The sequence below is a fragment of the Streptomyces sp. NBC_00154 genome, from assembly GCF_026342835.1.
Lineage (GTDB): Bacteria > Actinomycetota > Actinomycetes > Streptomycetales > Streptomycetaceae > Streptomyces.
Map to the genome: position 1 here is coordinate 5,363,723 of NZ_JAPEMI010000001.1, position 113,471 is coordinate 5,477,193.

Annotated in this window: 105 protein-coding genes and 3 rRNA genes (2 of these 108 running past the window's edge); 76 read left to right on the forward strand and 32 right to left on the reverse strand. The window is 69.7% G+C overall.

What is annotated here, in order from left to right:
* The 4 genes from OHA03_RS24050 to OHA03_RS24065 form a co-directional block, all read right to left on the reverse strand.
* Positions 1 to 195, reverse strand: partial view of an SURF1 family protein gene (locus OHA03_RS24050; protein ID WP_267008137.1) — the 5' end (the start) only. The gene continues 621 nt to the left of window position 1, outside the view; 195 of the gene's 816 nt are visible here — the first part of the coding sequence; its start codon is at positions 193 to 195; the stop codon falls past the left edge of the window.
* Between the two features lie 71 nt (positions 196 to 266).
* Entirely contained in the window at positions 267 to 500 is a 234-nt protein-coding gene (locus OHA03_RS24055; protein WP_078852816.1) for a hypothetical protein, read from the reverse strand.
* 64 nt (positions 501 to 564) lie between these two features.
* Positions 565 to 1,590 (reverse strand): DEDDh family exonuclease, encoded by a 1,026-nt coding sequence (locus OHA03_RS24060; protein ID WP_267005863.1) that lies wholly within the window; start codon positions 1,588 to 1,590, stop codon positions 565 to 567.
* A gap of 72 nt (positions 1,591 to 1,662) precedes the next feature.
* On the reverse strand, positions 1,663 to 2,289 hold the full coding sequence (locus tag OHA03_RS24065; RefSeq protein ID WP_267005864.1) for a TetR/AcrR family transcriptional regulator: 627 nt from the start codon (positions 2,287 to 2,289) through the stop codon (positions 1,663 to 1,665).
* A gap of 114 nt (positions 2,290 to 2,403) precedes the next feature.
* On the opposite strand from OHA03_RS24065, the gene OHA03_RS24070 reads away from it, so the two are divergent.
* From OHA03_RS24070 to OHA03_RS24105, 8 genes are all read left to right on the forward strand, one after another.
* The gene (locus tag OHA03_RS24070) at positions 2,404 to 3,204 is read left to right on the forward strand and encodes an acetoacetate decarboxylase family protein (protein WP_267005865.1); all 801 of its coding nucleotides are present in this window, start codon (positions 2,404 to 2,406) and stop codon (positions 3,202 to 3,204) included.
* On the forward strand, positions 3,201 to 4,085 hold the full coding sequence (locus OHA03_RS24075; RefSeq protein WP_267005866.1) for an SDR family NAD(P)-dependent oxidoreductase: 885 nt from the start codon (positions 3,201 to 3,203) through the stop codon (positions 4,083 to 4,085). The genes OHA03_RS24070 and OHA03_RS24075 overlap by 4 nt, the downstream gene beginning before the upstream one ends.
* Positions 4,086 to 4,095: 10 nt before the next feature.
* On the forward strand, positions 4,096 to 5,370 hold the full coding sequence (locus tag OHA03_RS24080; RefSeq protein WP_267005867.1) for an amidohydrolase family protein: 1,275 nt from the start codon (positions 4,096 to 4,098) through the stop codon (positions 5,368 to 5,370).
* Positions 5,370 to 6,599, forward strand: a complete 1,230-nt coding sequence (locus tag OHA03_RS24085; RefSeq protein ID WP_267005868.1) for an amidohydrolase family protein — start codon at positions 5,370 to 5,372, stop codon at positions 6,597 to 6,599. The genes OHA03_RS24080 and OHA03_RS24085 overlap by 1 nt, the downstream gene beginning before the upstream one ends.
* Before the next feature lie 30 nt (positions 6,600 to 6,629).
* The gene (locus OHA03_RS24090) at positions 6,630 to 7,343 is read left to right on the forward strand and encodes a VIT family protein (protein ID WP_267005869.1); all 714 of its coding nucleotides are present in this window, start codon (positions 6,630 to 6,632) and stop codon (positions 7,341 to 7,343) included.
* A 107-nt stretch (positions 7,344 to 7,450) separates the two neighbouring features.
* On the forward strand, positions 7,451 to 8,353 hold the full coding sequence (locus OHA03_RS24095; RefSeq protein ID WP_267005870.1) for a sterol desaturase family protein: 903 nt from the start codon (positions 7,451 to 7,453) through the stop codon (positions 8,351 to 8,353).
* Entirely contained in the window at positions 8,350 to 9,039 is a 690-nt protein-coding gene (locus OHA03_RS24100) for a lysoplasmalogenase (RefSeq protein ID WP_267005871.1), read from the forward strand. Before OHA03_RS24095 ends, OHA03_RS24100 begins: the two co-directional genes overlap by 4 nt.
* Positions 9,040 to 9,060: 21 nt before the next feature.
* Positions 9,061 to 10,104 carry a zinc-dependent alcohol dehydrogenase family protein gene (locus tag OHA03_RS24105; protein ID WP_267005872.1) on the forward strand — a complete coding sequence of 348 codons (1,044 nt, stop codon included), beginning with the start codon at positions 9,061 to 9,063 and terminating at the stop codon, positions 10,102 to 10,104.
* Here OHA03_RS24105 and OHA03_RS24110 read toward each other — a convergent pair.
* Together OHA03_RS24110 and OHA03_RS24115 are read right to left on the reverse strand one after the other, a co-directional pair.
* Positions 10,094 to 11,545 carry a CoA transferase gene (locus OHA03_RS24110; protein WP_267005873.1) on the reverse strand — a complete coding sequence of 484 codons (1,452 nt, stop codon included), beginning with the start codon at positions 11,543 to 11,545 and terminating at the stop codon, positions 10,094 to 10,096. The genes OHA03_RS24105 and OHA03_RS24110 overlap by 11 nt on opposite strands.
* A gap of 88 nt (positions 11,546 to 11,633) precedes the next feature.
* Positions 11,634 to 13,169, reverse strand: coding sequence for a S8 family serine peptidase (locus OHA03_RS24115; RefSeq protein WP_267005874.1), 1,536 nt, complete (start codon positions 13,167 to 13,169; stop codon positions 11,634 to 11,636).
* 288 nt (positions 13,170 to 13,457) lie between these two features.
* Here OHA03_RS24115 and OHA03_RS24120 point away from each other — a divergent pair, with 288 nt between their 5' ends.
* The 3 genes from OHA03_RS24120 (at position 13,458) to moaA (ending at position 16,634) form a co-directional block, all read left to right on the forward strand.
* Positions 13,458 to 13,823, forward strand: a complete 366-nt coding sequence (locus tag OHA03_RS24120) for a DUF485 domain-containing protein (protein WP_267005875.1) — start codon at positions 13,458 to 13,460, stop codon at positions 13,821 to 13,823.
* Complete coding sequence (locus OHA03_RS24125; protein ID WP_267005876.1) at positions 13,820 to 15,460, forward strand: cation acetate symporter; 1,641 nt, start codon at positions 13,820 to 13,822, stop codon at positions 15,458 to 15,460. The genes OHA03_RS24120 and OHA03_RS24125 overlap by 4 nt, the downstream gene beginning before the upstream one ends.
* A 184-nt stretch (positions 15,461 to 15,644) precedes the next feature.
* Entirely contained in the window at positions 15,645 to 16,634 is a 990-nt protein-coding gene (moaA, locus tag OHA03_RS24130; RefSeq protein WP_267005877.1) for a GTP 3',8-cyclase MoaA, read from the forward strand.
* A gap of 11 nt (positions 16,635 to 16,645) precedes the next feature.
* Here moaA and OHA03_RS24135 read toward each other — a convergent pair whose 3' ends face one another.
* Both OHA03_RS24135 and OHA03_RS24140 read right to left on the reverse strand, forming a co-directional pair.
* Complete coding sequence (locus OHA03_RS24135; RefSeq protein WP_267005878.1) at positions 16,646 to 16,906, reverse strand: hypothetical protein; 261 nt, start codon at positions 16,904 to 16,906, stop codon at positions 16,646 to 16,648.
* A gap of 220 nt (positions 16,907 to 17,126) precedes the next feature.
* Positions 17,127 to 17,489, reverse strand: a complete 363-nt coding sequence (locus tag OHA03_RS24140) for a DUF3099 domain-containing protein (RefSeq protein ID WP_267008138.1) — start codon at positions 17,487 to 17,489, stop codon at positions 17,127 to 17,129.
* A 202-nt stretch (positions 17,490 to 17,691) separates the two neighbouring features.
* Here OHA03_RS24140 and OHA03_RS24145 point away from each other — a divergent pair, with 202 nt between their 5' ends.
* Positions 17,692 to 17,970 (forward strand): GlsB/YeaQ/YmgE family stress response membrane protein, encoded by a 279-nt coding sequence (locus OHA03_RS24145; protein WP_267005879.1) that lies wholly within the window; start codon positions 17,692 to 17,694, stop codon positions 17,968 to 17,970.
* A 91-nt stretch (positions 17,971 to 18,061) separates the two neighbouring features.
* Here OHA03_RS24145 and tyrS read toward each other — a convergent pair whose 3' ends face one another.
* The 3 genes from tyrS to OHA03_RS24160 are packed head-to-tail and all read right to left on the reverse strand — an operon-like array spanning position 18,062 to position 22,296.
* Positions 18,062 to 19,330 (reverse strand): tyrosine--tRNA ligase, encoded by a 1,269-nt coding sequence (gene tyrS, locus OHA03_RS24150; protein WP_267005880.1) that lies wholly within the window; start codon positions 19,328 to 19,330, stop codon positions 18,062 to 18,064.
* A gap of 51 nt (positions 19,331 to 19,381) precedes the next feature.
* Complete coding sequence (locus OHA03_RS24155) at positions 19,382 to 20,776, reverse strand: metallopeptidase TldD-related protein (protein ID WP_267005881.1); 1,395 nt, start codon at positions 20,774 to 20,776, stop codon at positions 19,382 to 19,384.
* Positions 20,773 to 22,296: a TldD/PmbA family protein gene (locus OHA03_RS24160; protein WP_267005882.1), complete on the reverse strand. Its 1,524-nt coding sequence runs from the start codon at positions 22,294 to 22,296 to the stop codon at positions 20,773 to 20,775. The genes OHA03_RS24155 and OHA03_RS24160 overlap by 4 nt, the downstream gene beginning before the upstream one ends.
* A 239-nt stretch (positions 22,297 to 22,535) precedes the next feature.
* On the opposite strand from OHA03_RS24160, the gene fabG reads away from it, so the two are divergent.
* The 3 genes from fabG (at position 22,536) to OHA03_RS24175 (ending at position 24,559) form a co-directional block, all read left to right on the forward strand.
* Positions 22,536 to 23,255 (forward strand): 3-oxoacyl-[acyl-carrier-protein] reductase, encoded by a 720-nt coding sequence (fabG, locus tag OHA03_RS24165; protein ID WP_267005883.1) that lies wholly within the window; start codon positions 22,536 to 22,538, stop codon positions 23,253 to 23,255.
* Between the two features lie 5 nt (positions 23,256 to 23,260).
* On the forward strand, positions 23,261 to 24,028 hold the full coding sequence (fabI, locus tag OHA03_RS24170) for an enoyl-ACP reductase FabI (RefSeq protein ID WP_267005884.1): 768 nt from the start codon (positions 23,261 to 23,263) through the stop codon (positions 24,026 to 24,028).
* 168 nt (positions 24,029 to 24,196) lie between these two features.
* A complete protein-coding gene (locus OHA03_RS24175; RefSeq protein ID WP_267005885.1) occupies positions 24,197 to 24,559 on the forward strand; it encodes a hypothetical protein in 363 nt (120 codons plus the stop codon).
* 36 nt (positions 24,560 to 24,595) lie between these two features.
* Here the strand turns inward: OHA03_RS24175 and OHA03_RS24180 are convergent, their stop codons facing one another.
* The gene (locus OHA03_RS24180; protein WP_267005886.1) at positions 24,596 to 25,270 is read right to left on the reverse strand and encodes a FadR/GntR family transcriptional regulator; all 675 of its coding nucleotides are present in this window, start codon (positions 25,268 to 25,270) and stop codon (positions 24,596 to 24,598) included.
* Between the two features lie 121 nt (positions 25,271 to 25,391).
* Here OHA03_RS24180 and OHA03_RS24185 point away from each other — a divergent pair, with 121 nt between their 5' ends.
* The 4 genes from OHA03_RS24185 to OHA03_RS24200 all read left to right on the forward strand — a co-directional run bounded on the left by OHA03_RS24185 (position 25,392) and on the right by OHA03_RS24200 (position 27,827).
* A complete protein-coding gene (locus OHA03_RS24185) occupies positions 25,392 to 26,705 on the forward strand; it encodes an MFS transporter (protein ID WP_267005887.1) in 1,314 nt (437 codons plus the stop codon).
* A 17-nt stretch (positions 26,706 to 26,722) separates the two neighbouring features.
* Positions 26,723 to 26,839 carry an SGM_5486 family transporter-associated protein gene (locus OHA03_RS24190; RefSeq protein WP_267005888.1) on the forward strand — a complete coding sequence of 39 codons (117 nt, stop codon included), beginning with the start codon at positions 26,723 to 26,725 and terminating at the stop codon, positions 26,837 to 26,839.
* A gap of 191 nt (positions 26,840 to 27,030) precedes the next feature.
* On the forward strand, positions 27,031 to 27,234 hold the full coding sequence (locus OHA03_RS24195) for a hypothetical protein (RefSeq protein ID WP_267005889.1): 204 nt from the start codon (positions 27,031 to 27,033) through the stop codon (positions 27,232 to 27,234).
* Positions 27,235 to 27,308: 74 nt separating this feature from the next.
* Entirely contained in the window at positions 27,309 to 27,827 is a 519-nt protein-coding gene (locus OHA03_RS24200; RefSeq protein ID WP_267005890.1) for a histidine phosphatase family protein, read from the forward strand.
* Positions 27,828 to 27,915: 88 nt separating this feature from the next.
* Here the strand turns inward: OHA03_RS24200 and serB are convergent, their stop codons facing one another.
* Together serB and OHA03_RS24210 are read right to left on the reverse strand one after the other, a co-directional pair.
* Entirely contained in the window at positions 27,916 to 29,193 is a 1,278-nt protein-coding gene (gene serB / locus OHA03_RS24205) for a phosphoserine phosphatase SerB (RefSeq protein ID WP_267005891.1), read from the reverse strand.
* Between the two features lie 165 nt (positions 29,194 to 29,358).
* Complete coding sequence (locus OHA03_RS24210; RefSeq protein WP_267005892.1) at positions 29,359 to 31,029, reverse strand: streptophobe family protein; 1,671 nt, start codon at positions 31,027 to 31,029, stop codon at positions 29,359 to 29,361.
* 244 nt (positions 31,030 to 31,273) lie between these two features.
* On the opposite strand from OHA03_RS24210, the gene OHA03_RS24215 reads away from it, so the two are divergent.
* Positions 31,274 to 33,853 (forward strand): FHA domain-containing protein, encoded by a 2,580-nt coding sequence (locus tag OHA03_RS24215; protein ID WP_267005893.1) that lies wholly within the window; start codon positions 31,274 to 31,276, stop codon positions 33,851 to 33,853.
* 98 nt (positions 33,854 to 33,951) lie between these two features.
* Here the strand turns inward: OHA03_RS24215 and OHA03_RS24220 are convergent, their stop codons facing one another.
* The 3 genes from OHA03_RS24220 to OHA03_RS24230 form a co-directional block, all read right to left on the reverse strand.
* A complete protein-coding gene (locus OHA03_RS24220; protein ID WP_267005894.1) occupies positions 33,952 to 34,701 on the reverse strand; it encodes a transglycosylase SLT domain-containing protein in 750 nt (249 codons plus the stop codon).
* A 285-nt stretch (positions 34,702 to 34,986) separates the two neighbouring features.
* Positions 34,987 to 36,090 (reverse strand): S-adenosylmethionine:tRNA ribosyltransferase-isomerase, encoded by a 1,104-nt coding sequence (locus OHA03_RS24225; RefSeq protein ID WP_323181246.1) that lies wholly within the window; start codon positions 36,088 to 36,090, stop codon positions 34,987 to 34,989.
* Positions 36,087 to 36,830: an SDR family oxidoreductase gene (locus OHA03_RS24230; RefSeq protein WP_267005896.1), complete on the reverse strand. Its 744-nt coding sequence runs from the start codon at positions 36,828 to 36,830 to the stop codon at positions 36,087 to 36,089. The genes OHA03_RS24225 and OHA03_RS24230 overlap by 4 nt, the downstream gene beginning before the upstream one ends.
* 192 nt (positions 36,831 to 37,022) lie before the next feature.
* Here OHA03_RS24230 and OHA03_RS24235 point away from each other — a divergent pair, with 192 nt between their 5' ends.
* The 3 genes from OHA03_RS24235 to OHA03_RS24245 all read left to right on the forward strand — a co-directional run bounded on the left by OHA03_RS24235 (position 37,023) and on the right by OHA03_RS24245 (position 39,200).
* On the forward strand, positions 37,023 to 38,168 hold the full coding sequence (locus tag OHA03_RS24235; RefSeq protein WP_267005897.1) for a GAF domain-containing sensor histidine kinase: 1,146 nt from the start codon (positions 37,023 to 37,025) through the stop codon (positions 38,166 to 38,168).
* Positions 38,161 to 38,805 (forward strand): response regulator transcription factor, encoded by a 645-nt coding sequence (locus tag OHA03_RS24240; protein WP_267005898.1) that lies wholly within the window; start codon positions 38,161 to 38,163, stop codon positions 38,803 to 38,805. The genes OHA03_RS24235 and OHA03_RS24240 overlap by 8 nt, the downstream gene beginning before the upstream one ends.
* A 146-nt stretch (positions 38,806 to 38,951) precedes the next feature.
* Entirely contained in the window at positions 38,952 to 39,200 is a 249-nt protein-coding gene (locus tag OHA03_RS24245; RefSeq protein ID WP_030974440.1) for a chaplin family protein, read from the forward strand.
* Positions 39,201 to 39,366: 166 nt separating this feature from the next.
* Here OHA03_RS24245 and OHA03_RS24250 read toward each other — a convergent pair whose 3' ends face one another.
* A complete protein-coding gene (locus OHA03_RS24250) occupies positions 39,367 to 40,149 on the reverse strand; it encodes a hypothetical protein (RefSeq protein WP_267005899.1) in 783 nt (260 codons plus the stop codon).
* A 123-nt stretch (positions 40,150 to 40,272) separates the two neighbouring features.
* Between OHA03_RS24250 and OHA03_RS24255 the strand changes: the two genes are divergently transcribed.
* The 3 genes from OHA03_RS24255 to OHA03_RS24265 all read left to right on the forward strand — a co-directional run bounded on the left by OHA03_RS24255 (position 40,273) and on the right by OHA03_RS24265 (position 42,609).
* The gene (locus OHA03_RS24255) at positions 40,273 to 41,070 is read left to right on the forward strand and encodes an ABC transporter ATP-binding protein (protein WP_267005900.1); all 798 of its coding nucleotides are present in this window, start codon (positions 40,273 to 40,275) and stop codon (positions 41,068 to 41,070) included.
* Between the two features lie 54 nt (positions 41,071 to 41,124).
* Entirely contained in the window at positions 41,125 to 41,553 is a 429-nt protein-coding gene (locus OHA03_RS24260; protein ID WP_267005901.1) for an NfeD family protein, read from the forward strand.
* A 126-nt stretch (positions 41,554 to 41,679) separates the two neighbouring features.
* Entirely contained in the window at positions 41,680 to 42,609 is a 930-nt protein-coding gene (locus OHA03_RS24265) for an SPFH domain-containing protein (protein ID WP_267005902.1), read from the forward strand.
* Between the two features lie 168 nt (positions 42,610 to 42,777).
* Here the strand turns inward: OHA03_RS24265 and OHA03_RS24270 are convergent, their stop codons facing one another.
* The 3 genes from OHA03_RS24270 to OHA03_RS24280 all read right to left on the reverse strand — a co-directional run bounded on the left by OHA03_RS24270 (position 42,778) and on the right by OHA03_RS24280 (position 44,797).
* Positions 42,778 to 43,284 (reverse strand): HNH endonuclease, encoded by a 507-nt coding sequence (locus tag OHA03_RS24270; RefSeq protein WP_030920231.1) that lies wholly within the window; start codon positions 43,282 to 43,284, stop codon positions 42,778 to 42,780.
* A gap of 156 nt (positions 43,285 to 43,440) precedes the next feature.
* Positions 43,441 to 43,971, reverse strand: a complete 531-nt coding sequence (locus tag OHA03_RS24275) for a YbhB/YbcL family Raf kinase inhibitor-like protein (protein ID WP_267005903.1) — start codon at positions 43,969 to 43,971, stop codon at positions 43,441 to 43,443.
* 43 nt (positions 43,972 to 44,014) lie between these two features.
* The gene (locus OHA03_RS24280) at positions 44,015 to 44,797 is read right to left on the reverse strand and encodes a sporulation protein (protein WP_267005904.1); all 783 of its coding nucleotides are present in this window, start codon (positions 44,795 to 44,797) and stop codon (positions 44,015 to 44,017) included.
* Positions 44,798 to 44,870: 73 nt separating this feature from the next.
* Here OHA03_RS24280 and OHA03_RS24285 point away from each other — a divergent pair, with 73 nt between their 5' ends.
* From OHA03_RS24285 to OHA03_RS24310, 6 genes are all read left to right on the forward strand, one after another.
* Positions 44,871 to 45,512: a DNA-3-methyladenine glycosylase gene (locus tag OHA03_RS24285; RefSeq protein ID WP_267005905.1), complete on the forward strand. Its 642-nt coding sequence runs from the start codon at positions 44,871 to 44,873 to the stop codon at positions 45,510 to 45,512.
* A 655-nt stretch (positions 45,513 to 46,167) separates the two neighbouring features.
* A 16S ribosomal RNA gene (locus tag OHA03_RS24290) occupies positions 46,168 to 47,693 on the forward strand.
* A 307-nt stretch (positions 47,694 to 48,000) separates the two neighbouring features.
* A 23S ribosomal RNA gene (locus tag OHA03_RS24295) occupies positions 48,001 to 51,124 on the forward strand.
* Between the two features lie 108 nt (positions 51,125 to 51,232).
* Positions 51,233 to 51,349: ribosomal RNA gene (gene rrf, locus OHA03_RS24300) — 5S ribosomal RNA — on the forward strand.
* Together the 16S, 23S and 5S rRNA genes form the textbook arrangement of a ribosomal RNA operon.
* 252 nt (positions 51,350 to 51,601) lie before the next feature.
* Entirely contained in the window at positions 51,602 to 52,978 is a 1,377-nt protein-coding gene (locus tag OHA03_RS24305; RefSeq protein WP_323181335.1) for a hypothetical protein, read from the forward strand.
* Positions 52,915 to 53,670 (forward strand): tetratricopeptide repeat protein, encoded by a 756-nt coding sequence (locus tag OHA03_RS24310; RefSeq protein WP_267008139.1) that lies wholly within the window; start codon positions 52,915 to 52,917, stop codon positions 53,668 to 53,670. Before OHA03_RS24305 ends, OHA03_RS24310 begins: the two co-directional genes overlap by 64 nt.
* Positions 53,671 to 53,728: 58 nt before the next feature.
* Here OHA03_RS24310 and OHA03_RS24315 read toward each other — a convergent pair whose 3' ends face one another.
* Positions 53,729 to 54,997, reverse strand: a complete 1,269-nt coding sequence (locus OHA03_RS24315; RefSeq protein WP_267005906.1) for a DUF1015 domain-containing protein — start codon at positions 54,995 to 54,997, stop codon at positions 53,729 to 53,731.
* Positions 54,998 to 55,069: 72 nt separating this feature from the next.
* On the opposite strand from OHA03_RS24315, the gene OHA03_RS24320 reads away from it, so the two are divergent.
* From OHA03_RS24320 to OHA03_RS24335, 4 genes are all read left to right on the forward strand, one after another.
* Entirely contained in the window at positions 55,070 to 56,098 is a 1,029-nt protein-coding gene (locus tag OHA03_RS24320; protein WP_267005907.1) for an HAD hydrolase-like protein, read from the forward strand.
* A gap of 253 nt (positions 56,099 to 56,351) precedes the next feature.
* The gene (locus OHA03_RS24325; protein ID WP_267008140.1) at positions 56,352 to 57,311 is read left to right on the forward strand and encodes an iron ABC transporter permease; all 960 of its coding nucleotides are present in this window, start codon (positions 56,352 to 56,354) and stop codon (positions 57,309 to 57,311) included.
* 5 nt (positions 57,312 to 57,316) lie between these two features.
* Positions 57,317 to 58,387, forward strand: coding sequence for an iron chelate uptake ABC transporter family permease subunit (locus OHA03_RS24330; RefSeq protein ID WP_267008141.1), 1,071 nt, complete (start codon positions 57,317 to 57,319; stop codon positions 58,385 to 58,387).
* 77 nt (positions 58,388 to 58,464) lie between these two features.
* Positions 58,465 to 59,274 carry an ABC transporter ATP-binding protein gene (locus OHA03_RS24335; protein ID WP_267005908.1) on the forward strand — a complete coding sequence of 270 codons (810 nt, stop codon included), beginning with the start codon at positions 58,465 to 58,467 and terminating at the stop codon, positions 59,272 to 59,274.
* 138 nt (positions 59,275 to 59,412) lie between these two features.
* Here OHA03_RS24335 and OHA03_RS24340 read toward each other — a convergent pair whose 3' ends face one another.
* A complete protein-coding gene (locus OHA03_RS24340) occupies positions 59,413 to 59,760 on the reverse strand; it encodes an SCP2 sterol-binding domain-containing protein (protein ID WP_267005909.1) in 348 nt (115 codons plus the stop codon).
* A gap of 42 nt (positions 59,761 to 59,802) precedes the next feature.
* Here OHA03_RS24340 and OHA03_RS24345 point away from each other — a divergent pair, with 42 nt between their 5' ends.
* The 5 genes from OHA03_RS24345 (at position 59,803) to OHA03_RS24365 (ending at position 65,108) form a co-directional block, all read left to right on the forward strand.
* Positions 59,803 to 60,102: a hypothetical protein gene (locus OHA03_RS24345; protein ID WP_267005910.1), complete on the forward strand. Its 300-nt coding sequence runs from the start codon at positions 59,803 to 59,805 to the stop codon at positions 60,100 to 60,102.
* 7 nt (positions 60,103 to 60,109) lie between these two features.
* Positions 60,110 to 60,925 (forward strand): TlyA family RNA methyltransferase, encoded by an 816-nt coding sequence (locus tag OHA03_RS24350; RefSeq protein WP_267005911.1) that lies wholly within the window; start codon positions 60,110 to 60,112, stop codon positions 60,923 to 60,925.
* Complete coding sequence (locus OHA03_RS24355; protein WP_267005912.1) at positions 60,922 to 61,827, forward strand: NAD kinase; 906 nt, start codon at positions 60,922 to 60,924, stop codon at positions 61,825 to 61,827. The genes OHA03_RS24350 and OHA03_RS24355 overlap by 4 nt, the downstream gene beginning before the upstream one ends.
* 118 nt (positions 61,828 to 61,945) lie before the next feature.
* Positions 61,946 to 63,691, forward strand: coding sequence for a DNA repair protein RecN (recN, locus tag OHA03_RS24360; protein WP_267005913.1), 1,746 nt, complete (start codon positions 61,946 to 61,948; stop codon positions 63,689 to 63,691).
* A gap of 319 nt (positions 63,692 to 64,010) precedes the next feature.
* Positions 64,011 to 65,108 (forward strand): glycosyltransferase family 4 protein, encoded by a 1,098-nt coding sequence (locus OHA03_RS24365; RefSeq protein WP_267005914.1) that lies wholly within the window; start codon positions 64,011 to 64,013, stop codon positions 65,106 to 65,108.
* 90 nt (positions 65,109 to 65,198) lie between these two features.
* On the opposite strand, the gene OHA03_RS24370 is transcribed toward OHA03_RS24365, so the two are convergent.
* The 3 genes from OHA03_RS24370 to OHA03_RS24380 form a co-directional block, all read right to left on the reverse strand.
* On the reverse strand, positions 65,199 to 66,842 hold the full coding sequence (locus OHA03_RS24370) for a PucR family transcriptional regulator (RefSeq protein WP_267005915.1): 1,644 nt from the start codon (positions 66,840 to 66,842) through the stop codon (positions 65,199 to 65,201).
* Positions 66,843 to 66,937: 95 nt separating this feature from the next.
* On the reverse strand, positions 66,938 to 68,347 hold the full coding sequence (locus OHA03_RS24375) for an FAD-binding oxidoreductase (protein WP_267005916.1): 1,410 nt from the start codon (positions 68,345 to 68,347) through the stop codon (positions 66,938 to 66,940).
* A 248-nt stretch (positions 68,348 to 68,595) separates the two neighbouring features.
* A complete protein-coding gene (locus OHA03_RS24380; RefSeq protein ID WP_267008142.1) occupies positions 68,596 to 70,398 on the reverse strand; it encodes a glycoside hydrolase family 15 protein in 1,803 nt (600 codons plus the stop codon).
* Positions 70,399 to 70,806: 408 nt separating this feature from the next.
* Here OHA03_RS24380 and OHA03_RS24385 point away from each other — a divergent pair, with 408 nt between their 5' ends.
* From OHA03_RS24385 to OHA03_RS24450, 14 genes are all read left to right on the forward strand, one after another.
* Positions 70,807 to 72,480: a CTP synthase gene (locus tag OHA03_RS24385; protein WP_267005917.1), complete on the forward strand. Its 1,674-nt coding sequence runs from the start codon at positions 70,807 to 70,809 to the stop codon at positions 72,478 to 72,480.
* Positions 72,481 to 72,570: 90 nt separating this feature from the next.
* Complete coding sequence (locus OHA03_RS24390; protein WP_267005918.1) at positions 72,571 to 73,197, forward strand: NUDIX hydrolase; 627 nt, start codon at positions 72,571 to 72,573, stop codon at positions 73,195 to 73,197.
* Positions 73,198 to 73,397: 200 nt separating this feature from the next.
* The gene (locus tag OHA03_RS24395; protein ID WP_267005919.1) at positions 73,398 to 75,461 is read left to right on the forward strand and encodes a tetratricopeptide repeat protein; all 2,064 of its coding nucleotides are present in this window, start codon (positions 73,398 to 73,400) and stop codon (positions 75,459 to 75,461) included.
* Positions 75,462 to 75,605: 144 nt separating this feature from the next.
* Entirely contained in the window at positions 75,606 to 76,721 is a 1,116-nt protein-coding gene (ald, locus tag OHA03_RS24400; RefSeq protein ID WP_267008143.1) for an alanine dehydrogenase, read from the forward strand.
* 369 nt (positions 76,722 to 77,090) lie between these two features.
* Positions 77,091 to 78,209: a ParA family protein gene (locus tag OHA03_RS24405; RefSeq protein ID WP_030917911.1), complete on the forward strand. Its 1,119-nt coding sequence runs from the start codon at positions 77,091 to 77,093 to the stop codon at positions 78,207 to 78,209.
* Positions 78,206 to 78,808 carry a hypothetical protein gene (locus OHA03_RS24410; RefSeq protein ID WP_267008144.1) on the forward strand — a complete coding sequence of 201 codons (603 nt, stop codon included), beginning with the start codon at positions 78,206 to 78,208 and terminating at the stop codon, positions 78,806 to 78,808. The genes OHA03_RS24405 and OHA03_RS24410 overlap by 4 nt, the downstream gene beginning before the upstream one ends.
* A gap of 103 nt (positions 78,809 to 78,911) precedes the next feature.
* Positions 78,912 to 80,015: a ScpA family protein gene (locus tag OHA03_RS24415; protein WP_267005920.1), complete on the forward strand. Its 1,104-nt coding sequence runs from the start codon at positions 78,912 to 78,914 to the stop codon at positions 80,013 to 80,015.
* Positions 80,012 to 80,662: an SMC-Scp complex subunit ScpB gene (scpB, locus tag OHA03_RS24420; RefSeq protein ID WP_030977295.1), complete on the forward strand. Its 651-nt coding sequence runs from the start codon at positions 80,012 to 80,014 to the stop codon at positions 80,660 to 80,662. The genes OHA03_RS24415 and scpB overlap by 4 nt, the downstream gene beginning before the upstream one ends.
* Positions 80,662 to 81,777, forward strand: coding sequence for a pseudouridine synthase (locus tag OHA03_RS24425; RefSeq protein ID WP_267005921.1), 1,116 nt, complete (start codon positions 80,662 to 80,664; stop codon positions 81,775 to 81,777). Before scpB ends, OHA03_RS24425 begins: the two co-directional genes overlap by 1 nt.
* Positions 81,778 to 81,908: 131 nt before the next feature.
* Positions 81,909 to 82,562: a nicotinamide riboside transporter PnuC gene (gene pnuC / locus OHA03_RS24430; RefSeq protein WP_267005922.1), complete on the forward strand. Its 654-nt coding sequence runs from the start codon at positions 81,909 to 81,911 to the stop codon at positions 82,560 to 82,562.
* Positions 82,559 to 83,638, forward strand: a complete 1,080-nt coding sequence (locus tag OHA03_RS24435; protein WP_267005923.1) for an AAA family ATPase — start codon at positions 82,559 to 82,561, stop codon at positions 83,636 to 83,638. Before pnuC ends, OHA03_RS24435 begins: the two co-directional genes overlap by 4 nt.
* Positions 83,635 to 84,369, forward strand: a complete 735-nt coding sequence (locus OHA03_RS24440) for an NUDIX domain-containing protein (protein ID WP_267005924.1) — start codon at positions 83,635 to 83,637, stop codon at positions 84,367 to 84,369. Before OHA03_RS24435 ends, OHA03_RS24440 begins: the two co-directional genes overlap by 4 nt.
* Positions 84,366 to 85,388 (forward strand): ADP-ribosylglycohydrolase family protein, encoded by a 1,023-nt coding sequence (locus OHA03_RS24445; RefSeq protein WP_267005925.1) that lies wholly within the window; start codon positions 84,366 to 84,368, stop codon positions 85,386 to 85,388. Before OHA03_RS24440 ends, OHA03_RS24445 begins: the two co-directional genes overlap by 4 nt.
* 3 nt (positions 85,389 to 85,391) lie before the next feature.
* Positions 85,392 to 86,204, forward strand: a complete 813-nt coding sequence (locus OHA03_RS24450) for a nucleotidyltransferase domain-containing protein (RefSeq protein WP_267005926.1) — start codon at positions 85,392 to 85,394, stop codon at positions 86,202 to 86,204.
* 71 nt (positions 86,205 to 86,275) lie between these two features.
* Here the strand turns inward: OHA03_RS24450 and OHA03_RS24455 are convergent, their stop codons facing one another.
* Positions 86,276 to 86,980, reverse strand: a complete 705-nt coding sequence (locus OHA03_RS24455) for a nucleotidyltransferase domain-containing protein (RefSeq protein ID WP_267005927.1) — start codon at positions 86,978 to 86,980, stop codon at positions 86,276 to 86,278.
* 213 nt (positions 86,981 to 87,193) lie between these two features.
* Here OHA03_RS24455 and OHA03_RS24460 point away from each other — a divergent pair, with 213 nt between their 5' ends.
* The 8 genes from OHA03_RS24460 (at position 87,194) to der (ending at position 93,278) form a co-directional block, all read left to right on the forward strand.
* Positions 87,194 to 87,628, forward strand: a complete 435-nt coding sequence (locus OHA03_RS24460; RefSeq protein WP_267005928.1) for a YidB family protein — start codon at positions 87,194 to 87,196, stop codon at positions 87,626 to 87,628.
* 76 nt (positions 87,629 to 87,704) lie between these two features.
* Positions 87,705 to 88,067, forward strand: a complete 363-nt coding sequence (locus OHA03_RS24465; RefSeq protein ID WP_267005929.1) for a DUF1304 domain-containing protein — start codon at positions 87,705 to 87,707, stop codon at positions 88,065 to 88,067.
* A gap of 4 nt (positions 88,068 to 88,071) precedes the next feature.
* Positions 88,072 to 88,662 (forward strand): TetR/AcrR family transcriptional regulator, encoded by a 591-nt coding sequence (locus OHA03_RS24470; protein WP_267005930.1) that lies wholly within the window; start codon positions 88,072 to 88,074, stop codon positions 88,660 to 88,662.
* Between the two features lie 140 nt (positions 88,663 to 88,802).
* Complete coding sequence (gene aroH / locus OHA03_RS24475; protein WP_267005931.1) at positions 88,803 to 89,165, forward strand: chorismate mutase; 363 nt, start codon at positions 88,803 to 88,805, stop codon at positions 89,163 to 89,165.
* On the forward strand, positions 89,162 to 90,247 hold the full coding sequence (locus tag OHA03_RS24480; RefSeq protein WP_267005932.1) for a prephenate dehydrogenase: 1,086 nt from the start codon (positions 89,162 to 89,164) through the stop codon (positions 90,245 to 90,247). The genes aroH and OHA03_RS24480 overlap by 4 nt, the downstream gene beginning before the upstream one ends.
* A gap of 124 nt (positions 90,248 to 90,371) precedes the next feature.
* Positions 90,372 to 91,088, forward strand: coding sequence for a (d)CMP kinase (gene cmk, locus OHA03_RS24485; protein ID WP_267005933.1), 717 nt, complete (start codon positions 90,372 to 90,374; stop codon positions 91,086 to 91,088).
* Complete coding sequence (locus OHA03_RS24490; RefSeq protein ID WP_267005934.1) at positions 91,085 to 91,741, forward strand: 1-acyl-sn-glycerol-3-phosphate acyltransferase; 657 nt, start codon at positions 91,085 to 91,087, stop codon at positions 91,739 to 91,741. The genes cmk and OHA03_RS24490 overlap by 4 nt, the downstream gene beginning before the upstream one ends.
* 67 nt (positions 91,742 to 91,808) lie before the next feature.
* Positions 91,809 to 93,278 (forward strand): ribosome biogenesis GTPase Der, encoded by a 1,470-nt coding sequence (gene der / locus OHA03_RS24495; RefSeq protein WP_267005935.1) that lies wholly within the window; start codon positions 91,809 to 91,811, stop codon positions 93,276 to 93,278.
* Positions 93,279 to 93,391: 113 nt separating this feature from the next.
* Here der and OHA03_RS24500 read toward each other — a convergent pair whose 3' ends face one another.
* Complete coding sequence (locus tag OHA03_RS24500; protein WP_267005936.1) at positions 93,392 to 93,688, reverse strand: hypothetical protein; 297 nt, start codon at positions 93,686 to 93,688, stop codon at positions 93,392 to 93,394.
* Positions 93,689 to 93,825: 137 nt separating this feature from the next.
* Positions 93,826 to 94,608, reverse strand: a complete 783-nt coding sequence (locus OHA03_RS24505; RefSeq protein WP_267008145.1) for a hypothetical protein — start codon at positions 94,606 to 94,608, stop codon at positions 93,826 to 93,828.
* Positions 94,609 to 94,966: 358 nt separating this feature from the next.
* On the opposite strand from OHA03_RS24505, the gene OHA03_RS24510 reads away from it, so the two are divergent.
* Positions 94,967 to 95,926 (forward strand): YafY family protein, encoded by a 960-nt coding sequence (locus OHA03_RS24510; RefSeq protein ID WP_267005937.1) that lies wholly within the window; start codon positions 94,967 to 94,969, stop codon positions 95,924 to 95,926.
* Positions 95,927 to 96,335: 409 nt separating this feature from the next.
* The gene (locus OHA03_RS24515; protein ID WP_030917974.1) at positions 96,336 to 96,551 is read left to right on the forward strand and encodes an I78 family peptidase inhibitor; all 216 of its coding nucleotides are present in this window, start codon (positions 96,336 to 96,338) and stop codon (positions 96,549 to 96,551) included.
* Positions 96,552 to 96,668: 117 nt separating this feature from the next.
* Here OHA03_RS24515 and OHA03_RS24520 read toward each other — a convergent pair whose 3' ends face one another.
* Positions 96,669 to 97,691: a phosphatase PAP2 family protein gene (locus OHA03_RS24520; protein ID WP_267005938.1), complete on the reverse strand. Its 1,023-nt coding sequence runs from the start codon at positions 97,689 to 97,691 to the stop codon at positions 96,669 to 96,671.
* A 496-nt stretch (positions 97,692 to 98,187) separates the two neighbouring features.
* Here OHA03_RS24520 and OHA03_RS24525 point away from each other — a divergent pair, with 496 nt between their 5' ends.
* Positions 98,188 to 99,903, forward strand: coding sequence for an MFS transporter (locus OHA03_RS24525; protein WP_267005939.1), 1,716 nt, complete (start codon positions 98,188 to 98,190; stop codon positions 99,901 to 99,903).
* A 73-nt stretch (positions 99,904 to 99,976) separates the two neighbouring features.
* Positions 99,977 to 101,227 carry an acyl-CoA dehydrogenase family protein gene (locus OHA03_RS24530; protein ID WP_267005940.1) on the forward strand — a complete coding sequence of 417 codons (1,251 nt, stop codon included), beginning with the start codon at positions 99,977 to 99,979 and terminating at the stop codon, positions 101,225 to 101,227.
* 39 nt (positions 101,228 to 101,266) lie between these two features.
* Here OHA03_RS24530 and OHA03_RS24535 read toward each other — a convergent pair whose 3' ends face one another.
* Positions 101,267 to 101,713 carry a cell division protein SepF gene (locus OHA03_RS24535; protein ID WP_030917985.1) on the reverse strand — a complete coding sequence of 149 codons (447 nt, stop codon included), beginning with the start codon at positions 101,711 to 101,713 and terminating at the stop codon, positions 101,267 to 101,269.
* A 308-nt stretch (positions 101,714 to 102,021) separates the two neighbouring features.
* Between OHA03_RS24535 and OHA03_RS24540 the strand changes: the two genes are divergently transcribed.
* A complete protein-coding gene (locus OHA03_RS24540) occupies positions 102,022 to 103,308 on the forward strand; it encodes a DUF5685 family protein (RefSeq protein WP_267005941.1) in 1,287 nt (428 codons plus the stop codon).
* Positions 103,309 to 103,341: 33 nt separating this feature from the next.
* Here OHA03_RS24540 and OHA03_RS24545 read toward each other — a convergent pair whose 3' ends face one another.
* Positions 103,342 to 104,280: an ABC transporter substrate-binding protein gene (locus OHA03_RS24545; RefSeq protein WP_267005942.1), complete on the reverse strand. Its 939-nt coding sequence runs from the start codon at positions 104,278 to 104,280 to the stop codon at positions 103,342 to 103,344.
* Between the two features lie 501 nt (positions 104,281 to 104,781).
* On the opposite strand from OHA03_RS24545, the gene OHA03_RS24550 reads away from it, so the two are divergent.
* The 8 genes from OHA03_RS24550 to OHA03_RS24585 all read left to right on the forward strand — a co-directional run.
* Positions 104,782 to 106,056: an ISL3 family transposase gene (locus OHA03_RS24550; protein WP_267005943.1), complete on the forward strand. Its 1,275-nt coding sequence runs from the start codon at positions 104,782 to 104,784 to the stop codon at positions 106,054 to 106,056.
* 147 nt (positions 106,057 to 106,203) lie between these two features.
* On the forward strand, positions 106,204 to 107,082 hold the full coding sequence (locus OHA03_RS24555) for an amino acid ABC transporter permease (RefSeq protein WP_267005944.1): 879 nt from the start codon (positions 106,204 to 106,206) through the stop codon (positions 107,080 to 107,082).
* On the forward strand, positions 107,079 to 108,956 hold the full coding sequence (locus OHA03_RS24560; protein ID WP_267005945.1) for an FAD/NAD(P)-binding domain-containing protein: 1,878 nt from the start codon (positions 107,079 to 107,081) through the stop codon (positions 108,954 to 108,956). Before OHA03_RS24555 ends, OHA03_RS24560 begins: the two co-directional genes overlap by 4 nt.
* A gap of 61 nt (positions 108,957 to 109,017) precedes the next feature.
* On the forward strand, positions 109,018 to 109,917 hold the full coding sequence (locus tag OHA03_RS24565) for an amino acid ABC transporter permease (protein WP_267005946.1): 900 nt from the start codon (positions 109,018 to 109,020) through the stop codon (positions 109,915 to 109,917).
* Positions 109,918 to 109,958: 41 nt separating this feature from the next.
* Positions 109,959 to 110,711: an amino acid ABC transporter ATP-binding protein gene (locus OHA03_RS24570; RefSeq protein ID WP_267008146.1), complete on the forward strand. Its 753-nt coding sequence runs from the start codon at positions 109,959 to 109,961 to the stop codon at positions 110,709 to 110,711.
* Between the two features lie 59 nt (positions 110,712 to 110,770).
* The gene (locus OHA03_RS24575) at positions 110,771 to 111,745 is read left to right on the forward strand and encodes an ABC transporter substrate-binding protein (protein WP_267005947.1); all 975 of its coding nucleotides are present in this window, start codon (positions 110,771 to 110,773) and stop codon (positions 111,743 to 111,745) included.
* 21 nt (positions 111,746 to 111,766) lie between these two features.
* On the forward strand, positions 111,767 to 112,834 hold the full coding sequence (locus OHA03_RS24580; protein ID WP_267005948.1) for an LLM class flavin-dependent oxidoreductase: 1,068 nt from the start codon (positions 111,767 to 111,769) through the stop codon (positions 112,832 to 112,834).
* Positions 112,831 to 113,471, forward strand: partial view of an NtaA/DmoA family FMN-dependent monooxygenase gene (locus OHA03_RS24585; RefSeq protein WP_267005949.1) — the 5' portion only. 664 nt of this gene lie beyond the right edge of the window; only the first 641 of its 1,305 coding nucleotides appear in the window; the start codon lies at positions 112,831 to 112,833; its stop codon lies off the right edge, out of view. Before OHA03_RS24580 ends, OHA03_RS24585 begins: the two co-directional genes overlap by 4 nt.

The window sequence follows — 113,471 nt, forward strand, 5'->3', positions numbered from 1 at the left end:
CGTGTGACCCGGGGAGGTGAGCGTGGCGACCGGAACCGGTTTCGCCTTGAGGTTGTGCGAGATCAGAGTGTTCTGCGCCACCCGGTGCTCATGCCGGTGCAGCTGCCAGAAGCCCAGCTCGACCATCGTGGGAATGAGGACGAGGGTGAGGAGGGCGAGGATCAGCCACTGCCGGGTCAACAGGAAGCGGTACACCCCACGACCGTACAACTGCGTCATGGGGTGCATCGCGGAGGGGGTGGCGGAACGGGCCGTCCGGCCGGTGGTCAGACTTTGTCGATGATGCCCACCTTCCCCTCGGCCCGGGCGCAGTGACCGCCGCAGAACCAGTGCCCGTCCACCTCGACACCCTGGCCGATGACCTGGACCCGGCAGTGCTCACAGATGGGCGCCATCCGGTGAATGGCGCAGGAGAAACAGTCGAAGACATGCACCGCGCCCTGCGCGTGCACCTCGAACGACATGCCGTAGTCGTTTCCGCAAACTTCACAACGTGCCATGCGCCACAGGGTGGGACGCGGGGGTGCCGGGCGGCGAGCGGCGGACGGGCGAGTCGTCCCCGGTTCACTCCGATGACGGCGTCGGCAGGGCGGGAGCCACCGGGGCCCCCGTCGTCGTCGACACCTGTGCCACATCCCGCAGCAGATGGGTGAAGGCGCCCTCGTCCACGATCGGTGTGCCGAACGCCTTTGCCTTCACCGTCTTCGACGTCGCCGCGTCGGGGTCGTTGGTGACCAGCAGGCTGGTCAGCCGGGAGACGCTGGTCGCCACATGCAGCCCGGCCTCGATCGCCCGGTCCTCCAGCAGCTCGCGGTCGATGGAGGTGTCCCCGGAGAACGCCACTCGCATGCCCTGCATGAGCGGTTTGTCCTTGTCGTACCGCCCCGGGTTCGGATATGGGCAGGCCGGCCGCTTGCGCGAAGGGCGCCAGCTGCTCTGGCCGCCGTACGACGGCTGGTAGCCGACCCGCGGGGTGACCGGGGAATCCGACCACTCGGTCAGCGGGCGGCACTCCAGCAGCGGCAGCCGCACCCCGTCGCGCGCCGCTGCATGCAGGCTCGGCCGGAACGCCTCGGCCAGCACCCGGGCATCGTCCAGCGCGTGGTGCGCACGCTGCTGTACGACTCCGAAGTGCGCGGCCAGCGACTGCAGCTTGTGGTTGGGCAGCGGCAGCCGGAGCTCCTTGGAGAGCGCGATGGTGCAGAGCCGGTGCTCGACCGGGGCGACGACCGCGGCGCGCGCGTACTCCCGGGCCAGCATCGACCAGTCGAAGGCGGCGTTGTGCGCGACGAGCACGCGGCCCGCGAGCCGCTCGGACAGCTCGGCGGCGACTTCCGGGAAGAGTGGGGCACCCTCCAGGACATCGCTGGTCAGGCCGTGGATCCAGACGGGGCCGGGGTCCCGCTCCGGGTTGACGAGGGTGTACCAGTGGTCCTCGACGTTGCCCTGCGCGTCCAGCCGGTAGACGGCAGCGGACACTATCCGGTCGTCCCGGGCGAGTCCCGTGGTCTCCACGTCGACGACCGCGTACCCCTGTGGGTAGGCGGTCGGCCACGGTGCTGCGGTCTGGCGGTCGTCGAGCATGGTCACAGAGAATACGGGCCGGGACTGACAGCCCCCCATCCGGGAGCGTTCTGTTCGAGCCGCCCGGCCAGGGGCCGGCTAGCTTCCACCGGTGGCGAGCAGTCCGTTGACCAGCGCGCGCATCGACGCCGTGAACAGTCGTTCCTGGTCGGCGGGGATGGCGAGCGCGCGGGCCAGCGCCGGGTCGTGCTCGGCCGTGACCGCGTCCCAGAGATCACCCTCGCCGGGGGACTGGACCGGGGAGCGTTCCCGGTTGCGTTCGACGAGCAGGAAGCCGACGGTCTGGAACTGCACCGCCCGTACCGCGTCGGCGGCCCGCGCCCCGCGCAGCCCCGCGGCGTGCATCTCGTGGACGAGGGCCTGCTGCGCGGGCAGGAACATCCGCTCCGTGAGACCGCGTTCATGGACCATCGCGATCAGGTGGGGGTGGGCGCGCAGTTCGCGGCGCAGACCCTGGGCGACGGAGACGATCCGGGCCACCGGGGTCCGTCCGGCCGGCCGGACGGCGCCCATCTCCTGGACGGTGCGCTCCACCAGGGCGTCGAGCAGCGATTCGCGATTGCCGACATGCCAGTAGATCGAGGTGACCGCCGTGCCCAGCTCGGCGGCCAGCTTGCGCATGGTGAGGGCCTCCGGGCCGTGCTGCCGCACCAGGGCGGCAGCGGCCTCCAGAACCTCTTCGCGGGTCAGCGACGATCGCGCCACAGTGCTCCCAGTCCTTCGAACCCCGTTACATGCACGCCTATTTACCCTTCATTCGCGCCGGTGTAACTGTGTTACAGAACCCGGGCACGGACAACCGAGAAGGGTGGTACGTCCATGGCACGTGTACGGTACGGCGCGCGCACCGACGCCGAGATCGCGACGGCCCGCACAGCCCGCTCCAAGCTCCCCGACATCTGGTCCACCGGGGTGGTCGCCGTCTGGGAGAGCGACCCCGACGCGGTGGCGGCGGTCCTGCCGCCGCCCCTCAAACCCGCCGAACGCCCGCTCGTCCGCGCCGCCATCAGCAAGGTCGACCTCCCCGGATATCCGCTCGGCGCGGGCTCCGTCGCCGTCTCCGCCGTCCACGACGGACGCGAGGGCTGGTATCCGCTCGTCATGCCGATGACCCACGAGCGGGCACTGATCGGCGGCCGTGAGGTCTTCGGCGAGCCGAAGAAGCTGGGTGAGGTGACCGTCGAGCGCGACGGACCCGTCGTCCGGGCCGCGCTCGTCCGGCACGGCATCGCGTTCGTCGAGATACGCGGCGCGATCGGCGAGCAGCTGCCGCTGCCCGAACCGGCGGAGAAACTCGACTTCTACTTCAAGTTCCTGCCCGCCGTGGACGGTGAGGGCTTCGACGCCGATCCCGTGCTGATCCACTGCATCCGCCACGAGAAGGTCCGCAAGCTGGAGCGGATCTCGGGCGATGTGGTGCTGCGCGAGTCGATGTACGACCCGGTCGCCGACCTCCCCGTACGCCGGCTGATCGATCTGACCATCGGCGAGAAGACCAGCGACCAGCAGGGCAGGGCCGTCGAGCGGGTGAGCGCCGAGGCGCTGCTGCCGTACATCCACCAGCGCTACGACGATCCGCAGCAGATCCACGACGGCCCGCCGCAGGGGAGTGTCCGATGAGGCTGGGGGAGGGGCAGGTCGCCGTCGTCACCGGCGCCGCGAGCGGCATCGGGCTCGCGATGGCCCGCAGGTTCGCGGCCGAGGGACTGAAGGTCGTCCTCGCCGACGTGGAGGAGGGCGCGCTCGACAAGGCGGCGGGGGAGCTGCGCGAGGACGGTGCGCAGGTGCTGGCGCGGGTGGTCGACGTCAGCGAGGGGGACTCCGTCCAGGCCCTCGCCGACGCCGCATACGACACCTTCGGCGCCGTCCATGTGCTGTGCAACAACGCGGGCGTCGGCTCCGGTGCCGAGGGCCGGATGTGGGAGCACGAGCCGAACGACTGGAAGTGGGCGTTCGCCGTCAATGTGTGGGGCGTCTTCCACGGCATCCAGGCCTTCGTGCCCCGGATGATCGAGGGCGGCGAGCCCGGACGGGTCGTCAACACCTCGTCCGGCGACGGCGGCATCGCCCCGCTGCCGACCGCCTCCGTCTACGCGGTCACCAAGTCCGCCGTCGTCACGATGACCGAGTCGCTCTACGCGCATCTGAAGGCGGAGGGCGGGGCCGTCGGCGCCTCGGTGCTCTTCCCCGGCCCGCACATGCTCCGTACCGGACTGTGGGAGTCGCACCGCAACCGGCCCGAGCGGTACGCCAAGGAGCGGCCGCGCCGGACCCCGTACCGCAGCCTCGACCAGTGGGAGTCCGCCATGAGGGCGGCGGGCCACGAGGTCGAGTTCACCCCGGTGGAGGAGGTCGCGGGCACGGTCGTGGACGGAATCCGCGCCGACCGCTTCTGGCTGCTGCCGCCGAGCGAGCACAGCGACCGGCAGATCCGCGCCAGGTCGCAGTCGATGCTCGACCGGGCGAACCCGTCGTACCTGGAGAGCTTCATACTCGACTGAGGGGCGAGCGATGACCGACCCGTATCTGATCATCTCCTCCGACTGCCACGCCGGACTGCCCACCGAGGAGTACCGGCCCTATCTGGACGCCCGCTTCCACCGGGAGTTCGACGACTTCCTCGACGGGCGCGACCGGCGCCGCGAGGAGATGACCCGCCTCGGCGTACGCAACGAGGCCTTCGCCGACAAGTGGTTCCACGACAACGAGGAAGGTCTGAGGGGCGGTTGGGACGCCGCACAGCGGCTCAAGGAGCTCGACGGCGACGGGGTGGCGGCCGAGGTCGTCTTCCCGGACGCGGACGCCGTCGACAGCCGGACCGCCGCTCCGTTCGGCGTCGGCCTCGGCCTCTCCGGCGACCAGGACCCGGAACTCGGCATGGCCGGCGCGCAGGCCCACAACCGGTGGCTCGCCGACTTCGTCTCGCAGAACCCCGAACGGCACTGCGGAGTGGCCCTGTTGCCCGTCACCGGTGAGGTCGACCGTGTCGTCGCCGAGATCCACCGGGCCAAGGAGTCGGGTCTCGGGGCGCTGATGATCCCCTCCATGTGGGTCGACAAGGCCCCGTACCACGACCGCCGTTACGACCCCGTGTGGGCGTCCGCCGCCGAGACGGGAATGCCGGTCGTCACCCACTCCGGCGCGGCCCCGCGCCACGAGTACGGCGACCATCTGGGGATCTACGTCTCCGAGGTCACCTGGTGGCCGTCCCGCCCGCTCTGGTTCCTCCTGTGGTCGGGCGCCTTCGAACGCCACCCGGGACTGAGGTTCGGCGTCGCCGAGTCCGGCTGCTGGTGGCTGCCGAACCTCCTCTGGTTCATGGACCGGCTCTACCTCGGCGCCCACGGCGGAAAGAAACTCTCGCCGTTCGCCGAGCTGAAGCGTCCCCCGCACGAGTACCTGGACCGCCAGGTCTTCATCTGCGCCACCAACACCAAGCGCCGCGAGCTCGCCCAGCGGTACGAGATCGGCGTCGACAACATCCTGTGGGGCAGCGACTTCCCGCACCCCGAAGGCACCTGGCCGAACACCGCCGGCTGGCTGCGCACCACCTTCCACGACATCCCGGTGGCCGAGACCCGCCGGATGCTGGGACTCGCCGCCGCCGAGGTCTTCGGCTTCGACACGGCGAAGCTCGCGCCGATCGCCCGGCGCATCGGCCCGACCCCGCAGGAGCTGGGCCAGAGCGCCGACCAGACGGCGGCCGAAGCGTCCTGGGCACGCTCGCGCGAGGTCGGCCGGCACTGGCTGACCGACCACGACTTCCCGGTCCTGGGGGTCGGCTGATGTCCCGCGAGCGCTACACCGTCATCTCCGCCGACTGTCACGCGGGCGCCGACCTCCTCGACTACAGGCCGTACCTGGAGTCCAGGTACCACGACGATTTCGACGCCTGGGCGGCCGGCTACGTCAATCCGTACGCGGACCTCCTCGCCGACACCGCCGACCGCAACTGGAACTCCGCACGCCGCCTTGCCGAGCTGGCGGCGGACGGCATCGTCGCGGAGGTCGTATTCCCCAACACCATCCCCCCGTTCTTCCCCTCGGCCTCCCTGATGGCTCCCGCTCCCTCGCCGGAGGAGTACGAACAGCGCTGGGCGGGCCTGCGCGCCCACAACCGCTGGCTCGCCGACTTCTGTGCCGACGCACCCGGCCGGCGGGCGGGCGTCGCACAGATCCTCCTCAACGACCCGGCGGAGGCGGTCCGCGAGGTCCGCCGCACCAAGGAGGCAGGGCTCACCGGCGGCATCCTGCTGCCCGGAACCCCGCCGGGATCCGGCATCCCGGAGCTGTACTCCCAGGTGTACGACCCGCTGTGGGCGGTCTGCGAGGAGCTGGACGTACCGGTGAACCACCACGGCGGATCGGCCTCCCCGCCGCTCGGCGACGAACCCGCGGCGCGCGCCGTCTTCATGGTGGAGACGACCTGGTTCTCCCACCGGGCGCTGTGGCACCTGATCTTCGGCGGGGCCTTCCGCCGCCACCCCGGACTGAAACTGGTCCTCACCGAACAGGGCTCCGGCTGGATCCCGGGCGTCGTCGAGATGCTCGACTACTACCACGGCCGCCTGGTCGCTGCGGCCTCCCGGACATCCACCGCCGAATCCAAGTTCGGTGCGGGGCTTGCCGCTTCGATGGGAGCGAGTCCCGGCGAGGTCTGGCGCGACAACTGCTTCGTCGGCGCCAGCTTCATGCGCCCCCACGAGGTGCCGCTGCGCGACCGGATCGGCCTCGACAAGATCATGTGGGGCAGCGACTACCCGCACGACGAGGGCACCGCCCCCTATTCACGGGAGGGCCTGCGGATCGCGTACGCCGGACTCCCGCCCGACGAGATCGCGGCGATGGTCGGCGGTAACGCGGCCCGCGTCTACGGCTTCGACCTGGCCGCACTCGACCGCATCGCCGCGACGACCGGCCCGACGGTCGACGAGATCGCCGAGCCCCTGAAGGAGGCCCCGGCCGACGCGACCAGCCCGGCCTTCGCGCCGGGCGGGTCGGTCCGCGTGTGGTGACGGGGCGCGGTGAGGTGAGAGCATCCCCGGGTGACGGATACCCAGGCGCATGACGAGTCCCACGGCAACGGCCTCGGCGCGCGGCTGAACTGGCTGCGCGCCGCGGTCCTCGGCGCCAACGACGGCGTGGTCTCCACGGCGGGCCTCGTCGTCGGCGTCGCCGGAGCCACCGGTGACCGCGGGGCCCTGCTGACGGCGGGCCTCGCCGGGCTGCTGGCCGGCTCCATGTCGATGGCGGCGGGCGAATACGTGTCGGTGTCCACCCAGCGCGACTCGGAGCAGGCCGCGCTGGCGACGGAGAAGCGGGAGCTGCAGGAGACCCCGGAGGCGGAACTCGCCGAGCTCACCGGCCTGTTGGAGGGCAAGGGGCTGAGCCGGGAAGTCGCCCGCGAGGCAGCCCTCCAGCTCACCGAGCGCGACGCGCTGCGCGCTCACGCGGAGGTGGAGCTGGGGATCGACCCGGACGATCTGACGAACCCGTGGCACGCCGCCGGCGCGAGCTGCCTGGCCTTCACGGCGGGAGCGCTGCTGCCGCTGCTGGCGATCGTGCTGCCACCGGCGTCGCTTCGGCTGGTCATCACGGTACTTGCGGTACTGGCGGCGCTGGCGCTCACCGGGTGGTGGAGCGCGCGGCTGGGCGACGCGGCGGTGGGGCGCGCGGTGCTGCGGAACATGGGCGGGGGAGCGGCGGCCATGGGGGTCACCTATGCGGCGGGGGCGTTGCTGGGAGCGGTCGGGGTCTGATCCGGCCCGCGTTGGCAGAAGTCACCAAAGGTTGCTGACATCGCGTCTCGCATACTTGTTGGTAACAACGTCTAGTCCCGGTCGACCCCGCGCTCTACGGTGCTCGCATGGAGCCGAACCTGCCCGATGTCGTGCTGTGGTCCATACCGGCCTTCGTCCTGCTCACCGTTGTCGAAATGGTCAGCGCCCGCATTCACCCCGACGAGGACGCCGCCGGGTACGAGACCAAGGACGCCGTCACCAGCGTCACCATGGGGCTCGGCAGTCTCGTGTTCGATCTGCTGTGGAAAGTGCCCATCGTGGCGATCTACTCCGCGGTCTACGAGCTGACCCCGCTCCGCGTTCCCGTCCTGTGGTGGACGATCCTGCTGATGCTGCTCGCGCAGGACTTCTTCTACTACTGGTCCCACCGCGGCCACCACGTCATCCGGATCCTCTGGGCCTGCCACGTGGTCCACCACTCCAGCCGGAAGTTCAACCTCACCACCGCGCTGCGCCAGCCCTGGACCTCGCTGACCGTCTGGCCGTTCTACGTTCCGCTCATCGCCTGCGGTGTCCATCCGGCGGCGCTGGCGTTCTGCTCGTCGGCCAATCTCGTCTACCAGTTCTGGGTGCACACCGAGCGGATCGACAAGCTGCCCAGGCCCTTCGAGTACGTACTGAACACGCCCTCCCACCACCGGGTGCACCACGCCTCCCAGGGCGGCTATCTCGACCGGAACTTCGGCGGCATCCTGATCCTGTGGGACCGGCTCTTCGGCTCCTTCGCAGCCGAGACGGAGCGGCCCGTCTACGGGCTCACCAAGAACATCGCCACCTACAACCCGCTGCGCGTCGCGACACATGAGTACGCCGCGATCGCCCGGGACGTGCGGGCGGCGGACAGCTGGGGCGAGCGGGCCGGCCGGATCTTCCGCGGGCCGGGCTGGCAGCCGGCGTCGACGGCCGCCTCGACCACCACCTCCGGCGCTGCCTCCACCGCCGCTCCCGTCCGGGAGAGCACCGGATGAGCGCCGGAGCCGTCACGGACGCCCGGGCACGGTTCGTACGCCCCCTGCTCATCGCGTTTCTCGTCGCCTCCGCCGTCGATCTCGTCGGCGTTCTCGCCGATGTACGTCTCGCGCACCTCGTCGCCAAGCCGCTGCTGATGCCGCTGCTCGCCGGGTACGCCGCCGCCCGCCGCGGACCCCGGCTGCTCATCGCCGCGCTGCTCTTCGGCTGGGGCGGCGACACACTCCTGCTGCCCGACGCCGATGCCGCCTTCCTCATCGGCATGGGTTCCTTCGCCGCAGGCCATGTCTGCTATCTGTGGCTCTTCGGGCGGGCCCGCAGCTCCCTGCTGCTCGGCGCGGGGTACGCGGCGGTCCTCGTCGGCTTCGTCGCCCTCATCTGGGGCGGGCTCCCCGCGGACCTGCGGATCCCGATGGCCGGCTACAGCCTGCTGCTCACCGCGATGGCCTACCGGTCCAGCACCCGCGGCCGGTACGCCGCGCTCGGCGGGGCGCTCTTCCTGCTGTCCGACGCGCTCATCGCCACCGGCATCGCCGACTGGCCGCAGCTGCCCGCGCCGGACTTCTGGGTCATGCTCACGTACATCGTGGCGCAGCTCCTGCTGACCGTCGGGGTGCTCACACCGGGCCCGGAACGGACCGCTGCCACCCCTGGGGCGTACGGTGAGCGGAGTATCAGCATCTGAGATCAGCAAGGACCCCCACGCATGCGCGCCACTGTCATCCACGCCCCCCACGACATCCGTGTCCAGGAGGTGCCGGACCCGACGATCCAGCAGCCCACCGATGTGGTGCTGCGGGTCCTGCGGGCCTGTATCTGCGGCAGCGACCTGTGGGCGTACCGCGGCGAGTCCGCCCGCCGGCCCGGCCAGCGCATCGGCCACGAGTTCATCGGAATCGTCGAGGAGGCCGGACCGGAGGTCAGCGGCTTCGCGGCCGGTGACCTCGTCGTCGCCCCCTTCGTCTGGTCCGACGGCACCTGCGAGTACTGCGCCGAGGGCCTGACGACGTCCTGCCCGCAGGGCGGCTTCTGGGGCTCGGTCGGCTCCGACGGCGGGCAGGGCGAGGCCGTGCGCGTCCCGTTCGCCGACGGCACGCTGGTCAAGCTCCCGGCCGCCGCGGCGTCCGACGACCGCCTGCTCACGGCGCTCCTGGCCCTGTCCGACGTGCTCGGTACGGGGCACCACGCCGCCATCGGCGCGGGCGTGAAGCCCGGCACCACGGTCGCGGTCGTCGGTGACGGGGCGGTCGGCCTGTGCGGCGTCATGGCCGCGAAGCGGCTCGGCGCCGAGCGGATCATCGCGCTCGGCCGCCACCAGGTGCGCACGGACATCGCCCGCACCTTCGGCGCCACGGACGTCGTCGCCGAGCGCGGCGAAGCAGCCGTCGCCGCCGTACGGGAACTGACCGGCGGCGCGGGCGCCCACGCCGTGATCGAGGCCGTCGGCACCGAGCAGTCGATGCGCACGGCGGTCGGGATCACCCGCGACGGCGGCTCGATCGGCTACGTCGGCGTGCCGCACGGCAGCGGCACCGGCCTGGACCTCGGCGTCATGTTCGACCGGAACATCGCTCTGCGCGGCGGCGTCGCCCCCGTGCGCACGTACATTCCGGAACTGCTCCCCGACGTCCTGGCCGGCACGATCGACCCGTCGCCCGTCTTCGACCTCACCATCGGCCTCGACGAGGTTCCCGCCGGCTACAAGGCCATGGACGAGCGCACGGCCCTGAAGGTCCTCATCAAGCCGTAGTGGTAAGCCACTTCGGCGCATCCGCGCCCAACCGGCCCGGCGGACGCGACCAGTCCGTCGGGCCGCCCGCGAAGGACACCGGCGGCAGGGCATAGCGCAGCCGGCCCGGCGCGCTGTCCGTGGAGCCGAGGTACTTCTCGGGGTCGTACGTCTCCGAGAGGTCGTACGCCTCCGACGGGCCGTACGAGTCCTGCGTGCGCGTGAGCCCGCCGCAGAGCCAGTGCGCCGTCTGCCCCAGCGCCAGCCGCAGCAGCCGCGAACCGCCGTCGTCGTGCTGCTCGGTCAGTGCCCGCAGCACGCCCGCCGCCAGCAGATAGCCGGTGCCGTGGTCGAGGGCCTGCGCGGGCAGCGCGCCGGGCGCCCCGGCGTCCCCCTCCACGGCCGCGATCCCGGTGGCCACCTGGACCAGACTGTCGAATCCGCGCCGCTCGTGCCACGGCCCGTACCGCCCCCACGCGGACACCTGCGCAACGACCAGACCGGGACGACGTACGGCGAGCGCCTCCGGCGTCAGGCCGTACTCCTCCAGTGCGCCCGGCCGGTATCCGGTGACCAGCACATCGGCGGCGGCGAGCAGCTCGTCGAACGTCGCCCGGTCCGCCCGGTCGCCCAGATCCAGGGAGGCCGACCGCTTGCCGAACCCCGTGTCGCTGTGGGCGTCCTGACTCTCCGGCAGCTGCGGCGCATCGATCCGCAGGACGTCCGCGCCCAGCAACGCCAGCGTGCGGGTGGCCACCGGACCGGCCAGGACACGGGTCAGATCGAGAACCCGGAGTCCGGCCGCGGGCAGCAGTGGCGAACCCGACAGGGCGGAAAGGCGGCGTGGACCCACCTGGCCCGGCCCCTCGGTCCGGTCGAGCGTCAGCAGCGGGCGTGTGGCGATCGCAGCGCCCTGCTCGTGCGCCGCCCACTCCTCGGGAGTGCGCAGTGCGACGGCCAGACCGCCCGCGGCGTACACCGTCTCCTCGACCTCCACCGCCCGCCGCTCGGCGAGCACCGCGGCCACCGCGTCCACTCCGGCATCGGCGGGCAGGTCGAGCGCGGTGAGCAACCGGGCCCGGTGGTGCGGGTAGTTGGCGTGGGTGCGGACCCGGCCGTCGGCCGTCCGCCAGAACCGGGACAGCGGGGCGAAATTGGTCGGCGCGCGCCCGTCGACCCGCAGATGGCGCTCGCTGAGGAACGCGGTGGCCACCGCACCGTCGTCGACCCGGACCCGCTCCACCCGTCCGGCGGCGCTGCCTGCACGGCGCGCGGCCAGTTCGGCGGCGGCCAGCGCGGAGACCGCGACGGTGGAACGGGCCAGCTCCATGACCGGCAGCCGCGCGGGCAGCAGCCCGGCCGGTCCGCCGCCGTCGATACGGTCCAGAAGCGCCGGATCGCCGCCGAGGGCGGCCCATGCCTGCTCCGTACCGGAGCTCTGCGTGTCGATCACATCTGTCATGACCGCACTATGGCACCCAGTGCCACCGGAGTACGAGGGAAGGGCCGAGGACAGTCGCCCCCGGCCCTTCCCCCGATGCGCGTGGTGACTACCTGCGGACCGCGTCCAGCGCGTCCACCACACCGGCACCGTAGAAGCCGTTGTGGTTCCTGGGGCCCTCGCAGACGGCGTCGATCTTGCCGTCGCCGTTGATGTCGTACGGGGCGCCGCACGCGGTGGCGTCCGCCTCGTTCACCAGCAGCGCCTTCACCGCGGCCGCCGAGGCGTGCGGGTGCGACGACTTGATCAGGGCCACCACACCCGCGACATGCGGGGAGGCCATCGACGTACCGGCCTTGTAGCCGTACTTTCCGCCCGGCAGCGTCGACAGGATCAGACCGCTCGTGGCCGGCGGTGCGGGCGTCTGGTAGACCGTCGAGTCGCCGCCCGGGGCGGCCACATCGATGACTCCGTCACCGTAGTTGGAGTACGAGGCCTTCAGGCCCTTGGCGCCGGTCGCGGAGACCGTGACGACACCCGGCAGCATCGTCGGGATGTCGAGGCACTCCCGCGGGTCGATCGTCCGGGTCACCGGCGTGGTGTCGTTCGGGCTGGTCGAGTCCTCCAGCGTGTCGGCGGCCAGGTCCTCGCTGCTGTTGCCGGCCGCGGCGACGTTGACCGTGCCCTTGCGCTCCGCGTACTGGCTGGCGCGGGTGACCGCTTCCACCAGGGCGCCCTGGTCGGGGTCGTTCTTGCAGTTGTACAGCCAAGGGTCGGTGTAATAGCTGTTGTTCGTGACATCGACGCCGTGCTCGGCGGCCCAGACGAAGCCGCAGACGACGGCCTCGGTGTAGAAGAACCCGCTCGAGGTCGCCACCTTGATGCCCGCCACCTTCACGCCCGGCGCGACACCGGTCACGCCGATGCCGTTCTTCGCGGCGGCGATGGTGCCCGCGACATGCGTGCCGTGGTCGCTCTCACCGGTCTGCGGACGCCAGGCGCCGTCCGTCGTGTCCGGCGCGCCGCTCACACAGTTCGCCGATGCCCCGCGGTCGAAGTTCGGAGCCAGGTCCGGGTGCGTGTCGTCGACACCCGTGTCGATGACCGCGACCGTGACCTTCTTGCTCCCCAGCGACACCCGGTGCGCCTGGTCCGCCTTGATGGCGGGCAGATCCCACTGGAGCGGCTCCATCGGATCCTGATCCGCCGTCGCCTCCGCGGCCGCGGCCCGCGCCTGCTCGGCGGAGAGCGACTGCTCGACCCCGATGTCTTTGGTGGCCTGCGGAACGATGGGGTTGGTGCGGGTGGCCCCCGCCGACTCGACCCCCCTGACCCGGCGGATCGACTGCGCGAACTCCGGGTTCTGCGAGTGGACGACTATGACACCGATCTGCTCGTAGGCGATCACCACCGTGCCACCGGCCCGGGCTATCGCCTTCTTCACCTGCTTGACGGTGCCCTGACCGCCACGGGTGTTGACGACGTACGACAGCTTCGGGCCGTCCGTCGAGACCGCCGCTGTGGGCAGTCCGTCCGACGGAGCGGCGGATGCGGCACTCGTCGGCAGGAAGCCGAGCGAGGCCGTGAGGGCCAGTCCGACAGGCAGCGCCAGTGCGCGCGTCCGTCTGGATCCCAGATGAGCCATGGGGTCTCCACATCATCCGTGCCAGTCGACCGGACACGGGGTGTGTTCGGCCGTGTACATGAAGAGCGAAGCTATCGCTGATCATCCCGGCTCATCAATGAGTTGACGGAACTCCGTTCGGAGGTCGGTCCGAACGGATGAGTTCAAGAACAGGCAAACCGCGGTGAACCACTTCGCCGTTCTCTCCGTGCCGTTGTCAGGGGAGGCCCACCACCGACCCCCCGACACCGAGGTCTTCCTGTGAGATCCACCGTCCCCACCACCGCATCCGCATCGCGAGGAGATTCCGTGGCTACCGATGCATCGCCGCCCAAGGCCATTCCTGACACCGGCCCTGCCCAGCCCACCACCGAGGAGTTCGTCGAGGTCCAGGAGAGCGCGGAGTTCGCCGAACTGCGCCACGCGCACCGTTCGTTCGCCTTCCCCCTGACCATCGCCTTCGTCCTCTGGTACCTGCTCTACGTGCTCCTGTCGAACTACGCGGGCGGCTTCATGGGCACCAAGTTGTTCGGCAACGTCAACGTGGCGCTCGTCTTCGGTCTCGCCCAGTTCCTCACCACGTTCCTCATCGCCTGGCTCTACTCCCGCCACGCCGCCGCGAAGTTGGACCCGAAGGCCGCCGCGATCAAGTCCCGTATGGAGGCCGACGCATGAGCGCCGCCCACGCCGCGTACCCCACCGTCCAGCTCGCCGCCGAAGGCGCGAGCGAGCACCGGCCGCTGATCATCACGCTGTTCGCCTGCTTCGTCGTCGCGACCCTGTTCATCACCGTGTGGGCGGGCCGGCAGACCAAGGACGCCGCCGACTTCTACGCGGGAGGCCGCCAGTTCACCGGCTTCCAGAACGGCCTCGCGGTCTCCGGCGACTACATGTCCGCCGCATCGTTCCTCGGCATCGCGGGCGCCATCGCGCTCTTCGGCTACGACGGCTTCCTGTACTCCATCGGCTTCCTCGTCGCCTGGCTCGTCGCCCTGCTCCTGGTTGCGGAACCGCTGCGGAACTCCGGTCGCTACACGATGGGCGACGTCCTCGCGTACCGGATGCGCCAGCGCCCCGTCCGTACCGCGGCGGGCGCCTCCACCATCGTCGTCTCGATCTTCTATCTGCTCGCGCAGATGGCGGGCGCCGGTGTGCTCGTTTCGCTGCTGCTCGGCATCACCAGCGACGGCGGCAAGATCGCCATCGTCGCCCTGGTCGGTCTGCTGATGATCGTGTACGTCACCATCGGCGGCATGAAGGGCACCACCTGGGTGCAGATGGTCAAGGCCGTCCTGCTCATCGCGGGCACCGTGCTCATCACCTTCCTGATCCTGCTGAAGTTCCACTTCAACATCTCCGACCTGCTCGGCAGCGCGGCGGAGAACAGCGGCAAGGGCAAGGCGTTCCTGGAGCCCGGTCTCAAGTACGGCGCCACCAGCACCTCGAAGCTGGACTTCATCTCGCTCGGTATCGCCCTGGTCCTCGGCACCGCCGGACTCCCGCACATCCTGATCCGCTTCTACACCGTGCCGACCGCCAAGGCCGCCCGTAAGTCGGTGAACTGGGCCATCGGCATCATCGGCGCCTTCTACCTGATGACGATCGTGCTCGGCTTCGGCGCTGCGGCGATCCTCAAGCCCGGCGACATCATCGCCTCGAACAAGGCGGGCAACACGGCGGCCCCGCTGGCCGCACTGGAGATCGGCGGCGGCTCCGGCTCCACCGGCGGTGCCATCCTGCTCGCCGTCATCTCCGCGGTCGCCTTCGCCACCATCCTGGCCGTCGTCGCCGGCCTGACCCTGGCGTCCTCGTCGTCGTTCGCGCACGACATCTACGCCAACGTCATCCGCAAGGGCAGGGCCACCGAGAAGGAGGAGGTCCGCGCGGCCAAGTGGGCGACCGTCGCCATCGGCATCGTCTCCATCGGTCTCGGCGCCCTCGCCCGCGATCTGAATGTGGCCGGACTGGTCGCCCTCGCCTTCGCGGTGGCCGCCTCGGCGAACCTGCCGACCATCCTGTACAGCCTGTTCTGGAAGCGGTTCACCACCCAGGGCGCCCTCTGGTCGATCTACGGCGGCCTGGCCTCGTCCGTCCTGCTGGTGCTGTTCTCCCCGGTCGTCTCCTCCAAGCCCACGTCGATGTTCCCCGACGCCGACTTCGCCTGGTTCCCGCTGGAGAACCCGGGCCTCATCTCCATTCCGCTGGGCTTCCTGCTCGGCTGGCTCGGCTCCCTGCTGTCGAAGGAGGAGCCGGACAAGGGCAAGTACGCCGAGCTGGAGGTCAAGTCCCTCACCGGCGTCGGCGCCCACTGACGAGAGGAATCGACCGAAGAGTTTGCGTCACGCACCGCGCGGATCCCGCGGCCGCGTCGTAGAGTCCTACGACGCGGCCGTGCCGCCCCTCGTGTCAAACGGGCCACCTCTCTGTCACAGGTGTCGCGTAGTCTCGGGAGAGTCAGATCCGCAACCGGGGATCCACCGGGGGAGGGGGCCCACCATGCTCATCGACACCTACGATCGGGTCGCCACCGACCTGCGCGTTTCCCTGACCGACCGCTGCAATCTGCGGTGCACGTACTGCATGCCCGAAGAAGGCCTGCAGTGGCTGGCCAAGCCGGACCTGCTCAGCGACGACGAGATCGTCCGGCTCGTCCGTATCGCCGTGACCCAGCTCGGAATCAACGAAGTCCGCTTCACCGGCGGTGAGCCGCTGCTGCGCCCGGGCCTCGTCTCCATCGTCGAACAGTGCGCGGCTCTGACCCCCCGGCCGAAGATGTCGCTCACCACCAACGGCATCGGGCTGAAGCGCACGGCGGCCGCCCTCAAGGCCGCCGGCCTCGACCGGGTCAACGTCTCGCTGGACACCCTGCGCCCCGACGTCTTCAAGACCCTCACCCGCCGCGACCGTCACCACGACGTGCTGGCAGGCCTCGAAGCCGCCCACGACGCCGGCCTCACCCCGGTCAAGGTCAACACCGTCCTGATGCCCGGGCTCAACGACGACGAAGCCCCCGACCTGCTCGCCTGGGCCGTGGAACACGGATACGAGCTCCGCTTCATCGAGCAGATGCCGCTCGACGCCCAGCACGGCTGGAAGCGCGACGGCATGATCACGGCAGGCGACATACTCACCTCCCTGCGCACCCGCTTCACGCTCACCGCCGAGGGCGACGGCGAGCGAGGCTCAGCCCCCGCCGAGCGCTGGCTCGTCGACGGTGGACCCCACCGGGTCGGTGTCATCGCCTCCGTCACCCGCCCGTTCTGCCGGGCCTGCGACCGCACCCGGCTCACCGCTGACGGCCAGGTGCGGACCTGCCTGTTCGCCCGCGAGGAGACCGATCTGCGCGGCGCGCTGCGCTCCGAGGCCTCGGACGAGGAGATCGCCCGCATCTGGCGGCTCGCGATGTGGGGAAAGAAGGCCGGATCCGGTCTGGACGACCCGTCCTTCCTGCAGCCCGACCGCCCGATGTCGGCGATCGGCGGCTAGGAGGACGGGCGTCAGTCCCCGGCGGCCGAGGACTCCCACTCCGCCAGCGTCACGACATCCTTCAGAAAACCGCGCATCCCCAGGAACGAGGAGAGATGTTCCCGGTGCTCGTCGCAGGCCAGCCAGGTCTTACGGCGCTCCGGGGTGTGCAGCTTCGGGTTGTTCCAGGCCAGCACCCATACGGCGGCCGCACGGCAGCCCTTGGCGGAACAGATCGGTGCGGCGGAAGCAGCGCTCTCGGCGGCATTTTCGGGGAAGTCCGGGAAGTTCACGGACTCAACCCTAGGCCAGCCGCGGGGTCGGCCTACTGACGCATCCCCTGCCGGAGAAAAACGACGCCGAGCAGCCACGGGGGGAGCTGCCCGGCGTCGGTCTGTCGCTCCGACGGGGGATGCGGAGCGCCTAGGAAGTATGTCACGCGGACCGGGGTGCGGTGCACCTGAACTTCATGATTGATCTGAGCTTTTCTTGAGGATTCGGCGTGCCGTCAGCTCAGCTGTGCTCATGCGGATCCGGGGCGCTACGGGCCCGGTCGGAGTCCGCAGGACCGGCCGGCGGGGCGGCCTCGAGTGCCGGCCTGGCGGGTGGCGGCACGAAGGTCGAGGGCAGCGAAGGAGTGTTCTCCCGGCCCGCGTTGGCGATGACCACGGCGACGTACGGGAGCAGCACACCCAGCGCGAGCGCCACGATGGCCACAGGCTTCTCGATGTTCCACAGCACGGCGGCCAGGATCACCGAAACCGTCCGTACGGACATCGAGATCACATAGCGTCGCTGCCTGCCGCGGACATCGTCCGCGAGGCTCTGCCGGGCTCCCGTGATCCGGAAGACCTCCGCACCACTCTGCTTCCGCATCACGTTCCCGTCACCCTTCCCCTGGCTCTTCACGAGCCGTTCCACGGTACGCCCGGCATCCGGAGGCATCGAGACCGGGGCACGCAGTATTCGCGCACATCAGCACAGCCATGGCACGTATGGACCTGTCCGACATGCGTCGTACGGCCTGTGCGCCAAGACTTGCGCACATGCGCGACACCGCGCCGCACCAGGAGGCGACATGAGTTGGCTGTGGGCAATCATCGTGGGTCTGGTCCTCGGCCTGATCGCGAAGGCGATCCTGCCGGGAAAGCAGCAGATCCCACTCTGGCTGACAACCATTTTCGGCATCATCGGCAGCGTCATCGGCAACGCCGTCGCGACGTGGATCGGCGTCAACGAGACCAGGGGCATCGACTGGACGCGCCATCTGCTCCAGCTGATCGGCGCCGTGGTCATCGTCGGTCTCGGCGACATGCTCTGGACATCGATGCGCGGTACCAGAAAGCAGAAGGCCTGAGTGCAGGCGCGCGCGTCCGCAGGACGTCCGACGCGGCGACGGCCGGGCACGCATGTCGCGTGCCCGGCCGCCGTATGTCGTCCGCTGCCGGTCAGCCGGCCGTGACCTCGATGGCCGCGAGGTTCTTCTTGCCCCGGCGCAGCACCAGCCAGCGCCCGTGCAGCAGCTCCTCGCGGGCCGGTGCGGCCTCGCCGTCCACGACCTTGACGTTGTTCACGTAGGCGCCGCCCTCCTTGACCGTACGGCGGGCCCCCGACTTGCTCGGCGCCAGACCGACCTCCACCAGGAGGTCCACCAGCGGGCCCAGCTCGGTGACCTCGGCGTGCGGCACCTCGGAGAGCGCCGCGCTCAGCGTGGCCTCGTCCAGATCGCCCAGCTCACCCTGGCCGAACAGAGCCTTCGAGGCCGCGATGACCGACGCGCACTGCTCGGCGCCGTGCACCAGGGTCGTCAGCTCCTCCGCCAGCGCCCGCTGCGCCGTCCGGGCCTGCGGACGCTCCTCGGTGAGCTTCTCCAGCTCCTCCAGCTCGGCACGGCTCCTGAAGCTGAGGATGCGCATGTACGGGGAGATGTCCCGGTCGTCCACGTTCAGCCAGAACTGGTAGAACGCGTACGGCGTCGTCATCTCCGGGTCGAGCCAGACGGCCCCGCTCTCGGACTTGCCGAACTTGGTGCCGTCCGCCTTCACCATCAGCGGCGTGGCCAGTGCATGCACCTCGGCGCCCGGCTCCAGGCGGTGGATCAGGTCGATGCCGGCGGTGAGGTTGCCCCACTGGTCGCTGCCGCCCTGCTGAAGGGCGCAGCCGTACCGCCGGTACAGCTCCAGGAAGTCCATGCCCTGCAGCAGCTGGTAGCTGAACTCCGTGTAGCTGATGCCCTCCTGGGACTCCAGCCGACGGGCGACCGAGTCCTTGGTCAGCATCTTGTTGACCCGGAAGTGCTTGCCGATGTCCCGCAGGAACTCGATCGCGGACATGCCCGCGGTCCAGTCCAGGTTGTTCACCATGACTGCGGCGTTCGCGCCCTCGAAGGAGAGGAACGGCTCGATCTGGGAACGCAGCCGCGTCACCCAGTTCGCGACCGTCTCCGGGTCGTTCAGCGTCCGCTCGGCCGTCGGCCGCGGGTCACCGATCTGGCCGGTGGCCCCGCCGACCAGGGCGAGCGGCCGGTGCCCGGCCTGCTGCAGCCGGCGCACGGTGAGCACCTGCACCAGGTGGCCCACGTGCAGACTCGCCGCGGTCGGGTCGAAACCGCAATAGAACGTGACGGGACCGTCCGCGAGAGCCTTGCGCAATGCGTCCTCGTCAGTGGACTGGGCGAACAGCCCGCGCCACTTCAGCTCGTCGACGATCTCCGTCACTGTCCTGTGTCTCCCTGTTACGTGTACTGATCTGCCATGGTCAGTCTAGGGTCACACCCCGAGGCTGACCGAACTCATATTGAAGTCCGGGATCCGCAGCGCCGGCATCGCGGCCCGGGTGAACCAGTCGCCCCACTCGCGCGGCAGCGTCTTCTCGGTACGGCCCGCCTCGACGGCCCGCGACAGAAGATCGACCGGCGACTCGTTGAACCGGAAGTTGTTCACCTCGCCGACCACCTCGCCGTCCTCCACCAGATACACCCCGTCCCGGGTGAGCCCGGTCAGCAGCAGCGTCGCCGGATCGACCTCCCGGATGTACCAGAGGCAGGTCAGCAGCAGGGCCCGGCCGGTCGTCGCCGCCACCATCTCGTCCAGCGACCGCTCACCACCGCCGTCGAGCAGCAGGTTGTCGATCGCCGGAGCCACCGGCAGCCCGGTCAGTCCGGCCGTGTGCCGGGTGGTCGTCAGACGGTCCAGCCGGCCGTCCCGGATCCAGTCGGTCGACGACAGCGGAAGCCCGTTGTCGAAGACGGAAGCGCTGTCCCCGGAGGAGTGGGCGATCACGAACGGCGCGGACTCGAGCCCGGGCGCGTTCGGGTCGCTGCGCAGGGTCAGCGGCAGCTCGGACAGCGTCTCGCCGAGCCGGGTGCCACCCCCCGGCTTGGAGAAGACCGTCCGGCCCTCGGCGGCGTCCCGGGCCGTCGACGACCACAGCTGGTAGATCAGCAGATCGGCCACGGCGGTGGGCGGCAGCAGCGTCTCGTACCGCCCGGCGGGCAGCTCGATACGGCGCTCCGCCCAACCCAGCCGCTGTGCCAGCTCCGCGTCCAGCTCGGCCGGGTCGACATCCTTGAAGTCCCGGGTGGCCCGGCCGGCCCAGGCGGAACGCGAGCGGTCGGGGGACTTGGCGTTCAGCTCCAGCGTCCCGTTCGGCTGGTCGTGGCGCAGCCGCAGCCCCGTCGACGTGCCCAGATACGTCGACGTCAGCTGGTGGTGCGCGAACCCGTACAGCTCGCGGCCGCCGGCCCGGGCGCGGGCGAAGGCGTCACCGAGAGCCGGGGCGAACTCCGCGAACACCTCGGAACTCGTCTCGGCCGGGGCATCCATGAAATCGGGGGACGAGGGCACGCCGGTGACCAGCGGCTGCGCGTCCTCGGCGGGCCCGGCCCCGCGCGCGGCGGCCTCGGCGGCCCGCACCAGCGGCTCCAGGTCGTCGGCGGTGACCGCGGAACGGGACACCACACCGGACGCCGCGCCCTCGGCGCCGTCGACCGTCGCGATGACCGTCAGGGTCCGGCCCCGGGTCACCCCGTTCGTGGTGAGCGCGTTGCCCGCCCAGCGCAGATTGGCGGAGGAGTCCTCGTCGGCGATGACCACACAGCCGTCGGCGGTGGACAGTTCGAGCGCGCGCTCGACGATCTCGTACGGCTTGCTGACGCGGCTCATCGGCCCGCCTCCTGCGTCGTGTTGAGGATGTTCACGCCTCGGAAGAGGGCGGAGGGGCAGCCGTGCGAGACGGCCGCGACCTGGCCCGGCTGGGCCTTGCCGCAGTTGAAGGCGCCGCCCAGGACGTACGTCTGCGGGCCGCCGACCTTCTCCATCGAGCCCCAGAAGTCCGTCGTCGTCGCCTGGTACGCGACATCGCGCAGCTGACCGGCCAGCTCGCCGTTCTCGATGCGGAAGAACCTCTGCCCGGTGAACTGGAAGTTGTAGCGCTGCATGTCGATCGACCAGGACCGGTCGCCGACCACATAGATGCCGCGCTCCACCCCGCCGATCAGATCCTCCGTGGACAGTCCGCCCGGATCCGGCTGCAGCGACACGTTCGCCATCCGCTGTACGGGGACATGGCCCGGCGAGTCGGCGTACGCACACCCGTTGGACCGGCCGAGACCGGTCAGCTTCGCAATCCTCCGGTCGAGCTGGTAACCAACGAGTGTCCCGTCCTTGATCAGGTCCCAGGACTGGCCCTCGACACCCTCGTCGTCGTACCCGATGGTCGCGAGCCCGTGCTCGGCGGTGCGGTCGCCCGTCACATTCATCACCGGCGAGCCGTACGCCAGCTTGCCCAGCTGGTCGAAGGTGGCGAACGAGGTCCCGGCGTACGCCGCCTCGTAACCCAGCGCCCGGTCCAGCTCGGTGGCATGCCCGATCGACTCGTGGATCGTCAGCCAGAGATTCGACGGGTCGACGACCAGGTCGTACCTCCCCGCCTCGACGCTCGGCGCGCGCATCTTCTCGGCGAGCAGCCCCGGGATCTGCTCCAGCTCGGAGTCCCAGTCCCAGCCGGTGCCCGTGAGGTACTCCCAGCCGCGGCCCACCGGCGGCGCGATGGTCCGCATCGAGTCGAACTCACCGGTCGTCCCGTCCACGGCGACGGCGGTGAACTGCGGATGCAGCCGCACCCGCTGCTGGGTGGTGACGGTGCCCGCCGTGTCCGCGTAGAACTTGTTCTCGTGGACGGTCATGAGCGAGGCGTCCACATGTGCGACACCCTCCGCGCCGAGGAGCCGGCTGCTCCACTCGGCCAGCAGCCCCGCCTTCTCCTCGTCCGGTACGGAGAACGGGTCGACGTCGTACGCCGACACCCAGGTCCGCTCGCCGTGCACCGGCTCGTCCGCCAGCTCCACCCGCTCGTCGGACCCGGCCGCCGCGATCACCTTGGCCGACAGCTTCGCCATGGCGACCGCCTGGGACGCGACCTTCGCCGCCGCGTCCATGGTCAGATCCACGCCGGACGCGAACCCCCACGCCCCGCCGTGCACCACGCGCACCGCGTACCCGAGATCGGTGGTGTCCGAAGTCCCGGCGGGCCGGGCGTCCCGCAACCGCCAGGACGCACTGCGTACCCGCTCGAAGCGGAAGTCCGCATGGACGGCGCCCAGCGCGCGGGCCCGGGCCAGCGCCGCGTCGGCGAGGGCCCGTAGCGGCAGGGCCAGGAATGACTGATCTACCTCATGGGGCACGTCGGCTTTCCCCTTCTCGACCTGTGCGATGTGTCTCCGCAGTGAATCATGCGGTGCGAGCCCGTCAGGGGCCTCTGTTTTTCCCGTATTTTTCCGCGGAGGTTCCGGCGGCGCGGGGCGAGGCACTGTAGGAACCCCACAGTGCCTCGCGGAAGCCACTGTCAGGGGCCGATTCCCCGTGGAGCACCTGGTACCGATAGGTTTTCGAGGTACCAGACCGCTATCGAAAGGGTGATCCGTTGAGCCGCTCGGTTCTCGTCACCGGAGGAAACCGGGGCATCGGCCTCGCCATCGCCCGCGCTTTCGCCGACAACGGCGACAAGGTCGCGATCACGTACCGCTCGGGCGAGCCGCCCCAGGCCCTCACCGAGGCGGGCGTTCTGGCCGTCCGGTGCGACATCACCGACAGCGAGCAGGTGGAGCAGGCCTACAAGGAGATCGAGGAGAAGCACGGTCCGGTCGAGGTTCTGGTGGCCAACGCCGGTATCACCAAGGACCAGTTGCTGATGCGGATGTCCGAGGAGGACTTCACGTCCGTACTCGACACCAACCTCACCGGCACCTTCCGGGTCGTCAAGCGCGCCAACCGCGGCATGCTGCGCGCCAAGAAGGGCCGCGTCGTCCTCATCTCCTCCGTCGTCGGTCTCCTCGGCTCGGCGGGGCAGGCCAACTACGCCGCCTCCAAGGCCGGTCTGGTCGGCTTCGCCCGGTCGCTGGCGCGCGAGCTCGGCTCGCGGAACATCACTTTCAACGTCGTCGCGCCCGGTTTTGTCGACACCGACATGACCCAGGCGCTCACCGAGGAGCAGCGCAAGGGCATCGTCGCCCAGGTGCCGCTGGCCCGCTACGCGCGGCCCGAGGAGATCGCCGCCGCGGTGCGCTTCCTCGCCTCCGACGACGCGTCGTACATCACTGGAGCCGTCATCCCCGTTGACGGCGGATTGGGCATGGGTCACTGACCACCATGATCGGAATTCTCGACGGCAAGCGCATCCTCATCACCGGTGTGCTGATGGAGTCGTCCATCGCCTTCCACACCGCCAAGGTGGCCCAGGAGCAGGGTGCCGAAGTCATCCTGACCGCCTTCCCCCGGCCCACGCTGACGGAGCGCATCGCCAAGAAGCTGCCCAAGCCCGCCAAGGTCATCGAGCTGGACGTGACCAACACCGAGCACCTGGACCGGCTCGAAGGCCTGGTCCGTGAGGAGCTCGGTTCGCTGGACGGCGTCGTCCACTCCATCGGCTTCGCGCCGCAGGACGCGCTCGGCGGCAACTTCCTCAACACCCCGTTCGAGTCCGTCGCCACCGCGATGCACGTCTCGGCGTTCTCGCTGAAGTCGCTCGCCATGGCCTGCAAGCCGCTGATGAGCGAGGGCGGCTCGATCGTCGGCCTCACCTTCGACGCACAGTTCGCCTGGCCGCAGTACGACTGGATGGGTCCGGCCAAGGCCGCCCTGGAGGCCACCTCTCGTTACCTCGCCCGCGACCTGGGCAAGGACGACATCCGCTGCAACCTGATCTCTGCGGGCCCGATCGGCTCGATGGCCGCCAAGTCCATCCCGGGCTTCTCGGAACTCGCGGACGTCTGGAACACCCGCTCCCCGCTCTCCTGGAACATGGCCGACCCGGAGCCGGCCGGCCGCGGCGTCGTCGCGCTGCTCTCGGACTTCTTCCCGAAGACCACGGGCGAGATCATCCACGTCGACGGTGGCGTGCACATGATGGGTGCCTGACCTCGTAGAACCCTGTACGAAACGGCCGCGTACCACCTCTGAGCAGATGGTGCGCGGCCGTCGTGCGTCCCCGCCCGGCCGCTCGCCGCTCAAGTCGAAAAGATGGTCGATGCACCGCAGAATGTGGTGGAACCGGACTTTTGGTCAGGCTGCGGGGAGGAGGTCGCTGTGCGCCCCATACGTCGCCGAACCTGGGCCCTGCTTGCGGCCTCGGTCGCCGTCGCCGCAGTTGTCGTCCCCATAGGCATATCCGGCCTGGGGTGGCCCGGGGCGTCCGCGCCGACCGCCCCCCTCCCGGACCCGCACGGCGCCGACTGCCGTACGTCGGTCCAGGGCTCCTGGGTGGTCGCCTACTGCCACAACCCGTACCCGACCAACGACCGGGTACAACTGCACACCGAATGCGACCGCTGGTGGGACATAGACGCGGACGGCATACCCGTCGACGTCGCCCCCGGACAGACGGTACGGCTCGACGACCGCTGCTGGAAGGAGGTCGCCTCCGTCTGGATCACCCACCAACGGATCTAGGTGAACCCGTCTCCCGGCCCTTGCGGAGCATTCGGGTCAGACCCGGTCCACCAGGCAGCTGAGCGCATGACTCGCGGCCTCGGCGGCCGCTGTCTCCGCGTCACCGGCCCGGATCGCCTCGACCAGCCGCGCGTGGTCCATATGGTTCTCCGGCCGTAGCTCGTGCCCGACATCGACCCGCAGATAGTCGCGCAGCAGATCCCCCAGGTCGGCGTAGAGGCCCGTCAGCACGTCATTGTGCGAGGCGGCGACCACGGCCAGGTGCAGCGTCGCATCCGCGGCCACGAACGCCTCGGCGTCACCCGCGGCCCAGGTCTCCTCGCGACGCGCCATGAGCGCGTCCAGTTGCTTCAGATCCCGCTCGGTGCGCCGGGCGGCCGCCAGCCGGGCCGCTGACGACTCCAGCGTCGACCGCAGCTCGGCGACATGGCGCGGGTCGGCGGACGCGAACCGGCGGTGCATCACTCCGGCCAGCTCGCTGGTGGCGACGACGTACGTGCCCGACCCCTGCCGGATGTCCAGCAGCCCGTTGTGCGCGAGCGCGCGCACCGCCTCGCGGACGGTGTTACGGGCCACCCCCAGCTGCTCCACCAGTTCGGGTTCGGTCGGAATCCGCGAACCGACGGGCCACTCGCCCGAGGTGATCTGATTCCTCAGCTGTGCGATCACCTGGTCGGCGAGTGCCGACCGCCGCGGGGACGTCAAAGTCATGATGCTCCTTGCTCGGATCCTCGGGGCTTCCGGATTCTCCGGTTCCCGGATTTCTCGGAGGTTTCCGAAGGCTCTCGGACGAGTGGACAATCAATCATCCCATGATTCTATGATGGACCTCATGCCCGAAGACGAGACCCATCCCCAGACCCGGACCCAGAGCCCGCACACCGGCACGGCGACGGCCTCCGCCACGGACTCCCCGGCACCGCAGACCGTGCAGACCACCTCCGGCCCGGCCGGCCCCGCCCCCTGGGTGCTCCGTCTGGTCGCCGTCAGTCTCGTCCTCACCGCGCTCAACCTCCGCCCCGCCATCACCAGCCTCGGCGCCCTGCTCGAAGAGGTACGGGACGGGCTGCACATGAGCGGCAGCGTCGCCGGTGTCCTCACCTCCGTGCCGCCGCTCTGTTTCGCGGTCTTCGGCATCATGGCGCCGCGCCTCGCCCGCCGCTTCGGCCCCGGTGCGGTCGTCTGCGCCGGCATGGTCGCCATCGCGGCCGGTCTGGTGATCCGGCCGTTCGTCGGCTCCACGGCCGGCTTCCTCGCCGCCAGCGCACTCGCCCTCATGGGCATAGCCGTCAGCAACATCCTGATGCCGGTGATCGTCAAGCGCTGGTTCCCGGACCGGGTCGGCTCCATGACCGGCCTCTACTCGATGGCGCTGGCCCTCGGCACCGCGCTCGCCGCAGCCGTCACCGTGCCCATGACCGATGCGCTCGGTGGCAGTTGGAAGGCCGGCCTCGGAATCTGGGCCGTGCTCGCCGTCGCCGCGGTGCTGCCCTGGATCCCGCTGTTGCGGGACAGTCGCGGCGCCCCCGGACAGGCCACCGCCCGGCAGCACGTGGATGCCCCGGCGCTGCGGATCACCCGCAGCCGCACCGCCTGGGGCCTCGCCTGCTTCTTCGGCCTGCAGGCCACCGCCGCGTACATCGCCATGGGGTGGATGCCGCAGATCTTCCGCGACGCCGGGGTCTCGGCGGGCACGGCGGGCGTCCTGCTCGCCGTGACCATGGCCATGGGCGTGCCGCTCGCCTTCGTCATCCCGCGGGTCGCCGCCCGGATGAGGAACCAGGGCCCGATCGTCGTCTTCCTCTGCGCCTGCGGCCTCGTCGGCTACGCGGGCCTCTACCTCGCACCGGCCGGCGGCGCCTGGGCCTGGGCGGTGCTCCTCGGCATCGCCAACTGTGCCTTCCCGCTCGCCCTCACCATGATCGGCATGCGGTCCCGCAGCGGCGCCGGAGTGGTCCGGCTGTCCGCGTTCGCCCAGTCCACCGGCTATCTGATCTCGATCCCCGGTCCGCTGCTCGTCGGCGTGCTCTACCAGCACAGCGGCGGCTGGGGACTGCCGATCGCGCTAATGGCGGGCCTGATGGTGCCGCAGATGGTGGCGGGGATCCTGGCCGGGCGGGACCGGACGATCGAGGACGAATGCTGAGATGCGAGACTGGCCCCATGCCAGTTCTCGATCCGAATCCCCAGAACGGTCAGAAGAAGCTTCTTCTCGTGCTCGGGGCGATGCTCCTGATCACGGTGATCATCGGAGTGATCGCCTCGGTCGCCTCCCCCTGACGCCTCTCTCCGACGCCTTGGACCGCGCCGCCGCTCCTCGCGCGTTCCGCCGCCGGGGCCGATGGTGGGGCTAGCACCACCATCCCCTAGGGGGCCAGGGTCAGGGTGAAGTGGGTGGGTCGCCGGATGGGACCGGCATCCCCGCATCCGTAAGTTCTGAGTATCAGAACCGATGGCCCACGGAGGCGGACATGGCGGCCCGTACCTACACCCGATCCCCCCGCCCGGCCTCTGCCGGTGTCGAGGTCAGGCTGCCGTGGTGGGCCGTCGCGCTGCCCGCGGTCGCGTTCGGCGCACTGCTGCTGATCTCCGGATCCGGCGAGGCGCACGCCGCGACGGGCGATTCGGCGATCGGTCAGCTGCTTGAGCGAATCGTGGACCTGCTGGCCCGCTGACCCCGTTCACCCGCAGTGGGGGAGCCCTCCAACACCCTGCGCCGGGCGTCTCATTTCGTGCGAAGCTGAGGTGTATGAGCGTCGATACACCTCGCAGGATCGTCCTACTCAGGCATGCAAAGGCGGAATGGTCGCAGGACTCCGACCATGAGCGGCCGCTCGCGGAGCGTGGCCGCAAGGATGCCCCCGTGGCAGGCCGCAAACTCGTCGACTCCGGCATCGTCATCGATCTGGCCCTGTGCTCGACCGCCGTCAGGACGCACGAGACCTGGAAGCTGGCGGTGCACGAGATGCCTCACCGGCCCAAGACCGTGTACGAGGAGCGGCTGTACGAGGCCTCCCTCGGCGACCTGATCGCCCTGCTGAACGAGACCTCCGACGACGTACAGAACCTGCTGCTCATCGGCCACAACCCCGGCATGCATGCCCTCGCGGACGCCCTGGCCGGTTCGGCGGAGGGCGAGACCATGGCCCGGATGACCCGCGGCGGCTTCCCGACCGCCGCGTTCGCCGTGATCGAGTTCTCCGGCTCCTGGAAGGGCGTGGAGCACGGGGTGGGCAAGCTCGTCGAATACTGGACGCCGAACGACTGATCACGCCGCAGTAGGCGGAAAGGCCCCGGCACGGGACGCATGGTCAGTGCCGGGGCCTGTCCCGTGCACGAGGTACGGGGCCGGTCGGTCAGTCGACGAGACCGTCGGCGGCCTCGACCTCCTCACGGGTGATTCCGAGCAGATACAGCACGGTGTCCAGGAACGGCACGTTCACCGCGGTGTGCGCGGCCTCGCGGACGACCGGCTTGGCGTTGAAGGCGACCCCGAGGCCGGCCGTGTTCAGCATGTCCAGGTCATTCGCGCCATCACCGATCGCCACGGTCTGCGCAAGCGGCACCCCGGCCTGCTCGGCGAAGCTGCGTAGCAGCCTGGCCTTGCCCGCCCGGTCCACGATGTCGCCGACGACCCGGCCGGTGAGCTTGCCGTCGACCACCTCCAGAGTGTTGGCAGAGGCGAAGTCGAGCCCGAGCCGTTCCTTCAGATCGTCGGTGACCTGGGTGAACCCGCCGGAGACGACGCCCACTTGGTAACCGAGCCGCTTCAGCGTACGGATCAGCGTGCGGGCGCCGGGCGTCAGTCGCACCTCGGCGCGCACCTTGTCCACCACCGACACGTCGAGCCCCGCCAGCAGCGCCACCCGCGCGTGCAGCGACTGCTCGAAATCGAGCTCGCCGCGCATCGCCTGCGCGGTCACCTCGGCGACCTTGTCCTCACAGCCGGCGTGGGCCGCGAACAGCTCGATGACCTCGTCCTGGATGAGCGTCGAGTCGACATCCATGACGACCAGCCGCTGCGCACGGCGGCTCAGTCCGGCCGATACGACGGCGACATCGACCCCGATCCCGGCGGCCTCGGTGGCCAGCGCGGTCCGCAGCTCCGCGGTCGCGGTGCCGGACACGGCGAACTCGACGGCCGTGACCGGGTACTTCGCCAGCCGGAAGATCCGGTCGATGTTGCCGCCCGTCGACGTGATCGTGGCCGCTATGGCTGCCGTCGACTCGGCGGTCAGCGGGTGTCCGAGCACGGTCACATGGGAGCGCCCGTAACCACGCGGCCGGTTGTCACCGGTCCCGGAGATGATCTCGGCCTGCAGCTTCAGCGATTCGGCCCAGCTGTGCACGGTCGCCCGCAGATCGCCCTCGGTGGTGCCGGCCGCGGCGGTACCACCGGTGGGAGCGGTGACCAGCGCGCACAGGACGATACGGCCACGGGTGACGACCTGCTCGATATCGATGACATCGACCGCGTAGGCGGCGAGCGTGTCGAAGAGCCCGGCGGTGATGCCGGGACGGTCCTTCCCGAAGATCTTGACGAGAAGGGTGGGGGTGTCGGCGCCCTGACGGGACGCAGGGGCCTCAGGGGGCTCAGGAGACGGGGAGGACTGAGGGGGCTGAGATGCGCTCATGGTGCCTCCACCGTATCGGTCCGCCTCACACGCCCGAAGCCCCGTCCCGCGGACCGGACACCGGGAAGGGCTTCCCGACCGGCGCGTTTCCAAGCCGGTCCGGCGCCCGGGAGCGGAGCTTTCACCTGGCGTTCTCGCACTCGCCCGGCGGTCGAGGAAACCCGTTCACCCCCGCGCGGGCGGCCGGTCGGGCGGCGGCCCCCCGTCCGGCCCCCCGTCCCGCGGCGCCGGCCCGGGCCCCGGGGGCGGCACCTGCGGCGCGGTGGGCGGGACGATCGGTCCCACCACCGTCGGCGCCCCGTGGATCGGGTCCGCCGGATGCGGGCGCAGATACGGGTTGGTCTCCTCGTGCGACGGCCGGTACGGCCGCGACGGCGTATACGGCCCAGGCACCGGACCACCCCCACCGCCTTCGTCGCCACCCCGACCCGATGACCCTGCCGGAACCGCAGGAACCGCTCCCGCCCCGCACGCCACCAGCGCCCCCACCCCACCCGCACCCGCACCCCACACCGCACCCAGTACCGCGGCCGTCCCCGGATGCCCGTGCAGCTCGATCCCGGCCCCGAACGCATCGAAGCCCAGCACCGAAAGCGATCCGTCGGCGGAGACCTGCGTCAGCCACACCAGCAGTGGCAGGGCCGCTGCCGTCACGCCTCCGAGCCGCAGCGCACACCGCCCCGCGAACCGGGCGGCGGTCTCCTCTCCCCGGTCGGTACGTGTCGCGGCCAGCACCCCGGCGTACAGCATCATCACCGCGGCGGCGACCGCCAGCAGCCAGACCCGGTGGTCCAGTTCGGCCAGCCTCCCGACCGTCACCGGTTCGTCGGCGGACATCCGCAACAGCTCGTCCAGCGGATCGGGAAGCAGCTTGGCCGGCTCTCCGGTCGCCTGTCCGTCCCACGGCACGAAGAGGCCGAGCGGCACCCCGAGCCACGTCCCGTTCGGCGCCCCGAGCAGCGCGGCACCCGCGATCCGCTTCGGGTGGTCGTCGCCGACCGCCGCGTACGCCGCTGCCGCGCACCCGGCGACCACCGCCACGAGCAGCACTGACACCAGCGCGGACACCGCCGGACGTACGGTCCGGTGCAGCCACGCCAGACGGGACGGCAACGGCGTACGACGCGAGGCCAGAACTGCGATCACCAGCACCCCGAGCACCCAGCAGGCCCCGCCCACCAGCGACTTCACTGCGTCGACCGTGAACCCGACATGGGCCTGCGCCCTTGCGAGATCCGCCAGCCGGCCCGGCAGCAGCCCGCCGAGGTCACCCGGATCACCGAGCCCGCCCGGCAGCAGGTCCCCGATGCCCCCGGCCCCACCGGGGGCGTCACCGTTCGCCCCTGGCACCTCGTCCAGACCCAGCGACGCACCGTCGATCGTCACGACATCGTGACCGGCCCAGGCCAGCCCGCCGAGCACGGCGACGAACATCACCACCACCGCCCCTGCGCGGACCGCGAGTTCGGCACCGGGCAGCGCCGCTCCCGCCCCGCGCAGCGACCGCAGGAAGAAGAAGGAGAGGAACAGCGCACCGGCCAGCCCGACCCCCAGCGGTGTGACCGACAGGGCGGCGTGCGCCTCGGCCCCGTCCAGCCCGAACGCCGAGACATCGCCCGACGGAGAGACCGATCCGCCCGCTCCCAGCACCACCACGGCCGCCGTCATCGGCCCCAGTGCCCCCACCGAGTCGGCGCCGAGCAGATGCAGTCCGAGGGCCGCCGTCCCCGCCATCGCGACCATCGCCCAGCCGACCGAGGCGATGGCGGCCAACACCACATCTCCCCAAGGGATGTGCCCTGTACCGCCACCGCTCCCGCGTACGTCCCTCGCCATCAGGACCCCCTCAATCCGCACCGAGATGACCTGAGTTGACCTAGTCGCTCATGATCCGTACGCACTCATGGGCGCTTACCACTCTCCGAGCATGTTTCTCCCGAGTCAACGGTGCGTGGGCGCAGGTCTCGTCACGGTCCTGAACCGGCCCGACTTTCGTATCGGGGACAGCTCCTGGAATAGTTCCCCACGATGTTCAGCATCCCTAGACTCCCTGTGATGGGGGTAACTCGGGGGACAACTAGTGGGGCGCGGAGTGCCGGAACTCGTACTGGAATTGAATGGAAGGACCTGGACGCTCGATCCGTCCAGGCCGTACACCCTGGGGCGCGATCCGCAGGGCGACCTGTCGATCGACGACGCCAGGGTGTCGTGGCGGCATGCCACGATCAGCTGGGGGGGCCGCAGTTGGTTCATCGAGGACCACGGCTCCACCAACGGCACCTATGTGCAGGGGCAGCGGATCCACCAGATGGACATCGGGCCGGGCTCCGCCGTGTACCTGGGCAACGCCACTGACGGACCGCGGCTGAGCTTCAGCGGATCCGCCGCGGGTGCCGATGTGTACAGCGGCCAGGGTGCGGGCGCGCCGCAGGCCCCCGCCCAGCAGCCCCAGCAGGGTGGTGCCGGCTGGCCGGATCCCGCATCGCAACAGCCCCAGCACCAGCAGCAGGGCCGGCAGCAGACGCCCCAGGGCCAGCCGCAACAGCACGCCCAGCACCAGCAGCCTCACGTGCCGCACCAGCAGGGCATGGCACAGAAACCCGGCGCAGGTGGTCCCGGCGGTGCCGCGGGGGCCCCGCCGGTCTACGGCGACCGCAGCCCGACCACGTTCCACCAGCTGGACCTCGGCCGTGTGATGCGCATCGGCCGTGCGCTGGAGAACGAACTCGTCGTCTCCGACCTCCAGGTCTCGCGCCACCACGCCGAGTTCCACGCGACCCCCGACGGCCGCTTCGAGATCCGCGATCTCGGTTCCCACAACGGCACGTACGTCAACGGTCAGCCGCTCCACAAGTCCGGCTCCGCGCTCATCGGTCCGAACGACATCGTGGGTGTCGGTCACTCGACGTTCCGTCTGGTCGGCGACCGGCTCGAGGAGTTCGTCGACACCGGTGAGGTCTCCTTCTCCGCCCGGCACCTCACGGTGACGGTCGACGGCGGGAAGCAGATTCTCAAGGACGTCTCGTTCGGCGTCCCGGAGAAGTCGCTCATCGCAGTCATCGGCCCGTCCGGTTCCGGCAAGTCCACCCTGCTCAAGGCGCTCACCGGCTACCGGCCCGCCAACCAGGGCGATGTCCTCTACGACAACCGGAACCTGTACAAGCAGTTCGCCGAGCTGCGCCAGCGCATAGGCCTGGTCCCGCAGGACGACATCCTGCACAAGGAACTCACGGTCACCAAGGCCCTCAAGTACGCGGCCAAGCTGCGCTTCCCTGCGGACACCACCGAGGCCGAGCGCCAGTCCCGGATCCATGAGGTCCTCGCCGAGCTCAAGCTCGACATCCACAAGGACAAGAAGGTCACCTCGCTCTCCGGTGGCCAGCGCAAGCGTGTCTCCGTCGCCCTCGAGCTGCTCACCAAGCCGTCGCTGATCTTCCTGGACGAGCCGACCTCAGGCCTCGATCCGGGTATGGACCGCGATGTCATGCAGCTGCTGCGCGGTCTCGCCGACGACGGCCGTACGGTCCTCGTCGTCACGCACTCGGTCGCCGAGCTGGCGATCTGCGACAAGCTGCTCGTCATGGCGCCGGGCGGTTCCGTCGCCTACTTCGGTCCGCCGGAGGAAGCGCTCAACTTCTTCGGCTACACCACCTGGGCCGACGTCTTTTCCGCGTTCGAGAACTACCGCGACTACGACTGGGCGGGCCGCTGGCGCGGCTCGCAGCACTACCAGATGTACGCCGCGGACATCGACGCCGTCGCCGCACAGTCCGTACACATGCCGCCGCCGCAGCAGATGCGTCCGCCGAAGCCGCAGGGCTGGATGACGCAGCTGTGGACGCTGATCCGTCGATACGTGTCGGTGATCGCGTCCGACAAGGGCTTCATGGGTCTGATGGTGATCCTGCCCGCGGTCCTCGGCATCGTCAGCGTGGTCATCCCTGCCGATTTCGGCCTGGCCCCTCCGAAGCCGCCGTCGAAGTTCAACGGAGACGCCGGAACGATCATGCTGATCCTCGCGGTCGGCATGTGTTTCTCGGGTGCGGCCAACTCCGTACGAGAACTGATCAAGGAACGCGTCATCTACGAACGGGAACGGGCCACCGGCCTCTCCCGCTCCGCCTATCTGATGTCCAAGGTGATCGTCCTCGGCGCGATCACGGCCATCCAGGGCGTCATTATCTGCGGCATCGGCTTCGCCACCCGCGACCTGCCCGAAGAGGGCCTGATCATGCCGCCGGCCGTCGAGCTCTGCGTCACGATCACTGCGCTGGGCTTCACCTCGATGATGTTCGGCCTGGTGATCTCCTCGCTGGTGAAGACCGCCGAGAAGACCATGCCGCTGCTGGTCATGTTCGCGATCGTCCAGGTCGTCTTCACCGGCATCCTCTTCCAGGTGTACGGATCGCCCGGCCTGGAGCAGTTCGCCTGGCTGATGCCGTCCCGTTGGGCCATCGCGGCCGCGGGCTCGACGCTCGACCTCGCGCACCTGATGCCGCCGTGGGACCAGAAGAACCCGACCGACCTCGACCCGCTGTGGGAGCACACGGCCGGTCAGTGGGGGATGAACATCGCGGTGCTGCTGTTCCTCGGCATCATCTGCGGCTTCGCGGTGGCGCGCCTGCTGCGCCGCCACGAGCCGGAAGTCATGCGCAAGTAGCGCAGGGGCGCAGCGTGCACAGCACGCACGGAACGCCGAAGGGCGGCACCCGGAATGGGGTGCCGCCCTTCGGCGTTGTGCATGGCGCCTCGGGTTGATCAGTACGCGCTGTTGACGTTGTCGATCGAGCCGTACCGGTCGGCGGCGTAGTTGGCCGCGGCGGTGATGTTGGCGACCGGGTCGTAGATGTTCGTCGAGGTACCGGAGACGTGGTACGCGTTGAACGTCGGCTGGATGACCTGCAGCAGGCCACAGGACGGGGTGCCGTTCTGGGCGTTGATGTCCCAGCCGTTGACCGCGTTCGGGTTACCGGTGGACTCCCGCATGATGTTGCGGTGCAGGCCGTCGTACGAGCCCGGGATGCCGTGGGCCTTCATGATGTCCAGCGCCTCGGTGATCCAGCCGTTCAGGTTGTTGGCGTAGACCGGCGTGCGGGCGACGGAGCGGCTGGCGGCCTGGGGGGACCGCTTCGCGACATCGGCCTTGGCCTTCGCGGCGGCCTTCGCCCTGGCCTTGGCCTTCGCGACAGCCTTGGCCTTCGCGGCGGCCTTCGCCTTCGCCTTGGCGGCGGCGGCCTTCTTCGCCTTGACGGCGTCGGCGGCCTTCACCAGCTTCTCGGCGGTGGAGTGCTGCTCGATGATGCTGGCCTGGATGGTCTTGGCCTGCGGGAGGCCGTCGATGACCACCGGTGCGGCGGAGGCGGCCTGCGGCTCGGCAGGGGTCTCGGCGTGGGCCGGGACGAGGGAGAGCGAGAGGGCGGCGCAGCAGGCGGCGGAGACACCCGCGGCAGAGAGCTTCTGGGTCTTGCTCAGACGACGAAGACGGCTGTGGATGCTGGACGTGGACATGCAGTCGTACCTCTTCGAATTGCGGGTCCTCACGGAGGACGAAGACGGATGCGACGGGTTCGCATCTCCGTCGGGGACGAGAGCAATTCTTAGCGGGCGCAAAATGCTGAGGCAATTATGTGACGTACGAACCCGGATAGTGGATCACGGACCCGCTCCTACGTGACGGCCCGCGCTCATGCCGACTGGTGTGGGGCTTAAGTATCCACTACGGAGCTTCGTAAGTGACGTGTGTCCTATGTGCGGCCTCACACCGACCGGGTAACAATCTCGCCATCCGTTGCTTCAGCAATTCGGAGTGTTATGTTCCGGATCGGGGAATAGCAGATGCACGTCCCCGAACTCGTGCCAGAGGTACCGATGGCGCAGCGCCTCCGCGTATCCGCACTGCAGCGGGGCCCGCCCCGCGACCGCCTCCAGCATCAGCAGATGGGAGGCCTCCGGCTCGTGCAGCCCTGTCAGCAGACCGTCCACCGCCCGCACGCCGCGCTGCGGCGTCACCACCAGATCCGTCCAGCCGGCGGCCGCGCGCACCACCCCGTCCGCCCCCGCCGACGACTCCAGCGCCCGTACCGCCGTCGTACCGACCGCGATGACCTTCCCACCGCCTGCCCGTGCCGCATTGACCAGCCAGGCCGTCGCGCGCGGTACGACGAAGCGCTCCGGGTACGGCGGCTCGTGCGCCTCCGCCGAGGCCACCCCCGTATGCAGCGTCAGCGGCGCGAACTGCACGCCGCGGCTGACCAGCGCGGCCACCAGCCGCGTGGTGAACGGCCGAGCGGCGCTCGGCATCTCCGCCGATCCGCTCCCGTCGGGGGAGTCCACGGCGAAGACAGTCTGATATGCGGACAGCGGCTGGTCCCGCTCCGTATAGCCGTAACGGATCGGCCGCCCGTACTGCCGCAGCAGCCCCGGCACCTCCACCGACACCCGCGCCCACCACAGCCTGGCCCCCACCGTCGCACCCAGCGGCCCCGTGCCGTACCCGCCCGTGCCGCCCAGTGGCTCCTCCAGCACCAGCCGTGAACCGCCCGGCAGATGCACGACGGCCCCGGCCGGCCCACCGCGGCGGGGCACCGTCGCTCCCGTCCCGTCCGGGCGGCGCAGCTCCACCGCCCACCGCCCGTCATCGCCCCGCGTCGAGAAGTGCACGACGACGCGGGCACCTCCCACCCGGCCGTTCACAGCGGCGGGCAGCGTCGGCGACGTATTGACCACGAGTACGTCCCCGGCCCGCAGCTGCCCCGGCAGGTCGCGGAACGCATGGTGCGAGACCTTCTGCCCGCGCGACACCAGCAGCCGTACGTCGTCACGCCCCGCACCCCTCTGCTCCGCAGGCACTCGTGCCGAGAGCTCCGCGGGCACCCGCAACGCATCCAGTGCGGTCACAGTCCCGCCCCCGACCACGCCGACCCGGCCGGCTCGGAATCGTCCGGCTCCGACTCCGCCGGCCACGGCGCCGCATACCGCCCGCTGGCCGGCCGCCGCTCCAGCAGCCGCAGGAACGCGGGAACCACACTTTCCGGAAGCGGTCGCGGATCGTCGTCGTCCGGTACCGCCGCCGCATAGAGACCGGTCTGCATGTCTCCCGGATCGACCGCCCACACCCGCAGCCCCGGCTCCTCCACCCCCAGCACCGCGGCCAGCTGGTCGAGTGCCGCCTTCGACGCCCCGTAACCGCCCCAGGTCTCGTACGGCTCCGCCGCCGCATCCGAACTCACCACCACGACCGCGCCCGCCGCCGAGGCTCGCAGCAGGGGCAGCGCCCCCTGCACCAGACCGAGCGCCGCCACCAGATTGGTCTCCAGCGCCTGCCGCAGCCCGTCCAGCGGCAGCGCATCGAGCCGCACGAGCGGCTCGGCGCCCAGCGCACTCGCATTGCTCACCAGCAGATCGAGTCCGCCGAGCTCCCCGGCGGCGGCCACCAGCTCCCGGCGGTGTCCGGCGTCCGTGACATCGCCGGGCACTGCGACCACCCGTGCCCCGTACCCCGCCAGCTCCGTCGCCGCCCCCTCCAGCACCCCGGCGGTCCTGGCATCCAGCACCAGATCCCAGCCCCGCTGTGCGAGCGCCGCGGCCAGCGCACGGCCCAGCCCCTTCGAAGCGCCCGTGATCATTGCGACAGGCATGACAACCGTCTCCTTATTACGTCGGCAATGGCCGATGAACCCTCGGCACAGCCAACGTAGGAACGCCCCCACACGCCGCGCCTCGGCCGTGAGCCGCACCCCCGCAAGGAACTTCGACCTAGGCCCAGCGCCCTAAGCACCCGCCGTCCACAGGCCGATACGGCGCGGCCACCCCGCCGGTACGGTGAGGCCATGAGTCACAGCCCACCGTCGGGCCTCGCAGCGGTCAGTGCCGCACTGCTCGCCATGAGCCGGCACCTGGAAATGCGTGACGTCCTGAAGACGATCGTCGCCTCGGCCCGCGACCTGCTGGACGCCGAGTACGCGGCCATGGGCGTCCCCGACGACCACGGCGGTTTTGCCCAGTTCGTCGTCGACGGCGTCAGCGACGAGCAGTGGAAGGCCATCGGCCCGCTGCCCCGGCAGCACGGCATCCTCGCCGCGATGCTCCACGAGGCGAAGCCCCAGCGCCTCGCCGACGTCCGCAAGGACCCCCGTTTCGAGGGCTGGCCCGACGCCCACCCCGACATGTCCGATTTCCTCGGCCTGCCGATCAGGGACGGCGACGAAATCATCGGCGCGCTCTTTCTCGCCAACAAGCGATGCCCCAAGCCACAGGGCGGTTGCGGCTTCACCGCACAGGACGAGGAGCTGCTGTCGATCCTCGCCCAGCACGCGGCGATCGCCCTCACCAACGCCAGACTGTACGAGCGCAGCCGTGAGCTCACCATCGCCGAGGAACGGTCCCGGCTCGCCCACGAGCTGCACGACGCGGTCAGCCAGAAGCTGTTCTCCCTGCGGCTGACGGCCCAGGCCGCCGCCGCCCTGGTCGACCGCGACCCGGCCCGCGCCAAGAGCGAGCTCCAGCAGGTCGCCGTGCTGGCCGCCGAGGCGGCGGACGAGCTGCGAGCCGCCGTCGTCGAGCTGCGCCCCGCCGCGCTCGACGAGGACGGCCTCGTCGCGACGCTCCGTACCCAGATCCAGGTCCTGGACCGCGCCCACAGCGCCCGGGTCACTTTCGAGAGCCTCGGCGTACGGGCCATGCCCGCCGCTCAGGAGGAGGCGCTGCTCAGGGTCTCCCAGGAAGCCCTGCACAATGCGCTGCGCCACTCGGGCGCCGAACGGGTCGACGTCACGCTGGCCCGGCGCGGCTCCGGCACGGTACTGCGGATCACCGACGACGGCAGCGGATTCGAACCCATGGCGACCCGGCAGGCCGGCCGCCATCTGGGACTGGTGTCGATGCGGGACCGCGCGAGCGGTGTCGGCGGAAGGCTCACCGTTGAATCGGCGCCCGGCAAGGGCACCACGATCGAGATGGAGGTACCCGGTGGCTGACAAGATCATCAGGGTGCTGCTGGTCGACGACCACCAGGTGGTGCGCCGCGGTCTGCGTACGTTCCTGGAGATCCAGGACGACATAGAGGTCGTCGGCGAGGCGGCCGACGGCGCGGAGGGTGTGGCCAGGAGCGAGGAGCTGCGCCCCGACGTGGTCCTGATGGACATCAAGATGCCGGGCACGGACGGCATCGAGGCGCTCCGCAAGCTCCGGGAGCTGGAGAACCCGGCCAAGGTGCTGATCGTCACCAGCTTCACCGAGCAGCGCACGGTGGTCCCCGCCCTGCGCGCGGGCGCCTCCGGCTACGTATACAAGGACGTCGACCCGGACGCACTGGCCGGCGCCATCCGCTCGGTGTACGCGGGCCATGTCCTGCTCCAGCCGGAGGTCGCCGGAGCCCTGCTCGCCCAGGAGGACGCCGGCGGCGGTACGGGCCGGGGGAGCACTCTCACCGAACGGGAGCGGGAAGTACTGGGCCTGATCGCCGACGGCCGTTCCAACCGTGAGATCGCCAGGGCGCTGGTCCTCTCCGAGAAGACCGTGAAGACGCACGTCTCGAACATTCTGATGAAGCTGGATCTGTCGGACCGCACCCAGGCCGCCCTCTGGGCCGTCCGACATGGGGTGGCAGGCTGATCAGGGCTGAAGCGGACCGGTTCCCTCCAGACTGAGATTCATACTGTCGGGTGTATGTCACCCGTACGGCGCATCCTGTCCGGCACGGGAGCGTTCTCCATGCGTGCTGCGGCGGCTGGCCGCAGCGATGCTAGGAGGATCCTGAAGTGAAGAACCTGAAGAAGGCCGCTGCCGTCACCGTGATCGCCGGTGGCATCATCGCCGCCGGCGCGGGCGCGGCCTCCGCCACCGGCCACGGCGCGGGCGCCCACGGCGCAGCGACCCACTCCCCGGGCGTGGTCAGCGGCAACGTCATCCAGGTCCCGGTCCATGTCCCGGTGAACGTGGTCGGCAACACGGTCAACGTGATCGGCCTGCTCAACCCGGCCTTCGGCAACTTCGGTCTGAACGGCTGACCCGCACAAGCCAGTTGATGCCGGACGGGCCCAACCAGGGATCCGTCCGGCATCAACCATGCAGCACCGCGTCCCAAGTGGCGGTCCATCAACCTCAACCATCGATCCTGTCCGGCGGTAGAGGGCGGAGCGGCCACCGGACGGCCCCAGTGCTCCACCCTGCCGGCTACCCCCGCTCCCGGCTCTCCACATAGGCGTTGTACGCGGCCACCTGAGCCCGCCGGGCCACTCGCTCCACCGGCCGCAACGCGTCCGCCCGCGCGGCGATCTCCGACGCGCTCACCGCCCCGCCGTGCCCGTTCTCGGACGCCACCGAGATCAGCAGCCCCACCCGCTGAGCCAGCTCCAGTACTCGTACCGCCCGTGGCGGATACCCGGGAGCGAGCACCTCCCGCCCCCGCTCCACCCGCGCCCGGTACGCATCCACCGCTGCCTCCGCCACCGGCCCCGAGCCGGCCACGTCCAGCCGCGACAGCACCGCCGTCGCATCCCGCAAGGCCTCCGCGAGCTCCCGCTCCGCCTCGCTCAGCGATGGGACATCGGCCGGCGTTGCCTCCCGCACCGGCAGGCAACGCCACACCACCTCGACGTGCAGATCCCCGGCCGGCCCCACCTCCCGGACCTCGGGCACCAGCCCGTAGGGCACACCGGAAGCGATCACCGCCTCCTCCGCCTCCAACGCCCGCGCGTTGAATTCCGGCGGACCGCTGAGCCCCAGCGGATGCCCCGGCACCGGCAGTGCGACCCGGAAGCCCGTCGCCCCCAGTCCCCGCAGCCGCCCCAGCGCGAGCGTGAGCCCGACCGGCCCCGCCTCACCAGGCAATCCCTCGACGCGGTGCACCGCGTCCTCTCCGACAATCGCGAGCACCGCGTCGTCCGGCGACACAAGTCCGGCCAGAAGCGCGTTACCCCATGCGGCCAGCAGCCCTGAGCGTGGTTCCGAAAGCATGGGAACAGCCTAGGGAACCGGACCTAAGAGCCGGAGCACTCCTGGGGTGGCGTAAGTTTTGCCTGGGAGCTGTGCCCGCAGGCACGCGACGATCTCGAGACTGTATGGGGAGACAACGCGCTCATGAGCGATGTACTGGAGCTGGTGGACGTATCCGTGGTCCGCGACGGACGCGCTCTGGTGGACGACGTCTCCTGGTCGGTCAAGGAGGGGGAGCGCTGGGTCATCCTCGGCCCGAACGGCGCCGGCAAGACCACTCTCCTCAACATCGCGTCCAGCTACCTCTTCCCGACCAAGGGCACCGCCAAGATCCTCGGCGAGCAGCTCGGCGGCGTCGGCACCGACGTCTTCGACCTGCGCCCCCGCATCGGTATCGCGGGTGTCGCCATGGCCGAGAAGCTTCCCAAGCGCCAGACGGTCCTGCAGACGGTGCTCACCGCCGCGTACGGCATGACCGCCACCTGGCACGAGAACTACGACGCCGTCGACGAGGACCGCGCCCGCGCCTTCCTCGACCGGCTCGGCATGACCGAGTACCTCGACCGGAAGTTCGGCACCCTCTCCGAGGGTGAGCGCAAGCGCACGCTGATCGCCCGCGCCATGATGACCGACCCCGAGCTCCTCCTCCTCGACGAACCCGCCGCCGGTCTCGACCTCGGTGGCCGCGAGGACCTGGTCCGCCGCCTCGGCCGGCTCGCCCGTGACCCGTTCGCCCCCTCCATGATCATGGTCACCCACCATGTCGAGGAGATCGCACCCGGCTTCACCCACGTCCTCATGATCCGTCAGGGCAAGGTCCTTGCCGCGGGCCCCATGGAGACGGAGCTCACCTCCCGGAACCTCTCCCTCTGCTTCGGTCTGCCGCTCATCGTCGAGCACGCCAGCGAGCGATACACCGCGCACGGCCTTCCGCTGTCCTGAATGTCCTGATCGCAACCCTGTCGGCGAAGGGACCCGCGGTCCTACCATGACCACGTGGACATCGACGCGTGGGTGTGGTGGCTGATCGGCGCGGTCGGGCTGGGCATTCCGCTCGTGCTGACCGCGATGCCCGAGTTCGGGATGTTCGCTGTCGGAGCGGTCGCCGCGGCAGTCGTCGCGGCGCTGGGCGGCGGCATCGTGGCCCAGGTCCTGGTGTTCGTGGTGGTCTCCGTCGCGCTCATCGCGGTGGTTCGCCCGATCGCCGCCAGACACCGCGCGGACCGGCCCCGACTGGCCACCGGCATCGACGCACTGAAGGGCCGTCAGGCTGTCGTCCTGGAACGGGTCGACGGCAACGGCGGCCGCATCAAACTGGCCGGCGAGGTCTGGTCCGCGCGCGCATACGACGGGGAGCAGAGCTTCGAACCCGGCCGGCACGTGGATGTCGTGGACATCGACGGGGCCACGGCCGTGGTCATGTGACCGAACCGCACACACGGCGGACCGCGGTCTGCCAGACTCGATGTCGATCATCATGAGATCCGGACCTCATGAGATCCGACCCCGATCATCGCGATCCGTCGGCAACCGAAGGGCACGAGGAACACGATGCAACCGATCATCATCGTCCTGATCATTCTGGTGGTGCTCGTCTTCATCGCCCTGATCAAGACGATCCAGGTCATCCCGCAGGCCAGCGCAGCCATCGTGGAGCGCTTCGGCCGCTACACCCGTACGCTCAACGCCGGCCTGAACATCGTCGTTCCGTTCATCGACACCATCCGCAACCGGATCGACCTCCGTGAACAGGTCGTCCCGTTCCCGCCCCAGCCGGTGATCACCCAGGACAACCTGGTCGTCAACATCGACACCGTCATCTACTACCAGGTGACGGACGCGCGCGCCGCGACGTACGAAGTCGCCAGCTACATCCAGGCGATCGAGCAGCTCACCGTCACCACCCTCCGCAACATCATCGGCGGCATGGACCTGGAGCGGACCCTGACCTCCCGCGAGGAGATCAACGCCGCCCTCCGCGGAGTCCTCGACGAAGCCACCGGCAAGTGGGGCATCCGCGTCAACCGTGTCGAGCTCAAGGCGATCGAGCCGCCCACCTCCATCCAGGACTCGATGGAGAAGCAGATGCGCGCCGACCGGGACAAGCGCGCAGCGATCCTCCAGGCCGAAGGAACGCGGCAGTCCGCGATCCTCACCGCGGAGGGCGAGAAGCAGTCCGCGATCCTGCGCGCCGAAGGTGAGGCCAAGGCCGCGGCCCTGCGCGCCGAGGGCGAGGCCCAGGCCATCCGTACGGTCTTCGAGTCGATCCACGCAGGCGACCCGGACCAGAAGCTGCTCTCGTACCAGTATCTCCAGATGCTCCCGAAGATCGCCGAGGGCGACGCCAACAAGCTCTGGATCGTGCCCAGCGAGATCGGCGACGCCCTCAAGGGCCTCAGCGGCGCCTTCGGCAACCTCGGTACGGGTCTCCCCGGCTTCAACACCGGCAAGGAGCGCCGCGAGGAACCCCCGGTCGACTGACGCGTACACACCCCGGGCCTGATCAGTGCGCCGCGCACCGATCATGCCGAGGGATGCCGGACGACCCTCCTGCAACCTCGCATCGGCGAAGCTGATCCGCAGACACACGGAAGCCCGCCTTCTTACGTACGAAGACGGGCTTTCGGTACGACGTTGTACGTACGTCTCCTACGCCGCGGTCCGGTCCAGCCACTCCGGCAGCGCCGACCGCTCACCGGCCCCCATCGCCAGCAGCATCGCCTCCGCAGGCGACGGGACGAACGGCTCCCGCAGCAACGGCATCCCCGCCTGCTCGGGCGTCCGGGCCGCCTTGCGGTGGTTGTCCTCGGCGCAGGACGCCACCGTATTGAGCCAGGTGTCCTGACCGCCCTGGGCCCGCGGCACCACATGGTCGACGGTTGTCGCCCGCCGCCCGCAGTACGCGCACCGGTGCTGGTCCCGTATCAGCACACCTCTTCTGGACCACGGCGCCTGTCTTCGGAACGGCACCCGTACGTACCGGCAGAGCCTGATCACGCGGGGCACCGGAATGTCCACGGCGGCGCCACGCATACGGAGATCGGGGTGCGACTGCTCGACGACAGCCTTGTCCTGCAGGATCAGCACCACTGCACGGTTCAGCGTCACCGTCGACAGCGGCTCGAAGCTCGCGTTGAGAACCAGCGTGTCCCGCATTTCGCCCACCTCCCGTGTGCCGCCCGCCCCCCGGCAGGCCCGGATCAACTCTGGCTGGGCAGGCCGTGATGGACAACGCAATAAAAAATGCCCTGCCCTGATCTCTCCAAGACCAGGGCAGGGCAAACAGCAGGGGAACTCTCAGCTCACCGAGTACTAGGCGGGACCGGGGTACTCACCGATCAGCTGGGCACGTCCCAGCGTGTGGAACCGCAGATTGAAGCCGACGACCGCCGGCGACACATCGCTGTCGGCCCCCAGCTTCTCGGTGTCCACCGCGTACACGGTGAAGACGTAGCGGTGGTTCTCCCCGGGCGGCGGCGCAGCACCGCCGAAGTCCTTCGACCCGTAGTCGTTACGGACCTGAACAGCACCCTCGGGCAGCCCGTCGAACTTTCCGCTGCCCGCACCGGCCGGCAGCTCCGTGACCGACGCCGGGATGTCGAAGACGACCCAGTGCCAGAACCCGCTGCCCGTCGGAGCATCTGGATCGAAGCAGGTCACGGCGAAACTCTTGGTGTTCGCCGGGAACCCTTCCCACCGCAGCTGCGGCGAGGTGTTCCCGGCCGCGAACACCTGGGCATCGGCCAGTACGGCCCCAGGGGTGAGATCCTCGCTCACCACCGTGAACGACGGCACCTCGGGATGGAAGTCATGCGGAAGCGGCGGCCTCTTCGGCTCGGTCACGTCAACACCTCTCCTGATCGGCTCCGGTAACTCGCCATCGACCCTAGAGCCAGTTGCGCTGACCGCCGACCTGGGCGAGCCACTGGTTGAGGTACGCCGCCCAGTCGGTCCCCTGGTAGTCGTGCAGGTCGACCTTGAACGCGCGGTAGGAGTCGCTGCCCTCACTGAAGAGCCCCGGCTTCTTGTCCATCTCCAGGACGACATCCATCTCGCGGTCGTCCGCGACGAACGTCAGCTCGACCTGGTTCAGCCCCCGGTACTGCTGCGGCGGGAAGAACTCGATCTCCTGGTAGAACGGCAGCCGCTGACGCGTACCGCGAACGTGACCACGCTCCATGTCCGCGCTCCGGAAGCCGAAGCCCAGCTGCCCGAACGCGTCCAGGATCGCCTGCTGCGCCGGCAGCGGGTGCACATTGATCGGGTCGAGGTCGCCCGAGTCCAGTGCCCGTGCGATCTCCAGCTCGGTCGTCACACCGATGTTCATGCCGTGCAGGTGCTGACCGGCGAACATCGTGATCGGCGTCTCCCACGGAATCTCGAGCCCGAACGGCACGACGTGCACCGCACCGGCCTGCACCTCGAACGCACCACCGAGCCGCAGCTTGGCGAACTCGATGTCCTGCTTCATCTCCTGGTCGTTGCCCTCGACCTCGACGCGCGCCTGCAGGCCGACCGACAGTCCCTCGATCTGCTGCGCCACGGAACCGCCCTGGATGCGCACCTCGCCCTGGACGACCCCACCCGGTACGACGTTGAGCTCGGTCAGCTCCGTCTCCACCGAAGCACCACCGGCACCCATGCTCGCGAGCAGCCGCTTGAAGCCCATGTTTACTCCTCCTTGGTCCTGACCCGTACATACGCGCCACGACCGTAGTCGGTTCCCGGTAACCTCGATCGCCATGATCGAGGGCTTGGACCGTACGCCGCTGACACGCGATTTCTTCGACCGCCCCGTACTGGACGTGGCACCTGACCTGCTGGGCCGGACGCTGGTACGGGACACGCCCGACGGCCCCATCGAACTCCGCCTCACCGAGGTGGAGGCGTACGCGGGCGAGATCGACCCCGGCTCCCATGCCTTCCGCGGCCGCACCCACCGCAACAGCGTGATGTACGGACCGCCCGGCCACGTGTACGTCTACTTCACCTACGGCATGTGGCACTGCCTCAATCTGGTGTGCGGCCCCGAGGGCATGGCGAGCGGTGTACTGCTCCGGGCCGGCGAGATCCGCGTGGGTGCCGAGCTCAGCCGCAAACGTCGATTCTCGGCCCGCAATGACAGAGAACTGGCCAAAGGGCCAGCCCGTCTGGCCACCGCCCTGGACGTCGACAAGGCCCTGAACGGCACCGACGCCATCGCCCACCCGGGTGCTTCGTTGTCCGTGCTGCACGGCACCCCGCCACCCTGCGACCAGGTACGCAACGGGCCTCGCACCGGCGTGGGCGGCGACGGTGCCTTGCATCCCTGGCGCTTCTGGATCGACGGCGACCCCACCGTGAGCCCCTATCGCCCCCATGCGCCACGCCGCCGCGCAACTTGACTCGCCCCGGCGAGCCGCCTAACGTAGTCCGAGCCGCTTGAACGGGTACTGCTGTCGGCACGGTCCATCGGACCGAGCCTGAGCACTCGGAAGCGGCCAAACACTACCTTCGACTCACCCTGGCGGGTGCGATTTCGGCATGCCGAAATTCGAACCCATCGACTCGATTATGAGCCGCCAAGGAAATCGACTAAAGTAGTGAACACGCCGAAAGGCAAAGGGCACTCCAACGGCCATCGGAATCAAATTCGGACCGGAAACGGAACGAAAAGGAGTCTGGTAAGGTTGGAACCGCCGGAAAGGGAAACGCGAAAGCGAAAACCTGGAAAACGGAACCCGCTTCGACCGGGAATCGGACACGAAAGAGTCTGATAGAGTCGGAAACGCAAGACCGAAGGGAAAGCCCGGAGGAAAGCCCGAGAGGGTGAGTACGAAGGAAGCGTCCGTTCCTTGAGAACTCAACAGCGTGCCAAAAGTCAACGCCAGATATGTTGATACCCCGGCCTGTTTCGGCAGGTTGGTGGTTCCTTTGAAAGTCCTGCCGGGCCCTTGTGGTTCCGGTAGGCAATTACACAGCGAGGACGCTGTGGACGGTCGGTCTTATTCCGGCTGATCGTCCCGCTCTCGTGATGTGTCTCCCGATTACGGGAAAACATTCACGGAGAGTTTGATCCTGGCTCAGGACGAACGCTGGCGGCGTGCTTAACACATGCAAGTCGAACGATGAAGCCTTTCGGGGTGGATTAGTGGCGAACGGGTGAGTAACACGTGGGCAATCTGCCCTTCACTCTGGGACAAGCCCTGGAAACGGGGTCTAATACCGGATAACACTCTGTCCCGCATGGGACGGGGTTGAAAGCTCCGGCGGTGAAGGATGAGCCCGCGGCCTATCAGCTTGTTGGTGGGGTGATGGCCTACCAAGGCGACGACGGGTAGCCGGCCTGAGAGGGCGACCGGCCACACTGGGACTGAGACACGGCCCAGACTCCTACGGGAGGCAGCAGTGGGGAATATTGCACAATGGGCGAAAGCCTGATGCAGCGACGCCGCGTGAGGGATGACGGCCTTCGGGTTGTAAACCTCTTTCAGCAGGGAAGAAGCGAGAGTGACGGTACCTGCAGAAGAAGCGCCGGCTAACTACGTGCCAGCAGCCGCGGTAATACGTAGGGCGCAAGCGTTGTCCGGAATTATTGGGCGTAAAGAGCTCGTAGGCGGCTTGTTGCGTCGGTTGTGAAAGCCCGGGGCTTAACCCCGGGTCTGCAGTCGATACGGGCAGGCTAGAGTGTGGTAGGGGAGATCGGAATTCCTGGTGTAGCGGTGAAATGCGCAGATATCAGGAGGAACACCGGTGGCGAAGGCGGATCTCTGGGCCATTACTGACGCTGAGGAGCGAAAGCGTGGGGAGCGAACAGGATTAGATACCCTGGTAGTCCACGCCGTAAACGTTGGGAACTAGGTGTTGGCGACATTCCACGTCGTCGGTGCCGCAGCTAACGCATTAAGTTCCCCGCCTGGGGAGTACGGCCGCAAGGCTAAAACTCAAAGGAATTGACGGGGGCCCGCACAAGCAGCGGAGCATGTGGCTTAATTCGACGCAACGCGAAGAACCTTACCAAGGCTTGACATATACCGGAAAGCATCAGAGATGGTGCCCCCCTTGTGGTCGGTATACAGGTGGTGCATGGCTGTCGTCAGCTCGTGTCGTGAGATGTTGGGTTAAGTCCCGCAACGAGCGCAACCCTTGTTCTGTGTTGCCAGCATGCCCTTCGGGGTGATGGGGACTCACAGGAGACTGCCGGGGTCAACTCGGAGGAAGGTGGGGACGACGTCAAGTCATCATGCCCCTTATGTCTTGGGCTGCACACGTGCTACAATGGCCGGTACAATGAGCTGCGATGCCGCGAGGCGGAGCGAATCTCAAAAAGCCGGTCTCAGTTCGGATTGGGGTCTGCAACTCGACCCCATGAAGTCGGAGTTGCTAGTAATCGCAGATCAGCATTGCTGCGGTGAATACGTTCCCGGGCCTTGTACACACCGCCCGTCACGTCACGAAAGTCGGTAACACCCGAAGCCGGTGGCCCAACCCCTTGTGGGAGGGAGCTGTCGAAGGTGGGACTGGCGATTGGGACGAAGTCGTAACAAGGTAGCCGTACCGGAAGGTGCGGCTGGATCACCTCCTTTCTAAGGAGCATCTAGATTCCGCAAGGAATCCAGAGCCACTACGTCGGCAAATGTTCGACGGTGGTTAGCTCATGGGTGGAACGTTGACTATTCAGTACCTGGTGGTTCAACCGGGTCGTAAGTACTGCTCCTCGGAGCGTGGAAAGCGGACCGATTGAATTCCGGGTACTGGGCGCGCTGTTGGGTGTCTGAAGGTATGGCCGCAAGGTTGCCTTCAAACGCCGGCCCCAGTGAACTCGCCCTTAGGGGTGGGGTGATGGGTGGCTGGTCGTTGCTTGAGAACTGCACAGTGGACGCGAGCATCTGTGGCCAAGTTTTTAAGGGCGCACGGTGGATGCCTTGGCACCAGGAACCGATGAAGGACGTGGGAGGCCACGATAGGCCCCGGGGAGCTGTCAACCGAGCTTTGATCCGGGGGTGTCCGAATGGGGAAACCCGGCAGTCGTCATGGGCTGTCACCCGCTGCTGAACACATAGGCAGTGTGGAGGGAACGAGGGGAAGTGAAACATCTCAGTACCCTCAGGAAGAGAAAACAACCGTGATTCCGGGAGTAGTGGCGAGCGAAACTGGATGAGGCCAAACCGTATGCGTGTGATACCCGGCAGGGGTTGCGCATGCGGGGTTGTGGGATCTCTTTTTCACAGTCTGCCGGCTGTGAGGCGAGTCAGAAACCGTTGATGTAGGCGAAGGACATGCGAAAGGTCCGGCGTAGAGGGTAAGACCCCCGTAGCTGAAACATTAACGGCTCGTTTAAGAGACACCCAAGTAGCACGGGGCCCGAGAAATCCCGTGTGAATCTGGCGGGACCACCCGCTAAGCCTAAATATTCCCTGGTGACCGATAGCGGATAGTACCGTGAGGGAATGGTGAAAAGTACCGCGGGAGCGGAGTGAAATAGTACCTGAAACCGTGTGCCTACAAGCCGTGGGAGCGTCGCATGCAAGCTTGCTTGCATGTCGTGACTGCGTGCCTTTTGAAGAATGAGCCTGCGAGTTTGCGGTGTGTTGCGAGGTTAACCCGTGTGGGGAAGCCGTAGCGAAAGCGAGTCCGAATAGGGCGTTTTAGTAGCGCGCTCAAGACCCGAAGCGGAGTGATCTAGCCATGGGCAGGTTGAAGCGGAGGTAAGACTTCGTGGAGGACCGAACCCACCAGGGTTGAAAACCTGGGGGATGACCTGTGGTTAGGGGTGAAAGGCCAATCAAACTCCGTGATAGCTGGTTCTCCCCGAAATGCATTTAGGTGCAGCGTCGTGTGTTTCTTGCCGGAGGTAGAGCACTGGATAGGCGATGGGCCCTACCGGGTTACTGACCTTAGCCAAACTCCGAATGCCGGTAAGTGAGAGCACGGCAGTGAGACTGTGGGGGATAAGCTCCATGGTCGAGAGGGAAACAGCCCAGAGCATCGACTAAGGCCCCTAAGCGTACGCTAAGTGGGAAAGGATGTGGAGTCGCAGAGACAACCAGGAGGTTGGCTTAGAAGCAGCCACCCTTGAAAGAGTGCGTAATAGCTCACTGGTCAAGTGATTCCGCGCCGACAATGTAGCGGGGCTCAAGCGTACCGCCGAAGTCGTGTCATTCCAGCATATAGGGCCAACGCCTGCTGGGATGGGTAGGGGAGCGTCGTGTGCCGGGTGAAGCAGCCGCGGAAGCGAGTTGTGGACGGTTCACGAGTGAGAATGCAGGCATGAGTAGCGATACACACGTGAGAAACGTGTGCGCCGATTGACTAAGGGTTCCTGGGTCAAGCTGATCTGCCCAGGGTAAGTCGGGACCTAAGGCGAGGCCGACAGGCGTAGTCGATGGACAACCGGTTGATATTCCGGTACCCGCTTTGAAACGCCCAGTACTGAATCAGGCGATGCTAAGTCCGTGAAGCCGGCCCGATCTCTTCGGAGTTGAGGGTAGTGGTGGAGCCGACGAACCAGACTTGTAGTAGGTAAGCGATGGGGTGACGCAGGAAGGTAGTCCAGCCCGGGCGGTGGTAGTCCCGGGGTAAGGGTGTAGGGCGTGTGATAGGCAAATCCGTCACACATTAAGTCTGAGACCTGATGCCGAGCCGATTGTGGTGAAGTGGATGATCCTATGCTGTCGAGAAAAGCCTCTAGCGAGTTTCATGGCGGCCCGTACCCTAAACCGACTCAGGTGGTCAGGTAGAGAATACCGAGGCGTTCGGGTGAACTATGGTTAAGGAACTCGGCAAAATGCCCCCGTAACTTCGGGAGAAGGGGGGCCATCACTGGTGATTGGATTTACTCCATGAGCTGGGGGTGGCCGCAGAGACCAGCGAGAAGCGACTGTTTACTAAAAACACAGGTCCGTGCGAAGCCGTAAGGCGATGTATACGGACTGACGCCTGCCCGGTGCTGGAACGTTAAGGGGACCGGTTAGCTGACTTTCGGGTCGGCGAAGCTGAGAACTTAAGCGCCAGTAAACGGCGGTGGTAACTATAACCATCCTAAGGTAGCGAAATTCCTTGTCGGGTAAGTTCCGACCTGCACGAATGGCGTAACGACTTCTCGACTGTCTCAACCATAGGCCCGGTGAAATTGCACTACGAGTAAAGATGCTCGTTTCGCGCAGCAGGACGGAAAGACCCCGGGACCTTTACTACAGTTTGATATTGGTGTTCGGTTCGGCTTGTGTAGGATAGGTGGGAGACTTTGAAGCAGCCACGCCAGTGGTTGTGGAGTCGCCGTTGAAATACCACTCTGGTCGTGCTGGATGTCTAACCTGGGTCCGTGATCCGGATCAGGGACAGTGTCTGATGGGTAGTTTAACTGGGGCGGTTGCCTCCTAAAGAGTAACGGAGGCGCCCAAAGGTTCCCTCAGCCTGGTTGGCAATCAGGTGTTGAGTGTAAGTGCACAAGGGAGCTTGACTGTGAGACCGACGGGTCGAGCAGGGACGAAAGTCGGGACTAGTGATCCGGCAGTGGCTTGTGGAAGCGCTGTCGCTCAACGGATAAAAGGTACCCCGGGGATAACAGGCTGATCTTCCCCAAGAGTCCATATCGACGGGATGGTTTGGCACCTCGATGTCGGCTCGTCGCATCCTGGGGCTGGAGTCGGTCCCAAGGGTTGGGCTGTTCGCCCATTAAAGCGGTACGCGAGCTGGGTTTAGAACGTCGTGAGACAGTTCGGTCCCTATCCGCTGCGCGCGTAGGAATATTGAGAAGGGCTGTCCCTAGTACGAGAGGACCGGGACGGACGAACCTCTGGTGTGCCAGTTGTCCTGCCAAGGGCATGGCTGGTTGGCTACGTTCGGAAAGGATAACCGCTGAAAGCATCTAAGCGGGAAGCCTGCTTCGAGATGAGTATTCCCACCCCCTTTGAGGGGTTAAGGCTCCCAGTAGACGACTGGGTTGATAGGCCAGATGTGGAAGCCCGGCAACGGGTGGAGCTGACTGGTACTAATAGGCCGAGGGCTTGTCCTCAGTTGCTCGCGTCCACTGTGTTGTTCCCGGGTTGCGAACAGTCGCACCGGTTGAACAGCTTCACTACTTAATTGAAAAGTGTGCTTGTTCGCTAGAACCCGATGGGGTTTCGGTGGTCATTGCGTTAGGGAAACGCCCGGTTACATTCCGAACCCGGAAGCTAAGCCTTTCAGCGCCGATGGTACTGCAGGGGGGACCCTGTGGGAGAGTAGGACGCCGCCGAACAATCTTTCAAGGACCCTTGGTCCCAGCGTTCATGCTGGGACCAAGGGTCCTTTTTTGTTTTGCCGAAGCGCGTCGGGTGGCCGACTGCGCGAGAATGTGTGTAGTACCCGAAGACAGGAGTTCCACCCATGTCCACCAACTCTCCCGACGATCGTTCGGAGCGCGAGCCGCGTCGCCGGGACGATGGTGACCGGGGCGGCTTCCGGGGTGGTCGTGACGACCGGTCCGGAAGCCCGCGTCGGGACAACGACCGTGGTGGCAACCGCCGTGATGAGGGCCGACGGCCGACGAGCGGCGGTGCCGGTGGTGGCGTCCGTCGCGACGACCGTGATCGCGGCCCGCGTCGTGACGACAGCCGTGGCGGTGGCTCCGGTGGTGGGTTCCGTCGTGATGACAGCCGCGGTGGCAGTTCCGGTGGCAGGTTCCCTCGGGATGACCGCGGCGGTGCCGGTGGTGGCTTCCGTCGTGATGACAACCGCGGTGGCGGCTCCGGTTCCAGCGGCGGGTTCCGTCGTGATGATCGTGCGCCGCGTCGTGATGATGAGCGTGGTGGGCGTCCCGGTGGTGGCTTCGAGCGCCGTGACGACCGGCCGCGTGGGCCCCGTCGCGACGACGACAGCCGCACCGGCGGCTTCCGTCGTGACGACAGCCGGCCCACCAGCGGCGGTGACCGCGGCGGGTTCCGTCGTGACGACAGCCGCGGTGGCGGTGCCGGTGGTGGCTTCCGTCGTGACGACAGTCGGCCCACCAGCGGCGGTGACCGCGGCGGGTTCCGTCGTGACGACAGCCGCGGTGGCGGTGCCGGTGGTGGCTTCCGTCGTGACGACAGTCGGCCCACCAGCGGCGGTGACCGCGGCGGGTTCCGTCGCGATGACAGCCGCGGTGGCGGTGCCGGTGGTGGCTTCCGTCGTGACGACAGTCGGCCCACCAGCGGCGGTGACCGCGGCGGGTTCCGTCGTGACGACAGCCGCGGTGGCGGTGACCGCGGCGGGTTCCGTCGCGATGACAGCCGCGGTGGCGGTGCCGGTGGTGGCTTCCGTCGTGACGACAGCCGCGGTGGCGGTGACCGCGGCGGGTTCCGTCGTGACGATCGTGCGCCGCGTCGTGATGATGAGCGTGGTGGGCGTCCCGGTGGTGGCTTCGAGCGCCGTGACGACGGGCCGCGTGGGCCCCGTCGCGACGACGACAGCCGCAGTGGCGGCTTCCGTCGTGACGACAGCCGTGGCGGCGGTGCCGGTGGTGGCTTCCGTCGTGACGACAGCCGCGGTGGCGGTGGCGGTGCCGGTGGCGGTGCCGGCAGGTTCCCGCGTGATGATCGTGCGCCGCGTCGTGATGATGAGCGTGGTGGGCGTCCCGGTGGTGGCTTCGAGCGCCGTGACGACGGGCCGCGTGGGCCCCGTCGCGACGACGACAGCCGCAGTGGCGGCTTCCGCCGTGACGACAGCCGTGGCGGCGGTGGATACCGCGGACAGCGGGACGACCGTGACCGGGGTGGATCCCGCGGGCGCGACGACCGTGGTGGCTTCGACCGGCGCGACGACCGGGACCGGGAGCCGATCAAGCGGCTGCCGATTCCCGACGACGTCACCGGTGACGAGATCGACAAGGACGTGCGGCAGGAGCTGCTGAGCCTGCCGAAGACCCTGGCCGAGGATGTTGCCAGGAACCTCGTCATGGTTGCCCGGCTCATCGACGAGGACCCCGAGCAGGCGTACGCGTACGCGCGTATCGCGCTGCGGCTGGCCTCGCGGGTGGCTGCTGTGCGTGAGGCGGCCGGCTTTGCCGCGTACGCGACGCAGAAGTACGCGGAGGCGCTGGCCGAGTTCCGGGCGGCGAAGCGGATGACCGGTTCCGTGGAGCTGTGGCCCGTCATGGCCGACTGCGAGCGTGGACTCGGGCGGCCCGAGCGGGCGATGGCCATGGCCGGCGAGCCCGAGGTACAGAAGCTGGACAAGGCCGGGCAGGTCGAGATGCGGCTGGTGGCGGCCGGGGCCCGTAGGGACATGGGGCAGATCGATGCCGCCATCGTCACCCTGCAGAGCTCCGAGCTGGCCTCGAACGCCGTGCACCCGTGGACGCCGCGGCTGCGGTATGCGTACGCGGATGCACTGCTGGCCGCGGGGCGCGAGGACGAGGCTCGTGAGTGGTTCGCGAAGACCGTGGAGGCCGACAAGGACGGCTCCACCGACGCGTCGGACCGGCTCGCCGAGCTGGACGGTGTCGAGTTCGTCGATGCTCTCGGCGACGACCACGATGACGCCGATGAGGCGGCCGAGGTCGATGCTGATGCCGATGATGAAGGTTCGGCGGACAAGGCCTAGGACATGAGAAGAGGGCGGTACCCCGACAGGGGTGCCGCCCTCTTCTTTGTTTCCGGCCTCAGTCGAGGGTGAGGCTGCGCAGGACCAGGCCCGAGGCCGGCTTGGGGCCGAACGAGGTGGACTTGCGCGGCATGGTGATGCCCTGCCGGGCCAGGTCCCGGACGACTTCCTCACGCACCGGATGCATCAGGACCGCGGTGGCGTTGTGGCGCTCGGCCTGGTCCACGGCCGCCTCGGTGTCGTGTATGTACGCGATGTGCTCCGGGGTGTCCGGGATCTGCCACAGATGGTCGAGAAGGGTCGCGTGCAGCACCGTCGCATCGAGGGTGCGCCAGGCGAGCGGGCGGTCGGCCGGGACGGTGCGGGCCAGCAGCGCCTTGTCGGGGCGGTCGACGAGGTGGAAGCGGCCGTCGCCGGCGAGCAGGAACGCGTTGCCTTCGGCGGCCGCCTCGGCGAGGGCGTCGAGGGCCACGGGCAGCGGCCCCTCGATGTCCCGGATGCGGAAGGCACCGTTCAGAGCGGCCAGCGCGTCGGCGACCGGGAGGCGGTGCAGCAGCCGGTGGATGGCGCGTACCCGCAGCGGGTAGCGGGCCGTGTCGACCAGCAGGACCAGGCCGAAGTCCCAGGGGCCGGGGACCGTGTGTTCCTGCTGGAGACGGAGGTACGTGGCCCAGCGGTGGTGGCCGTCGGCGATGAGCGCCTGGTGTCGGGCGAGATCGGTTTCGATCTCGGACCGGTCGGCCGGGTCGGTCACCGCCCAGAGCCGGTGGCAGTAGCCGTCCTCCGTGGTGGTGGTGAGCAGTGGCGGCCGGTGGATGGTGCGTTCGATGACGGCGGTCGCGCCGGTCGAGTGACCCTCGCTACGGTAGGTCAGCAGGAGCGGTTCGAGGTGGGCGGCTGTGGTCCGCATCAGGTCGGCCCGGTCTTCGACGACATGGGCCATCACGTCCTCGTGCGGCAGCACGATGCCGTCCGCGGGGGCGGAGAGCGCCAGTGCCCCGACGATGCCGCGTTGCAGGATTTCGCCGTTGCGCTGTTCGTAGACATAGAGCGCGGGCTCGGGCTCGGGGGCGAGTATGCCCTCGTCGAGCCAGCGGTTCAGGGTCTCGGCGGCCTGCTCGTTGCGCGCGGCGGCCGTGTCGGCCTGCGGCAGTATCAGCCGGACGATGTTGTACGGGTCCGCGGATTCCAGGTGGTGCAGCCCGTCGGGGCGCACGACGACGTCGTACGGCGGTGAGGTCACCGCGGCGAGACTGCCTACCCGCTCGGGGACGTAGCGCAGTCCACGGAACGGGATCAGGCGCAGTCCCTGGCCGGCTGTGTTCATTTCTGCATCGTATGTGCGTTGCGGGGATGCGCGATGATCGGGGGAGAAGCATGCAATGAGGAGCGTAAAAATATGAGCCAGGCGAGCAGGACCCGGCCGAGCGGGAGCAGCACCGCGCTGAGCGAGGCGTACGACACGGCTCTGCTCGATCTTGACGGGGTGGTGTACGCGGGCGGCGCTGCGATCGTCCATGCCGTCGACTCGCTGGGCGCCGCGCGGGGCGGCGGAATGCATCTCGCGTACGTCACCAACAACGCGCTGCGTACACCGGCCACGGTGGCGGAGCATCTGACCGAACTCGGGGTTCCGGCCGAGCCCGCCGATGTGATCACCTCGTCGCAGGCGGTGGCCCGGCTGATGGCCGATCAGCTGCCGGCCGGGGCTCGGGTGCTCGTGATCGGGGGAGAGGGGCTGAGGGCCGCGCTGGTCGAGCGTGGTCTGGTGCCGGTCGAGTCGGCGGACGACGCTCCGGCGGCGGTGGCGCAGGGGTACGGGGGCCCCGACATGGCGTGGGGCCGGTTCGCTGAGGCTGCGTACGCGATTGCCCGGGGGGTGCCGTGGTTCGCGTCCAACACCGATCTGACGATTCCGAGTGCGCGGGGGATCGCGCCGGGCAACGGTGCGGCGGTCGAGGTCGTACGGATCGCCACCGGTGCCGAGCCGCAGGTCGCCGGGAAGCCGTTGCCTCCGATGCATCGGGAGACGGTGCTGCGGACCGGGGCGAAGCGGCCGCTGGTGGTCGGGGACCGGCTGGACACGGACATCGAGGGTGCGTTCAACGGCGGTGTGGACTCGCTCCTCGTGCTCACCGGGGTCACGGACGCGAGGCAGCTGGTGGCGGCCGAGCCCAGGCACCGGCCGACCTATGTCGATGCGGACCTGCGGGGGCTGCTGACCGGGCAGCCCGAGGTGACCGAGGCCGCCGGCGGGTTCGGCTGCGGTGGCTGGACGGCAGCGGTGCGCGCCGACGAGCTGGTGCTGGAGGGCGACGGGGATGCGCTCGACGGGCTGCGGGCGCTGTGCGGGGCTGCCTGGTCGTACGCGGGTGAGGGTGCCTGCGGGCTGGACGCGGGGAAAGCCGTGGCCAGGCTCGGGCTGTAGGGCGGCGTCCGGGATCCGCTACTCGGCGGGCGCGCCCGGGAATTCACCGGGTCGTGGATCCATTCGGGACGAATCGGGTGTAACCGGCGCTGTGTTGCGCGCGGGAATCCGGGCGATTCGACAACTTTGGAGGGTAGGCTAACCTAACCTCGTGTTGGTCGAGAGTCCCCCAGAACCGAGCGCAGGTCCGATAGCCGCGCCGGTGACATCCGCGTCCCCCGGGCGCCCTGCGATACGTGCCGTGGGACTGCTGCTGGCCATCGTCGCGCTGGTGCTGGTATGCCTCGCGAGTATCGCGATCGGCGCCAAGGCGCTGCCGCTCGCCGATGTCTGGCACGGTCTGTTCCATGCCTCCGGAACCCATGGCGATGTCCTCGTACGGGGCGTGCGCGTTCCGCGGACCGTGCTCGGGCTGATCGTCGGTACCGCGCTCGGCCTCGCCGGTGCGGTGATGCAGGCCCTGACCCGTAACCCGTTGGCCGAACCCGGGCTGCTGGGGGTCAACGCGGGCGCGTCCGCAGCCGTCGTATCCGCCATCAGCTTCTTCGGTGTCACCTCGCTGACCGGATACGTCTGGTTCGCGTTCCTCGGTGCCGCGATCGTGTCGGTGGTGGTGTACCTCCTCGGCGGCAGCCGGTCCGCGACCCCTGTACGACTCGCGCTCGCCGGGACCGCGGCCAGCGCCGCACTGTTCGGCTACGTCAACGCCGTACAGCTGCTGGACGCGGCGGCGCTCGACCGGCTGCGGTTCTGGACGGTGGGGTCGCTGGCCTCGGCGAACATGGAGACCGTCGGCAAGGTGTGGCCGTTCATAGCGGTCGGCGTCGTCCTCTCGCTGCTCATCGCCCGGCCGCTGAACGCCCTGGAGATGGGCGACGACACCGCCAGGGCGCTCGGCGCCCATCTGGTCCGCACCCGCGTCCTCGCGATGCTCGCCGTCACCCTGCTGTGCGGCGCCGCGACCGCCGCCTGCGGGCCGATCGTCTTCATCGGGCTGATGATCCCTCACCTGGTGCGCGCCATCACCGGGCCCGACATGCGGTGGATCCTGCCGTACGCTGCCGTGCTCTCCCCGGTGCTGCTGCTCGGCGCGGACGTGGTGGGACGGGTGATCGCCCGGCCGTCCGAGCTGCAGGTCGGCATCGTGACCGCACTGCTCGGCGGACCCGTCTTCATCCATCTCGTACGTCGCAAGAGGATGGCCCAGCTGTGAAGGCTATGAAGACCCGTACGAAGGACGGAACCGGCGCAGTCCGGTCGGTGCGGGCCGTGCGGACCGGCGGGGGGCTCTCCTTCCGGGTGGACGGCCGGGCGTTCGTGGTGATCGTGGTGCTCACCGCGGTGGCTGCAGGAGCCGCGATCGTGCTCATCGGCAGCGGCGACTACGCCATGACGCCCGGCGAGGTCGTGAGCACGCTGTTCGGGCACGGCACCTTCCAGCAGGAGTTCATCGTCACCGACCTGCGGCTGCCGCGGGTCCTTGTCGGGCTGTTGGTCGGCGCGGCGCTCGGGGTCGGCGGTGCCGTGTTCCAGACCGTCTCCCGCAATCCGCTCGGCAGCCCCGATGTGCTCGGCTTCGGCCAGGGCGCCACGGTCGGGGCGCTGATGGTGATCGTCCTCTCCCAGGGCGGTGCGGCCGCGGTCGCGGGCGGCGCGGTGGTCGGTGGGCTGGTCACCGGGGTCGTCGTCTACCTGCTCGCCTGGAAGCGCGGGATGCACGGCTACCGGCTGGTGCTCGTCGGTATCGGCTCGACCGCGATGCTCACCGCCGCCGCCCAGTACCTGATCACCAAGGCCAACCTGGTCGACGCGACCCGCGCCGTCGTCTGGACGACCGGCTCGCTCGACGGGCGCGACTGGGCGCAGGTCTGGCCGCTGCTGGTGGTGTGCGGCCTGCTCATTCCGCTGGTGCTCGGGCACGGGCGGGCGCTGCGCATGATGGAGATGGGCGACGACGCCGCGTACGCACTGGGTGTACGGGTGGAACGCACCCGGCTCGTCCTGATGGGCTGCGCCGTACTGCTCGTCGCCGTCGCCACTGCTGCGGCCGGCCCCATCACCTTCGTTTCGCTGAGCGCCCCGCAGCTGGCCCGTCGGCTCACTCGCTCGTCCGGGCCCAATCTGGCGCCCGCCGCCTTCATGGGCGCCGCACTGCTGCTTGTCGCCGACTGGATCGCGATGGACGCCTTCGGCGACCGGCAGCTTCCGGTCGGCGTCGTCACCGGGGTGCTCGGTGGCTGCTATCTGCTGTGGCTGCTCGTCTCCGAGCGCAGGGCGGGGCGGATATGAGAGCCCGCCGGACGGTGAATCCGCCGCGTGACGCCAGTACATCGACGACCCTTCGCATCGACTCCGGGAGTACGACCATGCAGCGCCTCACCGCGGACTCGGTGACCCTCGGCTACGACCAGCGGGTCATCGCGGAGAACCTCTCGGTCGAGATCCCCGACAACTCGTTCACCGTGATCGTGGGCCCCAACGCCTGCGGGAAGTCCACGCTGTTGCGGGCGCTGTCCCGGATGCTCAAGCCGAGCCGGGGACAGGTGCTGCTGGACGGCAGGACGATCCATGGGATGCCGGCGAAGAAGGTCGCGAAGACCCTGGGGCTGTTGCCGCAGTCCTCGATCGCGCCGGACGGCATCACCGTCGCCGACCTGGTTGCGCGCGGCCGGTATCCGCATCAGGGGCTGCTGCGGCAGTGGTCACCGGAGGACGAACGCATTGTCGAGGAATCGATGGCGTCCACCGGTGTCGCCGAGCTTGCGGATCGCTATGTCGACGAATTGTCCGGCGGGCAGCGACAGCGGGTCTGGATCGCGATGGCGCTCGCTCAGGAGACACCGCTGCTGCTGCTCGACGAGCCGACGACGTACCTCGACATCCAGCACCAGATAGATGTCCTCGACCTGTGCGCGGAACTGCACGAGACGCGGGGGCGCACGCTGGTCGCCGTGCTGCACGACCTGAACCATGCCGCGCGCTATGCCACGCATCTGATCGCCATGCGCCAGGGCGAGATCATTGCCGAGGGTGCGCCGGGGGATGTGGTCACGGCGGAGCTCGTGGAGCGGGTGTTCGGGCTGCGGTGCCAGGTGATCGATGATCCGGAGACGGGGACGCCGTTGGTGGTGCCGGCCGCGCGCAGCGCGCGGGTGGTGGATTCGGTGGGCGCCTGAACGGCGGCGGGTATGGTGCTTCGCGCCTGCGGGCGCGCTTCGTCCTCGAGCGCCGGACAGGCTTGAGTCCGCCAGGCGTGCGCTGTGGAAGAGGCTGTGGGCGGGTGCGTTCTGCCCTCAACCGCCGGCGTCGGGGTTTTACAGCAGCGTTCTGAGGCGCAGAAGGTCTCTGAAGCCTGCTTCCAGGCGGACTCTTCCGGAGCCCCAGGCCCTTGCGAAGTTCAGTTCGCCGTTCACCATGGCCACCAGGTCGTCACCGGTCATCGTGAGACGGATCTCGGCCTTCTCCACCGGTGGGCCCTCGATCGTGTCCAGTACCTCGATCCGGCCACCCTTGAGACGGCCGGTGAAGGTGATTGCGAGGTCCTTGATGTGACAGCTCAGCGAGCGGTCCAGGGCGGCCGCGCTGCGCACGTCGCCCTCGGCCGTCGTGAGGTTGTCGGAAAGTCTGTCGAGTGCGCTGCGGCACTCCGCCATGGTCGCCATCGTGATCGACGGTACCTCAGCCCTTCGCGGTAGCGTTTCCGCATGAGCGACTTGATGCCGGAGCCCGCAGCGGTGCCCGGGGAGCAGGAGGGGACGGCCGGGCCCGCCCTCGACCCCGCCGCCCCCGCACCCCTCGGCGTTGTGCGCACCCCCACCGGAAACGCCGAGGTGGACGCGCGGCTGGAGCGGCTGGCAGATGCGGACCACCTCCCGGCGGACGGACACATCGAGGTGTACGAGGATGTACACCGTGGGCTGCGCGATGCGCTGACCGCGCTGGACGCCCGGCCCGCACCCGCACCGGTACCCGCACCGATGCCCTCGTACAACAACAGGAGCTGAACCGAACGTGGCAGGAGTGGCACGTCGCCGCCTCGACGCCGAGCTGGTACGCCGTAATCTCGCCCGCTCTCGTGAGCACGCGAGCCAGCTGATCGCCGCAGGGCGGGTGACCGTCGGCGGCAACACCGCGACCAAACCCGCCACCCAGGTCGAGACCAGCGCCGCGGTCGTCGTCATCAAGGACGACAGCGACCCCGAGTACGTCTCGCGCGGCGGGCACAAGCTCGCGGGCGCCCTCGCCGCCTTCGTACCCCTCGGGCTGAAGACCGAGGGGCGGCGGGCGCTGGACGCCGGGGCGTCGACCGGCGGCTTCACCGATGTACTGCTGCGGGCCGGGGTCGACCATGTCGTGGCCGTCGACGTCGGCTACGGGCAGCTCGCCTGGTCGCTGCAGTCCGATGAACGCGTCACCGTCAAGGACCGTACCAACGTGCGGGAATTGACGCTGGAGGCGATCGACGGGAAGGCGGTGGACCTGGTGGTCGGCGATCTGTCGTTCATCCCGCTGGGGCTCGTACTGCCTGCTCTGGCGCGCTGCGCCGCCCCCGACGCGGACCTGGTCCTGATGGTCAAGCCGCAGTTCGAGGTGGGCAAGGAGCGGCTCGGCAGCGGTGGTGTGGTGCGAAGCCCGGAGCTGCGCGCCGAAGCGGTACGGGAGGTGGCGCGCCGGGCCTGGGCGCTGGGGCTCGGAGTGCGCGGGGTGACCGCGAGCCCGCTGCCCGGGCCGTCCGGCAATGTCGAGTACTTTCTGTGGTTGCGGGCCGGAGCACCGGAACTGGATCCCGCGGATGTCGACCGTGCAGTGGCGGAGGGGCCTCGTTGACGACGAATGCGGCACGAACTGTCTTTCTTTTGGCACATACCGGCAGGCCGGCCGCGATCCGCAGCGCCGAGCTCGTCGTACAAGGGCTGCTGCGCAGTGGACTCGGTGTACGGGTCCTTGCCGCGGAGGCCGCCGATCTGCCGCTCCCACCGACCGTGGAGACGGTCGAGGACGCCACGCCCGCGGCCGTGGACGGCTGTGAGCTGCTGATCGTGCTCGGCGGGGACGGGACGCTGCTGCGCGGCGCGGAGATCTCCCGGGCCTCCGGGGTGCCGATGCTCGGCGTCAACCTCGGCCGGGTCGGCTTCCTCGCCGAGGCCGAGCGCGACGACCTGGACAAGGTGGTCGACCGGGTCGTCACCCGTGCGTACGCGGTCGAGGAGCGCATGACGATCGATGTCCTGGTGCACAGCAACGGCGACATCGTCCACACCGACTGGGCGCTCAACGAAGCAGCGGTGCAGAAGGTGTCGCCCGAGCGGATGCTCGAAGTCGTCCTGGAGATCGACGGCCGGCCGGTCACCGGATTCGGCTGTGACGGGATCGTCTGTGCGACGCCGACCGGCTCGACGGCGTACGCGTTCTCGGCCGGCGGACCGGTGGTGTGGCCGGAGGTCGAGGCGCTGCTGATGGTACCGATCAGCGCCCATGCCCTGTTCGCGAAACCGCTGGTGACGTCGCCGACCTCGGTGCTCGCCGTCGAGGTCCAGCCGCACACGCCGCACGGTGTGCTGTGGTGCGACGGACGCAGGACCGTGGAACTGCCGGCCGGGGCGCGCGTCGAGGTGCGGCGCGGGACGGTGCCCGTACGGCTGGCGCGGCTGCACCATGCCTCGTTCACGGACCGGCTGGTGGCGAAGTTCGCGCTGCCGGTCTCGGGGTGGCGGGGCGCCCCCCACTGATAGCTCGTGGTGCGCCGGATGTCTGCTCCGGAACCGCAGATCGTGGCCGCACGGCGCACGCGAGAGTGAATCCGCGGCCGGGGCCCGTCGCACAGCGGGCCCCGGACCTCGTAAGGTCGTGTCCGTGTTGGAGGAGATGCGGATACGGTCGCTCGGGGTCATCGACGACGCGGTGGTGGAGCTGTCACCCGGTTTCACCGCGGTGACGGGTGAGACCGGCGCGGGCAAGACCATGGTCGTCACCAGCCTGGGGCTGCTGCTCGGCGGGCGCGCCGACCCGGCCCTGGTGCGGGTCGGCGCCAAAGCTGCTGTCGTCGAGGGACGGATCACGGTGTCCGCCGGTGACACGGCTGCCGTGCGGGCCGAGGAGGCGGGGGCGGAACTCGACGACGGTGCGCTGCTGATCAGCCGTACCGTTTCCGCGGAGGGGCGCTCGCGCGCCCACCTCGGCGGCAGGTCCGTGCCGGTGGGCGTGCTCGCCGAACTCGCGGACGAACTCGTGGCCGTGCACGGCCAGACCGACCAGCAGGGGCTGCTCAAGCCCGCCCGGCAGCGGCAGGCCCTGGACCGGTACGCGGGCGACGGAGTCGCCGTGCCGCACGCCAAGTACGCGGCGGCGTACCGGCGGCTGCGGGCCGTGGTCACGGAGCTCGACGAGCTGACCACGCGCGCCCGCGAACGCGCCCAGGAAGCGGATCTGCTGCGCTTCGGGCTCGGTGAGATCGCCGGGGTCGAACCGCTCCCCGGAGAGGACACCGACCTGGCCGCCGAAGCCGAGCGGCTCGGCCACGCCGAAGCGCTCGCCTCCGCCGCGGCCCTCGCGCACACCGCGCTCGCGGGCAACCCGGAGGACCAGGAGGCCGTCGACGCGACGACCGTCGTCGCGGCCGCAGGACGGTCGCTGGACGCCGTCCGCGCCCACGACCCGGCGCTGGCCGCGCTCGCCGACCGGATCGGTGAGATCTCCATCCTGCTCGCCGATGTGGCGGGCGAGCTGGCCGGATACGCGGATCAGCTGGACGCCGACCCGCTGCGGCTCGCCGCGGTGGAGGAGCGACGCGCCGCGCTCACCGGGCTCACCCGCAAGTACGGCGAGGACATCGCCGCCGTCCTCGCCTGGGCCGAGGACGGGGCCGCCCGGCTCACCGAGCTGGAGGGCGACGACGACCGGATCGGCGAGCTGACTGCGGAGCGGGACGCACTGCGGGCCGAACTCTCTGACCTCGGACAGGCGTTGACCGATGCGCGGACGGCGGCGGCGGCACTCTTCGCCGAAGCGGTGACCGCGGAACTGGCCTCGCTCGCCATGCCGCACGCCAGGGTCTCCTTCGACATCCGGCAGACCGACGCGGTGGACGAGGCGTCCGGCATCGAGATCGGCGGGCGGAACGTCGTCTACGGTCCGTCCGGCGCCGACGACGTCGAGCTGCTGCTGGCACCGCACCCCGGCGCCCAGCCCCGGCCGATCGCCAAGGGAGCTTCGGGCGGTGAGCTGTCCCGGGTGATGCTGGCCGTCGAGGTGGTCTTCGCGGGCTCCGACCCCGTACCCACGTATCTCTTCGACGAGGTCGACGCGGGTGTCGGCGGCAAGGCGGCCGTCGAGGTCGGTCGGCGGCTGGCGAAGCTCGCCAGGTCCGCACAGGTGGTCGTCGTCACGCACCTGCCGCAGGTGGCGGCTTTCGCCGACCGCCAGCTGCTGGTCGAGAAGACGGTCGACGGGTCGGTGACCAGCAGCGGTGTCAAGGTCCTGGAGGGCGAGGAGCGGGTACGCGAACTGTCCCGGATGCTTGCGGGGCAGGAGGACTCGGAGACGGCCCGGGCGCATGCCGAGGAGCTGCTGGCCGCGGCGCGGGCGGACGGCTAGAGGCGGCGCGACGCCCTGCGTCGCTGGGTCGTTGTGCCCCGGTGCTTCGGTCCGGGACCGGGGTGCTCGCCGCCCATGCGGCGGGGGTTGTGGCAGCGGCTGTGTACGGGGGTCGGATCAGCGGGCTCGCCGAGGCGCTGTCGGGGTCGCTGACGCGGCAATATCGCACCGCTGTACTCACCCGTCCGGGTGGTAACGCATGCCCGGTTGTCGCCGCGCACGCCGGAACGACGGCCCGACGGTCCCGGAACGTGCGTACGGACTGGCATCCTTGGCGGTGCACATACCGCCGACTCGGGAGCCCCGGGAGCCATTCAACGTGTCACAGCTGCGTACGGTCCAAGTCCTGGGCGGCGGCAGTGCCGGCAGCAGCGCTCACGTCGGCTCGCTGGCCGCAGGGCTGGTGGCGAGAGGCGTGCAGGTCACCGTCTGCGCCCCGGCCGAACTGGACCGCGCCTACGACTTCTCCGGTACCGGGGCCCGCTTCGTCCCCGTACCGCGACGCAGTGACCCGGCCGCCGTCGCCGCGCTGCGGGCGGGATGCGCGGGGGCGGACGTGGTCCATGCGCACGGGCTGCACGCCGCCGTACGCGCCGGTCTTGCGCTCGGTGGGCGGCGCACACCGCTGGTCCTGACGTGGCACACCCGGGCCTATGCCGAAGGTGCCCGCAGCCGGTTGCTCCACCTGCTGGAGCGAAGGGCCGCCCGGGCTGCGGCCGTTGTGCTCGGTACGTCGTCGGATCTGGTCGACCGGGCGCGGCACCGAGGTGCGCGTGACGCCCGGCTCGCTCCGATCGCCGTCCCCGCGCCGCGCAGTCCCGCTCTGCTCCACGGTGGCAAGGTGCGCGCCGAACTCGGTGCGGTGGGACGGCCGTTACTCATCTCGGTGGGCAGTCTCGTACCGAATTGCGGGTATGGGACGCTGCTCGACGCGGCACGGATGTGGCGCCAACTCGACCCCGTACCCCTGCTGGTCATCGCTGGGGAGGGGCGGGAGCGGAGTGCTCTGCAGCGGCGGATCCGCAACGAGGATCTGCCCGCCAGGCTGATCGGCAGCCGGGACGACATCGCCGAACTCCTTGCCGCCGCGGATCTGGCCGTGCTGTCGAGCCGCTGGGAGGCGCGGTCGGTGCCGGCGCAGGAGGCGCTGCGACTGGGGGTGCCGCTGGTCGCGACCGCGGTGGGCGGAGTGCCCGAACTCGTGGGGGATGCGGCGGAACTTGTGCCGTACGGGAACGCGGAGGCGCTGGCGCGGGTCGTTGCGCGGCTGCTGGGAGATCCGGTGGCGCGGGAGCGGATGGCTGCTGCGGGACGTGTGCAGGCGGCGAGTTGGCCCACGGAGGACGACACGATCGCCCAAGTGCTGAGTGTCTACGACGAGTTGGCTCAGCCGTCGGCGGGTGCGCGGGGGCGGTGACGTGGAGGCGTCACCGCGGGCACCCGGTGGCCGCCTTGTCCTCGATCGCCGGACGGGCTTGAATACGGTGTCCCGGTCGCCGTTCTGTTCTCAATTGCCGGACGGGCCCGGTGTGGCGTGGCGGCGGGCTCGCAGGGCCAGGCTCAGGGCCAGGACCGTCTGGGGGTCGTCCAGGTCCGTGCCGAGCAGCTCGCCGATGCGGGCCAGACGGTTGTAGAGCGTCTGGCGGTTCAGGTGCAGATCGCGTGCCGTCTCCGCCTTGCGGCCCGCATGGGCGAGATACGACTCCAGGGTGGGCAGCAGCGGTGGGCGCGACGTGCGGTCGTGGTCGCGCAGCGGGCCGATCGCCCGGTCCACGAAAGCCGCCAGGTCCGGGTGGTTCCGCAGCCGCCACAGCAGCAGGTCGATGTCCAGCCGCCGGGCGTCGTACCAGGGCCGGTCGCCGAGGCCCTGCGCGGCCGTCGCCGTCTCCGCGGCGTGCCGCAGACCCGCGCCGGCGGCCGCCCAGCCGCCCGCGACCCCGACCACCACGACCGGTGGATGTGAGCCGGCCCGTTCCAGACCGGCCCGTTCGACGCCCGCCCGCAGCGCCGCCGCGACCCGGTCGGCCACCGCCGTGCGCTCCGTCTCGGACCGCAGCCCGAGCAGCAGCGGAACCCGGCCCTCCACGGGCCGTACGCCGAGCAGTACCGGCACCCCCACCGATGACAGTTCCTCCAGGACCGCACGCGCCAGCAGCGCCCAGTTGCCCGACGGGGACAGCTCGGGGGCCAGCCGCATCACCACGGGCAGCAACGGCGCCTCGCCCGGCCTGAAGCCCAGTACGCGCGCCTGCGCGGGTGCGTCCTCCGGCGTGATCCGGCCCTCCGCGAGGTCCGTCAGGAAGTCGCCGCGGCCGCGGGCGGCGAGCTCCTCCTCCTGACGCGCCTGCATCAGCACCACGGCGAGAATGCCCGCCGCCCGCTCGGCCGCCATCCGGTGCACGGTCACCAGCGGCCCGGACACGGCGAGCAGGACCAGCCTGGCCCGTACCGCACCGGATCCCGGACCGCCGCCCGGCACATCCACCAGCACCGCGCCCGTGGGCGGTGTCTCGCGCGCCGCCCGGCCGCCGCGCATCCCGTCCCAGACCTGGAGCGGATCGGCGGAGACCGGGCCGGAGCCGGGGCCCGCCGCGTACAGCAGCTGACCGTCAGCCGTCTCCAGGAAGACCGGGTTGGCGGTGAAGTCCGCCAGGATGCCGAGCACCTGCGGGATCCCGCCGCCCCCGAGCAGCGCCTCCGTACATCGCCGGTGCACCTCCTCGGCCTGCCGCAGCAGTGCGTAGTGACCGTTGACGATCTCGGTGTGGATCTCCTCGGTGACCGTCACGAACGGCACCTCGCGGTGTAGCTGTACGAGCGGCAGACCGGCGGTCCGTGCGGCGTCCACGATCGAGGCGGGCAGCCTGCTGAACCGTGGCCCGAGCTCCACCACCACGGCGGCGATGCCCCGGTCGGCGAGCCTGCGTACGAAGGCGCGCTGCTCGGCGGGCCGGGTGCCGAGCCCCAGGCCGGTGGTGAGCAGCAGTTCACCGCCTTTGAGCAGCGAGGCGATGTTCGGGACCTCGCCCGCGTGCACCCAGCGCACCGTGCGGCCCAGCCTGTCCGCGCCCGCCACCACCTCGGGGAGTCCGCTGCGCAGCCCCGGCAGCTCGAGGGCGCGCTGCACGGTGATGCCGCCTGGGTTCTCCACTGGTTCGGGCCTCGTGCTTCCGTTCGCGTCGGGCGGGTTATCGCCCTGACCAGGAAGGTACCGGCCGGATGACGGGAGGGCGTCGTCGGGGGAGTTCATCGGGCGACGGGGGCAGGCTCGACGTTGTGGTTGAGGCGGAACACGTTGTCGGGGTCGTACGTGGCCTTGACCGCGGCGAGGCGGGCGTAGTTCTCGGCGCCGAGTCCGGCGACGACCCGGTCCTCGCCCTCGCGCCCGATGAAGTTGAGGTAGACGGCGCCGCTGGACCAGGGGCGGACATCGGCGCGCAACCGGCGCACCCACTGCTTGCCGCGCTCGTCGTCGGACGGGCTCTCCCAGACGCCGAAGGGGTGCACCGCCCAGGGGGCGGCGCGCCACGGCACCGGGTAGTCGGCGGGGCCCCGGGCCACTGCGCCGCCCATCGGGAAGAGGACGTGCTGCGAGTTGGAAGGGACCGGCATGTCGTGGGCGCGGGCGCAGAACAGGTCCACCGCCTCGTCGGGGAGACTGTCGAGATGCTCGGCGGACCAGTAGTTCCGCAGTCCCGGCGGGTCGTCGAGCATGCACTGCAGCTCCGTGTAAGGAATGTCGGAGATCACCTCCGCCTCGTGGCCGATGGCGAGGGCCGGCCGGGCCACGTCGACGGCCTCGCCCGGAGGACCCGTCCAGGTGACCAGGACCGCGCAGATGAGCGTGGACACCAGGTGCTTCGGTACGAAGTCCTCCGGCGGCGCGGTGAAGTAGAGGAAGGCGCCGCCCGCCCGGTCCGGCGCGGAGGCCATCAAGTCCCGGTACGCGCGCATGACTTCGGGCCCGTCCTCGGGGCGGTACAGCAGCATCACGTAGGACATGGCGGGCAGCTCGTACAGATTCAGCGTGAGAGAGGTGACGACGCCGAAGTTTCCGCCGCCGCCGTGCAGGGCCCAGAAGAGCTCCGGATTCTCGTCGAGGCTCGCGTGGACGGTGCTGCCGTCCGCCGTCACCAGTTCCGCGGCCACCAGGTTGTCGCAGGCCAGGCCGAAGCTGCGCTCCAGCCAGCCGGAGCCGCCGCCGAGCACGAAGCCGCCCACACCGGTGGTGGAGACCCGGCCACCGGTGGTCGCCAGGCCGTACGCCTGGGTGGCCCGGTCCAGATCCCTGATGAGGGCGCCACCGCCGATACGTGCCGCCTGGTCGGCCGGGGCGACGGTCACGCCGTTCATGCGGCGCAGGTCGACCACCAGGCCGCCGTCGGTGGACGACATGCCAGCGACGCTGTGGCCGCCGCCACGGACCGCGATCTCCAGACCGTGCTCGCGTGCAAACCGCACGGACCGTGCGACGTCGGTCTCCGACGCGCACTGGGCGACCACCGCGGGCCGCCGGTCGATCATGCTGTTGAAGACCGCGCGCGCCTCGTCGTAGGCGGAGTCACCGGGGGCGAGGACCTCACCGGTGAAGTCCCGGCGCAGACCGTCCAGGGCACTGTCCGTCGCACTGCTGATGCCGGTGGTGCGGGGCGTCATGATGCCCCCTTCCGAGGGCGTGACAGGTCGCTTCCATCCTAAGGGCTGTCCCGTATTCCCTGGCGGGCGTGCGACGTCAGCTACGGCACCTCGCTGCGTTGCCGGAACGCCCGAATACGACCGGTATGAGGACGCCCCTCCGCCTTGCGATGCACCGCATCCGACGCCGCGCGCTGATCCACCAGGGATACGGAGGCGGGCCGGCCCGCACCGGCCGTCGGGCACGGTCCAGCCACGCCATCCGTCAGTCAGCCGACGTACGCCCCGCTCGCGGTCAGCCGCAGCGCCGTGTCGATCAGAGGGACGTGGCTGAACGCCTGCGGGAAGTTGCCCACCTGACGCTGCAGCCGCGAATCCCACTCCTCCGCCAGCAGCCCCAGATCGTTGCGCAGCGAGAGCAGCCGCTCGAACAGCTGGCGCGCCTCGTCGACCCGGCCGATCATCGCCAGGTCGTCCGCCAGCCAGAACGAGCACGCCAGGAACGCGCCCTCGTCGCCCTCCAGGCCGTCGACGCCCGCTGCCTCGCCCGAGGTGGGGTAGCGCAGCACGAACCCGTCCTCCGTGGACAGCTCCCGCTGGATCGCCTCGATCGTGCCGATCACCCGCTTGTCGTCCGGCGGCAGGAAGCCCATCTGCGGGATGAGCAGCAGCGACGCGTCCAGCTCCTTCGACCCGTAGGACTGGGTGAAGGTGTTCCGTTCCTTGTCGTAGCCGTTCTCGCAGACATCGCGGTGGATGTCGTCACGCAGCTCGCGCCACCGCTCCAGCGGCCCATCGGTGTCCCCGGACTCGATCAGCTTGATGGTGCGGTCGACAGCGACCCAGGCCATCACCTTGGAGTGGACGAAGTGGCGGCGTGGCCCGCGCACCTCCCAGATGCCCTCGTCCGGCTCGTCCCAGTGGTTCTCCAGGTACTCGATCAGCTTGAGCTGGAGCCCCATCGCGTAGTCGTTGCGGGTCAGGCCCGTCATGTGTGCGAGATGCAGCGCCTCGGTGATCTCGCCGTACACATCGAGCTGCAGCTGGTTCGCCGCGCCGTTGCCGACCCGGACCGGGCCGGAGTTCTCGTACCCGGGCAGCCAGTCCAGCTCGGCCTCACCCAGCTCGCGCTCGCCCGCGATGCCGTACATGATCTGCAGGTTCTCCGGGTCGCCCGCGACCGCCCGCAGCAGCCACTCACGCCAGGCGCGGGCCTCCTCGCGGTAGCCGGTGCGCAGCAGGGAGGAGAGGGTGATCGCTGCGTCGCGGAGCCAGGTGTAGCGGTAGTCCCAGTTGCGCGAGCCGCCGATGTCCTCCGGAAGAGAGGTGGTCGGCGCGGCGACGATGCCGCCGGTCGGGGCGTACGTCAGGGCCTTCAACGTGATCAGTGAGCGGACCACCGCCTCCCGGTAGGGGCCGTGGTACGTGCACTGCTCGACCCACTCGCGCCAGAAGTCCTCGGTCGCCTCCAGCGCGCTCTCGGGGTCCGGCAGCGCGGGCGGCTCCCGGTGCGAGGGCTGCCAGCTGAGGGTGAACTCGATCCGGTCGCCCGGTGCGACGGTGAAGTCGGAGTACGTCGTCAGGTTCTCGCCGAACGTGTCGGCGGGCGTGTCGAGCCAGACGGAGTCCGGGCCGGCCACCGCGACGGTACGGCCGTCGACCCGGTGCACCCACGGGATCACCCGCCCGTAGCTGAACCGCATCCGCAGCTCGGAGCGCATCGGCACCCGGCCGCTGATCCCTTCCACGATCCGGATCAGCTGCGGTGCGCTGTCACGAGGGGGCATGAAATCGGTCACCCGGACCGTGCCGCGCGGCGTGTCCCACTCCGATTCCAGGATCAGGGAGTCGCCGCGATAGCGCCGCCGGTCCGCTGAGGGTGGTTCGGACCCGTCCGCGTGCGCGGGGCCCAGGCGCCAGAAGCCGTGCTCCTCGGTACCCAGCAGTCCCGCGAAGACGGCGTGCGAGTCGAAGCGGGGCAGGCACAGCCAGTCCGCCGTACCGTCCCGGCAGACCAGTGCGGCGGTCTGCATGTCTCCGATGAGTGCGTAATCCTCGATGCGCCCGGCCACGTGCATCTCCAGTCGAACGGCCACGTCGCCCCGTGGGGCGCTTACTGCGGGTAAAAAGGTCGTTGCAAGGGGTTGTTGTGGGGAGCCGAGGGCTTGTTTGGGTCGCCCGGCTGCGAGTGTCCGAGCAGGATACGACGCACGTCCATGATCCGCGCGACGGTCCAGGTAAGACATCTGAGCCGAACGGGTGGGGACCGAACACGGTGTGGTGATCTTGCGAGGCCGGTGCGCCGGGTGTGGCCGGAAGCAGGCTCCCCCAGTCGCTGATACCCTGGTAGCCCGTGGACCGGTGGTCGTCAGCAACAGCGGACGAGGCCCCCGAACCGCAGCGACGGCACCTTCGGAGTCTCCGGATGGCAACGCCGGTACGCACCTCAAGATCCGCGACCACGGGAGCCCCCTTTGGCTATGCAGCCCACATCCACGACGACCAAGCACATCTTCGTCACCGGGGGTGTCGCCTCTTCCCTCGGCAAGGGTCTGACTGCCTCCAGCCTGGGTGCCCTGCTCAAGGCGCGGGGCCTTCGGGTCACGATGCAGAAGCTCGACCCGTACCTCAACGTCGACCCTGGCACGATGAACCCGTTCCAGCACGGCGAGGTGTTCGTCACCAACGACGGCGCCGAGACCGACCTCGACATCGGCCACTACGAGCGTTTCCTCGACGTCGACCTCGACGGCTCCGCCAACGTCACGACCGGCCAGGTGTACTCGCAGGTCATCGCCAAGGAGCGGCGCGGCGAGTACCTCGGTGACACCGTCCAGGTCATCCCGCACATCACCAACGAGATCAAGCACCGCATCCGCCGCATGGCGACCGACGACGTCGACGTCGTCATCACCGAGGTCGGCGGCACGGTCGGCGACATCGAGTCGCTGCCGTTCCTGGAGACCGTCCGCCAGGTCCGCCACGAGGTCGGCCGGGACAACGTCTTCGTCGTGCACATCTCGCTGCTGCCGTACATCGGCCCGTCCGGCGAGCTGAAGACCAAGCCCACCCAGCACTCGGTCGCGGCGCTGCGGAACATCGGTATTCAGCCGGACGCGATCGTGCTGCGCGCCGACCGTGACGTACCGACCGCCATCAAGCGCAAGATCTCGCTGATGTGCGACGTGGACGAGGCCGCCGTGGTGGCCTGCGTGGACGCCAAGTCGATCTACGACATCCCGAAGGTGCTGCACACCGAGGGCCTGGACGCGTACGTCGTGCGCAAGCTCGACCTGCCGTTCCGCGACGTCGACTGGACCACCTGGGACGACCTGCTGGACCGCGTCCACAACCCCGACCACGAGATCACCGTCGCGCTCGTCGGCAAGTACATCGACCTGCCCGACGCGTATCTCTCGGTCACCGAGGCCATCCGGGCCGGCGGCTTCGCGAACAAGGCCCGCGTCAAGGTCAAGTGGGTCGCCTCCGACGACTGCAAGACCCCGGCCGGCGCCGCCAGGCAGCTCTCCGACGTCGACGCGATCTGCGTCCCCGGCGGGTTCGGCGACCGCGGTGTCAACGGCAAGATCGGCGCCATCCAGTATGCCCGCGAGAACAAGGTGCCGCTGCTCGGCCTCTGCCTCGGCCTGCAGTGCATCGTGATCGAGGCGGCGCGCAACCTCGCCGAGATCCCCGACGCCAACTCCACCGAGTTCGACGCCGCCACCTCGCACCCCGTCATCTCGACGATGGAGGAGCAGCTCGCGTACGTCGAGGGCGCCGGCGACCTGGGCGGCACCATGCGGCTCGGCCTGTACCCGGCGAAGCTCGCCGAGGGCTCGCTGGTCCGTGAGGCGTACGACGACCAGCCGTACGTGGAGGAGCGTCACCGCCACCGCTACGAGGTCAACAACGCCTACCGCGCCGAGCTGGAGAAGAAGGCCGGTCTGGTCTTCTCCGGCACGTCCCCGGACAACAAGCTCGTCGAGTACGTCGAGTACCCGCGCGAGATCCACCCCTACCTGGTCGCCACCCAGGCGCACCCGGAGCTCCGGTCCCGGCCGACCCGCCCGCACCCGCTCTTCGCGGGCCTGGTCAAGGCGGCTGTCGAGCGCAAGACCGCGGGCAAGCAGGGCCCCACGTCGGGCAAGTAGTCCGACTGCAGGCAGGCGTTACCGTTGACCGGGGTACGGATCCACTGAGGGTCCGTACCCCGGTTTCTGTTTTTTTGTGGGAGGACGTAGATGGGTATCCAGGACACGCCCGAGGAGTGGCCGGTCACCGCGACCGAGACCCCCTTTACGGGCAACAAGACCAGCGTCCGCACCGATGACGTGGTGATGCCCGATGGCTCCGTCGTGCGCCGCGACTACCAGGTCCACCCGGGATCGGTCGCCGTGCTCGCGCTCGACGACGCGGGCCGGGTCCTCGTGCTGCGGCAGTACCGGCACCCCGTGCGGCACAAGCTCTGGGAGATCCCGGCCGGCCTGCTCGACATCCCCGGTGAGAACCCGCTGCACGCGGCGCAGCGCGAACTCTACGAGGAGGCCTACGTCAAGGCCGAGGACTGGCGGGTGCTGACCGACGTCTACACCACGCCCGGCGGCTGCGACGAAGCGGTACGGATCTTCCTGGCCCGGAATCTCTCCGAGGCCGACGGCGAGCGCTTCGAGGTCTCCGAGGAGGAGGCCGACATGGAGCTGGCCCGGGTGGAGCTCAAGGAGCTCGTGCGGGGGGTGCTCGCCGGGGAACTGCACAACAACTGCCTCGTGGTGGGCGTCCTTTCGCTTGCGGCGGTGCTCGCCGGCGACGGGATCGACTCGTTGCGGCCGGCGGAGGCGCCGTGGCCGGCCAGGCCGTTCGAGGTCTGAGGTTCCGTCGGTCCGGGGGTTCGCCGGTCTTGACGGTCTGGTGCGGCGAACAGAGGCCCTTTGATCGGACAAAATGTTGATCCGATCGGGGGACCTCCCCGCCACGCTCCACCGTGTTCGCGTACCCGCCTGAACTACGCTCGGAATGCCCTGGCCGGAGTCCCGGCGGGCAACGCGTGCAGCGAAGTGGAGCGTGGCCCGTGACGGATCAGGTGGTGGACACCAGCGGCCCGGCATCGGCGGCGGGGACCGAGGGGCCGTCCGGCGCCGCACCATGCCAATTCTTCGGCCGCGAACGCGAGTTGAAGGAGCTGAAGGCCGACATCGAACGGGCCGGGCTGGACACCCTGGCCGGTCGCAAAGCGGCCCGCGCCAGGGTCCTGCTGATTGCCGGACGCCCCGGCTCCGGGCGTACCGCACTCGCCGAGGAACTCACCCGCGCACTGCTGGACACCGGCGACTACCCCGACGGGCTGCTCCGGGTCCGGCTCACCGAACTCGGCGGCGCCCCCGTCCCCACCGAACGCACCGCCCGGGACCTCCTCGACCAGCTGGAGGTCGCCGGGCCGCCCGGCGCGGACGCGGACGAACTGTCCCAGTTGGTCCGCGAGACCCTCGCCGACCGGCACGTCCTGCTGCTGCTCGACGACGCCGCCGATGCCGAACAGGTCGACCCGCTGCTGCCGGACAACCCCGGCTGCCTCGTGGTCGCCACCGCCCAGGGCCCGCTCACCGGCATCCCCGGCGTCCGCCCGTGCACCATCGGCGGCCTCGACAAGGGCTCCGCCGTCCAGCTGCTGGCCGGCGCCATCGGCCAGGTCAGGATCACGGTGGACCCGCTGACCGCCGAGAGCCTCGCCGAGGAGTGCGGTGGACAGCCTGCCGCCCTGGTCATGATCGGTGGCTGGCTCGCCGCCCACCCCATGGCATCGGTCGCCGATGTCACCAAGCAGCTGCGCGAACTGCCGGACGACGCCGAGCAGCCCACCGGCGCCCGCCCGCTGGCCCGCGCCTTCCAGCTGGTCTACGAGTCCCTGCCGCAGACCGCCGGCCGGATACTGCGACTGCTCGCGCTCGCACCCGCCGGGCTCGCCGACGCCCACACCGCGTCCGCGCTGGCGGGCTGCTCGGTCTCGGCCGCCCAGTCGACCCTCGACGACTTCGTCCGGCTGGGCCTGCTGCGTACCAACGGGGCGGAGCTGGCGCAGTACGAGGTGCCCGGCTGCCTCGCCCCGCTGCTGCAGGCCCTGCTCGCCGACCGGGACCGGCCGGCCGAGATCCAGCTCGCCAGGGCCCGGTTGCTGGAGCGGACCGTACGCCAGCTCCAGTCCTGCCGGGCGATCACCGAACCGGAGGGTTCCGAGGCCCGCCGGAAGCTCGCCGGACTGCCGAGCTCGCTGCGCTTTCCGCACCCCGAAGCGGCCGCCGCCTGGCTGCGGAACCGCCGGCCGGCCCTGCTCGCCTCCGCCCGGATCGCTGTGGAGGACGGGGAACTCGACACCCTGGCAAGGAGGTTGGTGGCCGCGCTGGTGCGGGCGCTGGCCGTGCACCAGGGCACCGAGGCCGCGGCATCCGATCTGTACGGACTGCACGGACTGGTCCTGGCCGTCGCCGAGCGGCGCGAGCTGCCCCGCGAGCGGGCCGCCGCACTGCTCAATCTCGCCGATCTGGACGCCAGGACGGGCCGTACGCGGGAGGCGCTGACCCGCTATCGGGCGGCCCTGGACGCCGGACGGGCGGCGAAGGACCCGTACGCGACGGGACGGGCGATGGAATCCGTAGGCGGCGCCTACGCCGAGCTGGGGGACTTCCACCGGGCCTCCGACTGGTACGGCCGGGCGCTCGCGCAGCGGCTCACCCACGGCGAGCTCGCCGACGAGGCGCGACTGTACGGGCGGCTCGGCTCCGTCCACACCTATGCCGGGCAGTACGGCGAGGCCCTGCGGAACTGGCGGGCGGCGGCGGCCGGGTACCGCAGGCTCGGCGACCTGGCGGCCCAGGCGCGGGCTCTCAGCGAGGCCGCGCGGGTGCAGGAGTACGCGGGGCGGCCGCAGGAGTCGCTGCGCACCTGTCAGGAGGCCGTCGAGTGGGCACGGCAGGCCAAGGACGTACGGCTGCAGGCCGCGCTGGAGCTCCGGCTGGCCGACACGCTCGACCGGCTCGGCGACCCGGCTGCGGCCGGGTTGCACCGCGGTGTGGCGCAGAGACTGCTGGGCAAGGATGAGCCCGCCTGCGAAATCCGTAGTGCGTCGACTGAAAATTAATGCTTTGTAAGGCTAGACAGCGAGAAGCCCTTCATTAAACTGGCTCTGCCGCGTACGTTCGCGGTGTCTCCATTTACACTGTGTGTATCCGGGTATGCACCTCTATGCCCGGAGTAACCCTCTGAGTCAAGGACCGTGATCGACGTGAAGGTCGGCATCCCCCGCGAAGTCAAGAACAACGAGTTCCGCGTGGCCATCACGCCCGCCGGTGTGCATGAGCTCGTCCGCAACGGCCACCAGGTCGTCGTCGAGCAGAACGCCGGTGCCGGGTCCTCGATCACGGACGAGGAGTACATCGCCGCGGGGGCGCGGATCCTCCCCACCGCCGACGAGGTCTGGGTCACCGCCGACCTGCTCCTGAAGGTCAAGGAGCCGGTCGCCGAGGAGTACCACCGCCTGCGCAAGGACCAGACGCTCTTCACCTACCTGCACCTCGCCGCCTCCCGCGAGTGCACGGACGCGCTGCTGGAGTCCGGCACCACGGCGATCGCGTACGAGACCGTCGAGACCGCGAACCGCGCGCTGCCGCTGCTCGCCCCGATGTCCGAGGTCGCGGGCCGGCTGGCCCCGCAGGTCGGTGCGTACCACCTGATGCGCTCGGTCGGCGGCCGCGGCGTGCTGCCGGGCGGTGTCCCGGGTACCGCGCCCGCCGAGGCCGTCGTCATCGGTGGCGGTGTCTCCGGCTGGAACGCCACGCAGATCGCCGTCGGTCTCGGCTTCCACGTCACGCTGCTCGACAGGGACATCAACAAGCTGCGCGAGGCCGACAAGGTCTTCGGCACCAAGGTGAAGACGGTCGTCTCCAACGCCTTCGAGCTGGAGCGGGCGGTCATCGAGGCCGACCTCGTCGTCGGTGCCGTGCTGATCCCCGGCGCGAAGGCCCCGAAGCTGGTCACCAACGAGCTCGTCGCCAAGATGAAGCCCGGAAGTGTACTTGTCGACATTGCAATCGACCAGGGTGGCTGCTTCGAGGACTCGCACCCGACGACGCACGCCGAGCCGACCTTCATGGTCCACAACTCGGTCTTCTACTGCGTCGCCAACATGCCGGGCGCGGTGCCGAACACCTCCACGTACGCGCTCACCAACGCCACGCTGCCGTACATCCTGGAGCTCGCCAACCGTGGCTGGGTCGAGGCGCTTCGCCGCGACGCCGCGCTCGCCAAGGGCCTCAACACCCATGAGGGCCAGGTCGTTTACCGCGAGGTGGCGGAGGCGCACGGTCTGGAGCACGTCGAGCTGAGCACGCTTCTCGGCTGACGGGTCAACATCTTTCGTCAACCTCGCGCGTCCGGCCGGACCTTGCCGAGCAAGGTCCGGCCGGAGGCATGTCGGGCCGCTGTGAGAGCCTTGCGCAACTCGCCTCGAAGGTAACCCTTTACCCGTTTCGTGCACCGGTGAAATGTGCGCCGGAGCGACCGTGCGCCCTTGACAGGGGGGTGTTCGATTGCCGACACATCGGGCCGGGTCCGGCGGATTGTGTTGCTGCGAACCGGTGACACGCCATAGAGTCGCCAATCGTCGGCATGGTGTCACGCTGACCTATCGATAAGTTTCCTGGTCACGTCCAAGGAGGTAAGACGACTTGTGAATGAGTCGACATTTACTCCCGGGGGTGTTCAACCAGGGATGCCTGCACGGGGCCAGAGCCCGATCGGGCTGGAGGCTGTCGGCTCCGTCGCTGTCCGCACCTTCGCCACCCACCAGCACATGACGACAGCCCCCCAGATGATGGACGGCCTAAACGTGAACGCCATGGCCGGCAACGAGAGTGGCCGAGAGACCGCCCACTTCGCCGACTTCGACGAGGTGCCCCAGGGGCACTTCTACGACCCCGACGCCGAGTACGAGCCCGATCCGGAGTACGCGGCCACCCTCGCGCCCGACGCTGCCCGCCAGCGCCGCGAGCGGATCGGCCCGACCGGCCGGCCCCTGCCCTACTTCCCGATCCCGGGCCCGCTGACCGACCACGGTCCCGCGAAGATCATCGCGATGTGCAACCAGAAGGGCGGCGTCGGCAAGACCACGTCGACCATCAACCTCGGTGCCGCACTCGCGGAGTACGGACGTCGTGTCCTGCTCGTCGACTTCGACCCGCAGGGAGCCCTGTCCGTCGGCCTCGGCGTCAACCCGATGGAGCTCGACCTCACGGTCTACAACCTGCTCATGGAGCGGGGCATGTCGGCCGACGAGGTCCTCCTGAAGACCGCCGTGCCCAACATGGACCTGCTGCCGAGCAACATCGACCTGTCGGCCGCCGAGGTGCAGTTGGTCAGTGAGGTGGCCCGGGAGTCGACGCTGCAGCGTGCCCTGAAGCCGCTGATGGCCGACTACGACTACATCGTGATCGACTGTCAGCCCTCGCTGGGCCTGCTCACCGTGAACGCCCTGACGGCTGCTCACAAGGTGATAGTGCCGCTCGAGTGCGAGTTCTTCGCACTCCGTGGTGTGGCACTGCTCACCGAGACCATCGAGAAGGTCCAGGAGCGGCTCAACCCGGAGCTGGAGCTCGACGGCATTCTCGCCACCATGTACGACTCCCGCACGGTGCACAGCCGCGAGGTCCTCGCACGGGTCGTCGAGGCCTTCGACGAGCACGTCTACCACACGGTGATCGGGCGCACGGTGCGCTTCCCGGAGACCACGGTCGCCGGTGAGCCCATCACCACGTACGCCTCCAACTCGGTCGGTGCAGCCGCCTATCGCCAGCTCGCCAGGGAGGTGCTCGCCCGGTGTCACGCCGAGTGAGTCTGCCCGGGGCCGACGAACTGTTCCGTACCACCGGGGGGATGGGGCTCCAGTCCTCGTCCCCCGCGGAGCGGCGGCGCAAGGCGAACGGCGAGGCGCGGGTTCCGGCTCCGGCCGGTGAGAGCGATTCCGCGGCGGACGGATCCGGGACGGCCGAGGCCGGTGGAGCCGGGACCCTGCCGTCCGGGGAGGAGCATTCGGCGGCGGACGCCGACGCGGGGGACTCCCGCAGCCGGGGCGGGGAGAACGACCGGGCGGCGGCCGCTCAGGCGGCCCGTCGGCCCCAGCCCTCGTCCGGGATGCCGTCCGGCACGCAGCAGGAGGCGGTTCCGGCCGTCCAGCAGCAGCGCAGGCGCGGCGGCGGGCGCGGCGCGAACCGGCGGCCGAGCGGCCGGGAGCGCCACGACGAGAAGATCACCGTCTATGTCTCGGCCGAGGAACTGATGGACCTCGAACACGCGCGGCTCGTCCTGCGCGGCGAGCACGGGCTCGCCGTCGACCGCGGGCGGATCGTCCGCGAGGCGGTCGCCGTGGTCCTCGCCGACCTGGAGTCGCGGGGCGACGCGAGCATCCTCGTACGGCGGCTGCGCGGCCGCTGACCGGTACGGCGGGCCGGTAGCCTGCCCGGGGGGCCGCCGAGCGGCCCGGCCGTCTCCGTACGGCTCACCGCCCGCCCGTATCCCCGCCGCACCCTGGACCCCCATGCCGACGACCGACGAGCCCGCCCGCACGCCCCGGCGCCCCCTGGGGCGCGGTCCGGGGGGCCGGCCTGCGCCGTCCGCGGCCGGGGCCGCGGTGGTGGCGGGCGACGCCGGCGGTGTGTCCCCCACCTCGCCCCTTCCCGGAACCGGGGAGGCGTCCCAGGACCCTTCGACCGCCGTCACGGACGCCGCTGCGGCACCTGCGGCTGACGCCGTCGCCCCAGCCGACACCGCCGATCCTGTGGCGCCCACCGACCCCGCTGACACCGCCGCCTCCGGGGCACCCGCCGACGACGGGCGGTTCACCGTTCGGCTGGCCAACTTCGAGGGGCCGTTCGATCTTCTTCTGCAGCTCATCTCGAAGCACAAGCTCGATGTGACCGAGGTCGCCCTCTCCAAGGTCACCGACGAGTTCATGGTTCACATCCGGGCCATGGGAGTGGACTGGGATCTCGACCAGACCACCGAGTTCCTCGTCGTCGCCGCGACTCTGCTCGATCTCAAGGCCGCCCGGCTGCTGCCCGCCGCCGAGGTCGAGGACGAGGCCGATCTCGCGCTGCTCGAAGCGCGGGACCTGCTCTTCGCGAGGCTCCTGCAGTACCGCGCGTACAAACGCATCGCGGAGATCTTCAGCGCCCGGCTGGAGTCCGAGGGGCGGCGCTTTCCCCGGACCGTGGGGCTGGAGCCGCACCATGCCGAGCTGCTGCCCGAGGTGGTGATCAGCATCGGCGCCGAGGGGTTCGCCCGGCTCGCCGTGAAGGCGATGCAGCCGAAGCCCAAGCCGCAGGTTTACGTCGATCACATCCACGCCCCGCTGGTCAGCGTGCGTGAGCAGGCCGAGATCGTCGTGGCGCGGCTCCGGGAAGCGGGGGAGATCACTTTCCGCGCACTCACCGAGGACGCCCCAGACACCCTCACCGTCGTCGCCCGGTTCCTCGCGCTGCTGGAGCTGTACCGGGAGAAGGCCGTCACCCTGGACCAGGAGGAGGCGCTCGGCGAACTCATGGTGCGCTGGGCCGGGGGCGAGGCGGCCGAGCCCGCGGTGACGGACGAGTTCGATCAAGAGGTGCAGGACATGGACGTACAAGAGGATGTGCAGGCATGAGCGAGCAGCGCCCCACCGGTGCGAGCACCGTCGCGGATCTTGAGCTCAAGCCCGCCCTCGAGGCCGTTCTCATGGTCGTCGACGAACCCGCCACCGAGGAACACCTCGCCAAGGTGCTGGAGCGGCCCCGGCGGGCCGTCGCTGACGCGCTGCGGGAGCTGGCCGACGAGTACACCGTGCAGCGCCGCGGTTTCGATCTCCGGCTGGTCGCGGGCGGCTGGCGCTTCTACACGCGCCCGGAGTACGCGGAGGCGGTCGAGGGCTTCGTGCTGGACGGCCAGCAGGCCCGCCTCACCCAGGCGGCTCTGGAGACCCTCGCAGTGGTCGCGTACCGCCAGCCGGTCAGCCGATCGAGGGTGTCTGCGGTACGCGGCGTGAACTGTGACGGCGTGATGCGGACCCTCCTGCAGAGGGGCCTGGTCGAGGAAGCGGGCGCGGAACCCGAAACAGGTGCGATCCTGTACAGGACGACGAACTACTTTCTGGAGCGGATGGGCCTACGTGGCCTGGATGAGCTCCCGGAGCTCGCGCCCTTCCTCCCCGAGGCGGACGCGATCGAGGCTGAGACGCTAGAGGGTGTGCCGTCGTTCGATCCGGACGCACCGGACACCCCGGATACTCACGCAGACGACAAGACGGAATTTTGATGCGAAGCAGTGGCAGGAACAGCGGAAGCGGCAGCGGCAAGAGCGGCGGCAACCGGAACCCCCGGGGTGGCGGCGCCGGGCGCGACGACAGGCAGGACAAGCGTCCCCGCAAGCCCCGCCCCGAGGAGCGCCGCTACGACGTGGGCGGCACCGGGGCCGGCGAGAAGAGCGGCGAAGGCCCCCGCAAGGGCCGCGGCGCCGCAGCCCGCGGTGGCGCCAAGGGCGGTCCGAAGCCCCCGCAGGGCGGCGCGAGGAGCGGCGGCCCGCGGCGTGGACCGCAGGGCGCCCCGTCCCGCTCGCGCGAGCTCGACGCCAAGATCGAGCAGCGCAACCGGGACAGGTACGCGAACAAGCCCGACATCAAGACGCCCAAGACCCACCCGGGCGCCGAGCAGGAGGGCGAGCGTCTGCAGAAGGTCCTGGCCAGGGCCGGCATGGGCTCGCGCCGTGCGTGCGAGGAGCTGATCGAGCAGTCCCGCGTCGAGGTCAACGGCGAGATCGTCGTCGAGCAGGGCATGCGCGTCGATGTGCACAAGGACGAGATCAAGGTCGACGGTCTGACCGTCGCCGCCCAGTCGTACCTCTTCTTCGCGCTGAACAAGCCCGCCGGTGTCGTCTCCTCGATGGAGGACCCTGACGGCCGCCAGTGCCTCGGCGACTACGTCACCAACCGTGAGACGCGGCTCTTCCACGTCGGCCGGCTGGACACCGAGACCGAGGGCATCATCCTGCTCACCAACCACGGCGAGCTGGCCCACCGGCTGACCCACCCGAAGTACGGCGTGAAGAAGACCTACCTGGCCGCCATCCAGGGACCGCTCCCGCGCGACCTGGGCAAGCACCTCAAGGACGGCATCCAGCTGGAGGACGGGTACGCCCGCGCCGACCACTTCCGCGTCGTCGAGAACACCGGCAAGAACTACCTGGTCGAGGTCACCCTCCACGAGGGCCGCAAGCACATCGTCCGCCGGATGCTGGCCGAGGCCGGCTTCCCGGTCGAGCGGCTGGTGCGGACGTCCTTCGGGCCGATCCCGCTGGGCGACCAGAAGTCCGGCTGGCTGCGCCGCCTCACCAACACCGAGGTGGGCATGCTGATGGGCGAGGTCGGTCTGTAGTCCGCGTCCGGCGTCCGCTGTACGGCCCGCGGCCGGTTCCTGGTTTCGATTTTCGAACAGGAAACCGGCCGCGGGCCTTTTGTTGCCGTCGAATCGCCTTTATAGTCAAGTTGACTATTAAGGAGGCGGGCGTGAGTCTCGCGGACATCCTCGATCCCCTGCAGCAACCCCTGGTGACAGTCCTGGACACCCCGGTCGGCTGGACCGAGGTGCTCGGCTTCGGCAGTGGGGCGCTGTGCGTCTGGCTCGTGGCCCGCCAGCATCTCGCCAACTGGCCGATCGGCATCGCCAACAACCTCTTCTTCATCCTGCTGTTCACCCGGTCCGGTCTGTACGCCGACGCCGGCCTGCAGATCGTCTTCATCGCCCTCGCCGCGTACGGCTGGTGGACCTGGACCCACGGGGGTGGACCAGGCTCGCCGGACCTGCCGGTGCGCAGCACCAGCCGCACCGAATGGATCCGGCTGTGCGCGGCAGGGGTGCTGGGGACCGCCGGTCTGACTGTTCTCCTCAGCCACGCCACCGACTCGACCGTGCCGTTCTGGGATGCCCTGACGACCGCGCTGTCCTTGGCTGCGACGTACGGGCAGTGCCGAAAGCTCGTCGAGTCGTGGTGGCTGTGGATCGCCGCCGACATCGTGTACATCCCGCTGTACGCCTACAAGGAGCTCTATCTGACCTCCCTGCTGTACGCCGGCTTTCTGACGCTGTGCCTGGTCGGACTGCGCAACTGGAAGCGTGATCTCTACGTTCCTCAGCGGGAGTTGGCGGAGGTGGCAGGGTGACGCGGTTCAGTCACGGGCTCCTGCTCGGCAAGTTCTATCCGCCGCACGCCGGCCATCACCACCTCGTCCGCACCGCCCAGGACCGCTGCGAGCGGCTGACCGTCCTGGTCTGCGCCGCCTCCGTCGAGTCCGTCCCCCTCGCCGACCGGATGGCCTGGATGCGGGAGGTGCACCCGGACGTACGGGTCGTCGGCGCCGTCGACGACACCCGGATGGATCTCCACGACCCGGCGATCTGGGATGCCCACATGGCCGTCTTCAAGGGGGCCGTCCCGGAGAAGGTCGATGCCGTCTTCACCTCGGAGCCGTACGGGGACGAACTGGCCCGCCGGTTCGGTGCCGAATCCGTCTGCGTCGACCCCGACCGTACGGTCTTCGCGGTCTCCGGCACAGCCGTCCGCAAGGACCCGGTCGGCTGCTGGGACTTCCTCGAACCGCCCGTACGGGCCGCGCTCACCCGCCGCATCGTCGTCCTCGGCGCCGAGTCCACCGGCACCACCACGATGGCGCAGGCCCTCACCGATCACTACCGCCGGCGCGGCGGCGTCTGGGCACAGACCCGGTATGTCGCCGAGTACGGGCGGGAGTTCAGCGAACAGAAGCTGGCCGCGCTGCGCACCCGGTGGCCCCGGGCGCAGTGGGAGGACGTCGCCTTCACCACCGACGACTTCCCGCTGATCGCCGCAGCCCAGAACGCCAAGGAGGAGGCGGCTGCCCGGACCGGGTCCCCGGTACTCTTCTGCGACACCGACTCCTTCGCCACCACCGTCTGGCACGAGCGGTACATCGGAGGCCGCAACCCGCGCGTCGAGGAGACCGCCGACCGGGTCGCCCATCACCTGTGGCTGCTCACCGACCACGAGGGCGTCGCCTTCGAGGACGACGGGCTGCGCGACGGCGAGGAGCTGCGGCCCTGGATGACCGACCGTTTCCGGGCCGAACTCATCCGTACCGGGCGGCAGTTCATCGAACTCACCGGACCGCACCGGCAACGCCTGGACGCCGCGGTCGACGCCGTCGACGCCGTGCTCGCGGCGGGCTGGGACTTCGCGGCACCCCTCCCGGAGCGACGATGAGCACCGGCGCCCCCGAGGGCTACGACCCGTACGCCTTCGAACCGTTCGCGGTCACCGTCGACCTCGCCGTCTTCACGGTCCGCGACGGCCGGCTGCACGTCCTGCTCGTCGAGCGCGGCGAGGACCCGTACAAGGGCCACTGGGCGCTGCCCGGCGGCTTCGTGCTGCCCCGCGAGTCCGCCGAGGACGCCGCCCGCCGGGAGCTCGCGGAGGAGACCGGGCTGACCGAGGCAACCGTCTCCGCACTCCACCTGGCGCAGCTGCGCACCTACAGCGATCCGGACCGCGACCCCAGGATGCGGGTCGTCTCCGTCGCGTATACCGCACTCATTCCCGATCTGCCCGAGCCGCGTGGCGGCGGGGACGCGGCCAACGCCCGCTGGTGGGACGCCGGAGCACTAGGCGCGCTCGCCTTCGACCACGACCGCATCCTCACCGACGCGCACGACCGGATCGGCGCCAAACTCGAGTACACCTGCATCGCGACGGCCTTCTGCCCGGCCGAATTCACCCTGGGCGAGCTCCAGCAGGTGTACGAGACGGTCTGGGGCGTCGAGCTCGACCGGCCCAACTTCCGGCGCAAGGTCCTCACCACGCCCGGCTTCGTCCAGGCCGTGGAGGGATCACCGCGCCGCACCGGCGGACGGGGGAAGCCGGCTGCTCTGTACCGGGCGGGTGCCGCCACCGCCCTGCACCCTCCACTTCTGCGACCGGAAGGACGAAGCGCATGATCGTGACCCGGACCATCACCAAACAGGCCGCCACCGGCGCACTGACCGGGCTCGCGCTCGGCGACGCGCTGGGCTTCCCGACCGAGTTCAACAATGTGCCGTCGATCCTCGCCAAGTGCGGGCCGTGGCGGCAGATGCGGCTGCCGAACCCCGCGTTCGTCAGCGACGACACGCAGATGACGCTGGCCCTCGCGCGGGGCATCCGCACCGCCATGGACCGCGGACTGCTCACCCCGCTGCGGCTGGTCCGGCCGGTGCGCGAGGAGTTCGTCGATTGGTACCACTCGCCGGACAACAACCGCGCCCCCGGCCGCACCTGTATGAGCGCCTGCCGGCTGCTCGACAGCGAACGGCCCTGGCAGGAGGCCAGCCAGACCGGCTCCAAGGGCTGCGGCGCCAATATGCGGGTGGCGCCGGTCGGGCTCGTACCGGGGCTGAGCGAGGAACAGCGCTCCGGTGCGGCACAGTTGCAGGCCGCCCTCACACACGGCCATCCCACGGCGCTCGCCGCCTCCGACCTGATGGCACGGGCGGTATATCTGCTGGCGCAGGGTGCGGAGCCGACGGGGCTGATCGGGCAGCTGCGTTCGTACGCGTACGAGAGCAGCAGCCGCTACCTCACGCGCTGGCTCGGCGACCTGTGGCGGTACGCGGGTGACGACTCGGGCGAGAGCTACATCCAGCGCGGCTGGGACGAGTGCCTGACCGCACTGTCCCGCGTCCAGGACGCCCTGCGCGACCCGTCACCGGAGACCGACCCGTGCGAGGCGACCGGCGACGGCTGGATCGCCGAGGACGCCCTCGCCACGGCCCTGCACTGCTTCCTGCTCTTCCCCGACGAACCGGTCACCGCACTGCGCCGGGCCGCCTGCACCCGCGGCGACTCGGACTCCATCGGCTGCCTGACCGGGGCGCTGGCCGGGGCGCATCTGGGGGCCGGGGCGTGGCCCAAGGAGTGGTCGGAGCGGATCGAGTACCGCAGCGACCTGCTGTCGCTGGGGGCGCTCTGGGACTCTTGACCCATGCGTACGGAAACGATCCACCTCCACGAGGCCGGGCTGCCGGTCACGGACCTCGGCCCGGTCCTCGCCGAAGAGCCGGGACCGTTGCTGTTCGCCACGGTCTCCGGGGCGCATCTGTACGGGTTTCCGTCCCGGGACTCGGACGTGGACCTGCGGGGGGTCCACCTCCTGCCGGCCGAGGACCTGGTGGGGCTGCGCGAACCGGACGAGACGCGCTCGCGGATGTGGGACCGGGAAGGGGTCGAGATGGACCTCGTCACCCACGATCTGCGGAAGTTCGTCCGGCTGATGCTGAAGCCGAACGGCTATGTGCTGGAGCAGCTGCTGTCGCCGCTGGTGGTGCACACGAGTGAGCTGCACGCGGAACTGATCGAGCTGGCGCCCGCGGTACTGACGCGCAACCACGCGCACCACTACCGGGGGTTCTCGAACACGCAGTGGCGGCTGTTCGAGAGGACCGGCGAACTGAAACCGCTGCTCTACACATTCCGGGCGCTGCTGACCGGCATTCATCTGATGCGCAGTGGCGAGGTGCTCGCGCATCTGCCGACGCTCCTGGGGGACGTGGCGGCGCCCGCGTATCTGCCCGAGCTGATCGAGGCGAAGGCCGCGGCCGAGCACGGGGGAGCGGAGGGTGTGGACGGTGCGGTCGTGTCCCGGGACGTCGAGGCGCTGCATCGGGTGCTGGACGAGGCGCAGACGGAGTCGGGGCTGCCGGATGGCGCGGGAGGGTTCGACGGGCTGCACGAGCTCGTGGTGCGAGCGCGGTTGAAAGGGCTCGGGACTCTGTCCTCAAGCTCCCCCACAGCCTGAAGGGCATGATCGGTTGTCGTGCGTCTGCGCTCGTCCGCCGGGACGTCGCGGACGCCGGTCAGGGTGGCCGGTCACCCCTTGTCGGGCAACGATGCGGACGCTCTGCGGGTGCGGACGAGGAAGTCCTCCACCCGGGCCCGGTCCGGCTCCGGTGGCAGCGGGGAGCCCGGTGCCGACGCGTCGTTCTCCTCGGCCAGCCGCGTCATGCGGCGCTCCACCTCCGGCCACGGGACCTCGCCCCGCTTCACCGCGAGCAGGTCCTCCCTGGCCTCGCCCACCTCGATCGTCAGCTCGCCCGTACGCAGCAGATCCCGGCCGCTCGCCAGCAGTCGCAGCAGATGCATGGCGTGCTTCCAGCGCGGCGCACCGTACTGCCGGACATCCGCCTCCAGCTTCTTGCGCTGCCCCAGCGCGTAGCGGACGAAGGTCTGGTGGGCGAGGCGGGACAGGAACGCGCCGCGCAGGGAGAGGAGTTCATGGCCGACCGCGTCGGCCCGTTCCACCAGCGGCGAGTGGAGGCACTCCAGCACATTGGGGTTGGCACGCAGCGCCAGCTCGCAAAAACGCTCCAGCTCCCAGGAGAACTGCTCCTGCGCCGGGCCCTCGACATGCGTCGGCGGTTTGTCGAACCGCCAGAACAGCGGGGTCGGCGCCAGGAAGACACCGCGCCGGTCGGTGTCGCTGTCGCCCGTGGCCAGCCCGAACGCACGTGAGCCCATCACACAGGAGTAGACCGTGTGATCGCGTACGAGAGTCTCGGCATCGGGGGTGATCATGCGGGTGAGGGTACGCGAGGGGGCCTCGTGTGCTTCGTCGTCCGGGCAGGAGGACAGCACGCGCTGCGGTGCGGACGCGGAGGTCGCCGAGGTCGTGTTGCCGGCGGATGTCCTTGGCCGTCGGTCCGACGGCGGCCGTCGGGCCCCGAGTGGCAGAAGCCCTGGTTCTGATCGACATTGTCGATAATCCGTCCCCTTCGGAAGGGCAGAACCATGGCAGGAAACGACCTCGGCAGTCTGCTGGGCAGCTTGCTGGGCGGCGGAAGCCAGGGCGGGGGTTCCGGCAACGCCGGGAACATCCTCGGAGCACTGCTGGGCACGCTGGGCGGCAACACGGGCGGCGGGGCCGGTGGCGGTGCGAACGCTCTTGAGGGCCTGATCGGGATGCTGACCAAGTCCGGCCTTCTCGACCAGGCCCAGTCCTGGGTCGGGACCGGTGAGAACAAACCGGTGAGCGGTGCCCAGATCGCGCAGGCCCTGCCGGACGAAACCCTGCAGAAGGTCGCCCAGGATGCGGGGGTGTCGACGGAGCAGGCGGCCGACGACATCGCCAGGTCGCTGCCCGAGGCGGTCGACAAGCTGACCCCCGCGGGCGAGGTCCCGAAGGGCGGCTCGCTCGAGGACCTGATCCGGGCGCAGGCGCTCTGAGCGTTCCGGGCCGGCCGAACCCCGTATCGATTTCCTGTACAGTTGTCCAGGAAATCGATAGGGGAGGCCATCCGCCATGCACATCGCAGCCCAGGTGCTGGTCGCACTGGTCGCGCTGATCCACGCCTATTTCCTGGTGCTCGAAATGTTCCTGTGGGACACCGCGCGCGGCCGGAAGGTCTTCGCCACCACCCCGGCGTTCTCCCGGGAGAGCGCCACGCTCGCCGCGAACCAGGGCCTGTACAACGGGTTCATGGCCGCCGGACTCGTCTGGAGTCTGATCGCGGGCGACCCTGTCGCGTACCAGGCGCAGATCTTCTTCCTCGGCTGCCTGATCGTCGCCGGGGTGTACGGAGCGGCCACCGTGAGCCGCAAGATCCTGCTCGTCCAGGCGGCCCCCGCCGCCACGGCCCTTGTCCTCGTCCTGCTCGCGGGCTGAGCCCATGACGCCCGCAGCGACGGCAGGCGGCGGAGATCCGCGTACGGCACGCACCCGCGGCAAGCTCCGCGAGGCGCTTCTCGCGGCCTGCGAGGAACAGCCACTCGACGAGGTCAGCGTCTCCGACGTGGTCCGCAGGGCCGGAGTCGGCCGGGCCACCTTCTATCTGCACTACGACGATCTGCGCGCCCTGGCCGTGGACGCCTGCGCGGAGATCGTCCGGCAGGCGGTCGAGGCCCTGCACGCCTGGGACGAGGTGCCGCCCGGTCCCGAGGCGCCCCCCGCTGAGCTCGTCGCCCTGCTGGCGGCAGTCCGCACCCGGGCCGAGGTCTACCGGAGCCTGCTGCGCGCCGGCGGCGGCGGACCGCTCGGCGAGCTGCTGCACCAGGAGCTGCGGCAGCGCAGCATCAGCGAACTGCGCCGTCGCCGTCCTCCGGGCTCCGCGGAGGACCTGATCGCGAGCGCCGTCGCCGGACTGTTCACCGGTGTCCTCGCCGACTGGGTGCACGGCCGGACCGATGCCACCCCGGCGCAGCTGGCGGGCGGGATCTGGCGGATGCTGCTGGCCGTGCACACTGCCGCCGCTCCCCGCTGACCTCGCGTCTCACCCACAGAGCACCCCGGCCGCCCGTCGCCCCGCCCCTCTAGGCTGAAATCACGCAGGCGGGCACAGGGCAGGCGCGACAAGCGCGAAGCGGCATGAAGAGAAGCGCACGAAGAAGTGAGGAGCCAGACGTGGCGGTACGAGCGGTCCGTGGAGCGGTCCAGCTGGAGCGGGACGAGGCCGGACACATGGACGAGCAGGTCAGCGCCCTGCTCACCGCCGTCCTGGAGCGTAACGGCCTCGTTGCCGACGACCTGATCAGCATCTGGTTCACCGCCACCCCTGATCTGCACAGCGACTTCCCGGCCGCCGCCGCCCGGGGCATCGGCATCGTCGACGTACCGCTGATCTGCGCCCAGGAGCTCGACATCGTGGGGGCGATGCCCCGCGTGGTGCGCATCCTCGCCCATGTCGAGACGTACCTTGCGAAGTCCGAGATACAGCATGTCTACCTCGGTGCCACCGCCGCCCTCCGCAAGGACATTGCCCAGTGAGAACTGCCGTCGTCATCGGAACCGGCCTGGTCGGCACCTCCGCAGCCCTCGCCCTCGCCGGGCGCGGCATCCATGTCCACCTGGTCGACCACGACCCGGCGTCGGCCCGCACGGCGGCCGCGCTCGGCGCCGGTACGGACGAGGCGCCCGAGGGCCGCGTCGACCTGGCGATCGTCGCCGTACCGCCCGCCCATGTGGCCTCGGTGCTCGCCACCGCCATGCGGGACGGCATCGCCCGCGGCTACCTCGACGTCGCCAGCGTCAAGGGCGGCCCCCGCCGCGAGCTGGAAGCCCTCGGCGTCGACCTCACGCCGTACATCGGTACGCACCCCATGGCGGGCAAGGAGCGTTCCGGCCCGCTCGCCGCCACCGCCGACCTCTTCGAGGGCCGTCCCTGGGTCCTCACGCCGACCCGGGACACCGACACCGAGGTCCTCAACCTCGCCCTGGAGCTGGTCGCGCTCTGCCGCGCCGTCCCGGTCGTCATGGACGCCGACGCCCACGACCGGGCCGTCGCCCTCGTCTCCCACACCCCGCAGCTGATCTCGTCGATGGTCGCCGCCCGGCTGGAGGAGGCCGACGAGACGGCCGTACGCCTCTGTGGCCAGGGCATAAGGGATGTCACCCGGATCGCGGCCTCCGATCCCCGGATGTGGGTGGAGATCCTCTCCGCCAACCCCGGACCGGTCGCGGACGTGCTCGCCGGGGTCGCCGCCGATCTCGAGGGGACGGTCCGGGCGCTGCGCAGCCTCCAGTCCGGCGACGACGACAAGCGCCGCGAAGGCACCGACTCCATCGAGGACGTCCTGCGCCGCGGCAACGCGGGCCGGGTCAGGGTCCCCGGGAAGCACGGGGCGGCCCCGGCGGCATACGACATCGTGGCCGTGCTCATCAGCGACCGGCCGGGCGAGCTGGCCGGGATCTTCGCGGACGCGGGCAAGGCCGGGATCAACGTCGAGGACGTCCGTATCGAGCACGCCACCGGGCAGCAGGCCGGCCTGGTGCAGCTGATGGTCGAGCCGAGCGTGGCCCCGGCACTCGCCTCGGCGCTTCGCGAGCGGGGCTGGTCGATCCGCCAGTAGGCCCCAGGCGGCCGGGGTCCGCGGCAGTTGTCCACAGGGGTGCAAAGGACCGTCCCGACACTCGGTAACCTTGTGCGGGGCGGGTTCGCGCGCCCTCGTCCCGCCCACCCCGTGTACCAGGAAGGTGTCCACCACCGTGGAAACCGTAAGCGCCGCAGCCCGGACGGCCCCGGCCGCAGTGATCGTCGCCATCGACGGGCCCTCCGGCACCGGCAAGTCGAGCACGTCGAAGGCCGTCGCCGCCAAGCTCGGCCTGAGCTACCTGGACACCGGTGCCCAGTACCGGGCGATCACCTGGTGGATGCTGAACAACGGCATCGACGTGCAGGACGCCGTGGAGGTCGCGACCGCCGCGTCGAAGCCGGTCATCGTCTCCGGCACGGACCCGGCTGCCCCGACGATCACGGTCGACGGCGAGGACGCCGCAGGCCCGATCCGTACGCAGGAGGTCACCTCGAAGGTCAGCGCCGTCAGCGCGGTCCCCGAGGTGCGTGCCCGGATCACCGAGCTGCAGCGGTCCATCGCCGCGGCCGCCGAGATCGGCATCGTCGTCGAGGGCCGTGACATCGGCACCACCGTGCTGCCCGACGCCGACCTCAAGATCTTCCTGACCGCCTCCCCGGAGGCCCGCGCGGCCCGCCGCAGCGGAGAGCTGAAGGGCTCCGATCTCGCCACCACCAAGGAGGCGCTGATAAAGCGGGACACCGCGGACTCCAGCCGCAAGACCTCGCCGCTCGCCAAGGCGGACGACGCGGTCGAGGTGGACACCACCGACCTGACCCTGCAGCAGGTCATCGAGTGCGTCGTCACCCTTGTCGAGGAGAAGCGGGCCGGGAAGTGACCGCAGCCTCGGGCACGCCCACGCTGCGCGGAGCGGCGGTCGGGCGCGGGATCGGCATCGGGCTGATGTACGGGCTGTGGAAGCCCCGCGTCCTCGGTGCGTGGCGGGTACCCGCCTCCGGACCCGTCATACTCGCGGTGAACCACTCCCACAACATCGACGGACCGATGCTGATGGGCACCGCGCCCCGGCCCGTCCACTTCCTGATCAAGAAAGAGGCGTTCGTCGGCCCCCTCGACCCGTTCCTGCGCGGAATCGGTCAGCTGAAGGTGGACCGTACGAGCGCCGACCGCACCGCCATCACCCAGGCCCTCGGTGTACTGGAGAACGGCGGGGTGCTCGGGATCTTCCCGGAGGGCACCCGGGGCGAAGGAGACTTCGCCTCGCTGCGGGCCGGGCTCGCGTACTTCGCGGTACGCAGCGGGGCGCCGATCGTGCCCGTGGCCGTCATGGGAAGCACCGAGCGCCGCGGACGGTTGATATCGGCACTGCCGCCGTTGCGCAGCGGGGTCGACGTCGTCTTCGGCGATCCCTTTGACGCGGGCGACGGAAGTGGCCTGCGGACCCGGAAGGCGCTGGACGAGGCGACCGTACGGATCCAGGCACGGCTGACCTCGCACCTGGAGAACGCCAGGCGTTTCACCGGGCGCTAGGTAAGACTTGAGTAGTGGGCCGCGTGATCGTGGTCCATCGATGATGATGCAAAGAGGAACGGACTTCATGAACGACCAGATTCACTCCGACGGCTCGGACCACGAGCACGGAGCGCTTGGCGACGCCGAGTACGCGGAGTTCATGGAGCTCGCCGCGCAGGAGGGCTTCGACGTCGAGGACGTCGAGGGCGCGATCGACGAAGCGGGTCACGGCCCGCTGCCCGTCCTTGCCGTCGTCGGCCGCCCCAACGTCGGCAAGTCGACCCTGGTGAACCGGATCATCGGCCGCCGCGAGGCGGTCGTCGAGGACAAGCCCGGCGTCACCCGGGACCGTGTCACGTACGAGGCCGAATGGGCCGGCTGCCGCTTCAAGGTCGTCGACACCGGCGGCTGGGAGCAGGACGTGCTGGGCATCGACGCCTCCGTCGCCGCCCAGGCGGAGTACGCGATCGAGGCCGCCGACGCGGTCGTCTTCGTCGTCGACTCGACCGTCGGCGCGACCGACACCGACGAGGCCGTCGTCAAGCTGCTGCGCCGGGCCGGCAAGCCCGTCGTGCTGTGCGCCAACAAGGTCGACGGCCAGAGCGGCGAGGCCGACGCCACCGCGCTCTGGTCGCTCGGTCTCGGCGAACCGCACCCGGTCTCCTCGCTGCACGGCCGTGGCACCGGTGACCTGCTCGACGCCGTCCTCGAAGCACTGCCCGAGGCCCCGGCCCAGCGCTTCGGCACCGCGCTCGGCGGCCCGCGCCGGATCGCGCTCATCGGCCGTCCGAACGTCGGCAAGTCCTCGCTGCTGAACAAGGTGGCGAACGAGGACCGGGTCGTCGTCAACGAAATGGCCGGCACCACCCGTGACCCGGTCGACGAGCTGATCCAGCTCGGCGGCATCACCTGGAAGTTCATCGACACGGCCGGTATCCGCCGCCGCGTCCACCTCCAGGAGGGCGCGGACTACTACGCCTCGCTGCGTACCGCGGCCGCCGTCGAGAAGGCCGAGGTCGCCGTCGTCCTGATCGACGCCAGCGAGTCCATCAGCGTGCAGGACCAGCGCATCATCACCATGGCCGTGGAGGCCGGGCGCGCGCTCGTGGTCGCGTACAACAAGTGGGACACCCTCGACGAGGAGCGCCGCTACTACCTGGAGCGCGAGATCGAGACGGAGCTCGCGCAGATCGCGTGGGCCCCCCGGGTCAACGTCTCGGCCCTCACCGGCCGCCACATGGAGAAGCTGGTCCCGGCGATCGAGACCGCGATCGAGGGCTGGGAGACCCGGATCCCGACCGGTCGGCTGAACGCCTTCCTCGGTGAGATCGTCGCCTCCCACCCGCACCCGGTCCGCGGCGGCAAGCAGCCCCGCATCCTCTTCGGCACCCAGGCCGGCACCAAGCCGCCGCGGTTCGTGCTCTTCTCCTCCGGCTTCCTCGAGCACGGCTACCGCCGCTTCGTCGAGCGCCGGCTGCGCGAGGAGTTCGGCTTCGAGGGCACCCCGATCCACATCTCGGTGCGGGTCCGCGAGAAGCGCGGCCGCAAGAAGTGACGCGGGCCTGATCAGCCCCGTTCCGGCCGCATGGGGCCGGACATGACGAAGCCCCGTACCGTCCCTGCTGTGAACGGTGCGGGGCTTCGTCGTGCCCGGGCTTCGCCGTACGGTCAGGCTCCCCGGGATCCCGGGGGCAGCGCCGCCGGCTGGGGGCGCCCGGCGTGCCGGCCGACCCGCTGCCAGGAACCGAGGCTTCCGGTGTGCGCGCCCGGGCCGGAGTGGCCGGAGTGGCCGCTCAGCGGGGCCCGGCTGCCGAACATATTGTTCCCGAACGCCACGAAGCCCAGGTTCTCCTCGCCGCTCCGATCACCTGGCAGCGCCCGGAACGACCGGCGGTACTCGGAGTACAGCGCGTCGTAGATCGGGGTGTGGGACTGACCGCCCGAGCGGTCCTGCGACGGACGCATGGCAGGGATCGGGCTCGGGCGCTGGTGGGAGGGGTCGTATGAGTGCACGTATGTGCCAACGACCCCATCGGCCGTCGGATGCGGGCCCGGCGGAGAAATAGCTGTTCGCCGGGGGTGCGAGGAGCGTACGGACATGATCAGGTCCCGGCCAGCGGCATCGCGGCCGCGACCAGGAGGCCGCTGGCCGCGGCCTTCTCCAGGGCGTCGCGCAGCAGGTCCTCGCGGGGTTGCTGGCCGATCGATCCGACCGGAGCGGCGAAGACGAGCACGGTCTGAGACTTGTTGGCCGCGGCCCGCCAGCCCTCGGTGACCTGCAGTGGTGCATGTGCCTGCCACCAGGCGACCGGGGCGCCGCCGCCCGTCCCCGGCTGGAGGACGGCGTGCAGCTGGCCCATGGCGAGCAGGATCGACCAGCCGTGCAGTACGGCGGGCACCTGGTCCATCCGGTGGACCGGGTGGAAGCCCTGTTCCAGCAGAAGCTGCAGGAACTCGTCGCCCCCGCTGCCGTACGCGCCGGGGCGGGTGATCGCGCCGGTCGGCTCGACGACCAGCGCCGGGTGGAGCTCGTCATCGATCAGGACGAGCCCGCTGGTGATGCCCAGGACGGCCTGCTCGGGCATGAGGCCCTCCGGGGTCTCCGGCTCGCTGCCGGTGATGCTGCGCACGGCGCCCTGCAGCTGCTCCTCGGAGACCTGGACCACCTGGGAGGGGATGCAGGTCGCGTGGGCGAAGGCGAGCACGGCGGTCTCGTCGCCGACGAACAGCACCGTGCTGGTGCGCTCCTGCTCCGAGTCGCCCGGAGTGCGGCAGGAGGTGCAGTCGTAGCTGCCTGGGGCGTTGTCGCCGACGAGCAGCCGATCGGCTTCGGCATCGCCGATCTCGGCGCGTACGTCCTCGCTGACGTCGAGCATGCGCGGCACGGGTGGCTCCTCGAACTCGGTGCGTGCGCCGGGCGGTTCCCGGCTCATGAACAGACAACGGGTGAGCTGCGGCCGGGGTCACGCGGGAAAAGGAACGGAATCGAACCATCCGGCGCAGAGGGTGAATCGGGGGACCGATGGGTTTACTCCCGGTCAATACCCGCTGATCGAACCCGTATCGGCGAGACCGGGCGAGGAAGGGGAGGGTGCGACGACAGGTCGACAAATCAGGAAAACAGCGAATGTATCCAGTGGCTGAAAGTCGTCTATGCGTTGAGCGCGGCTGGAGCCGGGCCCCGCAGCAGGACGATCCGGATTGCGGACGCAGGCTGTCCGCAACCGCTGGCAGACTCGTCCCATGTTGGAGACCTCGGCACGACTGCTGCGCCTGCTCTCACTGCTGCAAGCCCACCGGGACTGGTCCGGCGCCGAGCTCGCCGACCGGCTCGGCGTCACCCCCCGGACCGTCCGGCGCGACGTCGACAAGCTGCGGGAGCTCGGCTATCCCGTCAACGCAAGCCCTGGCACCGGCGGCGGCTACCAGCTCGGTGCCGGGGCCGAGCTGCCGCCGTTGCTCCTCGACGACGAGGAGGCCGTCGCGGTCGCGGTCGGGCTGCGCACAGCGGCCGGCAACGGTGTGGAGGGCATCGGGGAGACCTCCGTACGCGCACTCGCCAAGCTCGAGCAGGTACTGCCGAACAGGCTGCGCCGGCGGGTGAGCGCGCTGGGCGCCTTCACCGTGCCCATGCTGCGCGGCCCCGACGCGTCGACCGTCGATTCGGGGGTTCTCACCGAGCTGGCCGGGGCCTGCCGGGACGGCGAGCGGCTGCGCTTCGCGTACCGCGCCCATGACGGCTCCGTATCGCGCCGGACCGTCGAACCCCACCGGCTGGTGTGCACGGAGCGCCGTTGGTATCTCGTCGCCTGGGACCTGGACCGCGCGGACTGGCGTACCTTCCGGGCGGACCGGATCACCCCCGCACCGCCGCACGGTCCCCGTTTCGTCCCGCGCCGCCCGCCCGCCGAAGACCTGGCCGCGTATGTCTCCAAGGGCGTCTCCACCGCCGCGTACACGGCGCGTGCCGTGATCCGGCTGAAGGTGCCCGTCGAGCGGGCGGCCGAGCGGATCTCGCCGTCCTCGGGTGTGCTGGAGCGGATCGACGAGGACAGCTGCCTGCTGCGCACCGGGGCGGCCGGTCTGGACGTTCTGGTGATCCATGTGATGCTCATGGGCTTCGACTTCGAAGTCGTCGAGCCGCAGGAGCTCACCGACGCGATCAGGACCGCCCGGGACCGGTTGTCCCGGGCGCTCGACTGAACCGTGCCGCGCTCTTTCGTCTGTCAACTCGCTGTGTCCGGTATACGGGTGGATGTGGGCGGCCGTCCCGGTCCGATGGTGTGGATATCGTGTCCAAAAGATAAGTACGCCATAAGGAAGCGTGAATTCCCGGTGCTCGGTTTCATTTTCCGTACACCGCCCGGGACGGGAATTTCCACTACCTGGGATGCCGAAATTTGTTTGGTTTCTCCGTCCGTTCCGAGATCATTCTTCGGCTTCTGCGATTACTGTGCGTCGGCTTACGGACCGCACGTTCGAGTGAACCAGTTCGAGTAAACGTGTGTAGTGATCCTGTGACACAAGCGTGACCGGTGGCGTACGTGAGGATGCCGCGCCGCCGCCGGAGCCAGGCTTCCGTACCCGTCCGGGGCCGCCTACGGTGAGAGACATGGCACCTATACCGACTCCTCCCGCACAGCCCGACGACACACCCGGCGCGTACGTCGGCCTCGCCGCCGAAGCCGCCGAGCGGAGGGCCCGTGCGCGTGGCTGGAGCAGCGTCAGATCGCTGCCGCCGGGCGCGATCATCACCATGGAGTACCGGGCCGGACGGATCAATTTCGAGGTCGACGACGCCGTCGTGACCCGCTGCTGGGTGGGCTGAGACCCACAGCGGCTGCGACAGACCCGCGACACGAGCAAGGCCCCGACCGAGGTCGGGGCCTTGACTGTGCGGGGCGAGGCTGTGCGTACCGTCCCCGACGCGTGGGGGTTCGGTCCGTCAGCCGCCGCTCATCGGGCGGGCCGGGCTGGTGCCGCCGCGCGGCGTACGGTCCGCGTGCGGCGGGCGGCGGCTGCCGGCCGGGGTGCTGGGCGTCCGCTCCGAGCGCACCGTGTGCGTCGTATGGGCCCGTGGCCGGGCACCCGCCGCGGGGGCCGCGGCCCCCGCGTGGCTTCCCGCGGCGACCGGTTCGAGCGCCGGGTCCTCGTCCAAGGCGTCGGCACCGGCGCGCTGCGGCAGCAGCACGGTCCGGGGGCCGCCGGCCGCGACAGGCACCGAAGGCACTGCCCTGCCCCGCGCGCGCCACTGCTCGCGCACCGCGAAGATCCAGTCCTCGGCGCGGGTGATCAGCGGCTCGACCCACGGCAGGCCCAGCAGGATCAGCAGTCCCGCGGTCCAGCCCAGCAGCACATCGCTGAGCCAGTGCGTGCCGAGATAGACGGTCGTGAGCCCGACCCCGAGCGAGACCACTGCCGAGAGGGCCGACAGATAGCGCCTGGCCCTCGGGGTGGTGGCCAGGTAGGCGAGGATTCCCCAGGTCACGACCGCGTTGGCGGTGTGCCCGGACGGGAATATATCGCCGCCGGCGAAGAGCTCGGCGGAGCCGATCTGGGTCGCGTAGTGCGGGCCGAGCCGGCCCAGGCCGAGCTTGACCGCACCCACCGTCAGGTTGAGCAGCAGCAGTGAGGCGCCCAGCGTCAGCAGGGGCCGCAGCGTGTGCTGCCGCCAGGAGCGCCAGCCGAGCCAGCAGGCGACCATCACGGCCGTGGGGCCTCGCTGGCCCAGTACGACGTAGTAGTCGAGGAAGGCGTGGATTCCGGGCCACTGCTGGTAGGGCCGGAACAGCATGACCTTCCAGTCCAGGGTCACCAGCCAGGAGCCGATCAGTACGGCAAAGACGATGGCGAGATAGAACGCCAACGTCCCGCCGAAGAGAGCGATGCGGTGACGGCTCATCCGCGGTGGCTCTATCTTCGGCGGTTCCGGCTCCCGGTCCAGCCGGGCAAAGATGTCGGTACGCACCCAATCGACGTTACAGCGAGTGAGTGCGCGTTCCGGTCGATCCGGCCGCTTTGTGATGACGATGTGATGTGGACTATGTCTCAGCCGGGCATCTTTTCCTGACCGTTCGGTGAATCCCGGCGACCTTCCGATCTATTTTCCCGCACTCATTTCGGAAGGGTGTTTGAGTGTCCGTGAATAACAAAAATCGATGCGGTATGCATTTCTCCGGCCGTCACGTCCGGGTGAACGGACGGTGCTGGGGCGGTCACGGGGCGAGTCCGGTGTGCGTCCACGGCGGCGACGGGCGCCGTCCGGCCGGGCCGGCTGCGGGATCCGGCGTGGCGTACGCCACACTCCGTGGTCCGCCGCGGTATGAGATGGACCACGTGTGGCCACGCCGAACTCGCGTACGCTGACGCGGATCACTCGCCCGTCGATGCCGGGCCTGGAGGGGCAGCAGACGCTGCATCCCCGGTTGGCCTGCCGAGCGCGAGGCCTTTTGGGAGGTACATGCATGTCCGGGACGACCACAGCCCGACTCCGGCTGCGCGCAGCCGCCGACGGTGCCAACCGATGGGTCGTCCTGGTCGTCCTCTGCCTCAGCCTGTTGCTCGTGGCGCTCGACGCGACCGTGCTGCACGTCGCCGTCCCCGCCGTCACCGAGGACCTGCGGCCGAGTGCCGTCGGTCTGCTCTGGATCGTCGACGCCTATCCACTGGTCTGCGCCTCACTGCTGATCCTCTTCGGCACCCTTGGTGACCGGGTCGGCCGCCGCCGCATACTGCTGCTCGGCTACGCCCTCTTCGCGGTCGCCTCCGCGGTTGCCGCGATGGCCGACAGTCCGGGCGTACTCATAGCGGCGCGCGCCCTGCTCGGGGTCGGCGGCGCGATGATCATGCCGGCGACGCTGTCGATCCTCCGCCAGGTCTTCCCCGACCGGCGTGAACGGGCCGTCGCCATCGGGGTGTGGACCGCGGTCGCCGCTGTCGGCGCGGCCATCGGACCGGTCATCGGCGGCTTCCTCGTCGAGCACTTCTGGTGGGGCTCGGTCTTTCTGATCAACATCCCGCTGATGGCCCTCATCCTTCCGGTCGGCCGGCTGCTGCTGCCCGAATCACGGGGCAGCAATGACGGCCCCTGGGACGTGTTCGGCGCGCTGATGGCCGCGGCCGGAGTACTCGGTGTGGTCCTCGGTGTGAAGCGCGCGGGCACCGGCGGGGGCATTTTCGTCCTCGCCACCCTCGTACCGCTGTTCCTGGGCGGCGCGCTGCTCGTCGCGTTCGTACGACGGCAGAAGCGCCGTACGCATCCACTGATCGACATCGGGATGTTCGCCAGACCCGCCTTCTCCACCGCGGTCGGCTGCATCGTCCTCGCCATGCTGGCGCTGGTCGGTCTCGAACTGATCGCCGTCCAGTACCTCCAGCTGGTCCTGGGCCTCAGCCCGCTGGAGACCGGTCTGCGGCTGCTGCCGCTCACCTTCGCCGCGATGGCGGCGGGCGCCACCGGCTCGTACACCCTGCGCCGGATCGGCCCGCGCCGGATGGTCGGCTGGGGCTTCGTGCTCACGGCGGCCTCGGTGCTGATCCTGACCCTGATGGGGCAGCACGACCGGCCCGGTCTGCTGACCGTTGCGTTCGTCGTACTCGGCTTCGGGCTCCAGTCCACGCTCTTCGGTGCGTACGAATCGATGCTCAGCGAGGCCCCCGCCGACCGGGCTGGTGGCGCGGCGGCCATCGGCGAGACCTCGTACCAGCTGGGAGCGGGTATGGGGATCGCGCTGCTCGGCAGCGTGATGAACGCCGCCTACACCCCCGGGCTGGCCAGGCTCTCCGGGGCGGGCGTTCCCGCCGAGGCCTCCACCGCCGCCTCCCACTCGCTGGGCGAGGCCTATCAGGTGGCGTCCCAGCTGGGCGGTCCGCTGGGCGAGGTGCTGCGCAGCACCGCCCGGCACGCCTTCGTCAACGGTCTGCATGTCACGCTGCTGGTCAGTGCGGGGCTGCTGCTGCTCGGCGCGCTCGCCGCGCTGCGGCTGCCGCGGGTGATGGAGTGCCCGCCGCGGGTTCTCTGCGATCCGCGCGATGTGCAGGACGACCGCGAGTCCAGTGAGGCCCGGGCGTTCCACGGCGCCCCGGGAGCCCCTGGACAGGACCGTCCGAACCGGCCCCGTTCGCTCCCGGTCCGGCGGCAACCCGCCGAGGCCACCGGCTCTGGACGAGCGGCACACTGAGCCGTAACGTCAGCACGACGCCATAACTAACACTGCTAGTTTTAGTACCGTGCGAGCCGCCGGAGGCACTCCCATGTCCACCACCGAGTCCGCTGAGTCCGCGAAGCCGTCGAAGCTGCCGCCGTTCGACCCCGCCGACCCGATCGGCATCGACGATCTGCTCGGCGCCGAGGACCTCGCGATCCGCTCCACCGTCCGCGCCTGGGCCACCGACCGGGTCCTGCCGCATATCGCCGAGTGGTACGAGAACGGCGAGCTGCCCGGCATCCGTGAGCTGGCCCGCGAGCTCGGTTCGATCGGTGCCCTCGGCATGTCCCTCCAGGGGTACGGCTGCGCGGGCGCCACCGCCGTTCAGTACGGACTGGCCTGCCTGGAGCTCGAAGCGGCGGACTCCGGGATCCGCTCGCTCGTCTCGGTCCAGGGCTCCCTCGCCATGTACGCCATCCACCGCTTCGGCTCGGAGGAGCAGAAGGAGCGGTGGCTGCCCGGGATGGCAGCCGGCGAGATCATCGGCTGCTTCGGGCTCACCGAGCCGGACCACGGCTCCGACCCGGCCGGGATGCGGACGTACGCCAAGCGCGAACCAGGGGGCACCTCCCGCTCGGACGAGGCCGGGAGCGGGGGAGACTGGGTCCTCAGCGGCCGCAAGATGTGGATCACCAACGGCTCGGTGGCCGGGGTGGCCGTCGTCTGGGCACAGACCGACGAGGGCATCCGCGGCTTCGTCGTGCCGACCGATACCCCCGGCTTCTCGGCGCCCGAGATCAAGCACAAGTGGTCGCTGCGCGCCTCCGTCACCAGTGAGCTGGTGCTCGACGAGGTACGGCTGCCCGCCGATGCCGTACTCCCCGGGGTCACCGGCCTGCGCGGCCCGCTCAGCTGCCTCGGCCACGCCCGCTACGGCATCGTCTGGGGAGCCATGGGCGCGGCACGAGCCAGCTTCGAGGCAGCGGTCGACTATGCGAAGACCCGGGAACAGTTCGGGAGGCCGATCGGCGGCTTCCAGCTCACTCAGGCCAAACTCGCGGACATGGCCGTCGAACTGCACAAGGGCATCCTGCTCGCCCACCATCTGGGCCGTCGGATGGACGCGGGCAGGCTCCGCCCGGAACAGGTCAGTTTCGGAAAGCTCAACAATGTGCGGGAGGCGATCGAGATCTGCCGCACGTCACGCACCATTCTCGGCGCCAACGGGATCTCGCTCGAATACCCGGTGATGCGGCATGCGACGAATCTGGAGTCGGTGCTCACCTACGAGGGCACCGTGGAGATGCACCAGCTGGTGCTGGGCAAGGCGCTCACCGGTCTGGACGCATTCCGGTAGAACGGGACGCCGGCCGGACCGATCCGGCGAGCGCCCTGCTCAGCTCTGGTTGAAGAAGCCGTCGGCCGGTCGGCCGGCGGCTTCGCCGCTGACCACGTGGGTGTCGGCCGGGGTCAGCAGGAAGACGCGGGTGGCTACGCGGTCGATCGACCCGCGCAGTCCGAAGATCAGCCCCGCGGCGAAGTCCACGACCCGCTTCGCGTCCGAGGGGTCCATGGCCGTGAGGTTCATGATCACCGGGACGCCGTCCCGGAAGAGTTCGCCGATGCCGCGGGCGTCCCGGAAGCTGTCCGGGGTGACTGTGGCGATCCGGCGGCCCGTCTCCTCGGCCGCCTCGGAGACCACCTGCACCCGTGGGTCGGTCACCCAGGCATTGCCGGTCCCGGTCCGTGCACCCTCGGCGTACTCGTCGTCGTCGTCGTAGTAACGCTCGTCGTTGTCCTCTACGAGGCCCAGCCAGGCACTCGCCTTGCGCACCGATCCCATGGACGCCTCCTCTCACCGCGGTTCCTTGGTGTTCCGCATCTCATTCGTATCCCTATGGTCGACCATGATGCGGATCGTGCGCCAAGTGGATAGTCGGCGCGCAGGGGATTCGTGACGTTACTGGTGCAGAAGATGTGGCGATTCGTCAAGGTTCCTCCTGCATAGGGCCCCTGGTGAAAAGAGAATATGATGTCCCGGTCCGTACGGGTGACGTGGGGTGCGTACGGGTGAACGGTTCACTCGATACGATGCCCGTCGCGCACGCGCACGAGTGCGGCGCACAACGGAGCGACTCTCGGGGGATCGTCGTGTTCGGAATAGTCAGGCCCTGCGCCCATCGGTTGTCGGAGCGCCTCAAGGCCGAGTGGATGGCCCATCTCTGCGGGCTCTGCCTCGCACTTCGCTCGGACCACGGGCAGTTCGCCCGGATCGTCACGAACTATGACGGCCTGATCGTCTCGGTTCTGACGGAGGCTCAGGCGGAGCGCACCACCGGATGGCGACGCACCGCGGGGCCCTGTCCACTGCGCTCCATGCGGACCGCTCCGGTCGCCCGCGGCGAGGGGGCAAGACTGGCAGCCGCCGTCTCGCTGGTGCTCGCCTCGGCGAAGGTACGGGACCACATAGCGGACCAGGACGGGCTGTTGAGTCGCCGCCCGGTCGCCGCGGCCGCCCGCCGGGTCGCCACAGGCTGGGACCGGGCCGGGGCGCGTACCGGCGCGGAGCTGGGGTTCGACACCGCCGTCCTCGTCGACGCCGTCGACCGGCAGACCGGCATCGAACGGCTCGCCGGGCCGGGCACCCCGCTGCTGACGGTCACGGAGCCCACCGAGACGGCCACCGCGGCGGCCTTCGCCCACACCGCCGCACTCGCGGGCCGACCGCAGAACGCCGAACCCATCGCCGAGGCCGGCCGGCTCTTCGGGCGGCTCGCGCATCTGCTGGATGCCGTGGAGGACCAGGAAGCTGACGCCGCGTCGGGTGCCTGGAACCCGCTCACCGCCACCGGCACCTCGCGCGCCGAGGCCCGGCGGTTGTGCGACGACGCGCTGCGTGGTGTGCGGCTGGCGCTGCGCGACGCCGAATTCACCGACGACAAGCTGACGCATCTGCTGCTCGTACACGAACTGCGGCGTTCGGTGGACCGGGCCTTCGCCACGCAGACGTGCTCGCACCGGGCGGATGCCCAGCTCATCGGTGGGGATCTGACGGACAGCCGGCAGGCGGAGTCCTCCCCGAGGTCGCCCGGCGACGCGGCGGGGCTGCGGCAGACCGGGTCCTTCGGGCCGCCGCCGGGCAATCCGTACGCGCCGAACAACCCCGGCAGCCCGTTCGGCCCGCCTCAGCCCCCGCCGGAGCCGCCGCGCGACCGGCGTGGGCTGATCACGGGCTGCCTGGTGTGGGCGGGCCTCGCCTGCACCTGCCAGATGTGCTGCGGGACCTTCGAGGACCCGTGGAGCCGGCAGCGGCGCGAGGGGCTGTGCAGCCAGTGCGACTGCAGCGACTGCTGCGATGCGTGCGACTGCTGCAGCAACTGCGGGGACTGCTGCAGCTCCTGCGACTGCTGCGACTGCGACTGCGGGTGCGACTGCTGAGCCACTCCTCGGGCCGGCTCAGCGGCCCCGGGGTCACTTGATCTCGGGCGGCGAGATCTGCGAGGACTCGATCGCCGACGCGTCGATGCCCCACTTCTTCAGGATGCGGTCGTACGTTCCGTCCGCCTTGAGCCCATTGACCGCCGCCTGGAAGGCGGGCGCCAGCGGGGTGCCCTTGTTGAACGCGAAGCCGACATCGAGCCGCTTGAACTCATTGAGGAAGCGCACGCCCTGCTGCTGGTCCACCGCATAGCGCAACCCGTTGATGGTCGACATCACCACGTCGCTGCGGCCCTGCTGGAGCGAGGCCCAGACGGCCGCCAGATCGGAGTAGGTCTTCACGTCGTACGGCTTCTTGCCCGCCTCGGCGCACCGGTGCTTGTTCTCCTCCAGCGTCACTTCGAAGGTGGTACCGGCGGCGGTGCCCACGGTCAGGCCGCAGAGCTGGGTGAGATCGGTGACCTTCGACAGTTTGCTGTCGTCGCGGACCGCGAAGCCCTGCCCGTCATTGAGGTACGTGACGAAGTCGATCGTCCGGCGGCGCTCGTCGGTGACCCCGAAGTTTCCCGTCCCCAGGTCGTACTTCCCGCTGCCCAGCGCAGGCAGGATCGCCTCGAAGGCAGCCACCTCGCGCTTCAGCTTCAGCCCCAGCGCCCTGGCCACGGCGTCCGCGACGTCGATGTCGGTGCCGGCCACGGTCTTCCCGTCCGGCAGATAGGTGGCGCCGGGCGGCGTGCCGACGCTGGAGGCGATGGTCAGTGTGCCGGAGGCGCGGACCTCGGCGGGCAGCAGCGCGGCCGCGGCCTTGTTCTTCTTCACCGACGACACGACGTCCTGCGTCGGAATCATCCCCTTGGCGGAGGTGGCCGCGCCGGCCGGAGCGGCTGCCGGATCGCCGGACCCGCACGCGGTGAGAGCGAATGCGGCGACGGTGATCAGCGCGAAGGCGGCGGTGTGCCGGGTACGGGGCATGAGGTGTGGTTCTCCAGGTTCGTCGACCGTGCGCGGGCAGCCGGGCAGCGCCGGGCGGCGCGCCACGGCAGCACGGCCACGGGCGGGGCGAAGGAAGAGCGGAAGGAGCTCGGAACGGCGAACAACCTGAGGGGAGGGTGCAGCGATGTTGTGTACGTGAAGACGCGCAGGGAACGGTGCTCAGGCGCCGGACACGGCGCGGGGCACGGACGCGAGGAACCGCAGGGGGTCAGCTCAACAGGAGGAGGACCACACGCGACCGAAGTCGATGTGGGAGCGCTTGACCAGCCACTGCTGCGAATACATGGCTCAAGTGGAACAGGCGATCCACTGGTCCGTCAACTGACCTGAGACGTATGACTCACAGTGTGGACAGGCTTGACAATATGGGCTCTCCTGTCGCTTCCGTGGGTCGCTGACCAGGGCTGATACGCAGAACACGCCGTAGCCCGGCTACGTTTCGACTTGCGACAGTACGAAACGGAAGAACCTGGATACGGCGTGCGATCTGCAAGCATATGGACTCGGCTGCTCGGAGTCGAACACACGGTGGTCGCGTCGGTCGAGGCCGAGGAGGGCAACGGCGCGGAGGCGGGCCCCTGGGATGTGGTGATCGTGGCCCATGCCCGCCCGGCGAAGAGGCGGCGGCAGCGGTGCGGGGTCTGCGGTCGCCGGTGCGCCCGGTTCGACAACGGCGAGGGCCGCCGGCGCTGGCGTGCCCTGGACCTGGGGGTGGTCCGGGCGTTCATCGAGGCCGACGCGCCGCGGGTGTCCTGTCCCGAGCACGGTGTGGTCGTCGCCCACGTGCCCTGGGCCCGCCACGGTGCCGGGCACACCCTGGCCTTCGACGACACGGTGGCCTGGCTGGCCACGCACTGCTCGAAGACCACGGTGGTCCAACTGCTGAGGATCGGCTGGCGCACGGTCGGCGGCATCTGCGCCCGCGTGTGGTCGGACGTCGAACAGCGCGTGGACCTGCTCGCGGGCCTTACCCGGATCGGCATCGACGAGATCTCCTACAAGCGGCACCACAAGTACCTGACCGTGGTGGTCGACCACGACAGCGGCCGGCTCGTGTGGGCGGCGGCCGGCCGGGACAAGGAGACACTGCGGTCCTTCTTCGACCTGCTCGGACCTGAACGCTCCGCGAAGATCACCCACGTGTCCGCGGATGCCGCCGACTGGATCGCGAAGGTAGTCGCCGAGCGCTGCCCGCAGGCGGTGCGGGTGATGGACCCGTTCCACGTCGTGCAGTGGGCCACCGACGCCCTGGACACCGTGCGCCGCGAGGTCTGGAACGCCGAGCGCGGCGGCAAGGGCCGCGCCACCCCGGGCTCGAAGTCACTGAAGAAGGCCCGCTGGGCCCTGTGGAAACGCCCTGAGGACCTCACCGAACACCAGCGCGCGCAACTGGAGTTCATCGCGAAAGCCCACCCCGTCCTGCACCGCGCATACCTGCTCAAGGAGGGCCTTCGCCTGGCGTTGAAATCCGGCCCCGACACCCCCGAGGCCCTCCTCGACTGGGTGTCTTGGGCCCGCCGCTCCCGACTGGAGCCCTTCGTCAAGCTGCAACGGGCCATCGTCAAGCACTGGGACGCCATCACGGCGGCAGCCGAGCACTCCATGAGCAACGGGATCGTGGAGAGCATGAACACCAAGATCCGCCTGATCACCCGCATGGCCTTCGGCTTCAAGGACCCCGCAGCGCTCATCGCACTGACCATGCTCAGCCTCGGCGGCCACCGACCCCACCTACCAGGGCGTCAAGCTGCATGAACCTACCCACGGAAGCGACAGGAGAGCCACAATATGTTGTGAACAGCGCTTACCTCGGAAGCGGATCGCGCTGAGGGGCCCGGTCCGCGTTGTGTTTTCCGTGAAGGCACGTCCCGTGTTCGATCTCTGCATCCACGGAGCCTTCGCATGTCTGCGCAGACAGATGCCTTTCCTCAATCACGCCCGGCCCCGCTCTCCGAGAACAGCGGCAAGGACAACGACGCCGACCACCTGCGCATCGTCCCTGCGCGCCGAACAGGTCAGTGGGCAGCGGCCGTTGTGGTCCTGCTGCTACTCGCCCTGGCGCTGAACTCCGTCATCCGCAACGACGCCTTCCAGTGGGACGTCGTCGGCGACTACTTCACCACCGCCTCCGTCCTGCGAGGCCTCGGCCTCACCCTCTGGCTCACCGCCCTCGTCATGGCGCTCGGCTTCGCCCTCGGCACACTGCTGGCCGTTCTCAGACTCTCCACCAACCGCGTTCTCCAGGCGGTCAGTTGGGGCTACGTCTGGCTCTTCAGATCCACCCCGATCCTGGTCCAGCTGCTCTTCTGGTTCAACATCGGCGCGCTCTACCCGGAGATCCTCGGTGTCCGTACGGTGAACCTCCTCGGGCCCGTCACGGTCGCCGTCATCGGCCTCACCCTGCACGAGGCCGCGTACGCGGCCGAAGTGGTCCGCGGCGGCATCCTGTCCGTCGAGCGCGGGCAGATCGAGGCCGCACAGTCGCTGGGCCTCGGCGCCTGGCGCCGGTTCCGCCGGATCGTGCTGCCGCAGGCGATGCGCTCCATCGTCCCGCCCGCCGGGAACATGCTGATCGGCACGCTCAAGGGCACCTCGATCGTCAGCATCATCGCCGTGCAGGACCTGCTCTACTCGGTGCAGCTCGTGTACCACCGCACCTACCAGGTGATCCCGCTGCTGCTTGTCGCCACTCTCTGGTACGTGGTGGTCACCTCGCTGCTCAGCGTCGGCCAGCACTACATCGAACGGCACTACGCCCGTGGCACGGCGGGTGCCCGGTGAGCGTCGGACCGGCTCTCGTCATCGTCGGCGCCGGGCCGCGCGGCACCGGCCTCATCGAGCGCATCGCCGCCAACGCCCCCGAGCTGTACGAGGGCCGGCGGCTGGACATCCATCTCGTCGACCCGCACCCGCCCGGCGGCGGCCGGATCTGGCGGCACGACCAGTCCCCGTTGCTCTGGATGAACTCCATGGCCGAGGACGTCACCATGTTCACCGACGACACGGTCCAGCAGGAGGGGCCGATACGTCCGGGGCCCGCATTGCACACCTGGGCGGCCGACATCCGCGACGGCCGGGTCACCCTGGAGGTCGAACCGGAACTCCTTGCCCAGATAATGGCATTGGGAGGCCAGGACTTCCCGAGCAGACGGCTGCAGAGCGCCTATCTGGCATGGGTGTACGAGCAGGCGGTGGCCGCACTTCCGGCGGGCATCACCGTGCATCGGCACCGTGGGCACGCCCTGCGCGTCACCGGGCAGCGCGACGGCCGTCAGCACGTCTGGCTGGAGGGCCGCGACGAACCGCTGACCGCCGACCTCGTCGTGCTCACCATCGGTCACCTCGATGCCGAACCCGCCCCGGAACACGTCGAGTTGACCGAGTTCGCGGACCGGCACGGGTTGGTCCACCTGCCACCCGACTTCACCGCCGACAGCGACCTGACCGCCCTGCCCGCCGGTGAACCGGTCATCGTCCGGGGCTTCGGGCTCGCCTTCATCGATCTGATGGTGCTGCTGACCGAGGGACGCGGCGGACGGTACGAGAACGGCGAGTACCTGCCTTCCGGGAAGGAGCCCGTGCTGCACATCGGATCGCGGCGCGGTGTCCCGTACCACTCCAAGATCGGCTACGGCTGGCAGGGCGAACGGCCGCCGCTGCCGCGCTTCCTGGGCCCGGACCGGACCGAAGAGCTCCTGAGCCGGCCCGGCCCGCTCGACTTCCGGCGCGATGTGTGGCCACTTGTCGACAAGGAGCTCGGATACGCCCACTACCACCGGCTCTTCACCGTGCACGCCGAGCGCACGACCGTCGACCGGCAGGTCTTCGAGGAGAAGTACGCGGCCGCCGAACCGGGCAGCCAGGAACTGCGTGCCCTCGTCGTCGCCGCCGTCCCCGACCCCGCCGACCGGCTCGACCTCGAAGCGCTCGACCACCCGCTGGACGGCGTGCGCCACCCGTCGTACGACGCACTCCAGGTCGGGCTGCGCGCCTACATCACCGCCGACCTCGACCGCCGGCACGACCCCGCCCACAGCGAGGACCTCGCGGTCTTCCTCGGACTGCTCTCCGTCTACGGGCAGTTGATGCGGTTCGGTGACATCGGCAGCTGGTGGCACGGATTCTTCAGCTACCTCGCGTCCGGCCCGCCGGGACCACGGCTGCACCAGCTGCTCGCGCTCTCCAGGGCCGGGGTCGTCCGCTTCCTCGGCGCGGGGATGACCGTCGAGGCGGACGAGGAACGGGGCATCTTCCGGGCCGGCAGCGCCACCGTGCCGGGGGAGTGGATCGAGGCCCGCGCACTGGTCGAGGCCCGGCTGCCGGATCCGTCACTGGAGCGCACCCGCAGCCCGATCCTTCAGGCGCTGTACGAGGACGGAGCCGCCGCCACCGACACCGGGCTGCTCTCCGTCGACCCCGACGACGGCCGGATCCTGGGCCGTGACGGCCGCCCGCACCCCCGGCGCTTCGCCCTCGGCCCGCACACCACCGCACGGGTGAGCGGCGCCTTCACCCGGCCGCGCACCGGCGGCCCGGCGTTCCGGCAGAACGACGCCACCGCACGGACGGTTCTGGCGTTCCTCCGCGACCTGCTCTGTAGCGACGGCGGCGACCGCAGCGACGGAACGGACGGCAGCGGCCGCCTCAGCGCCTGACCGCGGTGCCGTCCCCCCTCCGTACCCCTTAGTCCCATGGCTCGTATCCCAAGGAATCCTCATGTCGCTCACCAGCGATCCACCTCTCGACAAAGCGACCGGTCCACGGGCCGATGACGCCTCCGCCATCGACTACGGCGCGCTCACCGTCGTCCCCGTGCGCCACCCCTGGCGCTGGGCCGCCGTCGTCGCCACCGCCGTCCTGCTCGCCCAGTTCCTGCACGGTCTGGTGACCAACCCCGGCTGGGAGTGGGACGTCTTCGCCCGCTTCTTCACCGCCGAGACCATCCTCAAAGCCGTCTGGATCACCCTCCAACTGACCTTCTACGGAACGGTGCTCGGCTTCGCGCTCGGCATCGTGCTCGCCTTCATGCGGCTGTCGGCCAGCCCGTTCCTCGGCGCGGTCGCCTACGCGTATATCTGGGCGTTCCGCTCCATACCGCTCATCGTCCAGCTGCTCTTCTGGTTCAACCTCGCCTACCTCTACAAGGAGTTGCAGTTCGGCATCCCGTTCGGGCCCGGCTTCTTCTCCTTCGACACGATGAACCTCGTCGGCGCGATGAGCGCGGCCGTCCTCGGGCTCGCACTGCACCAGGCGGCCTACGCGGCGGAGATCGTCCGCGGCGGCGTACTCGCCGTGGACAGCGGCCAGTTGGAGGCGGCCGCCGCGCTCGGGATCCCCCGGCACCGGCAGCTGTGGCGGATCGTACTGCCGCAGGCGATGCGTTCCATCCTGCCGAACGCCGCCAACGAGATCATCTCGCTCTTCAAGGGCACCTCGATCGTCTCCGTGATGGCGATCGGCGAACTCTTCTACCAGGTCCAGGTCGTCTACGGACGCAACGGCAGGGTCGTACCGCTGCTGATGGTGGCCACCGTCTGGTACATCCTCCTGACCACCGTGCTCTCCGTCCTCCAGTACTACGTCGAACGTCACTACGCCAAGGGGGCCGCGCGATGAGCGCCACCACGACCGATTCCACGGATGCCGTCCCGGACGCCATGGTCGAGATCCGCGCCGTGCACAAGAGCTTCGGCACCCTCGAAGTCCTGCGCGGCATCGATCTGTCCGTACGCGCCGGAGAGGTGACCGTCGTCCTCGGCCCTTCCGGGTCCGGCAAGTCCACCCTGCTGCGCACCATCAACCACCTGGAGAAGGTCGACAACGGCTGGATCAGTGTCGACGGCACCCTGGTCGGCTACCGCAGGGACGGCAACAAACTGTACGAGCTCCGCGAGCGTGAGGTCCTGCGCCAGCGCACCCGGATCGGCTTCGTCTTCCAGAACTTCAATCTCTTCCCGCACCTCACGGTCCTGGAGAACATCATCGAGGCGCCGGTCTCCGCCCTGCGCCGCCCCCGCAAGGATGCGGTCGCCGCCGCCGGGAAGCTCCTCGCCCGGGTCGGACTCGCCGACAAGGCGGGGGCGTACCCGAAGCAGCTCTCCGGCGGGCAACAGCAACGCGTCGCCATCGCCCGCGCGCTCGCTCTCGAACCGAAGCTGCTGCTCTTCGACGAGCCGACCTCGGCGCTCGACCCCGAACTGGTCGGCGAAGTCCTCGATGTCATCAAGGACTTGGCGCACGGCGGCACCACGATGATCGTCGTCACGCACGAGATCGGCTTCGCTCGCGAGGTCGCCGACACCGTCGTCTTCATGGACGAGGGACGGATCGTCGAGCAGGGCGCCCCCGCCGACGTACTCGACCGTCCGGAACATCCGCGCACCCGCGCCTTCCTCTCCAAGGTCCTGTGACCCCGATGTCCCCTTCCACCCTTTCCAGCTCTTCCGCACCGTCTGCAAGGAGCGCCCACGTGTCCGTCCGCCGTACCCTCGCCGCCACGCTCGCCACCCTCACCGCCGCCGGACTCCTCACGGCCTGCGGTACGAGCGACGCCGCCACCGACGAGATCAACCCGAAGGGACAGCGGGGCACCGGCATCAACATCGGGCCCGACCAGCACCGGATCCGGGAGAAGAAGGTCGACGCCATCGCGGCGAAGGTGCCGGCAGCCGTCCGCGAACGCGGCACGCTGCGGCTGGGCGCGAGCGCCGACGCCTCGCCCCCGCTCGGCTTCTACGCCACCGACGACAAGACCCGGATCGGCTCCGAGATCGACATAGCGACCCTGATCGCCGACACGCTCGGGTTGAAGCCCGAGTTCGAGGAGGTCTCCTGGGAGAACCTCTTCGTCGGCCTCGACAGCTCCAAGTTCGACGGCGTCCTGTCGAACGTCACAGTCACCGAGGAACGCAAGGAGAAGTACGACTTCGCGACCTACCGGCTCGACAACATCGCCTTCGAGGCCAAGAAGGGCTCCGGCTGGAAGGTGAAGGGCCCCAAGGACGTGGCGGGGAAGACCGTCGCCGTCGCGTCCGGCACCAACCAGGAGAAGATCCTCGTCGACTGGAGCGAGCAGAACGTCAAGGCCGGGCGCAAGCCGGTGGACATCAAGTACTTCCAGAAGGACACCGACTACTACCTGGCCCTGCAGTCCGGCCGGATCGACGGCTATCTCGGCCCCAGCCCGTCGGTGAACTACCACGTGGCGTCGGCGGGCCAGTCCGAGGTCGTCGGCACGCTGTCGGGCGGCGGCGACGGCCTCCAGGGGAAGATCGCCGCCACCACGAAGAGGGACAGCGGCCTGGTCGAGGCGTACGCGGCCGCCATCGACCACATCATCGAAGACGGCTCGTACGCCAAGGTGCTGGGGCGCTGGGGGCTCTCCAACGAGGCCGTCGAGAAGTCCGAGATCAACCCGCCCGGCCTTCCCAAGCCCAAGAACTGAGCCCGAGAGGTACGCACAGCAATGTCTGCCACCACCGCTCTTCACCTGGCCGCCGAGATCGGCGGCCCGCCCCGCTACGACGCCCGGAACTACGTCGAGCTCGCCCGGCTCGCCGAGCGCGGGACACTCGACTTCGTGACCCTCGGCGACTCGTTCGCCCGCCCCGGGCTCGACGCGCTCGCCGTGCTCTCCCGGGTCGCGCCCGCCACCCGCAGGATCGGGCTGGTGCCGACCGTCACCACCACCCACACCGAGCCGTTCCATGTCTCGTCCGCCGTGGCCACCCTGGACTGGGTGAGCCGCGGCCGGGCGGGCTGGAGCGCCGAGGTGTCGACGACCGAGGCCGAGGCCCGGCTGTTCGGCCGGCGGTCCGCCGCGCCCGCCGCCGAGCTGTGGCGCGAGGCGGGCGAGACCGCCGATGTCGGCGCCCGGCTGTGGGACAGCTGGGAGGACGACGCGGAGATCCGGGATGTCGCCACCGGCCGCTTCGTCGACCGGGACAAGCTGCACTACGTCGACTTCGAGGGCGCGACGTTCACCGTCCGCGGACCGGCCATCGTGCCCAGGCCACCGCAGGGCCACCCGGTCACCGTGATCGACGGGACGGGAGGACCGAGCCAGGAGGCAGCGGCGCGCCACGCCGATGTCGTACTCGTACGGGCCACCGGGCCCGAGCAGGCCGCGGGCATCCGGGCGGACGTACGGCGCCGCGCCGCGGCGTACGGCCGCGACCCCGACACCCTGCGGGTGCTGGTGGCGCTCACCGTCGATCTCGGGGACGCCGAGACCGCGCCGGAACCCGGTCTGGAGAGCGGACCGCCGCTCGCCGCCGGGGGCTCGTACTACCGGGGCGGCCCGGTCGACCTCGCCGAACTGATCGCCCAGTGGCACCGGGCCGGAGCCGTCGACGGCTTCCACCTCACGCCCATCACACCGGAGCGCGATCTCGAACGGATCGTCAACGGAACCGTCGCCCTGCTTCAGCACCGCAGCCTGTTCCGCACCTTCTACCCGGGAGGCACGCTCCGCGAGCACCTGGGACTGGCGCGCCCGGCGAACCGATACGCCCTTGCGGAGGGACGAGCATGACCGCACCGACGCGGAAGCAGATGCATCTGGCCGCCCATTTCCCCGGCGTGAACAACACCACCGTCTGGACCGACCCCCGCTCGAAGAGCCAGATCGACTTCTCCTCCTTCGAGCACCTCGCCCGCACGGCGGAACGCGGCAGGTTCGACTTCTTCTTCCTCGCGGAGGGGCTCCGGCTGCGCGAGCACAACGGGCGGATCCACGATCTGGACGTGGTCGGCCGACCCGAGTCCCTCACGGTGCTGAGCGCCCTGGCCGCCGTCACCGACCGGCTCGGTCTCGCCGCCACCGTCAACGCGACCTTCAACGAGCCGTACGAACTGGCCCGGCGGCTCGCCACCCTCGACCACCTCAGCGACGGCCGGGCCGCCTGGAACGTCGTCACCTCCTCCGACGCCTTCACCGGGGAGAACTTCCGGCGCGGCGGCTATCTCGACCGGGCCGACCGCTACACCCGGGCCGCCGAGTTCGTCGCCACGGCCCGCGAACTGTGGGACACCTGGACCCCCGACGGAACCCCGCGCCCCTTCCGTCACCAGGGGCGGCACTTCGCCATCGAGGGCGAGTTCACCGTCCCGCGCTCCCCGCAGGGCCACCCGGTCGTCATCCAGGCCGGGGACTCCCCGGAGGGCCGAGA

What these genes read in the sequence shown, in the direction of transcription:
- OHA03_RS24055 (WP_078852816.1), bottom strand. Translation starts at nt 500, where the DNA reads ATGGCACGTTGTGAAGTTTGCGGAAACGACTACGGCATGTCGTTCGAG.
- OHA03_RS24070 (WP_267005865.1), top strand. Translation starts at nt 2,404, where the DNA reads ATGGCACGTGTACGGTACGGCGCGCGCACCGACGCCGAGATCGCGACG.
- OHA03_RS24075 (WP_267005866.1), top strand. Translation starts at nt 3,201, where the DNA reads ATGAGGCTGGGGGAGGGGCAGGTCGCCGTCGTCACCGGCGCCGCGAGC.
- OHA03_RS24080 (WP_267005867.1), top strand. Translation starts at nt 4,096, where the DNA reads ATGACCGACCCGTATCTGATCATCTCCTCCGACTGCCACGCCGGACTG.
- OHA03_RS24085 (WP_267005868.1), top strand. Translation starts at nt 5,370, where the DNA reads ATGTCCCGCGAGCGCTACACCGTCATCTCCGCCGACTGTCACGCGGGC.
- OHA03_RS24095 (WP_267005870.1), top strand. Translation starts at nt 7,451, where the DNA reads ATGGAGCCGAACCTGCCCGATGTCGTGCTGTGGTCCATACCGGCCTTC.
- OHA03_RS24100 (WP_267005871.1), top strand. Translation starts at nt 8,350, where the DNA reads ATGAGCGCCGGAGCCGTCACGGACGCCCGGGCACGGTTCGTACGCCCC.
- OHA03_RS24105 (WP_267005872.1), top strand. Translation starts at nt 9,061, where the DNA reads ATGCGCGCCACTGTCATCCACGCCCCCCACGACATCCGTGTCCAGGAG.
- OHA03_RS24110 (WP_267005873.1), bottom strand. Translation starts at nt 11,545, where the DNA reads ATGACAGATGTGATCGACACGCAGAGCTCCGGTACGGAGCAGGCATGG.
- OHA03_RS24115 (WP_267005874.1), bottom strand. Translation starts at nt 13,169, where the DNA reads ATGGCTCATCTGGGATCCAGACGGACGCGCGCACTGGCGCTGCCTGTC.
- OHA03_RS24125 (WP_267005876.1), top strand. Translation starts at nt 13,820, where the DNA reads ATGAGCGCCGCCCACGCCGCGTACCCCACCGTCCAGCTCGCCGCCGAA.
- moaA (WP_267005877.1), top strand. Translation starts at nt 15,645, where the DNA reads ATGCTCATCGACACCTACGATCGGGTCGCCACCGACCTGCGCGTTTCC.
- OHA03_RS24140 (WP_267008138.1), bottom strand. Translation starts at nt 17,489, where the DNA reads ATGCGGAAGCAGAGTGGTGCGGAGGTCTTCCGGATCACGGGAGCCCGG.
- OHA03_RS24145 (WP_267005879.1), top strand. Translation starts at nt 17,692, where the DNA reads ATGAGTTGGCTGTGGGCAATCATCGTGGGTCTGGTCCTCGGCCTGATC.
- OHA03_RS24155 (WP_267005881.1), bottom strand. Translation starts at nt 20,776, where the DNA reads ATGAGCCGCGTCAGCAAGCCGTACGAGATCGTCGAGCGCGCGCTCGAA.
- fabI (WP_267005884.1), top strand. Translation starts at nt 23,261, where the DNA reads ATGATCGGAATTCTCGACGGCAAGCGCATCCTCATCACCGGTGTGCTG.
- OHA03_RS24180 (WP_267005886.1), bottom strand. Translation starts at nt 25,270, where the DNA reads ATGACTTTGACGTCCCCGCGGCGGTCGGCACTCGCCGACCAGGTGATC.
- OHA03_RS24185 (WP_267005887.1), top strand. Translation starts at nt 25,392, where the DNA reads ATGCCCGAAGACGAGACCCATCCCCAGACCCGGACCCAGAGCCCGCAC.
- OHA03_RS24190 (WP_267005888.1), top strand. Translation starts at nt 26,723, where the DNA reads ATGCCAGTTCTCGATCCGAATCCCCAGAACGGTCAGAAGAAGCTTCTT.
- OHA03_RS24195 (WP_267005889.1), top strand. Translation starts at nt 27,031, where the DNA reads ATGGCGGCCCGTACCTACACCCGATCCCCCCGCCCGGCCTCTGCCGGT.
- OHA03_RS24200 (WP_267005890.1), top strand. Translation starts at nt 27,309, where the DNA reads ATGAGCGTCGATACACCTCGCAGGATCGTCCTACTCAGGCATGCAAAG.
- serB (WP_267005891.1), bottom strand. Translation starts at nt 29,193, where the DNA reads ATGAGCGCATCTCAGCCCCCTCAGTCCTCCCCGTCTCCTGAGCCCCCT.
- OHA03_RS24210 (WP_267005892.1), bottom strand. Translation starts at nt 31,029, where the DNA reads ATGGCGAGGGACGTACGCGGGAGCGGTGGCGGTACAGGGCACATCCCT.
- OHA03_RS24220 (WP_267005894.1), bottom strand. Translation starts at nt 34,701, where the DNA reads ATGTCCACGTCCAGCATCCACAGCCGTCTTCGTCGTCTGAGCAAGACC.
- OHA03_RS24230 (WP_267005896.1), bottom strand. Translation starts at nt 36,830, where the DNA reads ATGCCTGTCGCAATGATCACGGGCGCTTCGAAGGGGCTGGGCCGTGCG.
- OHA03_RS24235 (WP_267005897.1), top strand. Translation starts at nt 37,023, where the DNA reads ATGAGTCACAGCCCACCGTCGGGCCTCGCAGCGGTCAGTGCCGCACTG.
- OHA03_RS24250 (WP_267005899.1), bottom strand. Translation starts at nt 40,149, where the DNA reads ATGCTTTCGGAACCACGCTCAGGGCTGCTGGCCGCATGGGGTAACGCG.
- OHA03_RS24255 (WP_267005900.1), top strand. Translation starts at nt 40,273, where the DNA reads ATGAGCGATGTACTGGAGCTGGTGGACGTATCCGTGGTCCGCGACGGA.
- OHA03_RS24265 (WP_267005902.1), top strand. Translation starts at nt 41,680, where the DNA reads ATGCAACCGATCATCATCGTCCTGATCATTCTGGTGGTGCTCGTCTTC.
- OHA03_RS24270 (WP_030920231.1), bottom strand. Translation starts at nt 43,284, where the DNA reads ATGCGGGACACGCTGGTTCTCAACGCGAGCTTCGAGCCGCTGTCGACG.
- OHA03_RS24280 (WP_267005904.1), bottom strand. Translation starts at nt 44,797, where the DNA reads ATGGGCTTCAAGCGGCTGCTCGCGAGCATGGGTGCCGGTGGTGCTTCG.
- OHA03_RS24285 (WP_267005905.1), top strand. Translation starts at nt 44,871, where the DNA reads ATGATCGAGGGCTTGGACCGTACGCCGCTGACACGCGATTTCTTCGAC.
- OHA03_RS24315 (WP_267005906.1), bottom strand. Translation starts at nt 54,997, where the DNA reads ATGAACACAGCCGGCCAGGGACTGCGCCTGATCCCGTTCCGTGGACTG.
- OHA03_RS24320 (WP_267005907.1), top strand. Translation starts at nt 55,070, where the DNA reads ATGAGCCAGGCGAGCAGGACCCGGCCGAGCGGGAGCAGCACCGCGCTG.
- OHA03_RS24330 (WP_267008141.1), top strand. Translation starts at nt 57,317, where the DNA reads ATGAAGACCCGTACGAAGGACGGAACCGGCGCAGTCCGGTCGGTGCGG.
- OHA03_RS24335 (WP_267005908.1), top strand. Translation starts at nt 58,465, where the DNA reads ATGCAGCGCCTCACCGCGGACTCGGTGACCCTCGGCTACGACCAGCGG.
- OHA03_RS24340 (WP_267005909.1), bottom strand. Translation starts at nt 59,760, where the DNA reads ATGGCGACCATGGCGGAGTGCCGCAGCGCACTCGACAGACTTTCCGAC.
- OHA03_RS24345 (WP_267005910.1), top strand. Translation starts at nt 59,803, where the DNA reads ATGAGCGACTTGATGCCGGAGCCCGCAGCGGTGCCCGGGGAGCAGGAG.
- OHA03_RS24375 (WP_267005916.1), bottom strand. Translation starts at nt 68,347, where the DNA reads ATGACGCCCCGCACCACCGGCATCAGCAGTGCGACGGACAGTGCCCTG.
- OHA03_RS24385 (WP_267005917.1), top strand. Translation starts at nt 70,807, where the DNA reads ATGCAGCCCACATCCACGACGACCAAGCACATCTTCGTCACCGGGGGT.
- OHA03_RS24390 (WP_267005918.1), top strand. Translation starts at nt 72,571, where the DNA reads ATGGGTATCCAGGACACGCCCGAGGAGTGGCCGGTCACCGCGACCGAG.
- OHA03_RS24405 (WP_030917911.1), top strand. Translation starts at nt 77,091, where the DNA reads ATGCCTGCACGGGGCCAGAGCCCGATCGGGCTGGAGGCTGTCGGCTCC.
- OHA03_RS24415 (WP_267005920.1), top strand. Translation starts at nt 78,912, where the DNA reads ATGCCGACGACCGACGAGCCCGCCCGCACGCCCCGGCGCCCCCTGGGG.
- scpB (WP_030977295.1), top strand. Translation starts at nt 80,012, where the DNA reads ATGAGCGAGCAGCGCCCCACCGGTGCGAGCACCGTCGCGGATCTTGAG.
- OHA03_RS24425 (WP_267005921.1), top strand. Translation starts at nt 80,662, where the DNA reads ATGCGAAGCAGTGGCAGGAACAGCGGAAGCGGCAGCGGCAAGAGCGGC.
- OHA03_RS24440 (WP_267005924.1), top strand. Translation starts at nt 83,635, where the DNA reads ATGAGCACCGGCGCCCCCGAGGGCTACGACCCGTACGCCTTCGAACCG.
- OHA03_RS24445 (WP_267005925.1), top strand. Translation starts at nt 84,366, where the DNA reads ATGATCGTGACCCGGACCATCACCAAACAGGCCGCCACCGGCGCACTG.
- OHA03_RS24450 (WP_267005926.1), top strand. Translation starts at nt 85,392, where the DNA reads ATGCGTACGGAAACGATCCACCTCCACGAGGCCGGGCTGCCGGTCACG.
- OHA03_RS24455 (WP_267005927.1), bottom strand. Translation starts at nt 86,980, where the DNA reads ATGATCACCCCCGATGCCGAGACTCTCGTACGCGATCACACGGTCTAC.
- OHA03_RS24460 (WP_267005928.1), top strand. Translation starts at nt 87,194, where the DNA reads ATGGCAGGAAACGACCTCGGCAGTCTGCTGGGCAGCTTGCTGGGCGGC.
- OHA03_RS24465 (WP_267005929.1), top strand. Translation starts at nt 87,705, where the DNA reads ATGCACATCGCAGCCCAGGTGCTGGTCGCACTGGTCGCGCTGATCCAC.
- OHA03_RS24470 (WP_267005930.1), top strand. Translation starts at nt 88,072, where the DNA reads ATGACGCCCGCAGCGACGGCAGGCGGCGGAGATCCGCGTACGGCACGC.
- der (WP_267005935.1), top strand. Translation starts at nt 91,809, where the DNA reads ATGAACGACCAGATTCACTCCGACGGCTCGGACCACGAGCACGGAGCG.
- OHA03_RS24500 (WP_267005936.1), bottom strand. Translation starts at nt 93,688, where the DNA reads ATGCGTCCGTCGCAGGACCGCTCGGGCGGTCAGTCCCACACCCCGATC.
- OHA03_RS24510 (WP_267005937.1), top strand. Translation starts at nt 94,967, where the DNA reads ATGTTGGAGACCTCGGCACGACTGCTGCGCCTGCTCTCACTGCTGCAA.
- OHA03_RS24515 (WP_030917974.1), top strand. Translation starts at nt 96,336, where the DNA reads ATGGCACCTATACCGACTCCTCCCGCACAGCCCGACGACACACCCGGC.
- OHA03_RS24525 (WP_267005939.1), top strand. Translation starts at nt 98,188, where the DNA reads ATGTCCGGGACGACCACAGCCCGACTCCGGCTGCGCGCAGCCGCCGAC.
- OHA03_RS24530 (WP_267005940.1), top strand. Translation starts at nt 99,977, where the DNA reads ATGTCCACCACCGAGTCCGCTGAGTCCGCGAAGCCGTCGAAGCTGCCG.
- OHA03_RS24535 (WP_030917985.1), bottom strand. Translation starts at nt 101,713, where the DNA reads ATGGGATCGGTGCGCAAGGCGAGTGCCTGGCTGGGCCTCGTAGAGGAC.
- OHA03_RS24545 (WP_267005942.1), bottom strand. Translation starts at nt 104,280, where the DNA reads ATGCCCCGTACCCGGCACACCGCCGCCTTCGCGCTGATCACCGTCGCC.
- OHA03_RS24555 (WP_267005944.1), top strand. Translation starts at nt 106,204, where the DNA reads ATGTCTGCGCAGACAGATGCCTTTCCTCAATCACGCCCGGCCCCGCTC.
- OHA03_RS24565 (WP_267005946.1), top strand. Translation starts at nt 109,018, where the DNA reads ATGTCGCTCACCAGCGATCCACCTCTCGACAAAGCGACCGGTCCACGG.
- OHA03_RS24570 (WP_267008146.1), top strand. Translation starts at nt 109,959, where the DNA reads ATGGTCGAGATCCGCGCCGTGCACAAGAGCTTCGGCACCCTCGAAGTC.
- OHA03_RS24580 (WP_267005948.1), top strand. Translation starts at nt 111,767, where the DNA reads ATGTCTGCCACCACCGCTCTTCACCTGGCCGCCGAGATCGGCGGCCCG.